Annotated in this window: 107 protein-coding genes, 2 tRNA genes and 1 pseudogene (2 of these 110 cut by a window edge); 50 read left to right on the top strand and 60 right to left on the bottom strand. The window is 61.2% G+C overall.

Features of this window, described 5'->3' with window-relative positions:
* The 7 genes in view from phnL to phnG are tightly spaced (at most 2 nt apart) and all read right to left on the bottom strand, a layout consistent with a single transcriptional unit that may run on beyond the window.
* Positions 1-366, bottom strand: partial view of a phosphonate C-P lyase system protein PhnL gene (gene phnL, locus GZ092_RS00790; RefSeq protein ID WP_293633632.1) — the 5' portion only. Its footprint begins 351 nt before the window's first position; the window shows 366 of its 717 coding nt (coding positions 1-366); its start codon is at positions 364-366; the stop codon falls past the left edge of the window.
* Positions 363-1151, bottom strand: coding sequence for a phosphonate C-P lyase system protein PhnK (phnK, locus tag GZ092_RS00785; protein WP_293633631.1), 789 nt, complete (start codon positions 1149-1151; stop codon positions 363-365). Before phnK ends, phnL begins: the two co-directional genes overlap by 4 nt.
* The gene (locus GZ092_RS00780; RefSeq protein WP_293633630.1) at positions 1141-1596 is read right to left on the bottom strand and encodes a GNAT family N-acetyltransferase; all 456 of its coding nucleotides are present in this window, start codon (positions 1594-1596) and stop codon (positions 1141-1143) included. The genes phnK and GZ092_RS00780 overlap by 11 nt, the downstream gene beginning before the upstream one ends.
* A complete protein-coding gene (locus tag GZ092_RS00775; RefSeq protein ID WP_363254132.1) occupies positions 1593-2522 on the bottom strand; it encodes an alpha-D-ribose 1-methylphosphonate 5-phosphate C-P-lyase PhnJ in 930 nt (309 codons plus the stop codon). Before GZ092_RS00775 ends, GZ092_RS00780 begins: the two co-directional genes overlap by 4 nt.
* The gene (locus GZ092_RS00770; protein WP_293633629.1) at positions 2519-3616 is read right to left on the bottom strand and encodes a carbon-phosphorus lyase complex subunit PhnI; all 1098 of its coding nucleotides are present in this window, start codon (positions 3614-3616) and stop codon (positions 2519-2521) included. The genes GZ092_RS00775 and GZ092_RS00770 overlap by 4 nt, the downstream gene beginning before the upstream one ends.
* A 2-nt stretch (positions 3617-3618) precedes the next feature.
* Positions 3619-4245, bottom strand: a complete 627-nt coding sequence (gene phnH, locus GZ092_RS00765) for a phosphonate C-P lyase system protein PhnH (protein WP_293633628.1) — start codon at positions 4243-4245, stop codon at positions 3619-3621.
* Positions 4242-4754: a phosphonate C-P lyase system protein PhnG gene (gene phnG, locus GZ092_RS00760; RefSeq protein WP_293633627.1), complete on the bottom strand. Its 513-nt coding sequence runs from the start codon at positions 4752-4754 to the stop codon at positions 4242-4244. Before phnG ends, phnH begins: the two co-directional genes overlap by 4 nt.
* A gap of 75 nt (positions 4755-4829) precedes the next feature.
* On the opposite strand from phnG, the gene phnF reads away from it, so the two are divergent.
* From phnF to phnN, 3 genes are read left to right on the top strand one after another with little or no spacing between them, the layout of a single operon-like run.
* Positions 4830-5579, top strand: a complete 750-nt coding sequence (gene phnF, locus GZ092_RS00755; protein WP_293633626.1) for a phosphonate metabolism transcriptional regulator PhnF — start codon at positions 4830-4832, stop codon at positions 5577-5579.
* Positions 5569-6279 carry a DUF1045 domain-containing protein gene (locus GZ092_RS00750; RefSeq protein WP_363254130.1) on the top strand — a complete coding sequence of 237 codons (711 nt, stop codon included), beginning with the start codon at positions 5569-5571 and terminating at the stop codon, positions 6277-6279. The genes phnF and GZ092_RS00750 overlap by 11 nt, the downstream gene beginning before the upstream one ends.
* Positions 6276-6869 carry a phosphonate metabolism protein/1,5-bisphosphokinase (PRPP-forming) PhnN gene (gene phnN / locus GZ092_RS00745; protein ID WP_293633625.1) on the top strand — a complete coding sequence of 198 codons (594 nt, stop codon included), beginning with the start codon at positions 6276-6278 and terminating at the stop codon, positions 6867-6869. The genes GZ092_RS00750 and phnN overlap by 4 nt, the downstream gene beginning before the upstream one ends.
* 423 nt (positions 6870-7292) lie before the next feature.
* On the opposite strand, the gene GZ092_RS00740 is transcribed toward phnN, so the two are convergent.
* Positions 7293-7673: a GNAT family N-acetyltransferase gene (locus tag GZ092_RS00740; RefSeq protein WP_293633624.1), complete on the bottom strand. Its 381-nt coding sequence runs from the start codon at positions 7671-7673 to the stop codon at positions 7293-7295.
* 720 nt (positions 7674-8393) lie between these two features.
* Between GZ092_RS00740 and GZ092_RS00735 the strand changes: the two genes are divergently transcribed.
* The 4 genes from GZ092_RS00735 (at position 8394) to GZ092_RS00720 (ending at position 16488) form a co-directional block, all read left to right on the top strand.
* Positions 8394-10712 carry a class I SAM-dependent DNA methyltransferase gene (locus tag GZ092_RS00735; RefSeq protein WP_293633622.1) on the top strand — a complete coding sequence of 773 codons (2319 nt, stop codon included), beginning with the start codon at positions 8394-8396 and terminating at the stop codon, positions 10710-10712.
* Positions 10712-11746, top strand: a complete 1035-nt coding sequence (locus GZ092_RS00730; protein ID WP_293633620.1) for a PDDEXK nuclease domain-containing protein — start codon at positions 10712-10714, stop codon at positions 11744-11746. The genes GZ092_RS00735 and GZ092_RS00730 overlap by 1 nt, the downstream gene beginning before the upstream one ends.
* Before the next feature lie 137 nt (positions 11747-11883).
* Entirely contained in the window at positions 11884-13311 is a 1428-nt protein-coding gene (locus GZ092_RS00725) for a hypothetical protein (RefSeq protein ID WP_293633618.1), read from the top strand.
* A gap of 111 nt (positions 13312-13422) precedes the next feature.
* Positions 13423-16488: a type I restriction endonuclease subunit R gene (locus GZ092_RS00720; protein ID WP_293633616.1), complete on the top strand. Its 3066-nt coding sequence runs from the start codon at positions 13423-13425 to the stop codon at positions 16486-16488.
* Positions 16489-16523: 35 nt separating this feature from the next.
* Here the strand turns inward: GZ092_RS00720 and GZ092_RS00715 are convergent, their stop codons facing one another.
* The 6 genes from GZ092_RS00715 to GZ092_RS00690 all read right to left on the bottom strand — a co-directional run bounded on the left by GZ092_RS00715 (position 16524) and on the right by GZ092_RS00690 (position 22044).
* Positions 16524-17582 (bottom strand): DNA-binding protein, encoded by a 1059-nt coding sequence (locus GZ092_RS00715; RefSeq protein WP_293633614.1) that lies wholly within the window; start codon positions 17580-17582, stop codon positions 16524-16526.
* 275 nt (positions 17583-17857) lie between these two features.
* A complete protein-coding gene (locus tag GZ092_RS00710; protein WP_293633612.1) occupies positions 17858-19306 on the bottom strand; it encodes a hypothetical protein in 1449 nt (482 codons plus the stop codon).
* Positions 19303-19710 carry a hypothetical protein gene (locus GZ092_RS00705; protein WP_293633610.1) on the bottom strand — a complete coding sequence of 136 codons (408 nt, stop codon included), beginning with the start codon at positions 19708-19710 and terminating at the stop codon, positions 19303-19305. Before GZ092_RS00705 ends, GZ092_RS00710 begins: the two co-directional genes overlap by 4 nt.
* Positions 19703-20551, bottom strand: a complete 849-nt coding sequence (locus GZ092_RS00700; protein WP_293633608.1) for a hypothetical protein — start codon at positions 20549-20551, stop codon at positions 19703-19705. The genes GZ092_RS00705 and GZ092_RS00700 overlap by 8 nt, the downstream gene beginning before the upstream one ends.
* A 29-nt stretch (positions 20552-20580) precedes the next feature.
* Positions 20581-20883: a hypothetical protein gene (locus tag GZ092_RS00695; RefSeq protein WP_293633606.1), complete on the bottom strand. Its 303-nt coding sequence runs from the start codon at positions 20881-20883 to the stop codon at positions 20581-20583.
* Between the two features lie 1084 nt (positions 20884-21967).
* Positions 21968-22044, bottom strand: a tRNA-Arg gene (locus tag GZ092_RS00690).
* A 273-nt stretch (positions 22045-22317) separates the two neighbouring features.
* On the opposite strand from GZ092_RS00690, the gene GZ092_RS00685 reads away from it, so the two are divergent.
* A complete protein-coding gene (locus GZ092_RS00685) occupies positions 22318-22527 on the top strand; it encodes a hypothetical protein (protein WP_293633605.1) in 210 nt (69 codons plus the stop codon).
* A gap of 168 nt (positions 22528-22695) precedes the next feature.
* Here GZ092_RS00685 and GZ092_RS00680 read toward each other — a convergent pair whose 3' ends face one another.
* From GZ092_RS00680 to GZ092_RS00670, 3 genes are all read right to left on the bottom strand, one after another.
* Positions 22696-23085 carry a response regulator gene (locus GZ092_RS00680; RefSeq protein WP_293633604.1) on the bottom strand — a complete coding sequence of 130 codons (390 nt, stop codon included), beginning with the start codon at positions 23083-23085 and terminating at the stop codon, positions 22696-22698.
* Between the two features lie 181 nt (positions 23086-23266).
* Positions 23267-23911, bottom strand: a complete 645-nt coding sequence (locus GZ092_RS00675) for a response regulator transcription factor (protein WP_293633603.1) — start codon at positions 23909-23911, stop codon at positions 23267-23269.
* Positions 23908-24732, bottom strand: coding sequence for a sensor histidine kinase (locus GZ092_RS00670; RefSeq protein ID WP_293633602.1), 825 nt, complete (start codon positions 24730-24732; stop codon positions 23908-23910). Before GZ092_RS00670 ends, GZ092_RS00675 begins: the two co-directional genes overlap by 4 nt.
* Before the next feature lie 527 nt (positions 24733-25259).
* On the opposite strand from GZ092_RS00670, the gene GZ092_RS00665 reads away from it, so the two are divergent.
* A complete protein-coding gene (locus tag GZ092_RS00665) occupies positions 25260-25703 on the top strand; it encodes a universal stress protein (RefSeq protein WP_293633601.1) in 444 nt (147 codons plus the stop codon).
* 155 nt (positions 25704-25858) lie between these two features.
* Here GZ092_RS00665 and aspS read toward each other — a convergent pair whose 3' ends face one another.
* Both aspS and GZ092_RS00655 read right to left on the bottom strand, forming a co-directional pair.
* Entirely contained in the window at positions 25859-27676 is a 1818-nt protein-coding gene (aspS, locus tag GZ092_RS00660; protein WP_293633600.1) for an aspartate--tRNA ligase, read from the bottom strand.
* A gap of 37 nt (positions 27677-27713) precedes the next feature.
* On the bottom strand, positions 27714-28343 hold the full coding sequence (locus GZ092_RS00655; protein ID WP_036772474.1) for a DUF502 domain-containing protein: 630 nt from the start codon (positions 28341-28343) through the stop codon (positions 27714-27716).
* A gap of 12 nt (positions 28344-28355) precedes the next feature.
* Here GZ092_RS00655 and GZ092_RS21190 point away from each other — a divergent pair, with 12 nt between their 5' ends.
* Complete coding sequence (locus tag GZ092_RS21190) at positions 28356-28586, top strand: hypothetical protein (RefSeq protein WP_363254154.1); 231 nt, start codon at positions 28356-28358, stop codon at positions 28584-28586.
* 29 nt (positions 28587-28615) lie between these two features.
* Here GZ092_RS21190 and GZ092_RS21185 read toward each other — a convergent pair.
* From GZ092_RS21185 to GZ092_RS00615, 8 genes and pseudogenes are all read right to left on the bottom strand, one after another.
* Positions 28616-28723 (bottom strand): annotated as a pseudogene (locus GZ092_RS21185) (FmdB family zinc ribbon protein); the annotation flags it as partial.
* A 130-nt stretch (positions 28724-28853) separates the two neighbouring features.
* Positions 28854-30407 carry a ubiquinone biosynthesis regulatory protein kinase UbiB gene (gene ubiB / locus GZ092_RS00645; RefSeq protein WP_293633598.1) on the bottom strand — a complete coding sequence of 518 codons (1554 nt, stop codon included), beginning with the start codon at positions 30405-30407 and terminating at the stop codon, positions 28854-28856.
* A complete protein-coding gene (locus GZ092_RS00640; protein ID WP_293633596.1) occupies positions 30404-31165 on the bottom strand; it encodes a hypothetical protein in 762 nt (253 codons plus the stop codon). The genes ubiB and GZ092_RS00640 overlap by 4 nt, the downstream gene beginning before the upstream one ends.
* A 179-nt stretch (positions 31166-31344) precedes the next feature.
* Complete coding sequence (locus GZ092_RS00635; RefSeq protein WP_293633594.1) at positions 31345-32337, bottom strand: TIM44-like domain-containing protein; 993 nt, start codon at positions 32335-32337, stop codon at positions 31345-31347.
* 58 nt (positions 32338-32395) lie between these two features.
* Positions 32396-33127 carry a bifunctional demethylmenaquinone methyltransferase/2-methoxy-6-polyprenyl-1,4-benzoquinol methylase UbiE gene (gene ubiE, locus GZ092_RS00630; protein ID WP_293633592.1) on the bottom strand — a complete coding sequence of 244 codons (732 nt, stop codon included), beginning with the start codon at positions 33125-33127 and terminating at the stop codon, positions 32396-32398.
* Between the two features lie 98 nt (positions 33128-33225).
* Positions 33226-33639, bottom strand: coding sequence for a DUF971 domain-containing protein (locus GZ092_RS00625; RefSeq protein ID WP_293633590.1), 414 nt, complete (start codon positions 33637-33639; stop codon positions 33226-33228).
* A gap of 38 nt (positions 33640-33677) precedes the next feature.
* On the bottom strand, positions 33678-34106 hold the full coding sequence (locus GZ092_RS00620) for an HIT family protein (RefSeq protein ID WP_293633588.1): 429 nt from the start codon (positions 34104-34106) through the stop codon (positions 33678-33680).
* Positions 34103-38020 carry an FAD/FMN-binding oxidoreductase gene (locus GZ092_RS00615; protein WP_293633586.1) on the bottom strand — a complete coding sequence of 1306 codons (3918 nt, stop codon included), beginning with the start codon at positions 38018-38020 and terminating at the stop codon, positions 34103-34105. The genes GZ092_RS00620 and GZ092_RS00615 overlap by 4 nt, the downstream gene beginning before the upstream one ends.
* 206 nt (positions 38021-38226) lie before the next feature.
* On the opposite strand from GZ092_RS00615, the gene ugpB reads away from it, so the two are divergent.
* The 5 genes from ugpB (at position 38227) to ugpQ (ending at position 43623) form a co-directional block, all read left to right on the top strand.
* The gene (ugpB, locus tag GZ092_RS00610) at positions 38227-39546 is read left to right on the top strand and encodes a sn-glycerol-3-phosphate ABC transporter substrate-binding protein UgpB (RefSeq protein ID WP_293633584.1); all 1320 of its coding nucleotides are present in this window, start codon (positions 38227-38229) and stop codon (positions 39544-39546) included.
* 202 nt (positions 39547-39748) lie between these two features.
* Entirely contained in the window at positions 39749-40630 is an 882-nt protein-coding gene (ugpA, locus tag GZ092_RS00605) for a sn-glycerol-3-phosphate ABC transporter permease UgpA (protein WP_293633582.1), read from the top strand.
* A gap of 186 nt (positions 40631-40816) precedes the next feature.
* Entirely contained in the window at positions 40817-41668 is an 852-nt protein-coding gene (gene ugpE, locus GZ092_RS00600) for a sn-glycerol-3-phosphate ABC transporter permease UgpE (protein ID WP_293633868.1), read from the top strand.
* A gap of 21 nt (positions 41669-41689) precedes the next feature.
* The gene (locus GZ092_RS00595; protein WP_293633580.1) at positions 41690-42709 is read left to right on the top strand and encodes a sn-glycerol-3-phosphate import ATP-binding protein UgpC; all 1020 of its coding nucleotides are present in this window, start codon (positions 41690-41692) and stop codon (positions 42707-42709) included.
* Positions 42710-42861: 152 nt separating this feature from the next.
* Positions 42862-43623: a glycerophosphodiester phosphodiesterase gene (gene ugpQ, locus GZ092_RS00590; RefSeq protein WP_293633578.1), complete on the top strand. Its 762-nt coding sequence runs from the start codon at positions 42862-42864 to the stop codon at positions 43621-43623.
* A 68-nt stretch (positions 43624-43691) separates the two neighbouring features.
* On the opposite strand, the gene GZ092_RS00585 is transcribed toward ugpQ, so the two are convergent.
* Positions 43692-43982 (bottom strand): hypothetical protein, encoded by a 291-nt coding sequence (locus GZ092_RS00585; protein WP_293633576.1) that lies wholly within the window; start codon positions 43980-43982, stop codon positions 43692-43694.
* A gap of 111 nt (positions 43983-44093) precedes the next feature.
* Here GZ092_RS00585 and hemA point away from each other — a divergent pair, with 111 nt between their 5' ends.
* From hemA to grxD, 4 genes are all read left to right on the top strand, one after another.
* Positions 44094-45383, top strand: a complete 1290-nt coding sequence (gene hemA, locus GZ092_RS00580) for a glutamyl-tRNA reductase (protein WP_293633574.1) — start codon at positions 44094-44096, stop codon at positions 45381-45383.
* Positions 45384-45479: 96 nt separating this feature from the next.
* Entirely contained in the window at positions 45480-46601 is a 1122-nt protein-coding gene (gene prfA / locus GZ092_RS00575; protein WP_293633572.1) for a peptide chain release factor 1, read from the top strand.
* A gap of 96 nt (positions 46602-46697) precedes the next feature.
* Positions 46698-47549 (top strand): peptide chain release factor N(5)-glutamine methyltransferase, encoded by an 852-nt coding sequence (prmC, locus tag GZ092_RS00570; RefSeq protein ID WP_293633570.1) that lies wholly within the window; start codon positions 46698-46700, stop codon positions 47547-47549.
* A 158-nt stretch (positions 47550-47707) separates the two neighbouring features.
* Positions 47708-48037 (top strand): Grx4 family monothiol glutaredoxin, encoded by a 330-nt coding sequence (grxD, locus tag GZ092_RS00565; protein WP_293633866.1) that lies wholly within the window; start codon positions 47708-47710, stop codon positions 48035-48037.
* Positions 48038-48091: 54 nt separating this feature from the next.
* Here grxD and GZ092_RS00560 read toward each other — a convergent pair whose 3' ends face one another.
* The 8 genes from GZ092_RS00560 to GZ092_RS00525 form a co-directional block, all read right to left on the bottom strand.
* Entirely contained in the window at positions 48092-48355 is a 264-nt protein-coding gene (locus GZ092_RS00560) for a hypothetical protein (RefSeq protein WP_293633569.1), read from the bottom strand.
* A gap of 71 nt (positions 48356-48426) precedes the next feature.
* The gene (locus GZ092_RS00555; RefSeq protein WP_293633568.1) at positions 48427-48633 is read right to left on the bottom strand and encodes a DNA gyrase inhibitor YacG; all 207 of its coding nucleotides are present in this window, start codon (positions 48631-48633) and stop codon (positions 48427-48429) included.
* A gap of 64 nt (positions 48634-48697) precedes the next feature.
* A complete protein-coding gene (gene zapD / locus GZ092_RS00550) occupies positions 48698-49453 on the bottom strand; it encodes a cell division protein ZapD (RefSeq protein ID WP_293633567.1) in 756 nt (251 codons plus the stop codon).
* Positions 49454-49490: 37 nt separating this feature from the next.
* A complete protein-coding gene (gene coaE / locus GZ092_RS00545) occupies positions 49491-50102 on the bottom strand; it encodes a dephospho-CoA kinase (protein WP_293633566.1) in 612 nt (203 codons plus the stop codon).
* Between the two features lie 3 nt (positions 50103-50105).
* Positions 50106-50963, bottom strand: coding sequence for an A24 family peptidase (locus GZ092_RS00540; protein ID WP_293633565.1), 858 nt, complete (start codon positions 50961-50963; stop codon positions 50106-50108).
* Positions 50963-52180 carry a type II secretion system F family protein gene (locus GZ092_RS00535; protein WP_293633564.1) on the bottom strand — a complete coding sequence of 406 codons (1218 nt, stop codon included), beginning with the start codon at positions 52178-52180 and terminating at the stop codon, positions 50963-50965. Before GZ092_RS00535 ends, GZ092_RS00540 begins: the two co-directional genes overlap by 1 nt.
* A gap of 85 nt (positions 52181-52265) precedes the next feature.
* Positions 52266-53996 carry a type IV-A pilus assembly ATPase PilB gene (gene pilB / locus GZ092_RS00530; protein WP_293633563.1) on the bottom strand — a complete coding sequence of 577 codons (1731 nt, stop codon included), beginning with the start codon at positions 53994-53996 and terminating at the stop codon, positions 52266-52268.
* Positions 53997-54208: 212 nt separating this feature from the next.
* Positions 54209-54622 carry a general secretion pathway protein C gene (locus GZ092_RS00525; RefSeq protein ID WP_293633562.1) on the bottom strand — a complete coding sequence of 138 codons (414 nt, stop codon included), beginning with the start codon at positions 54620-54622 and terminating at the stop codon, positions 54209-54211.
* A gap of 65 nt (positions 54623-54687) precedes the next feature.
* Between GZ092_RS00525 and gspG the strand changes: the two genes are divergently transcribed.
* From gspG to GZ092_RS00465, 12 genes are all read left to right on the top strand, one after another.
* A complete protein-coding gene (gene gspG / locus GZ092_RS00520; RefSeq protein ID WP_293633561.1) occupies positions 54688-55137 on the top strand; it encodes a type II secretion system major pseudopilin GspG in 450 nt (149 codons plus the stop codon).
* A 187-nt stretch (positions 55138-55324) separates the two neighbouring features.
* A complete protein-coding gene (locus GZ092_RS00515) occupies positions 55325-55753 on the top strand; it encodes a prepilin-type N-terminal cleavage/methylation domain-containing protein (RefSeq protein ID WP_293633560.1) in 429 nt (142 codons plus the stop codon).
* Entirely contained in the window at positions 55753-56130 is a 378-nt protein-coding gene (gene gspI, locus GZ092_RS00510; RefSeq protein WP_293633559.1) for a type II secretion system minor pseudopilin GspI, read from the top strand. The genes GZ092_RS00515 and gspI overlap by 1 nt, the downstream gene beginning before the upstream one ends.
* A gap of 2 nt (positions 56131-56132) precedes the next feature.
* Entirely contained in the window at positions 56133-56858 is a 726-nt protein-coding gene (locus GZ092_RS00505) for a prepilin-type N-terminal cleavage/methylation domain-containing protein (protein WP_293633558.1), read from the top strand.
* The gene (gene gspK / locus GZ092_RS00500) at positions 56858-57853 is read left to right on the top strand and encodes a type II secretion system minor pseudopilin GspK (protein WP_293633864.1); all 996 of its coding nucleotides are present in this window, start codon (positions 56858-56860) and stop codon (positions 57851-57853) included. Before GZ092_RS00505 ends, gspK begins: the two co-directional genes overlap by 1 nt.
* Before the next feature lie 35 nt (positions 57854-57888).
* On the top strand, positions 57889-59118 hold the full coding sequence (gene gspL / locus GZ092_RS00495; RefSeq protein WP_293633556.1) for a type II secretion system protein GspL: 1230 nt from the start codon (positions 57889-57891) through the stop codon (positions 59116-59118).
* Entirely contained in the window at positions 59115-59615 is a 501-nt protein-coding gene (gspM, locus tag GZ092_RS00490) for a type II secretion system protein GspM (RefSeq protein WP_293633554.1), read from the top strand. The genes gspL and gspM overlap by 4 nt, the downstream gene beginning before the upstream one ends.
* 7 nt (positions 59616-59622) lie before the next feature.
* Positions 59623-60432: a type II secretion system protein N gene (gspN, locus tag GZ092_RS00485; RefSeq protein ID WP_293633552.1), complete on the top strand. Its 810-nt coding sequence runs from the start codon at positions 59623-59625 to the stop codon at positions 60430-60432.
* Positions 60433-60438: 6 nt separating this feature from the next.
* Complete coding sequence (gspD, locus tag GZ092_RS00480) at positions 60439-62643, top strand: type II secretion system secretin GspD (RefSeq protein WP_293633551.1); 2205 nt, start codon at positions 60439-60441, stop codon at positions 62641-62643.
* 2 nt (positions 62644-62645) lie between these two features.
* Positions 62646-64055, top strand: a complete 1410-nt coding sequence (locus GZ092_RS00475; RefSeq protein WP_293633550.1) for an ATPase, T2SS/T4P/T4SS family — start codon at positions 62646-62648, stop codon at positions 64053-64055.
* A 7-nt stretch (positions 64056-64062) separates the two neighbouring features.
* A complete protein-coding gene (gene gspF / locus GZ092_RS00470) occupies positions 64063-65301 on the top strand; it encodes a type II secretion system inner membrane protein GspF (protein WP_293633548.1) in 1239 nt (412 codons plus the stop codon).
* A 167-nt stretch (positions 65302-65468) separates the two neighbouring features.
* Positions 65469-65654, top strand: coding sequence for a CsbD family protein (locus GZ092_RS00465; protein ID WP_293633546.1), 186 nt, complete (start codon positions 65469-65471; stop codon positions 65652-65654).
* 150 nt (positions 65655-65804) lie between these two features.
* Here GZ092_RS00465 and GZ092_RS00460 read toward each other — a convergent pair whose 3' ends face one another.
* Positions 65805-68045, bottom strand: coding sequence for an ATP-binding protein (locus tag GZ092_RS00460; protein ID WP_293633544.1), 2241 nt, complete (start codon positions 68043-68045; stop codon positions 65805-65807).
* Positions 68046-68672: 627 nt separating this feature from the next.
* Between GZ092_RS00460 and GZ092_RS00455 the strand changes: the two genes are divergently transcribed.
* Entirely contained in the window at positions 68673-69683 is a 1011-nt protein-coding gene (locus GZ092_RS00455) for a Stealth CR1 domain-containing protein (protein WP_293633542.1), read from the top strand.
* A 182-nt stretch (positions 69684-69865) separates the two neighbouring features.
* Here GZ092_RS00455 and GZ092_RS00450 read toward each other — a convergent pair whose 3' ends face one another.
* The 3 genes from GZ092_RS00450 to GZ092_RS00440 all read right to left on the bottom strand — a co-directional run bounded on the left by GZ092_RS00450 (position 69866) and on the right by GZ092_RS00440 (position 72541).
* Entirely contained in the window at positions 69866-70435 is a 570-nt protein-coding gene (locus GZ092_RS00450; RefSeq protein ID WP_293633540.1) for a hypothetical protein, read from the bottom strand.
* Positions 70436-70516: 81 nt separating this feature from the next.
* Positions 70517-70738 carry a CsbD family protein gene (locus GZ092_RS00445; protein WP_293633538.1) on the bottom strand — a complete coding sequence of 74 codons (222 nt, stop codon included), beginning with the start codon at positions 70736-70738 and terminating at the stop codon, positions 70517-70519.
* 177 nt (positions 70739-70915) lie between these two features.
* On the bottom strand, positions 70916-72541 hold the full coding sequence (locus GZ092_RS00440) for an iron ABC transporter permease (RefSeq protein ID WP_293633536.1): 1626 nt from the start codon (positions 72539-72541) through the stop codon (positions 70916-70918).
* Positions 72542-72651: 110 nt separating this feature from the next.
* Between GZ092_RS00440 and GZ092_RS00435 the strand changes: the two genes are divergently transcribed.
* Complete coding sequence (locus GZ092_RS00435; protein ID WP_293633534.1) at positions 72652-73806, top strand: ABC transporter ATP-binding protein; 1155 nt, start codon at positions 72652-72654, stop codon at positions 73804-73806.
* 12 nt (positions 73807-73818) lie between these two features.
* Here GZ092_RS00435 and GZ092_RS00430 read toward each other — a convergent pair whose 3' ends face one another.
* The 6 genes from GZ092_RS00430 to GZ092_RS00405 all read right to left on the bottom strand — a co-directional run bounded on the left by GZ092_RS00430 (position 73819) and on the right by GZ092_RS00405 (position 78656).
* A complete protein-coding gene (locus GZ092_RS00430) occupies positions 73819-74556 on the bottom strand; it encodes a lysophospholipid acyltransferase family protein (RefSeq protein ID WP_293633532.1) in 738 nt (245 codons plus the stop codon).
* A gap of 53 nt (positions 74557-74609) precedes the next feature.
* Entirely contained in the window at positions 74610-75905 is a 1296-nt protein-coding gene (locus GZ092_RS00425) for a dihydroorotase (protein ID WP_293633530.1), read from the bottom strand.
* Positions 75906-76101: 196 nt separating this feature from the next.
* The gene (locus GZ092_RS00420) at positions 76102-77064 is read right to left on the bottom strand and encodes an aspartate carbamoyltransferase catalytic subunit (RefSeq protein WP_293633528.1); all 963 of its coding nucleotides are present in this window, start codon (positions 77062-77064) and stop codon (positions 76102-76104) included.
* A gap of 27 nt (positions 77065-77091) precedes the next feature.
* Positions 77092-77610 carry a bifunctional pyr operon transcriptional regulator/uracil phosphoribosyltransferase PyrR gene (gene pyrR / locus GZ092_RS00415; protein WP_293633526.1) on the bottom strand — a complete coding sequence of 173 codons (519 nt, stop codon included), beginning with the start codon at positions 77608-77610 and terminating at the stop codon, positions 77092-77094.
* Positions 77591-78073 (bottom strand): Holliday junction resolvase RuvX, encoded by a 483-nt coding sequence (ruvX, locus tag GZ092_RS00410; RefSeq protein WP_293633524.1) that lies wholly within the window; start codon positions 78071-78073, stop codon positions 77591-77593. The genes pyrR and ruvX overlap by 20 nt, the downstream gene beginning before the upstream one ends.
* On the bottom strand, positions 78066-78656 hold the full coding sequence (locus tag GZ092_RS00405; protein ID WP_293633522.1) for a YqgE/AlgH family protein: 591 nt from the start codon (positions 78654-78656) through the stop codon (positions 78066-78068). Before GZ092_RS00405 ends, ruvX begins: the two co-directional genes overlap by 8 nt.
* Positions 78657-78788: 132 nt before the next feature.
* Between GZ092_RS00405 and GZ092_RS00400 the strand changes: the two genes are divergently transcribed.
* A complete protein-coding gene (locus GZ092_RS00400; RefSeq protein WP_293633520.1) occupies positions 78789-80261 on the top strand; it encodes a deoxyribodipyrimidine photo-lyase in 1473 nt (490 codons plus the stop codon).
* Between the two features lie 61 nt (positions 80262-80322).
* Here GZ092_RS00400 and GZ092_RS00395 read toward each other — a convergent pair whose 3' ends face one another.
* From GZ092_RS00395 to GZ092_RS00370, 6 genes are all read right to left on the bottom strand, one after another.
* A complete protein-coding gene (locus GZ092_RS00395) occupies positions 80323-86157 on the bottom strand; it encodes an Hpt domain-containing protein (protein ID WP_293633518.1) in 5835 nt (1944 codons plus the stop codon).
* A 56-nt stretch (positions 86158-86213) separates the two neighbouring features.
* Positions 86214-88484 (bottom strand): methyl-accepting chemotaxis protein, encoded by a 2271-nt coding sequence (locus tag GZ092_RS00390; RefSeq protein WP_293633516.1) that lies wholly within the window; start codon positions 88482-88484, stop codon positions 86214-86216.
* A gap of 43 nt (positions 88485-88527) precedes the next feature.
* Positions 88528-89058, bottom strand: coding sequence for a chemotaxis protein CheW (locus tag GZ092_RS00385; RefSeq protein WP_293633514.1), 531 nt, complete (start codon positions 89056-89058; stop codon positions 88528-88530).
* Between the two features lie 19 nt (positions 89059-89077).
* Entirely contained in the window at positions 89078-89443 is a 366-nt protein-coding gene (locus GZ092_RS00380) for a response regulator (RefSeq protein ID WP_293633512.1), read from the bottom strand.
* Complete coding sequence (locus GZ092_RS00375; RefSeq protein WP_293633510.1) at positions 89443-89841, bottom strand: response regulator; 399 nt, start codon at positions 89839-89841, stop codon at positions 89443-89445. The genes GZ092_RS00380 and GZ092_RS00375 overlap by 1 nt, the downstream gene beginning before the upstream one ends.
* 77 nt (positions 89842-89918) lie before the next feature.
* The gene (locus GZ092_RS00370) at positions 89919-90092 is read right to left on the bottom strand and encodes a rubredoxin (RefSeq protein WP_293633508.1); all 174 of its coding nucleotides are present in this window, start codon (positions 90090-90092) and stop codon (positions 89919-89921) included.
* 82 nt (positions 90093-90174) lie between these two features.
* Here GZ092_RS00370 and GZ092_RS00365 point away from each other — a divergent pair, with 82 nt between their 5' ends.
* Positions 90175-91149 carry a bifunctional hydroxymethylpyrimidine kinase/phosphomethylpyrimidine kinase gene (locus GZ092_RS00365; RefSeq protein ID WP_293633506.1) on the top strand — a complete coding sequence of 325 codons (975 nt, stop codon included), beginning with the start codon at positions 90175-90177 and terminating at the stop codon, positions 91147-91149.
* Positions 91130-92461 (top strand): glutamate-1-semialdehyde 2,1-aminomutase, encoded by a 1332-nt coding sequence (gene hemL, locus GZ092_RS00360; protein ID WP_293633504.1) that lies wholly within the window; start codon positions 91130-91132, stop codon positions 92459-92461. The genes GZ092_RS00365 and hemL overlap by 20 nt, the downstream gene beginning before the upstream one ends.
* 165 nt (positions 92462-92626) lie before the next feature.
* Here hemL and purH read toward each other — a convergent pair whose 3' ends face one another.
* From purH to dusB, 3 genes are all read right to left on the bottom strand, one after another.
* The gene (gene purH, locus GZ092_RS00355) at positions 92627-94225 is read right to left on the bottom strand and encodes a bifunctional phosphoribosylaminoimidazolecarboxamide formyltransferase/IMP cyclohydrolase (protein WP_293633502.1); all 1599 of its coding nucleotides are present in this window, start codon (positions 94223-94225) and stop codon (positions 92627-92629) included.
* An 80-nt stretch (positions 94226-94305) separates the two neighbouring features.
* On the bottom strand, positions 94306-94542 hold the full coding sequence (locus GZ092_RS00350) for a helix-turn-helix domain-containing protein (protein ID WP_196862117.1): 237 nt from the start codon (positions 94540-94542) through the stop codon (positions 94306-94308).
* Positions 94539-95609: a tRNA dihydrouridine synthase DusB gene (gene dusB, locus GZ092_RS00345; RefSeq protein WP_293633496.1), complete on the bottom strand. Its 1071-nt coding sequence runs from the start codon at positions 95607-95609 to the stop codon at positions 94539-94541. The genes GZ092_RS00350 and dusB overlap by 4 nt, the downstream gene beginning before the upstream one ends.
* Positions 95610-95751: 142 nt before the next feature.
* On the opposite strand from dusB, the gene GZ092_RS00340 reads away from it, so the two are divergent.
* Complete coding sequence (locus GZ092_RS00340) at positions 95752-96234, top strand: YqaA family protein (RefSeq protein ID WP_293633862.1); 483 nt, start codon at positions 95752-95754, stop codon at positions 96232-96234.
* 34 nt (positions 96235-96268) lie between these two features.
* Here GZ092_RS00340 and GZ092_RS00335 read toward each other — a convergent pair whose 3' ends face one another.
* The 4 genes from GZ092_RS00335 to GZ092_RS00320 form a co-directional block, all read right to left on the bottom strand.
* Entirely contained in the window at positions 96269-97024 is a 756-nt protein-coding gene (locus tag GZ092_RS00335; RefSeq protein ID WP_293633494.1) for an rRNA pseudouridine synthase, read from the bottom strand.
* A gap of 153 nt (positions 97025-97177) precedes the next feature.
* Positions 97178-98269, bottom strand: coding sequence for a redox-regulated ATPase YchF (ychF, locus tag GZ092_RS00330; RefSeq protein WP_293633492.1), 1092 nt, complete (start codon positions 98267-98269; stop codon positions 97178-97180).
* A gap of 177 nt (positions 98270-98446) precedes the next feature.
* A complete protein-coding gene (locus GZ092_RS00325) occupies positions 98447-100237 on the bottom strand; it encodes a SulP family inorganic anion transporter (RefSeq protein ID WP_293633490.1) in 1791 nt (596 codons plus the stop codon).
* A 48-nt stretch (positions 100238-100285) separates the two neighbouring features.
* On the bottom strand, positions 100286-101194 hold the full coding sequence (locus GZ092_RS00320) for an MOSC N-terminal beta barrel domain-containing protein (RefSeq protein ID WP_293633860.1): 909 nt from the start codon (positions 101192-101194) through the stop codon (positions 100286-100288).
* Positions 101195-101328: 134 nt separating this feature from the next.
* Here GZ092_RS00320 and GZ092_RS00315 point away from each other — a divergent pair, with 134 nt between their 5' ends.
* From GZ092_RS00315 to GZ092_RS00300, 4 genes are all read left to right on the top strand, one after another.
* Complete coding sequence (locus GZ092_RS00315) at positions 101329-102438, top strand: FAD-dependent monooxygenase (RefSeq protein WP_293633488.1); 1110 nt, start codon at positions 101329-101331, stop codon at positions 102436-102438.
* A 35-nt stretch (positions 102439-102473) separates the two neighbouring features.
* A complete protein-coding gene (locus GZ092_RS00310; protein ID WP_293633486.1) occupies positions 102474-103211 on the top strand; it encodes a DsbC family protein in 738 nt (245 codons plus the stop codon).
* 156 nt (positions 103212-103367) lie between these two features.
* Positions 103368-104060 carry a MarC family protein gene (locus GZ092_RS00305; protein ID WP_293633484.1) on the top strand — a complete coding sequence of 231 codons (693 nt, stop codon included), beginning with the start codon at positions 103368-103370 and terminating at the stop codon, positions 104058-104060.
* A gap of 44 nt (positions 104061-104104) precedes the next feature.
* Complete coding sequence (locus GZ092_RS00300) at positions 104105-105988, top strand: peptidase M61 (protein WP_293633482.1); 1884 nt, start codon at positions 104105-104107, stop codon at positions 105986-105988.
* A gap of 149 nt (positions 105989-106137) precedes the next feature.
* On the opposite strand, the gene GZ092_RS00295 is transcribed toward GZ092_RS00300, so the two are convergent.
* A complete protein-coding gene (locus GZ092_RS00295; protein WP_293633480.1) occupies positions 106138-106956 on the bottom strand; it encodes an enoyl-CoA hydratase-related protein in 819 nt (272 codons plus the stop codon).
* 105 nt (positions 106957-107061) lie between these two features.
* Here GZ092_RS00295 and GZ092_RS00290 point away from each other — a divergent pair, with 105 nt between their 5' ends.
* From GZ092_RS00290 to GZ092_RS00250, 9 genes are all read left to right on the top strand, one after another.
* Positions 107062-107850: an enoyl-CoA hydratase gene (locus tag GZ092_RS00290; protein WP_293633478.1), complete on the top strand. Its 789-nt coding sequence runs from the start codon at positions 107062-107064 to the stop codon at positions 107848-107850.
* Positions 107851-108037: 187 nt separating this feature from the next.
* Positions 108038-108114 (top strand) — tRNA-Met (locus GZ092_RS00285).
* Positions 108115-108343: 229 nt separating this feature from the next.
* Positions 108344-109582: an integrase arm-type DNA-binding domain-containing protein gene (locus GZ092_RS00280; RefSeq protein ID WP_293633476.1), complete on the top strand. Its 1239-nt coding sequence runs from the start codon at positions 108344-108346 to the stop codon at positions 109580-109582.
* A gap of 104 nt (positions 109583-109686) precedes the next feature.
* On the top strand, positions 109687-110130 hold the full coding sequence (locus tag GZ092_RS00275) for a hypothetical protein (protein WP_293633474.1): 444 nt from the start codon (positions 109687-109689) through the stop codon (positions 110128-110130).
* Positions 110131-110254: 124 nt separating this feature from the next.
* Positions 110255-110503, top strand: a complete 249-nt coding sequence (locus GZ092_RS00270; RefSeq protein WP_293633472.1) for an AlpA family phage regulatory protein — start codon at positions 110255-110257, stop codon at positions 110501-110503.
* A gap of 94 nt (positions 110504-110597) precedes the next feature.
* Positions 110598-111167: a hypothetical protein gene (locus GZ092_RS00265; protein ID WP_293633470.1), complete on the top strand. Its 570-nt coding sequence runs from the start codon at positions 110598-110600 to the stop codon at positions 111165-111167.
* Positions 111164-111697 (top strand): hypothetical protein, encoded by a 534-nt coding sequence (locus GZ092_RS00260; protein WP_293633468.1) that lies wholly within the window; start codon positions 111164-111166, stop codon positions 111695-111697. The genes GZ092_RS00265 and GZ092_RS00260 overlap by 4 nt, the downstream gene beginning before the upstream one ends.
* Positions 111694-112527, top strand: a complete 834-nt coding sequence (locus tag GZ092_RS00255) for a toprim domain-containing protein (RefSeq protein WP_293633466.1) — start codon at positions 111694-111696, stop codon at positions 112525-112527. The genes GZ092_RS00260 and GZ092_RS00255 overlap by 4 nt, the downstream gene beginning before the upstream one ends.
* Positions 112524-112950: the 5' end (the start) of a YfjI family protein gene (locus tag GZ092_RS00250; RefSeq protein WP_293633464.1), read on the top strand. Its footprint extends 1121 nt past the window's final position; only the first 427 of its 1548 coding nucleotides appear in the window; it begins with the start codon at positions 112524-112526; its stop codon lies beyond the right edge, outside the window. Before GZ092_RS00255 ends, GZ092_RS00250 begins: the two co-directional genes overlap by 4 nt.

The following is a 112950-nucleotide window of genomic DNA, read 5'->3' as shown; positions in this document are numbered from 1 at the left end:
CTCCATCAACGGCTCAGCCACGACGTCCAGAGCGGACACGCGTGGTATGACGCGCAAGAACTGGCTGACATAGCCAATGGTGTCCTTGCGCAACTGCACCAGTTCGCGCGGCGTGGCCTGGGTCACTTCCAGCGGCGCCCTGCCCGGCAGCGCCACGGCAATGGAGCCCGCGCTGGTGCGGTAGTTCGCGTAAATCATCTTGAGCAAGGTACTTTTTCCCATGCCTGAGGGGCCATCGAGCACCACGCATTCACCGGCGCTCACGCTCAGGTTGGCGTTGTCCAGCACAGACAGCTCGATGCCGTTTTGGTTGTGCAGGGTGAAGCGCTTGGCCACACCGGTCAATTGAAGCAAGGGTGTGGTCATGGCTGTAGTACCGAAGAAACAAGAAGTTGGGTGTAAGAGTGCTGCGGGTCGTCCAGCACCTGGTCAGTGAGGCCAACCTCGACCACCTGCCCGCGTTGCATGACGATCATGCGGTGGGCCAGCAATCGCGCCACCGCGAGGTCATGGGTCACGATGACGGCGGCGAGTTGCATCTTGCGGGTGAGTTGGCGCAGCAGGTCAAGCAACCTAGCCTGCACCGAAACATCCAGCCCTGAGGTCGGTTCGTCCATGAAAATCAACCGCGGCTGGGTGACCAGGTTGCGGGCAATCTGCAAGCGCTGGCGCATGCCTCCGGAGAAGGTCCGGGGAGCATCATCGATGCGGGCGGGCTCGATTTCTACCCGTGCCAGCCACTCGATGGCAGTGGCGCGCAAACGGCCATAGTTGCGCTCGCCCAATCCCATCAACCGCTCTCCCACGTTGGCGCCGGCAGAAACATCCATACGCAGGCCGTCGGCGGCGTTTTGATGCACAAAACCCCAGTCGGTACGGGCCAGCAGGCGCTGCTGCGCCTCAGTCATGGCAAACACCTCCTGCAAGCCCGCATGGCGCGTCAGGAACTGCACGCTGCCAGCATCTGGCGCGCTGCGGGCGGCAATGGCATTGAGCAAGGTGGACTTGCCGGAGCCAGACTCGCCTACCACGGCAAGCACTTCGCCCGGCCATACATCAAACGACACGTCCTGCAGCGCCACGCGGTCGCCGTAGCGTTTGCTCACGCCACGGACCTGCAGCAAGGGAGGGGGAGAAATATCAAAGTTCATATGAGGGCTCAATCACAAAACTAAGGCCATGCTGGTCAAAGCCGAGGGATTCATAAAACGCATGCGACTGGGTGCGTTTGCGGTTGGAGGAAAGGGCCAGCTTGTAGCAACCGGCGCGGCGTGCCTCGCTCAAGGCGTGCGCCATCATTTGGCGGCCGATACCCTGGCCTTGGCTGGCGGGTGCCACCACGACATCTTCTGCAATCGCCGATGGCGTGCCGCAGTGGGCCAGGTTATGCATGATGAGCAGCGCATAGCTGCCGACCACGGCACTGTCCTTGATGGCGACAAACAGGCGATAGTTCGGGTAGCGAACAAACTGCGCAAACACCTGCTGGGCAGCATCGCTATCGAGCACCTTCTCGTTGTCAAAATCTGGCTGGGCGTACAAGGCCAGCACGGCTGGAATGTCCGCAGGCAAGGCTTGACGCATATCCAGGGTCATGATCGCTTTCCCTGCGCTTGCTCATCAGCAGCCTGCCGGGACTGGCAGTAGTCCGAGTCGGAACACACATGCATGCGGGTGCCGCTGTCATCGGTGATGATCTCGTCCAGAAAGCTGTCGGCAGCGCCACACAGGGCGCAGGCAGCATCCCAGCGCTGCACCTCAAACGGATGGTCTTCAAACCCAAGGCTCTCAACCGAGGTGTACGGCGGCACGGCATAGATGCGCTTTTCCCGGCCTGCGCCAAACAGCTGCAGTGCCGGGTTCATGTGCATCTTGGGGTTGTCAAACTTCGGAATGGGCGAAGGCGACATGATGTAGCGGTCATTGACCAGCACCGGGTAGTCGTAGGTGGTGGCAATGTGGCCGTAGCGGGCAATGTCCTCATACAGCTTCACGTGCATCAGGCCGTATTCAGCCAAGCCATGCAGGGTGCGGGTCTCAGTCTCGCGTGGCTCCAGACGCTGCATGGGCTCGGGCACCGGCACCTGGTACACAATGACCTGCCCTTCGGTCAGCGCAATTTCAGGAATCCGGTGGCGGGTCTGGATCAGCGTGGCATCTGTCGTGCGGGTGGTTGTCTCCACACCCGTGGTGCGCTGAAAAAATCGCCGGATGTTGACGGCGTTGACAGTGTCGTCCGAGCCCTGGTCGATGATTTTGAGCACATCATCAGGGCCGATGACCGAGGCTGTCACCTGAATGCCACCTGTGCCCCACCCATAAGGCAGGGGCATTTCCCGTGAACCAAACGGCACCTGGTAACCCGGAATGGCAACAGCCTTGAGGATGGCGCGGCGGATCATGCGCTTGGTGCGCTCATCGAGGTAGGCAAAGTTGTAATCCGCCTGCACATCCTGGGCGCCGTGCTGGGTTTGGTCGGCAATAGACGCCTGTGCATTTGAAATTTCAAGAGGAACGTTCATAGATTCACCTCGGCAACGACGCGCATTTTTCGGATAAGGTCCAGCTCAGCCTGGAAGTCCACGTAGTGAGGCAGCTTCAAATGCTGGACAAAGCCAGAAGCCTCCAGGCTGTCGCTATGCGAGAGCACAAACTCCTGCATCTGCGCGGGCGACTCAATAGGCTCGCCCAGTTCGGCGGCACGCAGCGACCGATCCACCAGGCTCATGGCCATGGCTTTGCGTTCGCTGTGGCCAAAGGCCAGCCCATAACCGCGGGTGAACTGCGGAGGCACCGCCTTGCTGCCAGCGAATTGGTTGACCATTTCGCATTCGGTAATTTCAATGTCACCAATCGAGATGGCAAAGCCCAGTTCCTCGGGCACAACCTCCAGCGCCACACTGCCCAGACGAACCTCACCGACAAAAGGGTGGCTGTGGGAGTAGCCCCGCTGGGTGGAATAGGCCATGGCCAACAAAAAGCCTTCGTCTCCGCGCGCCAGGTTTTGCAGGCGGGTGGCCCGTGCGGCCGGAAAACGCAGCGGCTCACGGGTCAGGTCCACAGGCGCAGGATCGCCGGGCGGGAGCGGGCAGCGTTCGATCAGTCTTTCGTGGTTCAGGAGATCCACCACGCGGGGCGTCACGGCACTGGCTTGTTCTTCCGGCACTGCCCGCGCTGGCGCTATAGAAGGTTGGGCTTGTGCACCCTCTTGCGCCAGCAGGGTGAAGTCCAGCAGGCGCTGGGTGTAGTCATAGGTGGGGCCAAGCACCTGCCCGCCGGGCAGATCCTTGAAGGTGGCGGAAATCCGGCGGTCCAACTGCATGCGCTCGGTATGCAACGGCAACGTGGTGCCCAGCCGCGGCAAAGTGGCGCGGTAGGCGCGCAGCAAAAAGATGGCCTCGACCAGATCGCCGGACGCCTGCTTGATCGCGAGCGCGGCCAATTCGGGATCGAACACGGAGCCTTCGTTCATCACGCGGTCCACGGCCAGCTTGAGTTGCGCCTGGATTTGCGCCACGGTCAGTTCGGGCAAGGCGCTGTCTCCGCGGCGCTGTTCGGCCAGTAGCGCATAGCTGTTGAGAATGGCGGTTTCACCGCCCTTGACGGCAACATACATACTCAGTTTCCCCTTGCAAGTTCGATGTGGGTGGTGCGCGGCAGGCTTGCCACTTGCTGGCGGGTGGTCAAAAAGACATCCACGCCGCGAGGAAAGCGCGCATGGTTTGCGGCCCATTGGGTCAAGAAATCAGGTGCCAGGCCTTCGGCTTTGAGTACGGTGCTGCCGCTGATGCCGGGCCCCGTGAGCGTCCAGTCTGCGGCGTCATGGCCACTGGACTGGAGGGCTAAGACATCGAGCACACAAGTTGCCGATTGATCCGGGAAGGCATCGGTGCCTTGCGCAAAAGTGTCCAGCGCCGGGCTGGTATCGCCAGCAGCCACCCAGGCAAACTGGGCTTGCGTGAAATCGTCCACCAGACGGCAGCCGGTGTGAAAGTGCAGCCATACCGCCGCATCGGAATGCGCAAGTTTGGGAGACAGCCACAGCGTGCAATCGGCATCTAGCAGTGCCAGCAGCAGCGCCGCTGATGCGGGGTGACCGCTCTTGGGTACCTGTGCGTCGTGGTCCAAATTAATGCAGCGACCCGGATGAGACATGGACTGCAGCGCCGTGCGAAACACGGCCTGGCTGCCCAGCGCTTCATTGGAAAAACCCGCGCCGAGGGCAGACAAGTCATGGGGGGTCATTGGTTTTCCTCGTCATCGCCTGCGTCGCCAGCTTCACGGGCCACAGTGAAAAATTCAACCTTGGTCGTTTGGGCACGTGCATGTCGCTGTTTACTCTGCAGTGCAAGATGCTTGCGTATTGGGCTGAGCAAGGTGGTTTCCAGCAGCGCATGCTGCGCCCCGTCTTGCAACAGGGCATCGGCCACAGCGGCCAGCCGCGCCCGGCGGTGCGAGCGCCCCAGCACATACGCCACGCCCACCAGGGCAGCATCGAGTTTGGCACCGGACATTCGCAGGGCACAGCGTGTCACAGTGACCTCCCCCAGATTGAACCGTTCCCCTGTAGCACCCGCACGGCCTTGAACCATCATCAATCCTGTTTCCGGTGCCCTGAGCCACTGGGGGGCGGCTATCAGATGATTCGCTAGAGCGCACTCCAGTAAGTCAGGCGGCGCGCGAGACAACAACGCCATCCAGTCGGCGCGGCCCAAAGCCTTGTTTGGCGCCAGATTGTCAAATGCATGAAACATTGCAGTGTTACCCTGAAAGTTGTATAGACAAATTAATAATCTGCGCTGAGCTTATCGAACAGGTATGTAGGTTTTATGACAACACTCACTTCTTCTGCCCCCCTTGAGCACGTTCCCAGGGAGAGCTTTTGGGCGCGCATCGCCTCAGACATTGCCGAGTCCATCAGCCGCGGTACTTACCCGCCAGGCGAACGCCTCCCCTCCGAGCACGCGCTGGCGCAGCGGTTTGGCGTCAACCGCCACACCATCCGAAAATCCCTGGCCAGCCTGGCCAGCCAAGGCCTGGTGCGGGTTGCGCAGGGCAGCGGAACTTACGTCGAAGAATTTGCGGTGGACCTGATGCTGGCAAAACGTACCCGGCACCACCACAGCTTGAGTCAGGCTGGTTTGCGAGGAAGCCTGCAAGTGCTTGCCTCCCGCACGGAAGGCGCCTCGCAGGCGCAGGCGTCAGCACTCAAGGTGGCACTGCACAGCAAACTTTTGTGCCTGCAGGTGTTAGGAGAAGCGCAAGGGCAGCCGCTGCATGTAAGCGAGCGTTATTTCCCACTACCCCGGTTTGCAGGGCTGGATGCGATCGTGGGTGAAACAGGGTCGATAACCGCCGCATTTGCAGCTCTAGGCGTCGCCGACTACACGCGTCAGGAAAGCCGGATCACGGCGCAGATGCCAGACGCGAGCATTGCCGCTCACCTGCGCCAACCCGTAAGCCGACCCATACTTCAAGTAAAAAGCGTGAACGTGGACACTGCCGGCCTGCCCATTGAATTTGCCACCACTTGGTTCGCCGGTGACCGGGTCAAGCTGACGGTGACGCATGATGACTGACACGCCCGCCTACCGCTACGCCATTTACTTCGCGCCACTACCGGATACCCTCTGGTGGCAGGCCGGAAGCGCCTGGCTGGGCCGCTGCGCCGCGAACCAGGCACTTGTGCCACAACCTGTCATTGCAGGCGTGTCTGACGCACAATTGTTGGCGCTGACAGCCGCTCCCCGCCGGTATGGCTGGCATGCCACGCTCAAAGCCCCATTCACGCTGAGAAATGGAGTCAATGTCCAAACCCTGCGGCAAGCCTTGCAAAGCCTTGCTCAGGAGATGGTTGCATTTGACTTGCCGCCACTGCACGCGAGCTGTCTGGATGATTTTCTTGCCCTGGTTCCGCAGGGTAACTGCGATGCCCTGCACGCCGTGGCCCAGGCCTGTGTGACAGGGCTTCACCCCCTGGCCGCACCACTCTCGCCGGCCGAGTTGCAACGCCGCCGCAAGTCCAATTTATCGTCAGGGCAAGATGCGCTGCTGGTGCGTTGGGGCTACCCCTATGTGATGGAATACTTTCGCTTTCACTGTTCGCTCACAGGCTCGTTGCAAGGCGTGAAAGCGCAGCAGGTTCAGGCCTTGCAAGATGGAGCGCAGGCATGGTTTGGTGCCCTACCCCGCTGCCGGTTCGACTCACTGGCATTGTTTGCAGAACCCACGGCGGGCGCGGACATGGTGCTGGTAGAACATGTGAGGCTGAGGGCATGAGTCACCAGCTGATCTACACCATGGGCCCTTCAGGTGCAGGAAAAGACAGCCTGCTGGCCTGGCTGAAATCCAGACTTCACCCACAAGCCCCCATCCACTTTGCCCGCCGCACGATTGACCGGCCCGTGCAGTCAAGCGGTGAACTGCATGAAAGCATGGACGCAGGCACTTTTGTGCAACTTCGAAACCAAGGCGCTTTTTCATTGCACTGGGCTGCCAATGGCTTGCAGTACGGCGTACGGCATACCGAGTTGGATGGCCTTCGGCGAGATCAATGGGTGATGGTCAACGGCTCACGTGCCCATTTACCGCACGCCCTTCTCCGCTTTCCGGGCATGACCGTCCTGCACATTACGGCGCAAGCCGACGTGCTTCGCACGCGGATACTGGCACGACAACGAGAAACCCTGGCAATGGTTGAGGCCCGGGTGCAGCGGGCCATTGCCTTTCAGACACCTCCGGATTGCCGGTTGCTGGAGATCCATAACGACGCCAGCCTTGATGCAGCTGGGATGAAGCTTATGCAATCGCTCAACCGCCTGGAAAAATGGCCGTCAACGGCGTGGCTGCGCGCACCAGCGCTGAATTGATTAGTTGACCGGCGATAGTCCGTTATTGCAATGAAAACCTACGCCTTCATCAGTTTTTGGCGGGCTATGACTGATCAAATTGTTTGACCAAGGCCCTTTGAGATTGGCGCGCAGTCTGCATTTCAACATTTACAGATGCTCTTTTCGGGAGGGCGACACACTCCATTGACCCTTGCCCTACGGCTGAATGTCTCTGGGTACGAGTCGATGGGCTGGGCGGGATAGAAGTTTGAAACGATTGAATTGGTTGACCAACCCGCGCCAGAACCGGAAGCCACGCGCGGTGCTGCAGGCCGAGCGGCTAGGTGAAAAGCCAGGAGCCAGCATTCCCGGAAGATGCAGGAACTGGACCTAGACAACAGCGGCTTAGGGGGGCTTTCAAAGCATCTCAACTGAAAGCTGACTTTGGAAATTGGCGAACTGTCAAACGTTTTCACTACCTTTGCTCACAAAGGACATTCGGTAAATGTCAGTACGCAGTTGCCATGCTTGACTTTGCCAGTAAGCATGAGCAGCTTGATTTGTTGTCAGGACATCAATATGAGTTTTCAATATCCCTATTTTCTCGAGTGCCAACAGACAACTTTGAACCAACTGGTTTGCGATACCCTTGCGCCGATGGTCAGGCAGCACTAACAAGTGCTGCAAATAGCCCCGTCGACCGTCATGTCCACACATGACACAACCAACTGCAATATCGTTGACAAGGGCAATGAAACTCAGATTTGGATTACGAAGTAAGTAACTTTCAGTGCCGTCAAATGAATCAGCATCACGCAAAGTCACTCCCAGTGTTTGCTTCATGAGGTCAATGACCAAATGGTAATCATGTGGTGTCATTGGCCTAATATTGTGCAATTCGATTTCCAGATATGTGTTTCAGCCGGAAAATTCTAACGACAGGAGAACCTCGTTTCCTGCTTCCCAGTGAACTTCGCTTGGCAAAATAGCTGCGGCAAAAATATTCATCGCACCACGATGTCAAAAATCGGGACGAAAAAGGGCTGCAACTCGGCACGGATGTGGTGAATGGGCATGCACATTTTTCAACTGTGGGATTGAAGATCTGCTCGAACACATGCCCGGCAAATCCGCTGCTGCTTGTGAAAATTGACAAATCAGGTCGTGCAAACAGGTACGAACGGCGCATGGCAAATTCACGGCTCGCCAGTGCAATTGCCCCTGTCAAAAAGTACCGCCGCAATAACAAGATAAAACCGGGATCGGGCAGCCCCCAGGAGGTTCTGGTAACGACGGTAAGCCCAACAGGGAGTCTCCAATCTACGCCCCTTCCCCGAAACCTTTCCAGTCCTCCGCCACCAGAAAACCTCTTGGTGCTGTACCCCCTGCCCCGCCCCGTTCAGGCAGTTCCAGCTGAGCCTTGGAATCCAGTCTTGCAAGCGCACCCATGCAGTAAAGTCTCACCCATCCAGTGCTGGGCCTAATAGCCCGCCCACAGGCACATGCATCATCACAGCGGCAGCCAGCCGCAAGCCATCACGAATCACACGAGCAAAGAAGACAGTGGACCCAACAACAAGCAACAAAATCGTCTCATTCATCTGGGGCATTGCCGACGATGTGCTGCGCGACCTGTTCAGGCGCGGCAAATACCCGGATGTGATCCTGCCGATGTGCGTCATCCGGCGCATGGATTCGGTGCTGGAACCCACCAAGCAGGCAGTGCTCGACACCAAAAAGATGCTCGACGACGCGCGCATTACCGAGCAGCGGGCGGCACTTTGCGAAGCCTCCGGGCAGGCGTTTTACAACACCTCGCGCTTTACCCTGCGTGACCTCAAGTCGCGCGGCAGCCACCAGCAGTTGCTCGCCGATTTCGAGGACTACCTCAACGGCTTTTCCCCCAACGTGCTGGACATTCTGGAAAACTTCAAGTTCCGTAACCAGCTGCCCACCCTGTCCAAGGCGGACGCCCTGGGCACACTGATCAACAAGTTCCTTGACCCCGACATCGACCTGTCGCCCGCCGGCATCGACAACCACGCCATGGGCACGGTGTTCGAGGAGCTGGTGCGCAAGTTCAACGAAGAAAACAACGAGGAGGCGGGCGAGCACTGGACCCCGCGCGATGCGGTGCGGCTGATGGCCAACCTGGTGTTTTCCCCCATCGAGTCCGAACTCAAATCGGGCACCTACCTGCTGTTTGATGACGCCTGCGGCACGGGCGGCATGCTGACTGTGGCCGAAGAAACGCTGGAAGGCATCGCCCATCGACGCGGCATTCAGATCAACAGCCAGCTCTACGGCCAGGAGATCAACCCCGAGACCTACGCGATCTGCAAGGCCGACATGCTGCTCAAGGGCGAAGGCGAGAACGCCGAGCACATCGTGGGCGGCGCCCAGTGGTCCACCCTGTCCAACGATGCGTTTCCGGCCCACGAGTTCGATTTCATGCTCGCCAATCCACCGTATGGAAAAAGCTGGAAGAAAGACCTCGAAGCCATGGGCGGCAAGGACGGCATGCGCGACCCCCGCTTCAAGGTGATGCACCAGGGCGAAGAGCTGTCACTCGTCACCCGCTCCAGCGATGGTCAAATGCTCTTTCTGGTCAACATGGCGACCAAGATGAACCATAAGTCGGCGCTGGGCAGCCGCATTGCCGAGGTTCACAACGGCAGTTCGCTCTTTACCGGCGACGCGGGCCAAGGCGAAAGCAACATTCGCCGCTGGATCATCGAAAACGACTGGCTCGAAGCCATCGTCGCCCTGCCGCTCAACCTGTTCTACAACACCGGCATTGCCACCTACATCTGGGTGCTGTCCAACCGCAAGCCTGCGCACCGCCATGGCCAGGTGCAGCTCATCGACGCCACCCAGTGGTTCAAGCCCCTGCGCAAAAACCTCGGCAAGAAAAACTGCGAACTCAGCGCCGACGACGTCGCCCGCATCACCCAGACCTTCCTGGATTTCAAGGAAGCGCCCGAGTCCAAAATCTTCCCCAACGCCGCGTTTGGTTACTGGAAAGTCACTGTCGAGCGCCCGCTGCGCCTGCACAGCCAGCTGTCCCTGAAAGCCCTGGAAGCGCTGCGCTTTGCCTCTGGCGATGAAGACCTGCGCGGCATGCTGCATGAAGAGTTTGGCAACGCCCTCTTTTCCGACTTCGCCAGCATCGCCGCCGCTGTAGAAAACCGTCTGGCTGACTGGGACGGCGACGAAGCAGAAGAAGAAGGATTGGACGACGAGGAAGACGCCAGCCCCAAAAAAGGCCTGCCCGAGAAGAAGAAAAAGAAGCTGCTCGACCCCAAAACCTGGGAGCGCGACGGCCGCTTGTTTGACGTCGCCACCCAGATGCGCGCCGCGCTGGGCGAGCAACTGTTTGAAGACCACAACCTCTTTCGTGAGCAGGTTGCCGCCTGGCTCAAGAAAACAGAAACCAAGCTCCCCGCCGCCGACCTCAAGCTGATCTTCAAATTCGTGAGCTGGCGCGTTGAAACCGCGCCGCCGGTCAGGGCCAAAGTGCACAAGCCCGGCAAAGTCAAGGCCGACCCCCTGCACGGCCTGTACAGCGTGCCAATGGACGGCAAGCCCGCCGCACTGGTCATTGTGGAATACGAGCCCGACGCCGACCTGCGCGACACCGAACAGGTTCCATTGCTGGAAGCTGGCGGCATCGAAGCCTTCATCCGCCGCGAAGTGCTGCCTTACACATCTGACGCGTGGGTCAAGCCGGACGCCACCAAGATCGGCTTTGAAGTCAGCTTCACCCGCCACTTCTACAAGCCCCAGCCGCTGCGCACGCTGGATGAAATTCGCGCCGACATTCTGGCCATCGAGGAAGAAGCGGGCGGGCTGCTGGATGAAATCATCGGCGGGCATGCGTGATGGCCAAGAAACCTGTCGCCGCCCCTGCGCCGGTCGAAGCCGCCTTCGCCGAAGTGGTGAAGCTGATCAACACGTCACGCCAGCGGGCGATGCAGGCCGTGAACACCGAACTGATCGACCTCTACTGGCACATCGGTGAATACCTTCACCACAAGATCGAGGCCGACGGCTGGGCCAAGGGAACGGTCGTGCAACTGGCGGCCTACATCGCGCAGCGCGAACCCGGCGTGCGCGGCTTCTCGCCGCAAAACCTCTGGCGCATGCGCCAGTTTTTCGAGACCTACCGTGATGAAGCAAAACTCTCACCGCTGTTGAGAGTTTTGCCGTGGTCGTCCCATCTTCACATTCTCAGCCGCTCGAAACGAAGCGAAGAACGCGAGTTCTACCTTCGGATGGCGGCGCAAAACCGCTGGCCGGTGCGGGAGGTTGCACGGCAAATCGACAGTGCCCTTTTTGAACGATGCGTACTCAATCCGCCAAAACTCTCAACAGCGTTGAGAGAATTGCATCCGCAAGCCGATGGGTTTTTCAAGGATGCTTACCAACTTGAATTTCTGGGCCTTCCCGCCGGCCACTCCGAACTGGACCTGCACCGGGCGCTGCTGCAAAACCTGGGGCGGTTCCTAACCGAGCTGGGACGCGACTTCTGCTACATCGGCACGGAATACCCGCTTCAGGTAGGCGGCCAGGACTTCGCGCTGGATCTGCTCTTTTTCCACCGTGGACTGAATTGCCTGGTGGCCATTGAGCTGAAGGTCACCGCCTTTGCGCCCGAGCATCTGGGCAAACTCAATTTCTACCTCGAAGCCCTGGACCGCGACCACCGCAAACCCCATGAAAATCCGGCCATCGGCGTGCTGCTGTGCGCCTCCAAGGACAGCGAAGTGGTCGAATACGCGCTCAGCCGCTCACTCTCCCCCGCGCTGGTCGCCGAGTACCAGACCCAACTGCCGGACAAACAATTATTGGCCGCCAAGCTGCACGAGTTTTATGCGCTGAACGTGCCGGAACCCGATGCCAATACGGATATTTAGCATGAAAATAGCTTTTAGCGCACGCTGCATCAGCGCAAGCAGCTACAAAATAAATAGCACCTTTGCCGACTGTCATTGCGGGCTTGAACCGCAACCCATGCTGTCCGGCTTCAGTTTGACCGGCAAGGAGCATCTGCATGATTGCTGACCTCAAGCCGTATGGGGCGTACCGACTCGCAGAAGGGGGATGGCTTGGCGAGATACCGTCGCATTGGACCGTTCGACGAATGAAATATGTCGCGCAAGAAATGGATTCGCGCTCGACAAGTGGCAAAGAACAACTGTTGCGCGTCTCTCAATTCACCGGTGTTACGCAGCGCCTGCGAGCGGCTGGCCAGGATGAACAGGACACGCGCGCCGCGTCGCTGGTAGGGTACAAGCGCGTTGAGCCCGATGATCTCGTCATCAACATCATGCTGGCATGGAACGGAAGCATGGGCGTATCGCATTACCCTGGAATCGCAAGTCCGGCGTATTGCGTGTACCGATTCCGGCCGGATGCTTTGCCCTGGTACTTCCATCATTTGTTACGTTCACCCGCGTACAAGGCCCGGATCAAGGCGATGTCCACCGGCGTGGTCGAAAGTCGCCTTCGGCTTTACTCTGACGACCTCTTTCGCATCGAAGCCCTGCTTCCCCCGCCTGAAGAACAGGCGGCGATTGTGCGGTTTCTGGACTGGGCAAACGGGCGGCTGGAACGGACGATTCGGGCCAAGCGCCGGGTGATTGCGCTGCTCACCGAGCAAAAGCAGGCCATCATCCACCGCGCCGTCACCCGTGGCCTTGATCCCACCGTCGCGCTCAAGCCCTCCGGCATTCCTTGGCTTAGGGACATTCCGCAGCATTGGGAAGTACGGCGCGCAAAGCAGCTATGCATAGCCATCATTGACTGCAAGAACAGAACGCCCGATTTGATTACTGGCGGTGCATTCACCGTGGTGCGGACAACGAACATCAGACATGGCAGATTCAATCTAGCTGGCTCGTATTCGACAAATCAGAAAAATTATGAAATTTGGACACAGCGCGGCGCGCCGAGAGTTGGCGACGTATTTTTCACGCGGGAAGCACCGGCTGGTGAAGCTTGCATGGTTCCTGACTTAAAAAATCTCTGCATGGGGCAACGGATGATGTACTACCGCCCTGATCCAGCTGTACTCGACGGGGAATTCTTGCTTCACAGTATTTATGGCCCAGTCGTCCGCACGTATATTGAGGTCGAAGTTAATGGCAGCACAGTAGGACACCTCAGACTCGGTCAAGTGTCAGCGCTCCCTTTGCTTTGGTGCCCTGTTGCGGAACAGAAAAAGATCGTTGCACACATTGCTTTGGAGTCAGAGCCGTTAAATCTGACCATCGCCCGCCTCGAACGCGAAATCGACTTCCTGCGCGAATACCGGACCCGTCTGATCGCCGACGTGGTGACCGGCAAGCTCGATGTGCGCGAGGCGGCGGCGCGCTTGCCGCAGCAGGCCGATGAACCAGCCAGTACGCCCGACGCTCTGGCCGACGAGGAGGAGGACGGCGACGCAGGCAGCGATGAATTGAGCGAACTGCAAGCTTGAGCGAACCCATTTTTAGGGTCATTCCGGCCTCCAGCGCAAGAGGGACGGGTGTAAGCAGCTATTTAATCAGTAGCAAATTCAGCACAACGGGCAGTGAATAAGAAAGAAAACATGCGCACCGACCTCTCCGAAAAAGGCCTTGAGACCCTGATTTTTCGCCACATGACCGGCGCCGACGGGCTGAGCCCTGCGGCTCACGCCCATTCGGGCACTGTTCAAACCTTGGCTGCCGAAGAAATCCCCGCCTGGGGCGGAACAGGTTTTCTGGCGGGCAACCCCAAGGACTTTGACCGCGCCCATGCGCTGGACACGGTGCAGCTGTTCGCCTTTTTACGCGCCACCCAGCCCCAGGTGCTCAAGAAGCTGGCCATCGCCGATACCACCGACGCCAGGGACATCAACCGCCTGAAGTTCCTGACGCGCATGTCGTCCGAGATTGGAAAGCGCGGCGTGATTGACGTGCTGCGCAAAGGCATCGACCACCACCCGGCGGGCCATTTCGACCTGTTTTACGGCACGCCGTCCGAGGGCAATGCCACGTCGCAAGCGCTGCATGCAAAAAACCGCTTTGTCGTCACCCGCCAGTTTGCCTACAGCGTCGATGAAGCGCGCCGAGCGCTGGACCTGGGCCTGTTCATCAACGGCCTGCCGATTGCCACCTTTGAGCTGAAAAACAGCCTGACCCGGCAGACGGTGGACGACGCGGTGGAGCAATACAAGCGCGACCGCGACCCGCGTGAAAAGCTGTTCGAGTTTGGCCGCTGCGTGGTGCATCTGGCGGTGGACGACAGCGAGGTGCGCATGTGTACCGAACTCAAAGGCAAGGCGTCGTGGTTTTTGCCGCTGAACAAAGGCTGCAACGACGGCGCAGGCAACCCGCCCAATCCGCTGGGGCTGAAAACCGATTACCTCTGGAAAGAGTTGCTGACCCCGGCCGGGCTGACCGACATTCTGGAAAACTACGCCCAGATCGTTGCATCCAAAAACGCCAGGACCGGCAAGAAAAAGCGCAGCCAAGTGTTTCCGCGCTATCACCAGCTGGGTGTGGTGCGCCAAGCGCTGCGCCATGTACGCGAGCACGGCGTGGGCCAGCGCTACCTGATTCAGCATTCGGCGGGCAGCGGCAAGTCGAACTCGATTGCCTGGCTGGCGCACCAGCTGATTGGCGTGCGGCACGCAGGCAAAGAGGCGTTCGACTCGGTGATCGTGGTGACGGACCGGCGCATTCTGGACGACCAGATTCAAAAAACCATCAAGCAGTTCATGCAGGTGGGCGCCACGGTGGGGGCCGTGACGGGCGGCGCCAGTTCAAAAACGGAGCAGCTGCGCCAGTTCATTGCCGATGGCAAGAAGATCATCATTTCCACCATCCAGACGTTTCCGTTTGTGCTCAAGGTCATTGGCGACGAGCACCGGGGACGCCATTTCGCCATCCTGATCGACGAGGCGCATTCCAGCCAGAGCGGCAAAACGGCGGCCTCCATGAGCGAAACGCTGGGGGATGCCGCCGCAGCCGCCGGCGGCCAAGAGGCCGAAACCGACTCCGAGGACGTGGTGAACGATGCGCTGGCGCAGCGCATGGCGGCGCGCAAGATGATGACGAATGCCAGCTACTTTGCCTTCACCGCCACGCCCAAGAACCGGACGCTGGAAATGTTTGGCGAGGCACTGCCGCCTGACGCGCAGGGCAAGGTCAGGCACCGGCCGTTTCACAGCTACACCATGAAGCAGGCGGTGCAGGAGGGTTTCATCCTGGATGTGCTGAAAGCCTACACGCCGGTGGACAGCTATTACAAGCTGGTCAAGATGACCGAGGACGACCCGGAGTTCGACATCAAGCGGGCCAAAAAGAAGCTGCGCCGGTATGTGGAGAGCCACGACCATGCCATCCGGCTCAAGGCCGAAATCATGGTGGACCACTTTCACGAGCAGGTGATGGCCGCCGGCAAGATCGGCGGGCAGGCGCGCGCCATGGTGGTGTGCAGCGGCATTGAGCGCGCGGTGCAATATTTCCAGGCGTTCAAGGCGTATCTGGTGGAGCGCAAAAGCCCTTACCAGGCCATCGTGGCATTCTCGGGCGAGCATGAATTTGGCGGCGCCAAGGTGAGCGAAGCGTCACTCAATGGCTTTGCCAGCAAGGACATTGCGGACAAGATTCAGGATGATCCGTTTCGCTTTTTGATTTGCGCCGACAAGTTCCAGACCGGATATGACGAACCGCTGCTGCACACGATGTATGTGGACAAGACGCTTTCGGGCATCAAGGCGGTGCAGACGCTGTCGCGCCTGAACCGGGCGCATCCGCAAAAGCGCGACTGCTTTGTGCTGGACTTCCAGAACAACAGCGAAGGCATCACGCTGGCGTTTCAGGATTACTTTCGCACCACGCTGCTGAGCGAAGAGACCGACCCGAACAAGCTGAACGATCTGAAAGCCGCGCTCGATGGCGCGCAGGTGTATTCGCTGGAGCAGGTCGATCAGTTTGTGGCGTTGTTTCTGGCTGGGGTGGAGCGCGACCAGCTCGACCCAATTCTGGATGCCTGCAAAACGGTTTACACCGACACGCTGGACGAAGACCAACAGGTGGACTTCAAAGGCAAGGCCAAAGCATTCTGCCGAACCTACGACTTTTTGGCCTCCATCACTACCTGCAGCAATGCGGGGTGGGAAAAGCTCTCGATTTTGCTCAACCTGCTGGTGACCAAGCTGCCAGCGCCCATCGACGAAGACCTGGCGACGGGCATCCTGGATACCATTGACATGGACAGCTACCGCGTCGAGAAAAAGGAACACTTGAAAATTGCGCTGGCGGACCTCGATGCCGAAATTGAGCCCGTTCCAGTGGAAGGCGGCGGCCACAGGGGGGAGCCCGAGCTGGACCGCCTGAGCCACATCCTCAAGACCTTCAACGACAACTTTGGCACCCTGTTTACCGATGGCGACCGCGTGGCCAAGCGCATCCGTGAAGACATTGCGCCCAAGGTCGCGGCCAATGCGGCCTATCAAAATGCCAAGGAAAACACGCCCCACACCGCGCGCATGGCCCACGACCAGGCGCTGGGCAAGGCGATGCAGATCCTGCTCAAGGAAGACACACAGATTTACAAGCTGTTCGTGGAAAATGATTCGTTCCGGCGGACTGTCGGGGACATGGTTTACGCGATGACGAGCCAGTGAAGGCGACTTGTCCACGAAAGGAACGAAGGGGAGTATCAGTGGGCGGCTGCTCCTTTCGTGACTCCCTCTGCAAAATCAGCAGAAGCAAGATGAATGGCACCATCGAAAGCTGCTGCAATCGGAGGGTGTCCTACCGTGGCGCTCATCGGTGCCTGAACATCGGCCTCGATTTGATCCAACAAAGGCTCAAACATCTGTGCATTGATCGCGGCCTGAAGTTTGTAATGATCACGTTCTTTTTGCAGGTCCTTCACGGCAGCCTCTGCGACTCGCGCCCGATCTTGGAACTCCTGCGCTGAATCAGCCGTAAGCTTTAGCCCTTCTTGCTGTGCGGCCAACTTATTGAAACGAGTGTTAGCACTCTGAACATCCGCCTCCAGTTTAAGCATCTGCTCACGCAATTGGGCGTTCTCGGCCGAATCGCGGCGTCCTGCCTCAGCGTCTTTCCTCAACTGAATCCGTTCCTCGTTCCAGTCATCCCTATTGGTACGATGCAATTCACTCAGTTCCTCCAGAAACTTGCGCTGGACCTTGGCGTCGATTTCAGCGGTACGCGCCTGCTCATGGATTTCCTGCACGGAAGTCGCTGAAATTTGCAGATCAGCGACCTTTTGGATTGAAGCTTCAAGCTGTACGGTGCGCGTCTGGAGATCAAGTTCAAGCTGGCGTACCTGCCCACGCAGCTTCACCGTTTCCGCCGAATTACGACGCCCCATTTCGGCATCGGTTTCCAATTGAACCCGCTCGCTGGCCCAGGCTTTGCGCTCGTCTTCATGCATTTTCCCGACTTCTTCAAACAGCTCATCGGTTTTCTGGCTTGTCAGCGCCCTGCCTTCATTCGCACGGGCTTCGACTTCGGCTGTTCGCCGTCCAATTTCCAGATCAACAGCGATACTGATACTGTCAGGCATGCGCCAGCTCTTTTGCAACATGGCTGACTCGTTTTCGTGCCACTTTTTCATGTGCCGCGCAACGTCGTCACTGCTTCGTCCACCCAGAGCCCCTTTCACGGCCCTGATGGTCGGCTTCACATTTTGTTGAACCAGCAGTTCGGCTTTCTCTGCAACTTCTTCGTAGGTCACTGCTTTTCCCATGGGGTGAATTCCTTCAGTGTTTGAGCCGTCACACGGCAATGAATTGATTTGATAAGCATCGCTAGAGGCGGAGTAGGGCTTGGTGATCTGCGCGACCCATTTCGCCCGCCGGCACAGCCAATCCGGAACGCCAATCCGGAACGCCATTGCGGTTCAACATCGCGGTTCGCCATACCGGAACGGCACGTCGTACCGGTATGGCCATGCCGTATCAAACTCCGGCACGAAACCAAGGTCTTCCGATACAAGATTTGTTTCATTTGCATGTCTCAGCGTTACGCAATCGGCGAGGACTTTTGCTTTGGCTTTGGCTTTTCCCCTTCAAGAAAGCTCAGAGCAGCGGTGGCGCGCTCGGCGGCAACTCGACTTCCCTCGCGATCTCCTGGCAGCTCATTCGTACCGACTCCCGCACCACCGGCTCGAGCTGCGCCACCAAGGCGGCGGAGAAGTCGCTGGAGCGGCTGGCGAAGTATTCTGTCAACAGCGGCATCAAAAGCCTGTCGGAATGCTCCTTGAAAAACGGCGGCAAGACCTGTCGACACAGGTCTGGAAGACGTTCCACCAGCGTCTTTTCGACCAGCGTAGGCACGGCCTCCTCCAGATACCGATTCAGGGCGGTCAAGGTGAACTGGGTCATCAATGCATGGGGTGGTGGATTGGCGTTCATGGTTGGATTCGATGGTGGAGTGGATAAAAAGGTGGCGGTCGGGGTGTACACCCAGGTCGGCGCGAAACGCCGGCATCGCACGTTCGGTGGCGATGGCAATTTCGGTGACGATGCTGTGGCGTGCACGCTTGCTGTTGAAAGCAAAACGGCGCCGGAACTCGATGGCATGTTTTGCCGTTTTAAGCGCCAGATCGGCCTGCAGCTTGGAGGCGCGCTGGAGGTCATCCTCGTCCTCGTTCCGTTTCCAAAATCTTGGTAGCACAGGTGTCGGAGCAAGCATGCTCAGCACCAAAGCAAGGTTGAAGGCCTTTGCATAAAGCAGGCCCGCCAATCGCACATGCGTGCTGCCCGACTTAGGACGCGGTTCGATTCCGGGTAGATCCACCGTGATGGAGCGGATGTCAGTACGCACGACTTCGCCAATTTTTTCCATTTCGCTCGCCATGTCTGCCTGGCAGTTCACCCTGCCGGCCAGCACAGCAGCAAGGGCTTGTTTGCGGCAATGGTCATGAACCGGCGTTCCAATCGGCAGTGTGCAATCGGGCGATTTGTTCAGGATGTGAACTTCCTCGGCCCAGGAAGCAAGCCGGGCCCGAAAAGGATCGTGGACGCTGGCCCAGTGCATGGTCAGATTCCACTGCTCACACAATTGGCGCAAGGGTCGCGCACCATGCGCCAGCACGCTGAACTGCTTGCCGCTCAGGAGATCCACCTGAGCCACCAAAATGTGCAGATGCGGGCTCACCTCATTTTCATGAAGCACCACCATCCAGCAGACCCGATCGCGCATCGACGGAAATGCGGTGCGTTCAAAGTCACGGAGGAAAAGCCCGATCTGCCGGGGTGTTGGGGCATCGCCGGGAGCGAAACCAATTACCAAGGAGTCATAACGTTTGTAAAAAGTCAGCCTGCTGGCAATCTGGACAAACGTTTGCGGCGAGCCGCAGATCAATTCCACGTTTTTTCTGGGCACGCCTCTGGCGTCCACTTTTGCAAACAGGTAGTTGACGGCCCGCTGTGGTGATCCCCGTTTGCGGTCCTGAGGCTTGAGCATCATGGCAGGCTCCTTCCCGTCGGAACGGCGAAGCGCTCCTCGAGAACAAGTCGAATCGCAAAAAGTTGCTCTGCCATACAAAGCATGTCCAGCGCCGAGCCTTCGAGGTGGCAATCCTCAAGCCCCATAACAAGGCTGTCCAGTAAGGTGACCGCGCGTGCCACCTGGTACGCCCGCGCAAGCCAGAATTGTTCGACTGACGAAAGCTTCGGCTTCCCGCCCTCAATCCATAGTTTCTGGATTTTTTCATCCTGGTAAATGCAGCGGCAGATATATTCCGCGCGGGTGACCCCTTCTGCTTTTGCAACCGCATCGAGCGCGGTCGACACCTCGGGCGAAACCCACGCCGAAACGCCCGCCCCTTTTCGGGCAGATTTTGCTTTCTGATTCGGTGTGGGTTTATCCATGGTTGACTCCACTTAGCACCGGAGAAGCCAGTTGACGCAGCGAGGTTGGCGTACCGCAACCCCGATCTGTGTACAAAGCATGTACTTGCTGTTGGTAGCGAAATTTCACTGCTGCGGCACCTACACACGAAGACGTTTCGATTACGTTTTCGACAAGGAAAAGCATCGTCAACCGCATTTCCGTCAAGGAATTTTCGTGACCAAAACTATCCGAATCAGTGTGAAACTCCGCGCTCAGCCCTTGCAAAATCAAGGTAGGCCGCGCATGAAGACTTACGATTCCGAAAATAAAATACGCAATCGGACGCATATTCGAATGCGAAAACATCGTCGAATTCGATGCTAGACGGGCTGAAAAGCCTCTGTGATAACTCGAAAAACAGCATAAGCCATTAGCAAATTTGGCAAGCGAATTCACTTTCGCCACCGAAAAATCATCACGATAACGATCAAAACGATGACGTTTTTTTATCTTCCGGGCTGGACTACACCATTCAAATCGAGACCAATTCGTGGTTGAATTCATTCTCCAAGTGTGCGAATCACTTGCGAAAATTGCCGATTTTTCGCGATTTTTGGAAGGAAAGCATTCTCCGTCAATGGCGTTGCATTCGTGTTTCTCAGGGGCGTAGACGAAGAATTTCGATTTCGAAACCGAGGAGTTTTTTCGTGCACGACAAAATTCATGCACATAAAAATACGATTTCGTTGTATTGATTGGGCTCAATGGTGATGGCCAACCAGTGTTGAACATCCATTTGGTGCTGGCGACAACATCGGCTGCGACGGCGAAGACCAAATCTTTGACGTTGTCGTGATTCCACTTTCCAACGAAAAGCAAGGAGCCACTGTTGGCTCCAACGTTTGTGGCTACCATATGCGCCCACTGACTCGTGCCGCGACGATGCTGGCAGTTGTTGATTTAAGCCCATCGCCGGACTGACCACTGACAATCGCCAGACGCAGGACTTCGATTTCACCGGCACCCCAGCGGCTCGCAGCCCCTATCTTTATCGGTGGTGGATAAAATCCTTTTCGAATACCGTCATGCCAGTGGCTTTTCTCAATCCCCAATCGCTTCAGGACCTCTCGGCGACGCCACAAATCGGCAAAATGAGTAACGACAGAAATTCCATTGCCGGTGGGATATTTTTGAGCTAAACTATCATTCATAAAATAGCCTTTTCAGCGCTTTTATATATTTTCCCTTCGCTGAGCGAGTAACTGCAAGTCCCTTGGAGCATCTAATTCCTGGACGAGCAGCACCCTGCCTCTGTAAAAGGCGCATTGACCCAACGAGATTTAAGCCTGCGATTTTTTATCGTACGCTTGACATTCCCTTTTTGGGTTAAATACAACTATACCGACTGATTTTTCGTTTTTTGGCAAGTGCAGGCCGTTTTGATGCAAATATGTTGCACCAATTTGGTGCGGCATGATCTCCCTTCAATTATCAAACGCCTATTTTTGGATTTATTAGTCGCCGTCTGGATGCTGGCAATCAAAAATTCATAAGTGCATATTCGACTTACCGCCGTGGCGATGTACTTAACAAGCCCTGATGAGGATTTGCTGGGGGTCTGCCATGCAGCGTGAACCGTCATATCGCCTGCGTGCCGTCCTTCCTGGCTTTCATGCTGGCCCAGCTCGCTTCGCAAGCGCTGTATCTGTGAGCTCGACAGCGAGAATCCGATCGGATGCAATATTGTGTTTGCCTATGGACGCCGGCATCCGCCAGTTGGATGGTCTGCCATTTCTCTTGCGGGCAGGCTTCGCGTTGGTCTGGGGCAGCTCACACGAATGGTTGCAACCGGGATGGAGGTCGCGCACTTTGTAGCCGGCGCAAACATCACTGAAGGTTCGGTTTCGTGCAGACTGAACTTCTGCTCTGGGCCCATTACTGCCAGCCAACCGCTGCCGGCCACTGACTCCTTCCAGTCTGAAGCGGTCCGACATTTGTAGTCATCGGGCCAGAATGCAGAATCCAGGGTTAGAAATTGTTGTCAACCTTACGGCGATCTACGAGAGAATCGCTCGCCATGGCGTGTGCGCTCTTCAATCCTGCACACTATCTTTGGAAACTCAGCCTTATCTCAAGTTGAGATGCCTGCCTGCACCTTCTCAAAGGCGTGCGTTTTATTGATCAATGTCCGCCAGCAACCGCAGCAATCCAAAGATTTTTAGGGGACCATTAGGACACCGATTCTGAAAAGAAGAAAGGACTTAGAGCTTTTCGACTCTAAGTCCTTGTTTCATATGGTGCGGCTGGCAGGAATTGAACCCACGACCCCTTGGTTCGTAGCCAAGTACTCTATCCAACTGAGCTACAGCCGCCAAGCTTCAAATTATAGCGCAGTTATTAACCCTGATTGATCAATTCCAGGCAAGAAGATAAATTCCGGCTGATGCCGGCAATTCCGGCGTTGTCAAAAATGTCTACGCGCCAGGTTTTTCGGTTTTCAAACAAATGGGATGTTGATTACTTGGGTTTAGCCGTGAACAGCGCAGGGCTTGCGCCAGATCAAAAAGTGCGTAACAACCAGATCACACAATGGTCTCGCACCTTCAACGGTTCTTCTTTGCTTCCACCATTCAAGGACACGCTTCATGACCGTGAAAATATTTCGCCCTTTTTCCGCAAACCTGCTGGAAATCCAAACCGATCTGATGAATTCTTTTATGGAAAGCTCCCTCAACTATTGTCAACAGCTTGCCATGACAGGGCTGCAATCGCAGATTGAAATGATGGCAAGGTTCGAGCACTTGTTGACTGGCAATGCCAAAGAACGAGCGGAAAAAGCCTTCAGCAAATTCTAGAAGCCTGCCAGCAAACTCGAAATTTTTTCACCAAAACCCGACGGAACTACCAATGAAGCTGGCTTGACCATTCGGGAATCCTGGCAGTATCAATCACTGTTCAATGAAAGCTTGCGTTGCGAAAACGGCGGACATGGCAAACGGTCCTTCGACTGGCGCTGAAAAATCTCAACAGTCGGCATGCTGAGAGGCATCAAGTACTGCTTTCGCGAGCTGATCAAATTGGTAGGTCTTGTCCAGGAAATCCTCGGCACCGGCACCCAGGTAGCATTTTCGATAGATCGGGTCCGAACTGTTGCTGAAGATCACAAATGCAATGTCGGGCGCGGCATGGCGAATGGCCCGCAAAACCTGCAGGCCAGACCCGCCGACGAGTTGAACGTCCAGCACCACCACATCAGGGTAAGCAGCAAGAATGCCCTCGATTGAATCCTGGGGTGTTTCAGCCTGGCCGACGACGGTCATGGCGCTGGCTCCGAGCATCGACGCCACGCGCTCGCGTATGAGAAGCGAATCGTCTGCAATGAAAATTCTCAACGATGCATTTTCCTGGGCCATTGCGCTACTTTGCCGCCTCTCCATGGGGCACGCCATACGCGTTGCCTGACAAGCAGCATCGGAAAATTCTGGATGTGTCAAGGGCCTGCGCCGACCATTCATCAGCCAATCCCGGCTGCCCGGAGAGTATGAAAAGGATGCATCAGCACCGCGCATGGACGGCACGCCGCTTCAAATCGCTTCAGGGCTCCAGCGGCTCGGTCACGCCATGCTTGATGGCGTAACGAATCAGTTCACTCTGGTTTTGCAGATTCATCTTCTGCATGAGATTGGCTTTATGCGTGCTGATGGTTTTGGCCGAAAGGTTCAGCCGCCCCGCGATATCGGTGACGGACATGCCGATGGCGATCAAACGGAAGACCTCGAACTCCCGGTCCGTCAGCCTTTCATGCGCTGCCGAGGTGGATCCCAGCATGGAGCCGAGTGCCAGTTGCTCGGCAACCCCGGTGCTTATGAAGGCGCCGCCTGCTGCAATCTTGCGCAGTACCTGCATCAGTTGCGTCGGCGCACTTTCCTTGGTCAGGTAGCCGCTGGCGCCGGACTTGATCGAGCGAACGGCGTACTGCAGTTCTTCATGCATGCTGAGCACAAGAATGCGGAGTTTTGGTTTTTCGCAACGCACCAGCTTGATCAGTTCCATTCCGCTTCGGCCCGGCATGGACAAGTCAAGAACCAGGACATCGAAATCAGACTCGCGCACCTGGCGCATGACCTCCGTTCCGTTCGATGCTTCACCTACCACGGTCATGTCTTCCGCCGAGGTGACGATGCGCTTGAGGCCCTCTCTCACAATGGCATGGTCATCGGCGATGACGATCCTGATCATTGAGAAACTCCCATCGGGTCCATGGGAATACTGACCTCGACGGTGGTTCCCTGCCCCCGCGCACTGCGGATGACAACGCTTCCCCCAAGGAGTTTCGCCCGCTCGCGCAGCCCCAGGAGCCCGAGCGACTGGGGCTTGCGCGCGCCATCCGAAAAGAATCCGCAACCATCATCCTGCACTCGCAGCCTCACCGTATTCAGGGTCTTGTCCAGCGTGACGATGACCTGCGAGGCCGCCGCATGCTTGGCAATGTTGTTGAGCGACTCCTGAACGATCCGGAACACGGCCGTTGCGTAGGGTTCGGGCAACTCAAGCTCCAGTTCGTCGTTGACCGAAAGCGTGCAGGGCACGCCGCAGCGCTGCATGAAACTGCTTGCAAGCCATTCGATGGCCGGCACCAGACCCAGGTCATCGAGCATCAGCGGCCGCAGATCGGCAGCCATCCGGCGCGTTGCAGCCACCGTGCGGTCAAGCATTTCCACCATCTCGGTCAGTTTGTCGGTCACCATCCTGGGAACAGATGAAGCGTGGTCGCGAACCCAGATCGTGTCCATCTTCAGCGCCGTCAATGACTGCGCGAGCTCATCGTGCAACTCTCGGGCCAGGCGGGCTTTTTCCTCTTCGCGAATAGCCTGCGCTGCAATGGCAAAAGCCCGCCGATCTTCCAAAAACGGTGCGGTTTCAGCCGACTCCAGCGGGATGTTGAGCATGAACCCTTCAGGGAAAGGCGCCAGGCCGCGAAACTGATAACTGGCTGGCCGCTTGTCCCCTAAGCCTAACGCTCCTTTTGAATCGATCTGAAAATGCATCTGGCTTTTCATGGTTCCTCCGGAAGATTTCTTATGGTCAGTCTGAACATCAGGCGATGCGCTGACTTTCAAGGCATTGCTGATGGCCGCGCCTGAAGACACAAGGGCAAACGCACATCTTTTTGTCTGCTTGTGGAATGACCTTAAAGCAAATGGGAATGCAGTTCGCTTAATAGCAGGGCTTATCTACAAAACGTTATTGCGGTTACAGACTTTGCTACCCAGTTCAGCTAGCTTTTGCATGAAAAACTGCTAAAACGCATGGACGCTCATCAACAAACAACTTTTTGCATGGAAAACGTCTTTTGCGCTGACTGTGCGTGTGCTGGCAGCTATTAATAAAATAGCAAAAACGCTAGCTTTCCTGCATGCTGCAGATGCCCGTCCAACGGGTTCAACGCTGGCTATTCGGCATGGGTTTGGCGAAACTTTTCACGGTATAAGATGGTTGAAGCGGTTATGGAGCTTGACTTGAATCAAGACCGGCAGGCCGCCATACACCTACGCTGAAACTTTGTAGCTAAATTGGAGAAGTCATCATGTACAAGCGAATTCTTGTCGCCACCGACGGTTCGGATCTTTCACAGACCGCTGTGCGCAGTGCCATTGAACTGGCAGCAGCCATAGGCGCCGAACTGGTCGCACTGTATGTCGTGCCGCGCTACCCGGTGAGTTACTTTGAAGGTGGCATCACTATTTCGGTGGATGACATTGCCCGTACCGAAAAACAGTGGAGCGACAAGGGCCAGGCGGTTGTCGATGGAGTGCAAGAACAAGCCATGGCGCAAGGTGTCACGGCCAGGGCGGTCGTTGCGCAGTCCGACCTGGTGGCCGAGTCCATCATGTCCGCAGCCACCAAACATGGGTGCGACCTTGTCGTCATGGCTTCGCATGGGCGAAAAGGCATCAAGCGGGTGCTGCTGGGCAGCGAAACCCAGCATGTGTTGACGCACAGCACCGTGCCGGTTTTGGTCCTGCGTTGAGCCGACTTTGACAAAACCGTAGCCTGCGTTCAACATGCGCTGCCGAGCGCTCTGCATTGATCACCATCCAGCCAGCAGAAAACAGACTCGGAAAACAAAAAGGGGCACCCTTTAGGTGCCCTTTTTGACGGTTGCTTACCTGCTGGTGAGCGCGTTCACAGCGGCATTGGATTGCGCAGGCGAATATGCAGTTCGCGCAACTGCTTTTCATCGACGGGGCTGGGCGCATGGGTCAGCAGGCACTGCGCGCGCTGGGTCTTCGGGAATGCAATCACGTCGCGGATCGACTCGGCGCCGGTCATCATGGTGACGATGCGGTCCAGGCCAAAGGCCAGGCCACCGTGCGGCGGGGCGCCATACTGCAGGGCATCGAGCAGGAAGCCGAACTTCAGCTGCGCTTCTTCAGGGCCAATGTTCAGCGCACTGAACACCTTGCTCTGCACATCGGCGCGGTGAATCCGCACCGAGCCGCCGCCCAGTTCCCAGCCGTTGAGCACCATGTCGTAGGCCTTGGCAATGCAGCGCCCGGGGTCGGTGTCCATCCAGTCTTCATGGCCATCCTTGGGCGCAGTGAAGGGATGGTGCACCGCGCTCCAGCGCTTGCCGTCCTCGTCATACTCGAACATCGGAAAGTCAACCACCCACAGCGGCTTCCAGCCCTTGGTAAACAAGCCGGTTTTTTTGCCAAAGGCACTGAGGCCAACCTTCAATCGCAGTGCGCCAATGCTGTCGTTGACTACCTTGGACTTGTCGGCACCAAAGAACAGGATGTCGCCGTTTTGCGCGCCCGTGCGCTTGAGGATCTCGGCAATCGCCGCATCGTGAATGTTTTTAACAATCGGGCTTTGCAGGCCTTCGCGGCCTTTGGTGACGTCGTTGACCTTGATCCAGGCCAGGCCCTTGGCCCCATAAATCTTGACGAATTCGGTGTAGGCGTCGATCTCGCTGCGGCTGATTTCAGCGCCGCCGGGAACGCGCAAGGCGACCACGCGGCCACCGGCCGTGGTGGCGGGTGCGCTGAAGACCTTGAAGTCCACATCGGCCATCACATCGGTCAGTTCGGTGAACTCCATGCTGATGCGCAGATCGGGTTTGTCCGAACCGTAGCGGTGCATGGCCTCGGCATAGGCCATGACCGGAAATTCACCCAGGTCGGTGTTCAGCACTGTCTTGAACAGCCGGGTCATCATGTCCTGGAACATGTCCCGGATTTCCTGCTCGCCCATGAACGACGTTTCGATATCGATCTGCGTGAATTCAGGCTGGCGGTCGGCGCGCAAATCTTCATCGCGAAAGCATTTGGTGATCTGGTAGTAGCGGTCAAAACCGGCCACCATCAGCAGTTGCTTGAACAACTGCGGGCTTTGCGGCAGGGCAAAAAACATGCCTTCGTTGACGCGGCTGGGCACCAGATAGTCGCGCGCGCCTTCGGGCGTGCTCTTGGTCAGCATCGGCGTTTCGATGTCGATGAAGCCGTTGGCATCAAGGAACTTGCGCGTTTCCATGGCCACGCGGTAACGCAGCATCAGGTTGTTCTGCATGTACGGACGGCGCAGGTCAAGCACCCGGTGCGTCAGGCGCGTGGTTTCCGACAGGTTGTCGTCGTCGAGCTGGAACGGCGGTGTGACGCTGGGGTTCAACACGATCAGCTCGTGGCACAACACCTCGACCTTGCCGCTTTTCAGGCTGTCGTTGGCTGTGCCTTCCGGGCGTGCGCGCACCAGGCCCTTGATTTGAACGCAGAACTCGTTGCGCACGTCTTCGGCAATGCCGAACATGTCTGCGCGGTCCGGATCGCACACCACCTGCACATAGCCTTCGCGGTCGCGCAGGTCGATGAAAATCACACCGCCATGGTCGCGCCGGCGGTTGACCCAGCCGCACAGGCTGACCGTCTGGCCCATCAGGCTTTCGGTCACCAGACCGCAATAGGTTGTACGCATTTGAGCGCCTTGTGTATCAGCGATAGCCATAAAAAAATACTCGGGATGATCAGCGCTGCTGCGCTGTTTACAGGGGGGGATTGAGTGGAGGAACAGGGCGGGCGGCAGGCACCACGACGCCCATGGAAATGACATAGGTCAGCGCTTCATCGACACTCATTTTCAGCTCAACGCATTCGGCTCTCTTGAGCATGACGAAATAGCCGCCGGTGGGATTCGGCGTGGTCGGGACATAGACGCTCACGTAGTCCGCAGGCAAATGATTCACGACGTCGCCGCCTGGCAAGCCGGTGAGGAAACCGATGGTCCAGACGCCTTCGCGCGGCCACTGCACCAGCAGCGCTTTGCGAAAGGCATTGCCGTTCTCGGAAAAAAGGGTGTCGGAAACCTGCTTCACGCTGGAATAGATCGACCGGACGATAGGAATGCGGCGCAGCAGGGCATTGCCGACCATCAGCAGCTTTCTGCCCAGGAAGTTGCTGGCAATGGCGCCCATCAACAGCACGATTCCCAACGTCAGCAGCACGCCAAAACCGGGAATATGAAAACCCAGCAACCGGTCCGGATGCCATGCGACCGGGAGGATCAGCAGGGTCTGGTCCAGTGTTGCCACAATCCAGTTGAGCACCGCCAGGGTAATGGCCAGCGGCACCAACACAAGGAGTCCAGCCAGCAACCACCGGCGAATCGAACTCATCATGACGACTTTGTGGGTGTGCCGCTGCTGGTCGTGTTGCTGCTGCTCGATGCGGCTGGTGATGCCGCTGCCGATGGCGTTGCGGCCGGACTGGCTGCCGCACCGGCACTGGTGCCAGCATTCGAAGCGGTCTTGCCGGCGTCTGTTGACTCAGCGGCCTGTGCCTCGGTCGGTTTAGAAGCGGGTGCACCGCTGTTGCCGCCCCGAAAATCCGTGACATACCAGCCTGAGCCCTTGAGTTGAAAACCCGCTGCAGTCAACTGCTTCTTGAAGCTTGATGCATGGCACTGCGGGCATACCGACAAGGGAGCATCCGACATTTTTTGCAATACATCCTTGGCGAATCCGCAGGATTCACATTTGTAGGCGTAGATGGGCATGGTGCTTGAGCTCGTTTTCCGGGAGTTTTCCGCCATTAAAGGCCAGGCGGTGCAAAGCCTTCAATTATAGGGCTTGCCCCGACGCACAGGTCACAGTGCGCCAACCATGCCCACAGAGCGGCATTTCGCATCAAAACAGTCGAATACGCAACAAGACCTGCATGAAGATCAGACCCAGAACAAAACCCAGTCCGCCGTAGATCAGGCTTTGCAGCAGCTTGTTGGTCCGCTTTTGTTCCGCCAGCAATTCGTTCAGGCGGCCGTAGTGGGCTGGTGGCCCGGCCTTCAGGTACTGCGCCATGAGACGCGGCAGCATGGGCAGTAATTTGGCATATGACGGCGCTTCTGCCTTGAGTTGGGCCAGAAGTTTTTCAGGGCCAACCTGCTCCAGCATCCAGCGCTCCAGGAAAGGCTTGGCCGTGCTCCACAGGTCCAGGTCGGGGTCAAGGTCACGCCCCAACCCTTCAATATTGAGCAGCGTTTTTTGCAGCAGGACCAGTTGCGGCTGGATTTCCACCTGGAAGCGGCGCGAGGTCTGGAACAGCCGCATCAGCACGATGCCAAGCGAAAGCTCCTTGAGCGGTCGGTCGAACATGGGCTCGCAGCAGGCGCGAATGGCCGACTCCAGTTCATCGACACGGGTGGCAGGCGGAACCCAGCCCGATTCGATATGCAATTCGGCCACGCGCTTGTAGTCGCGCTGGAAAAAGGCGCTGAAATTTTGCGCCAGGTATTCCTTGTCCACCTCGGTGAGCGTGCCGACAATTCCAAAATCAAGCGAGATATACCGCCCAAAGGTTTCCGGCGCCAGGCTGACCTGGATATTGCCCGGATGCATGTCGGCGTGGAAGAACCCGTCGCGAAATACCTGGGTAAAAAACAGCGTGACGCCGTCGCGAGACAGTTTTTTCATGTCAACGCCGGCATCGCGCAGGCGCTGGGTCTGGCCAATGGGAACCCCATACATGCGCTGCATCACCATCACATCCGGCATGCAGTAGTCCCAGTACATCTCCGGAATCATCACCAGGTTCAGGCTTTGCATGTTGCGGCGCAGCTGGGCCGCATTCGATGCCTCGCGCAGCAGGTCAAGCTCGTCGTGCAGGTACTTGTCGAACTCGGCCACTACCTCGCGCGGCTTGAGGCGTTTGCCGTCTTTTGATGCGCGCTCTACCCAGCCAGCCATCATGCGCATCAGCGCCAGGTCTTTCCTGAAAGCGGCCACCATGTTGGGCCGCAGGACCTTGACGGCCACCTCGCGGCCGCCAGGCAACGTGGCAAAGTGAACCTGCGCTATCGATGCGCTGGCGACCGGCGTCTGCTCAAAGCTTTCGAAGATACGATCAAGCGGTCTGCCAAAGGATTTTTCAATGATCGCCACCGCGACGGCCGACGGGAACGGCGGCACGCGGTCCTGCAGCCGCGCCAGTTCGTCGGCAATGTCGGGCGGCAGCAGGTCGCGGCGGGTGGAGAGCACCTGGCCGAACTTGACAAAAATCGGCCCCAGGTGTTCAAGCGCCTGCCTCAGACGCTCCCCGCGGGGGGCTTTGAGATTGCGACCAATCGACACGGTGCGCGAGAGCAGGCGAATCCATGGCTTCTCGAAACTTGACAGGACCAGTTCGTCCAGCCCGAACCGCAGCACCGTCCAGACAATGAAGAAGCCCCGGAAAATCCGGCTCATGTAGCGGCCCCGGGCGGCATGGGGGGTGCCTCGCCTGCGGGACCAGAGGTGCCGGTTTCGCCGGGAGGCAGGGGGCCACTAGCGGCTTCATCCGGAGCAGCAGGCCCGGCAGTATCTGCGGCCGCCTCGGCAGGCAATGGGCTGGTTGCTGATGCCGGCGACACTGGAGCGACAGGTGCAGTCCTGCGCGGTGGCACGGCAGATGCCGAAGCCGCCGGGGATGTGGCTGCGGCCTGCGCAGCAGGCGCCAGCGGTCCCTTGGTCAAAAACTGCCTCAAGCCTGAGGCCAGTCGTCGTCCGGCGTCGGCCAGCGCATGGGCTGGCGCATCGCCGATCAGGCGGGACAGGTCTTCTTCGGCGTCCCATCGCAAATTTTCAGCCAGCCAGCCGATATCGGCCGCCAGTTGCACATCGCCGTCAATCTTGACGGCTGGTGCCTTTCCTGACAGCACCGACTGCACCGCAGCCAGCGGCGATTCAGCGGCAACCGACAGAACCAGGTCCGGCGTGCAAAGCGCCGGTGCACGATCCACGAGGCCGGCCGGGGTGACGATTAAATCAAGAGCAAACAAACCCCAGCGCAAATGCACCACGCGGCCTTTTTGCCGCAAGAGCCGTTCCTGGGCCTGCTTTTCCTGCAGCAGAACATGGTTGAGAAAAAGTACCAGCCGCTGCTGCCCCTCGTCAACCACCCAGGCGGGAGGCTGAAAACGGGTGGCGATGGATTCCAGAAATGAAAAAGGAGACGTGTTATTCATACGTCTCCGATTTTGCAGGATAAACAGCCTGCCCGGCGATGCCCCTATTTTGCTTCTGCTTCTATCTACCAGCGTGTGGCGTCTTTACCAGCCAGGGCCGCGGAACCGGCTTTGCCGGGCCGCAGGCGCAACGCCCCCTCGGGGGACAGCTAACCACACGAAGTGGGGAGCGTGGGGGATTATTGCAAGGCCTGGACACCGGCGACCAGCCAGCCGCTGCCGCCGGTGCGGGGCTTGGTCATGTTCCAGACTTCCCGGAACGGGCTGGCGCCGCTGGAGGCGTCTTCCTTGATCATGCCGGAGAACTCGACGCTGGCCATGTACACGTCGCTCATTTCCTCAATGCCCAGCAACTGCGCGTCGAGCATGACCACCTCGGTCTTGTTGGACGCGCCACCCGTGTGGGTTTCGCGGTCGGCCAGCTGCGTCTTGATCTGTTCCAGCATGTCGTCCGTCATCATGGCGCGCAGGTTCTGGATGTCCGAGCGGTCCCAGGCGTCCTGCAGGGTCACGAAATTGGACTTGCAGGCCTTGAGGAAGCCTTCGGCGTCAAAGCCGGCTGGCACACCCCACGACTGCGAGCCCGCCAGACCGGAGCCGATCATCGAGCCCCCTGCTGCACCAGCGGCAGCGTTGCCGTTAAAAGCCGTTGCGCTGCGTTCCCAGGGGCGTGCCGACGCGTCGTTGCCGACGTTGGCCGGGTTGTAGTTTCTGGCCGTTGCGGCTTCAGGCGCATTGCCCGCGCCCTGGAAGGCGAAGGGCGACTGCGCCTGGGTGGCGCCCGGCGAATTTGCCGCGCCGCCCTTGAGCCGGCGCATGACAAAGCCGATCACCACCATGACCACCAGTGCCAGCAAGGCAAACATGATGATCTGGCTGAAAGCTCCGCCCAGGCCCAGCGACGAAGCCAGCCAGGCCAGACCCAGGCCTGCGGCCAGGCCGCCAAGCATGGCGCCCCACGGCTTTTTCGGTGCGGCTGCGGCTGCGGCGCCTGCCCCAGGCGCGGCGGACGGAGTGGCCGCATTGTTGGCAGGTGCCTGGCGCTGCGTCACGTTGGACGACTGCTTGCCGAAGGAGCCACCGCCGCCCATGCGCTTGGCGTCAGCCGGCGTACCCGACAAGGTGAGGGTTACCGCAAAAACTGCGGAAAGAATGACCTGCCAAATTTTCATATCGTCTCCTTCGTCAAACCAATTAAATCCTGCTCACGGCAAGAAGCCGCAAAACCTGTCAACACTTGATTCCAACATGCAATGCCACCACCCCGCCGGACATGTTGTGGTAATCCACATGGCCAAAGCCAGTATTTTGCATAAGGGTTTTCAGTTCTTCCTGGTCCGGATGCATGCGGATCGACTCGGCCAGGTACTGGTAGCTGACATCGTCGTTGGCCACCAGCTTGCCGATTTTTGGCAAGACCTTGAACGAATACCAGTCATAAAGCTTTTCAAGCGGCTTGGCCACCTTGGAAAACTCCAGCACCAGCAGCTTGCCGCCGGGTTTGAGCACCCGATTCATCTCCTTGAGCGCCACATCCTTGTGCGTCATGTTGCGCAGGCCGAAAGCCACGGTGACCACATCAAAACTCGCATCGGCAAAAGGCAGGTGTTCCGCGTCGCACACCAGCGTCGGCAAGTTCACGCCGGCGTCGATCAGCCGGTTGCGCCCTTCCCTGAGCATGGCTTCGTTGATGTCGGTGTGCACCACGCGCCCGGTGGCGCCCACCTTGGGCGCGAACGCCAGCGCCAGGTCGCCCGTGCCGCCAGCAATGTCGAGCACCTGCTGGCCTTCCTTGACGTTGGCAACCAGCACGGTGTAGGCCTTCCAGGCGCGGTGCAGACCCATCGACATCAGATCGTTCATCACATCGTACTTGGGCGCAACCGAGTCGAACACACTGCGCACGCGGCGCGCCTTGTCCTGCTCATCGACCGATTCAAAACCAAAGTGGGTAGTTGTCATAAGGTGAATGCTAGATTGAAAAGTGCCGGTTGACAGCGACAACCCTGCACTGACTCAGGTCATTGGCAGGGGAATTGTTGGGAAAAATCAATGCCGCGTCAGTGGCTGCTGCAGCCGTGCCCGCCCGCTACGATCATGGGCGCGTCGCGCTCCACGCCGGCGGCTTGCAGCCTGCGCTCGTAGTCTTCCCAGAGCAGGCTTTGGTCGGCGCCCAGGTGGTACAGGTAGTCCCAGGTGAACAACCCGCTTTCGTGGCCATCGGAAAACACCGGCTTGACGGCGTAATTGCCAATCGGCTCGAGCTCGACCACATTGACCTCGCGTTTGCCTGTCTGCAGGATTTCCTGCCCGGGACCGTGGCCCTGGACTTCGGCCGACGGGGAATAGATGCGCATCAGCTCAAACGGAATTTTGAATGCAGCGCCATCTGAAAAGGCCACTTCGAGAAGGCGCGACTGGCTGTGAACCGTCAGCGCCGTGGGGGTCGGTGACCCGGATTGAAGACCTGCCATCGGGTGTGTCGCTTTCTGAATAAAAGGGTAAGAGCGCTTCAAAGCGCCATGGCTTCGGCAATCAGCCGGTTGATGTCAATGCACCGCGAGGCGATGGTCGCGGCCTTCTCTTCATCTACCGGACGCTGTGCCGCGCTCCAGACCGGCGCCGGAAAGTGGCTGTCCCAATCAAACCGCGCCACAACATGCCAGTGCAGGTGCGGCACCATGTTGCCCAGCGCGGCCAGGTTGATCTTGGCGGGCTGCAACTCGCTGCGCAGCACCTGCTCGACCTTCGTGACCGCATGCATGCAAACCTGCCGTTCAGTGGCCGACAGGTCGGAAAACTCGGCCACATGCCGGTTCCAGACCACCCGGTAAAACGCCGGAAAGCCGACCTCGCTGGCCTGGATGATGCGCAAGTCTTCATTGCGAAACACCAGCAGGCCGTCATCGCCCTCACACAAGGGGCACGCAGAATCCGTCATACCAGCACCCGTTCGATGCCGCCGTGGTTGGCAGCGGCCACATAGTCGGGTAGCCAGTCCTTGCCCAGGATCTGGTTGGCCATTTCAACCACGATGTAATCAGCTTCGAGCAGGCCATTCTGCAGATCGTCGCCGTAGCGCGTCAAACCCTGCAGGCAGCTGGGGCAACTCGTCAGAATCTTGACATTGCCGGTCGCGGCAACAGCTCCCGAAGCGCGCAGCTCGGCTTCGCCCTTGCGGATTTCCTCTTCCTTGCGAAAGCGGATCTGGGTCGCAATGTCCGGCCGGGTCACACCCAGCGTGCCGGATTCACCGCAGCAACGCTCGCTTTTGAGCACGTTGTCGCCAATCAGCGCCTTGACCGTCTTCATCGAGTCGCCCAGCTTCATCGGGTTGTGGCACGGCTCGTGGTAGAGGAATCCGGGCTGGTTCGCCGGCAGGGTGATGCCTTTTTCGAGCAGGTATTCATGGATGTCAATGATCCGGCTGCCGGGGAAAATCTTGTCGAACTGGTAGCCCTGGAGCTGGTCGTAGCAAGTGCCGCAACTCACCACCACCGTCTTGATGTCGAGGTAATTCAGCGTGTTGGCGACCCGGTGGAACAGCACCCGGTTGTCGGTGATCATCTTCTCGGCCTTGTCGAAATCGCCGCTGCCGCGCTGCGGATAACCGCAGCACAAGTAGCCCGGCGGCAGCACGGTCTGCACGCCGGCATGCCAGAGCATGGCCTGTGTCGCCAGGCCGACCTGGCTGAACAATCGCTCCGAGCCGCAACCCGGAAAGTAGAACACCGCCTCGGTTTCCGCCGTGGTGGCTTTCGGGTTGCGGATGATCGGGACGTAGTCCTTGTCTTCAATGTCCAGCAAGGCGCGGGCGGTCTTTTTGGGCAGGCCGCCGGGCATCTTCTTGTTGATGAAGTGAATGATCTGCTCTTTCACCGGTGCCTTGCCCACGGTGGAGGCGGGATGCGCGGTCTGCTTTTTAGCCAGCACGCCGAGCACATCATTGGCCAGGCGCTGGGCCTTGAAGCCGACACCAACCATCGCCGTGCGCATCACCTTGATGGTCTGCGGGCTGGTGGCGTTTAAAAAGAACATCGCCGCCGCATTGCCGGGCCGGAACGATTTCTGGCCCATTTTGCGCAGCAGGTTGCGCATGTTCATCGACACCTCGCCGAAGTCGATATCGACCGGGCATGGGTTCAGGCATTTGTGGCAGACCGTGCAGTGGTCGGCCACGTCCTCGAACTCTTCCCAATGTTTGAGGCTGATGCCGCGCCGGGTTTGCTCTTCGTACAAAAAGGCCTCGACCAGCAGCGACGTTGCCAGAATCTTGTTGCGCGGGCTGTACAGCAGGTTGGCGCGCGGCACGTGCGTGGCGCACACCGGCTTGCACTTGCCGCAGCGCAGGCAGTCCTTGACGCTGTCGGCAATCGCGCCGATGTCGCTTTGCTGCATGATCAGCGACTCATGGCCCATCAGCCCGAAGCTGGGCGTGTAGGCATTGGTCAAATCGGCCGTTAGCGCATGCTGGCCGTTTGCAAGCAGCTCTGAATTTCGTAGCAGCTTGCCTTTGTTGAAGCGCCCTTCCGGGTCAATCCTGGCTTTGTATTCGGTGAACGGACGCAGTTCCTCGTCGGTCAGGAATTCAAGCTTGGTGATGCCGATGCCGTGCTCGCCGGAAATCACGCCGTCGAGCGAGCGCGCCAGCACCATGATGCGGGCTACCGCGCCGTGGGCTGCCTGCAGCATTTCGTAGTCGTCGCTGTTGACCGGCAAATTGGTGTGTACGTTGCCGTCGCCCGCGTGCATGTGCAGTGCGGCCCAAACCCGGCCCTTGAGGACACGCTTGTGAATCGCGCTGCATTCCTCAAGAATCGGCTTGAACGCGCCGCCGCTGAAAATCGCCTGCAGCGGCGCACGAATCTGGGTTTTCCAGCTGGCGCGCAGCGTGTGGTCCTGCAACTGCGGAAACAGCGTTGCCACGTCCCTGAGCCAGACGCTCCACAAACCGCGCACCTCGGCCACCAGCGCCAGCGCCTGGCCGACCCGGTCTTCCAGCAGTTCGGCCGAAGGAATCTCGCTGGCGTCCTCTACCTTGCCCAGCGGCAGGTTGCCCTTGCGGAAAAACGCATCCAGTGCGTCGCACAGCTTGATCTTGTTCGAGAGGCTCAACTCGATGTTGATCTGCTCGATACCGTCGGTGTATTCGGCCATGCGCGGCAGCGGAATCACCACGTCCTCGTTGATCTTGAAGGCGTTGGTGTGGCGCGAAATCGCCGCTGTTTTTTTCCGGTCCAGCCAGAACTTCTTGCGTGCCTCGGGGCTGATGGCAACAAACCCTTCTCCGTTGCGAGAATTGGCAATGCGCACGACTTCGCTGGTGGCACGCGCCACCACATCGGCGTCGTCCCCAGCGATGTCGCCGATCAGCACCATTTTCGGTACGCCAGTAACGCCGCCCTTGCCGTTGCCACCGCGCTTGGACTTGGTGGCATAACCGACGGCGCGCAAATAGCGGTCGTCCAGATGCTCCAGCCCGGCCAGAATCGCGCCGCCGCGCTTTTGCTCGGCGAACATGAAATCCTTGATTTCGACGATGCTCGGCACGGCGTCCTTGGAATTGCCGAAGAACTCCATGCATACCGTGCGCGTGTGCGCCGGCATGCGATGCACAATCCAGCGCGCGCTGGTGATCAGGCCGTCGCAGCCTTCTTTCTGGATGCCCGGCAAGCCGCTCAGGAACTTGTCCGTCACGTCCTTGCCCAGGCCTTCCTTGCGGAAAGTCTTGCCGGGAATGTCCAGCCGCTCGGTGCGGATCGGCGTCTTGCCGTCAGCCTCAAAGTAATTCAAATCGAAACTCGCCATCTCGGCGTCGTGGATCTTGCCCAGGTTGTGACCCACTCGGGTCACTTCCAGCCATTCGGCGTCAGGCGTCACCATGCGCCAGGACGCCAGGTTGTCGAGCGCCGTGCCCCACAGCACAGCCTTCTTGCCGCCGGCATTCATGGCGATATTGCCGCCGATGCACGAGGCTTCGGCAGACGTAGGATCGACCGCGAACACATAGCCACCGCGCTCCGCCGCATCGGCCACGCGCTGCGTCACCACGCCGGCTTCGGTCCACACGGTCGCCACGGGGGTGTCCAGACCGGGCAAGGAAACCATCTCGACTTCCGTCATGGCTTCGAGCTTTTCGGTGTTGATGACCGCCGACTTCCAGGTCAGCGGAATCGCCCCGCCGGTGTAGCCGGTGCCGCCGCCGCGCGGAACAATCGTCAGCCCCAACTCGATGCAGGCCTGGACCAGTCCGGCCATTTCAACTTCGGTGTCGGGCGTCAGCACCACGAACGGGTATTCGACGCGCCAGTCGGTGGCGTCGGTGACGTGAGAAACACGCGACAGGCCGTCGAACTTGATGTTGTCTTTCAGCGTGATCTTGCGCAGCCGGCGCTCGGTCTGCTGGCGCAGGCTGGCGACTTCCTCAAAGGAGGCTGAAAACCGGCCAATGGCCGCCTGTGCGCCTTGCAGCAATTCGCCCACGATGGCATCGCGCTCGCGGTCGGCTTGCGGCGTGCGGCGTTTCTCGATTTCTGCCAGCCGGTGCTGCAGCGCTTCAACCAGCAGCTTGCGGCGCTTGGGATTGTCGAGCAGGTCGTCCTGCAGATAAGGGTTGCGCTGCACCACCCAGATGTCGCCCAGCACTTCGTACAGCATGCGCGCCGAGCGGCCGGTGTGCCGTTCGCCGCGCAGCAGGTTGAGCAGGTCCCAGGCCCGGCTGCCCAGCAGGCGAATCACCACCTCCCGGTCGGAAAACGAGGTGTAGTTGTAGGGAATCTCGCGAATGCGAGGTTCGGCGTGCTTTGCGCCGTCGGCGAAAACATTCAGTTCTTGGAGGGTGGTAGGTGCGTTCATCGTGAATTTCAGCGGCTTCGGACCCACGTCCAGCGCTTTGGTCCGATATTATCGCAGCGCACCTTTTATGGGCACCGGGCCAGAATGACCTCATGGAAACCCCGCTTGCCTTGCGTGCAGCGTGTCGTATAAATGGCGCTGTCACAAAACCTGGCTAGAGTGTTTTTTTCCTTCCCGCGAACCCCGTTTTCCCCTCAGGAGATTTCATGAAACACCGTTCATCCACCCTCACCCTCACCCTAGCCATTTGCGCGCTGTGTGCGCCCCTGGCCAGCCAGGCCCAGACCGAAGTCCAGTGGTGGCATGCCATGAGCGGCCCGCTCGGCGAATGGGTCAATGACCTGGCCAAAGACTTCAATGCCAGCCAGAAGGATTACAAGGTCGTGCCGACCTTCAAGGGCACGTATGACGAATCCATGACAGCGGCGGTGGCGGCTTTCCGTTCCGGCAACGCGCCGCACATCCTGCAAGTGTTTGAAGTCGGCACGGCGACCATGATGGCGGCCAAGGGAGCGATCAAGCCGGTCGGTGAAGTCATGACCGAAGGCGGCGCCAAGTTCGACACCAAGGCCTACATTCCTGCCGTGGCCGGTTACTACACGGCGCCCAACGGCCAGATGCTGAGCTTTCCGTTCAACAGCTCGACCACGATCTTTTATTACAACAAGGACGCCTTCAAGGCCGCCGGACTCGACCCGGAAAAAGCCCCGACCACCTGGCCCGAAGTGGCGTTGGCCGCCGGCAAGCTCAAGGCGGCCGGCCACAAATGCCCGTTCACCACCAGCTGGATCAGCTGGACGCAGCTGGAGAGTTTCTCGACCTGGCACAACACGCTGTTTGCCACCCAGAACAACGGCTTCGGCGGTCCATCGGCCCGGCTGGCCTTCAACTCGCCGCTGCATGTGCGCCACTTCGAAAACCTGGCCAACATGTCCAAGCAGGGTCTCTTCGTCTACAAGGGCCGCGCCAATGCGGCAGACGTGTCGTTTCCGTCGGGCGAATGCGCCATGATGACCGGCTCGTCAGGCCTGTATGCCCGTGTCAGCAAGGAAGCCAAGTTTGCCTATGGCATCGCCCAGTTGCCCTATTACCCGGATGTGGCCGGCGCGCCGCAAAACACGGTCATCGGCGGCGCCAGCCTGTGGGCCATGGCCGGCAAGAAGCCGGTTGAATACAAGGGCGTGGCGGCTTTCTTCAACTATTTGTCCAAGCCTGAAGTGCAGTCGGCCAGCCACAAGCGCACCGGCTATCTGCCCATCACCATGGCAGCGTTCGAGTTGACCGAAAAATCGGGCTTTTACAAACAGTTCCCCGGCACCGATGTCGCGGTGTCGCAGATGATCCGCAAGACCACCGACAAGTCGCGCGGCGTGCGCCTGGGCAACTTCAACCAGATCCGCACCATCATCGACGAGGAAACCGAGCAGATCTGGAGCGGCAAAAAGCAGCCCAAGGAAGCCCTGGACACCGCCGTCAAGCGCGGCAATGAGCAACTCGAGCGTTTCCAGAAGGCCAACAAGTCCTGAAGCAGGGGCAAGCGTGCGGCGGATTTTGCTCCTGAATCCATAGCTGCCGGCACATCACAGACGGGCGGAAACGGCATTTTTTATGTCAAAATCCGTTTCCCACCGACCCTTTCCCTGTGCGCCATGGTTTTGCAAGCTGTCCCGCTTCGGGCTGACGCTTGCAAAACAGCTCGCCCAAGCGGCTCCAACCTGAACAGACCCCATGGAAAAACGCGTTCTTTTTCGTTCGGCCTGGCTGCCCTGGCTGCTGCTGGCCCCGCAGCTGATCGTCATCAGCGTCTTTTTCTTCTGGCCCGCTGGTCAGGCGCTGCTGCAGTCCTTTCAGCTGCAGGACGCCTTCGGCCTGTCCACCGAATGGGTGGGCCTGGACAACTTCAGGAACCTGTTCAACGACGAGGCCTACCTGGAGTCGTTCAAGACCACCGCTTTCTTCTCCATCATGGTGGCGGCACTGGGCATCAGCCTGTCGCTGGTGCTGGCGGTGTTTGCCGACCGCATCATCAAAGGCGCGCTGGCGTACAAAACCCTGCTGATCCTTCCCTATGCCGTGGCGCCTGCCGTGGCCGGCGTGCTGTGGATCTTCATGTTCTCGCCCACGCTGGGCGTGGTGACGTATGCGCTGCACGTCATCGGGATTGACTGGAACCACCTGCTCAACTCCAGCCATGCCATGACGCTGATCATCATGGCGGCGGTGTGGAAGCAGATTTCTTACAACTTCCTGTTTTTTCTGGCCGGGCTGCAGTCGATCCCCAAGTCGCTGATCGAGGCGGCGGCGATTGACGGCGCGCGGCCCTGGCGGCGGTTCTGGTCGATCCAGTTTCCGCTGCTGTCGCCGACGACCTTCTTTTTGCTGGTCATCAACATCGTTTACGCGTTTTTTGACACCTTCGCCATTGTCGATGCCTCGACCCAGGGCGGCCCGGGCCGCGACACCCTGATCCTGGTTTACAAGGTGTACCACGACGGCTTCAAGAACGGCGACCTGGGCGGGTCTGCCGCGCAGTCGGTGGTGCTGATGGTCATCGTGATCGCGCTCACCGTGGTCCAGTTCCGCTATGTTGAAAAGAAGGTCCAGTACTGATGATGCCCCCACGTTCGCGCACTTCGTGTCGCTCTCTGCCCCCCGAGGGGGCCGCTGCGCCTGCGGCCCGGCATAGCCGGTTCCGCGGCCCCTGCTGGCATAAGGCCTCAGTGCTCCCCGCTGCACGCGGTTTTGCGCCCGGCAGCAGGCATCCTGTTATCCATGCGCGGCATTGGGATGTGCGCCATGGTTGAGCGCAGCGCCGTCTTGAAAATCTTTGCCCACCTCGTCATGCTGCTGGGCATTGTGGTGGTGGCTTTTCCGCTGTACCTGGCTTTTGTGGCCTCGACCCATACGGCGCAGGACATCATCCAGGCGCCGATGCCGATGTGGCCGGGCAGCAACATGTGGGAAACCTACAAGACCGCGCTGTTCGGCGGCGGCGACGGTGCCGGTTCCACGGCCCCCGTGGCCCGCATGATGTGGGTCAGCCTGGTCACTGCCCTGGTCATCACGTTCGGCAAGATCACGATTTCCCTACTGTCGGCTTTTGCCATCGTGTATTTCCGCTTTCCGTTCAAGAATTTCTTCTTCTGGTCGATTTTTGTCACGCTGATGCTGCCGGTGGAAGTGCGCATCGGGCCGACCTACCAGGTGGTGTCGGACCTGGGCATGCTCAACAGTTATGCCGGCCTGACGATTCCGCTGATTGCCTCGGCCACCGCCACGTTTTTGTTCCGCCAGTTTTTCATGACCGTGCCCGATGAACTGGTTGAGGCGGCGCGCATGGACGGCGCCAGCCCGATGCGCTTTTTCTGGGACATCTTGCTGCCGCTGTCGAAAACCTCGATGGCCGCGCTGTTCGTGATCCAGTTCATCTATGGCTGGAACCAGTACCTCTGGCCGCTGCTGGCCACCACCAGCGAAGACATGTACCCGGTGGTCATCGGCATCAAACGGATGATTGCCGGCGGCGATGCGGCCAACGAATGGAACGTCGTCATGGCCACCGCCATCCTGGCCATGCTGCCGCCCGCGCTGGTCGTGGTGCTGATGCAGAAGTGGTTCGTCAAGGGCCTGGTTGATACCGAAAAATAGACAAAGACAGGCACTTAATCCATGGCATCCCTTTCCCTCAACAACGTCATCAAGCGCTACGGCACCGGCAAAAGCGCAGTACCGGTGCTGCACGGCGTCAGCGCCGAAATTGCCGACCACGAATTCATCGTCATCGTCGGCCCGTCGGGCTGCGGCAAATCCACCCTGCTGCGCATGGTCGCCGGGCTGGAAGAGGTCACCGAAGGCCAGATTTCCATAGGCGGCCGGGTCGTCAACGACCTGGAGCCGTCCGAGCGCGACATTGCCATGGTGTTCCAGAACTATGCGCTTTACCCGCACATGAGCGTGTTCGACAACATGGCCTACGGCCTGAAGATTGCCAAGGTGCCCAAGGAAGAGATCAAGTCACGCGTGGACAAGGCCGCAAAAATCCTTGAACTCGGCCACCTGCTCGACCGCAAGCCGCGCGCCCTGTCGGGCGGCCAGCGCCAGCGCGTCGCCATGGGCCGGGCCATCGTGCGCCAGCCGCAGGTGTTTTTGTTCGACGAGCCGCTGTCCAACCTGGACGCCAAGCTGCGCGTGCAGACCCGGCTTGAAATCCAGAAGCTGCACCGCGAACTTGGCATCACCTCGCTGTTCGTCACGCACGACCAGGTCGAAGCCATGACGCTGGCCCAGCGCATGATGGTGATGAACGCCGGTCGTATGGAGCAGTTCGGCACGCCGGAAGAGGTTTACAACCGGCCCGCGACCACCTTTGTCGCCAGCTTCATGGGTTCTCCGCCGATGAACCTGCTTAAAAACGCACCAAATTCTGACTTTGGTGGTCCGGCAGGCGCCATTCTGGGCATACGTCCCGAGCATTTGCAGGTCGGCAACACCGGCTGGACGGTAGTGGTCGAAACCATCGAAATGCTGGGTGCCGAACGCCTGCTGTACTGCCGACTGGGCGACGAGTTCCTGATCGTGCGCACCGACGAAAGCCTGTCGCTGGCGCCAACGATCGGCCAGACGCTGCAGGTGGCGCCGCGCCCCGACCGGCTGCACTGGTTCGACACCGCCACCGGCCAGCGCCTGTGACCAAACCAGACGCCAGCAGCCCAGCCCACCCAGTAACCGGGCGCGTTTCCCCTCTCTCCGCCCCGGACCAGCAGGGGCCGCAGGACCGGCTTTGCCGGACTGCAGGCGCAGTGGCCCCCTTGGGGGGCAGCGAACCACACGCAGTGGGCAGCGTGGGGGCCAGCTGGCCTTATCCATTCTGGATCGCGCACCGGGGCGCCGGCAAGCTGGCGCCTGAAAACACGCTCGCCGCCTTCCGCCTGGGCGCACAGCACGGCTACCGCATGTTCGAATGCGATGCCAAGCTCAGCGCCGACGGCGTGCCTTTCCTGATGCACGACGCCACCCTCATCCGCACGACCAATGCAGCCGGAAAACTGGCGGCCGATGCGAGCGAGACAGGCGGCGACCATGCCTGGGCCGAATTGTCGCAACTCGACGCCGGTAGCTGGCATTCGCGCGCCTTTGCCGGCGAGCCGCTGCCGACGCTGGAAAACGCCGCCCGCTTTTGCCGCGCCAATGGCTATGCGCTGAACATCGAGATCAAGCCGACGCCGGGCACCGAGCGCCGCACCGGCGAGGTGGTGGCATCGCATGCCCTGCGCTGGTGGCAAGGCACAAGCGTTTTGCCATTGCTGACGTCTTTTTCACACGATGCGCTGCAGGGTGCGCGCAAAACCGCGCCCGGTTTGCCGCGCGGCCTGCTGCTGGACACGCTGCCTGATGGCTGGCTGCAAGCCGCCCTTGCGCTGGGCTGCGTCGCAGTGGTCTGCAACCACGCCTTGTGGGACAGCGCCCTTGTTGAAATTGTGCATGCGGCGGGCTTGCGCGCCTTGAGCTACACGGTGAACGACGAGGCAACCGCCCGGCGCCTGATGGAACTGGGCACCGACGGCATCATCACCGACCGGGTGGATCTGTTCAGCCCGGCTTGATGCGGCTGGCGTTTTATTGACCCAGATCAACAAACCGGTTGCCAGCCGGGCACCGGACAACCTGGCTGCTAGCGCTTCCAGCTCCCCAGTTGGCACCACTGGCTGGTCGCCATGGCCAGCACCACAAGCACATAGGTCAGCATCTTGCCGTCACGACCCAGCAGGACCAGGCCAGCGACAAGCATCGTCGATCCGACTACAAAATTGATAGCAGTCTGTACCCACCAGACATGCGAAAACGCCTTGTTTGATGTAAAAAATCCCGGAATCAGGCGGGAAAATGCCACCAGCAGCAAGGCGATCAGCGCAGCCGGCGCCAGGAGGTTGAGCAGGTGCCCGGCAAGGAGATAAGCAGTCATGGCAGTCCGTCGGGATTCAGGGAAACGCGCCAGAAGCGGCCGGTGGAAAGGGGCAAAAGGAGATTGTGGCCGGGCACCCGGTTCTGATCACTTCAATTTTATAATGCGCCTATGTCAGTCTGGGCCCTGGGGCTAAACCATCACACCGCACCGCTGGATTTGCGCGGGCGCTTCGCGTTCGCCCTCGACCAGGTCGAACCCACCCTGCGCGGGCTGCGCGCCTCGCTGGCGCGCCAGCCCGAGGCCACGCTGCTCTCGACCTGCAACCGCACCGAGATCTACTGCGCCGGCGACACCGAAGACCTGGACAGCACCATGGAATGGCTGGCGCACAACGGCGGCGTGTCGTCGGCCCTGCTGCGCGCCCATACCTATACGCTGCAGGACGACCAGGCCGCGCGCCATGCCTTCCGCGTCGCCAGCGGCCTCGATTCGATGGTGCTGGGCGAGCCGCAGATCCTCGGCCAGATGAAAGACGCGGTGCGCGCAGCCGAAGACGCTGGCGCAATGGGCACCACGCTGCACCAGCTGTTCCAGCGCTCCTTTTGCGTGGCCAAAGAGGTTCGCACCAGCACCGAAATCGGCGCGCACAGCATCAGCATGGCCGCCGCCGCCGTGCGGCTGGCCGGCCAGCTGTTTGAAGACCTGGGCGACATCAAGGTGCTGTTTGTCGGCGCCGGTGAAATGATCGACCTGGCGGCCACCCATTTCGCCGCCAAAAACCCCAAGGCCATGGCAATTGCCAATCGCTCCCTGGCGCGCGGCGAAAAACTCGCCAGCCGCTTTGGCGCCGAGGTGATGCGCCTGGGCGACCTGCCCGACCGCCTGCATGAATTCGACGCGGTCATCAGCTGCACCGCGAGCACCCTGCCCATCATCGGCCTGGGCGCGGTAGAGCGCGCACTGAAGCAACGCCGGTACCGGCCGATGTTCATGGTCGATCTGGCGGTGCCACGTGACATCGAGCCCGAAGTCAAGGCGCTGTCCGATGTTTACCTCTACACCGTCGATGACCTGGCGCATGTGGTGCAGACCGGCCGCGACAGCCGGCAGGCGGCAGTGGCCGAAGCCGAGGTCATCATCGACGCGGGCGTGCAGAACTTCATGCACTGGCTGGACCAGCGCGGCAGCGTGCCGCTGATCCAGCAGCTCAATGCGCAGGCCGATACCTGGCGCGCGCTGGAGATCGGACGCGCCAAAAAACTGCTGGCCCGGGGCGAGTCCATCGAGGAAGTGCTCGAAGCCATGAGCCGTGGCCTGACGCAAAAAATGCTGCACGGCGCCATGGCCGAGCTGCATGCGGGCGATGCCAGCAGCCGAGAAGCCACGGCGCGCACCGTGTCCAAGCTGTTCCTGCGAGGCCAGACGCCCCGGGCCACGGCAGATCGCAAAGAGCGTTAGCGACGGGCTTCGAACCGCCGCAGCCGCCAAAGCACACTGCGCCCTCCTCCCGGCAAGTTGCCGGAAGCCTCCCCTGATGCCTTCTTGTCCTTGCCCATGAAACCCTTTCTCCGCCAGACCCTCGACCGCCAGCTTTTGCGCCTGCATGAACTTGACGCCCTGCTGTCTGCCAGCGACGTGGTCAGTGACCTGGACCGATTTCGCACCCTGACCCGCGAGCACGCCGAAGCCAGCGTCGTGGCCGAGCAGTACAACCGCCTCACCCGCCGCGAGGCCGATCTGGCCGGCGCTGAAAGCATGCTGACCGAAGCCAGGAGCGACCCCGATATGGCGGCCATGGCCGAGGAAGAAATCGACGCCGCCAAGGCCGACATCGCGCAAATCGACGAAGCGCTGCAGCTGATGCTGATTCCCAAGGACCCGGACGACAAGCGTGCGGCCTTTATTGAAATCCGCGCCGGTGCGGGCGGCGACGAATCGGCGCTGTTTGCCGCCGACCTGTTTCGCCTGTACACCCGCTTTGCCGAGCGCAAGCGCTGGCAGGTCGAGATCATCAGCGAGTCGCCAAGCGAGCTCGGCGGCTACAAGGAAGTGGTGCTGCGCATCGACGGCCCGCCCGACATTCTGGGCGTGGGCGTGTACGGCAAGCTGCGCTTCGAGTCGGGCGGCCACCGCGTGCAGCGCGTGCCGGCAACCGAAACCCAGGGCCGCATCCACACCAGCGCCTGCACTGTGGCCGTGCTGGCAGAGCCTGACGAAGCCGTCGCCATCCAGATCAACCCGGCTGATTTGCGCATCGACACCTACCGTGCCAGCGGCGCCGGCGGCCAGCACATCAACAAGACCGATTCGGCCGTGCGCATCACGCACCTGCCGACCGGCATCGTCGCCGAATGCCAGGAAGGCCGCAGCCAGCACGGCAACAAGGCGCAGGCCATGAAGGTGCTGACCGCGCGCATCCATGAAAAGGACCGTTCGGCGCAGGCCGCCAAGGACGCCGCCGAGCGTAAGGGCCTGATTGGCAGCGGCGACCGCAGCGACCGCATCCGCACCTACAACTTCCCGCAGGGGCGGCTGACCGACCACCGCATCAACCTGACGCTGTACAAGCTGCTCACCATCATGGAAGGCGACCTGGACGATGTCATCACGGCGCTGCAGGTGGCGCGCGGCGCCGAGCAGCTGAACGAGCTGGAAACGGCGAACAACGGCGGCTGACCGGACAAAGCCCTGTTTCTTATATCAAATTGCCCTCTTGCGCAGTATCCATAAGCACAAGCAGCTATTATTTACATAGCAACTCAAAGCAAGACCGTGAACTCATTCACCTGCGCGCTAGCCCTGGCAGAGGCCCAACGCCTTGGGCTCGACCGGCTGGACGCCCAGTTGCTGCTGCTGCACGCGCTGGGCAAGCCCGCCATCGAACGTGCCTGGCTGCTGGCGCATGACACCGACGAACTCGCGCCAGGGTTGATCGACTTGTTTTGCGCGCTGAGCCTGCGCCGGGCGACTGGCGAGCCGCTGGCCTACATCGTCGGCAGCAAGGAGTTCTTTGGACTGGCGCTACAAGTCGACAAGCGCGTGCTGGTGCCCCGGCCCGATACCGAAACCCTGGTGGAATGGTCGCTGGAGGTGTTGAAGGCGCAAGGCGCGGCACACCCGCTGCAAGTGCTGGACCTGGGCACGGGCAGCGGCGCGATTGCCCTGGCCATTGCGCACAGCCTGAAGGCGGCAGGCAGCGAAGCGCAGGTCACGGCGGTCGATGCGAGCGCCGGTGCGCTGGATGTCGCCCGTGAAAACGCCCGGCGGCTGGGCCTGGCCGTGGACTTCATTGAAAGCTGCTGGCTTGAGCAGGTCCGTGCAAGCTTTCACCTGATCGCCAGCAATCCGCCCTACATTGCCAGCGCCGACCCGCACCTGGCGGCCCTGACGCATGAACCGCTGCAGGCGCTGGCTGCCGGCACGGACGGGCTTGACGACATCCGGCACATCATCCAGCAGGCGCCCGTGCACCTGCTGCCGGGCGGCTGGCTGCTTCTGGAGCATGGCTACGACCAGGCGGTGCAGGTCCGCTCGCTGCTAATGCAGCAAGGATTCCTGCAAGTGCAGAGCCGCCACGACCTGGCAGGCATCGAGCGCTGCTCGGGCGGACAATGGACGGCATGACAGAGACAATCCCTGATGGGTGCGCGGCATTGGGCAGACGGCGATAATCAGTTTTAGGAATGGCTGCATTCAATTCCATGCATTCACCGCTCCGGCCCCCATTGCCGGTTACCGACCTCACGGCCTGGAAAGGCCTTTTCACCCTGAAGGATTTCAACATGAGCCCCACCGACCCGACCCAGCAGCGCATTGACCAGATTGTCAAATCCAGCGATGTGGTGCTTTTCATGAAGGGCACGGCCCAGTTCCCGATGTGCGGTTTTTCCGGACGCGCGATCCAGGTGCTCAAGGCCTGCGGCGTGACCAAGCCGGCCACGGTCAATGTGCTGGAAGACGAAGGCATCCGCAACGGCATCAAGACCTACAGCAACTGGCCGACCATTCCCCAGTTGTATGTCAAGGGAGAGTTCGTGGGCGGCTCGGACATCATGATGGAGATGTACCAGAACGGTGAACTCCAGGAAATGCTTGGCACGCCCCAGGACTGAAGCCGGCGTCCCCAACCTGCAACGCCCGCACTGCGGGCGTTTTTCGTTTCTGCCTCAGCGCGTATAGCCTGCGCAGGCACCGGCATTGACCTGTCCCTCGCATTCACGCTTCAAACGGCCGCTGCGTTCCTTGACCGTTTCGGCGGAACCCGGCAAAAACCGCACCTGGCCGCTGGCGCCGGTTTTTTTCTTCTTCTTGGCGGACGCCGCCGGCTTGTCGCCGGAAGCTGCAGAAGATGCCCCGGCGTGCGCGGTGCCGACCAGCATGGCCGCCAGGAACATGGCGGTCCAGAATGGCCTGACTACGATATTTTTCATGTTTATCTCCCTGTTTCTACCTGCTTACGCTGCCGTTCCACTTTGGCCAGCCGTCAACTGCCCGCCAGATCTCAATGCAGTTTCGGATCGCCGTAAAGTGCGTCATCGGGCGGCGTGTCGGCGGGCAGGCGGAAATCTTCGCTCGCCCAGGCACCCAGGTCGGTTTTTTTGCAGCGTTCGCTGCAAAAGGGACGAAAAGCATTGCTGGGCGCATAAATACTGGGACCGCCGCAATGGGGACATACCACCTGCCGCACAGGGGAAGGGTCTTTTTTCATGTAAAGAAGGAAGTTCGGGTGAGGATGAAGGACGCCATGCGCGTTCGGTCTGGTCTGGTCCGGCTCAGGTGCACAGTGTCAGGTCAAACACGGTTTCCTCGTTGCTGGCCTGCTGGCGACCGTCGTTGTCATGCGACATGAAACGCACCGACACCATCAGGCGGTTGCAGCTGATTTCGGGAATCACCGCGACGCCCGAACGCAGCCTCAGCCGCAGCAGCTGGAACGTGCGTCCCTGCGGCAGCATTTGCTGGTACTGGCCGGCTGGCGCGATCACCTTTTGCGGCGCCCCCGAATCGCGCACCAGTTTGAGCAGCAGGTTCAGCGACTCGGCCAGCGGCACCAGCGGCGACACCCAGCGCTGCAGGTCGTGCTGGCGAACGTTGACGCCAAGGTGCTGCCAGGCATGGTAGGCCGGCAAGTCGAATTCGCAGGTGCCGCCCGGAATGCCGACACGGCTGCGAATGCTCATCAGCCAGTCGTTTTCGGTCAATGACTGGCCGACCTTGCCGGAGAGTTCATTCATGCTGGAAAAACATGCTTCAAGCTCGGCGGTGATGTCGTCAAGCACCCGCTCGGAGATGACCGGGTTGCCACGGTAGCCGTTGAGCACGTGTTTCTGTTTTTCAATGTCCTTGAGCACATCGGTTTTCAGGTCTGCCCGCGCACCGACGTCCATGATTTCAAAAATGGTCGCCAGCGCGTGGTGATGGTCTATCGGGCTTTCCCGTTTTACCAGCTCGGCCAGGCGCAAAAACAGGTGCTCAAGCCGCAGATAGGTGCGTATGCGTTCGTTGAAGGGATGCTCGTAAAGAATCACGGAACTGGTTTTCCTGGCTTCAGTAGATGTTTTGTCATCATAGCCCGAAGCTGTTCGCCAGCTCACGCACCTGCCGCTCAAGCGCATGCAGCGACAAACCCTCGTTACAAATACAGGCATCCGCCGCCGCCAGCCGTTGCGCGCGGCTGGCCTGGCCGGCGATGATTTTCACGACCATTTCACGCGACAAGGCGTTTCTGGCCATGACACGGGCAATTTGCGTTTCTTCCGTACAGTCCACCACCAGCACGCGGTCGAGCTGCTGGCGCCAGCGCCCGGACTCCACCAGCAAGGGAATGTCGAACACGATGCAGGCGCGGCCGGATTGCACGGCGGCGCTGGCCTGGCGGGTGGATTCCTGGCTGACCAGCGGATGAATGATGGCTTCGAGCTGCCCTTTGATCGCGGAGTCGCTGAACGCAAGCTGGCGCATGCGCTCACGGTCCATCGCGCCTTCTGCAGTGATGATGTGCGGCCCGAACTGCTTCGCCAGTTCGCCGATGGCGGCGCCTCCGGGCGCTGTCAGTTCGCGGGAAATCACATCCGCATCGATCAACGCGGCGCCAAAAGCCACCAGAATGCGCGCCACGGTGCTTTTGCCGCTGCCAATGCCGCCCGTCAGGCCGATGCGCTGAATCGACGAATGCATGGCTTACAAACCAATGAACCGAAGAATCGACTGGGGGCCGAAAATCATCGCGGTAAGGCCCGCCCCGGCCAGAAAAGGGCCAAAGGGCACATAGCCGCCCTCGCGCAGGCCGCTGGAGAACTTCATCGCGATGCCGACTGCCGCGCCAATCACCGAAGCCATCAGGATCATGGGCACCAGCGCGGTCCAGCCAAACCAGGCCCCGAGCGCGGCAAACAGCTTGAAATCGCCGTAACCCATGCCTTCCTTGCCGGTGGCCAGCTTGAAAGCCCAGTACACCGCCCACAGTGAAAGATAGCCGGCCACCCCGCCCCACAGGGCCGATGGCAGATCGACCGCCGGGTTCCACTGCAATGCTGCAGCGATCAGCCCCGCCCACAGCAGGGGCAAGGTGATGTCGTCGGGCAACAGGGTCGTGTCCCAGTCAATCATGGCCAATGCCAGCAGCGCAGCAGAAAATCCGCACCAGGCCAGCGCCGTCATCGTCCAACCCCAGCGCCAGGCGCAAAAGAAAAACAGGGCGCCCGTGACGGCCTCGACAAGTGGATAGCGAACACCGTAAGGTGCGCCGCAAGCCGAGCACTTGCCGCGAAGGAAAACATAGCTGAGCACCGGAATGTTTTCGTACCAGTGGATCACATGGCCGCAACTGGAGCAGCGCGAACGCGGTGCCAGCAGGTTGAACTTTTCTGCGGGCTGCGCTGGCGCGCCGTTCAATTCGGCACATTCGGCGGCCCACTGACGCTCCATCATCCTGGGAACCCGGTAGATGACGACATTGAGAAAGCTGCCAATGAGCAAACCAAGGATACCAGCGAGCGCCGCGACGAATCCGGTGCCCATCTCCGCTGCCAGCAGCATCAAACGACTTGACCCAGCTTGAAGATCGGCAGGTACATCGACACCACGATCCCGCCGATCAGGGTTCCCAGAAACACGATGATGATGGGCTCCATCAGGCTGGACAGGCCGGCCACCATTTCATCGACCTCGGCTTCATAAAAATCGGCTGCCTTGCCCAGCATGTGGTCCACCGAGCCCGACTCCTCGCCAATGGCGCACATCTGCAGCACCATGGTGGGAAACAGGTTGGCATTGCCCATGGCAGCGGTCAGGCTGGTGCCGGTCGAGACTTCCTGCTGGATTTTCTCGGTGGCGTCCGCGTAGAGAGAGTTTCCCGATGCACCGCCAACCGAGTCCAGCGCTTCGACCAGCGGCACACCGGCCGCGAACATCGTGGACAGGGTACGGGTCCAGCGGGCAATGACGGATTTTTCGATCAGGGTGCCGAACACTGGCATTTTCAGCAGCAGCCGGTCCATGACCTTCTGCATTTTCTCGCTGCGTTTCCAGGCCTGCAGGAAAAAATAGATTCCGCCGCCGACGCCGCCAAAAATAAGCCACCAATAGGCGACGAAGAACTCACTGATGGCCATGACGATCAAGGTGGGCGCCGGCAGATCGGCGCCAAAGGATGAAAACACCTCCTTGAACGCAGGAATCACAAAAATCATGATCACGGCCACCACCACGAAAGCCACCACCACCACGGAAGCCGGATACATCAGCGCCGACTTGATCTTGGACTTGATGGCCTCGGTTTTCTCCATGTAGACCGCCAGGCGGTCCAGCAGCGACTCCAGAATGCCGGCCGCCTCACCCGCCTCGACAAGGTTGCAGTACAGCGCATTGAAGTACATCGGATACTTGCGAAAAGCACCGCTCAGCGACGTTCCGGTTTCCACGTCGGTACGCACATCGTTCAGCAGTTTGGTCACGCTGCCGTTGGGATTGCCGCGGCCCACGATGTCGAAAGATTGCAGCAACGGCACGCCAGCCTTCATCATCGTGGCCAGCTGGCGGGTGAAAATGGCAATGTCACGCGGTTTGATGGCCTTGCCTGACCGCATACGGCGCTTTTTGATCTTGGTTGCCATCACGCCTTGCCTGCGCAGCGACACCTTGACCTGGTTTTCGCCCCCGGCACGGACCTCGCCGCGAACCTGTTTGCCGCCGCGATCCTTGCCTTCCCACTCGAAGACATATTCCTTGATATCTTTGGACAGTGCGGTTGCCATAAAGCCTTATTGTTGTGTGGACGGTGTTCGAGCCGTCTTGTCCGTGTTGCCTGATGCCCTTGTCCTGACCATGCCATGCGCCAGGCTAGGCATTCGTGCAGCCCAATATTTCTTCCATCGAGGTCATGCCCAGTTTAACTTTGTACAAGCCGGACTGGCGCAGGCTGCGCACGCCTTCGGCTTCGGCCTGGGCCGCGATTTCCATGGCGCTGCCGTCGCGCAGGACGATGCGCTGGATTTCCTCGGAGATGGGCATGACCTGGTAAATGCCCAGCCGGCCCTTGTAGCCGTTGTTGCATTTGGCGCAACCCACCGGATGGAAGGGCTTCCAGGAACCATCGACCTCATCGTCCTTGAAGCCAGCCTGCAGCAAGGCGTCGCGCGGAATCTCGATGGCCGTCTTGCAATGCGGGCACAAACGCCGCGCCAGCCGTTGCGCGGTGATCAGGATGACACTGGAGGCAATATTGAAAGGCGCAATGCCCATGTTGCGCATGCGCGTGAGGGTCGTGGGCGCATCGTTGGTGTGCAGTGTGGACAGCACCAGGTGGCCGGTCTGCGCCGCCTTGATGGCAATGTCGGCAGTTTCAACGTCGCGGATTTCGCCGACCATGATGATGTCCGGATCCTGGCGCAAAAAGGCCTTCAGTGCCACCGGGAAGGTCATTCCGGCCTTCTCGTTCATGCTGACCTGGTTGACCCCGGGCAAGGTGATCTCGGCAGGATCCTCCGCCGTGGAAATGTTCACGCCGGCAGTGTTCAGGATGTTCAGGCAGGTGTAAAGCGAGACAGTTTTCCCAGAGCCTGTCGGCCCCGTCACCAGCACCATGCCGTAGGGCCGCTTGATCGCTTCAAGAAGACGTTCCTTTTCAGCCGGCTCATAGCCCAGCGCATCAATGCCCAGCTTGGCGCTGCTGGGATCCAGGATACGGATGACGATTTTTTCGCCGAACATGGTGGGCAAGGTGCTGACCCGAAAGTCGATCACGCGATCGGGTGCGATCTTGAGCTTCATCTTGCCGTCCTGCGGCACGCGCTTCTCGGAAATGTCCAGCTTGGAAATCACCTTGATACGCGCTGCCAGCTTTTCCTTGATGGCCACGGGCGGAGAAGAAATTTCACGCAGTTCGCCGTCGACGCGAAATCGAACCCTGTAGGAATGCTCGAAAGGCTCGAAATGCAGGTCGGAGGCACGCATATTGAAAGCATCGACCAGCATCTTGTGCAGGAATTTGACAATCGGCGCGTCTTCGACTTCCGAGATGACTTCCTCCTCCTGGCTGGCGGCCTCGGAAATGTCCTCGTCAAACTCGAACTCTTCACTGACGATGTTTTCAAGCGCCTCGGACGCGGTGGCGCTGGACGCATTCACCAACCGGGTCAGCTTGTCGTATTCGGCAATGATCCAGTCCACGCCCAGCTGGGTGGAGAACTTGATCTTTTCCGCTGCGCCCTGGTCTGACGGGTCAGCCGTTGCAATGATCAGCCGGTTATGCCGCTTGCCCAGCACCACGATGCGAAAGGCCTGGCAGATTTTTGTGTCCAGCAAACCCTGAGGCAGCCGCTGCATGTCGACAGCGTCCATGTCCACCAGCGGTGCGGCAAAGGACGTCGACATGATGTGCGCCAAATCGAAAGCCGAGACCGCGCCGGACCCGGTCAGCTCGGCGATGAAACTGTTTCGACTGCCCTGCGCCTTGAGGAAAATGTCCTCGGCCGTCTTTTGGCCCAGCTTGCCGGCCGCCACCAAAGCTCTGCCCAGGCCGGGCAATGCCGTGAGAGCTGGATTTTTTGGTGTGGTCTCGATAACAGACATGGTGTTCAATAGGGGTCAAAGAAAGAATCATCGCTTAATGATTACAAGGTGTAAACCACCGGGACTGATAACGGTAGCGTCATGTTGCAATCATTCACAAATTAATCAATGACGCAACATAACAGTGACTGTCGGCTCCAGCCCAACCGTTTCTGAGATGGTTTCCTCGCAAGGCGATGAATCATGCGCTCGATGCTATGAAAACAGAAGCACTACTGCGAAAGCTTGGGCATCTCCAGCGTCAGTTTGGCCGGGCTTCCCGTGCTCGAAGACAATACCGCCTGCCGGCCGTTCACTGACTCCAGCACCATCTCGTTGTCCACCAGGGTACCTACGCGTACAGGTTTTGCGTCCTGGCCATCGACCGAAATCAGCGCAGCACCGGCCCGGATGCGTCCTGCCACTACGCCAATCAGGTTATAGCGGCTGGCTGCGGGCGCTGCGGTGGAAGCGGTTGCAACCGGGGCCATCCCGCCGCCAAGCGCCCGGGCAATGGCCTGTGAACTGACAGCAGGCATTGGCTCAACCAGCGTGGCGGCCGGCACGGCCGGTGTGGACAGGCCCCAGACCTTCAACCCCCAGTACACCACGCTGGCAGCAGCCAGTGCGGAGATGGCGAATGTCACAATTCTGGTAGCCCATAGGCGATAGGCATCTGTCTGCATGGCAGGATTATCATTGAAGCGACCATATGACTACACAACAACCTTACTCCTCGTCCCTTCGGCGGCGCCTTTCCGCAGGTTTCACCCTGATCGAGCTGATGGTGGTGCTGGTGATCATCGGCGTGCTGGCCGCGCTGGTGGTTCCCAACGTGCTGGACCGCGCTGACGATGCGCGCGCCACGGCGGCCAAGACCGACGTCAACAATTTGATGCAGGCGCTCAAGCTTTACCGGCTCGACAACCAGCGCTACCCTGCCGCCGAGCAGGGATTGCAGGCGCTGGTGGCCAAGCCGACCACCGGGCCGATTCCCTCCAACTGGAAATCCTATGTGGACAAATTGCCCAACGACCCCTGGGGCCGCCCTTACCAGTATCTGAACCCTGGCATCAAGGGCGAAATCGACGTGATGTCCTTCGGTGCCGACGGGCAACCCGGGGGCGAGGGCAAGAATGCGGATGTTGGCAGCTGGGATTGAAATAGCCCCCACGCTTCCCACTGCGTGTGGTTCGCTGCCCCCCGCGGGGGCCGCTGCGCCTGCGGCCTGGCAAAGCCAGTTCCGCGGCCCCGGCTGGTTTGGAGCTGGCACATTCACGACGCAGCTGCCATCATGTGATTCGCTAGCGACCGGGAGTGCCACAACGCGGGGTGCAACGTCCGCGCGGATGCGCCAGGCCGGATTCACGCTGATTGAACTGCTGATGGTGGTGGCCATCATGGCCATTGCCACGGCGGGGGTGGGGCTGGCGCTGCGCGACACGTCGGGGACGGCGCTGGAACGCGAAGCGCAGCGGCTGGCGGTCCTGCTGGATTCAGCCCGGGCGCAGTCGCGCATGACCGCCAACCCGGTGCGCTGGCGACCCACCGCCACCGGCTTTGTTTTTGAAGGCCTGGCGAAAGGTTCAAGCTTCCCTTCCACCTGGCTGGGACCCGACGTGCGGGCAGCCGTCGCCAACGTCGTAGTACTGGGGCCGGAACCGGTGATCGGGCCGCAGCAAATTCGTTTGGTGTCCACTGCAGACCCTTCGCGCAGCCTGATTCTGGCGACGGACGGCATCCGGCCTTTTTCGGTTGTGGCGGAAGGTAGCCGGTGATGTGGCGCAACCGGCCCAAGCGCTCTGGCGTTCGCGGCTTCACGCTGATCGAGGTGCTGGTCGCGCTGGGCATCGTTGCAGTCGCACTGGCTGCCGGCGTGCGCGCCACAGGCTCGCTGACGCGCAATTCCGAGCGCCAGTCCGACCTGCTGCTGGCCCACCTGTGCGCTGAAAACGCACTGGTGAATGTGCGGCTGTCGCAGCAGATGCCGGCGGTTGGCGACAACACCAGCACCTGCGAACAGGCCGGCCGCAGCCTGGCCGTGCGGCTGTGGGTGCAGCCCACGCCCAATCCGAATTTTCTCCGGGTTGAAGCACAGGTGCTCGACGGTGCAAACCGGATACTCGCGCTTTCGACCATCGTGGGACGGTACTGACTATGGCGCTGCCACGTGCTGCTTCACGCGGTTTGCCGCTTCCTGCGCAGGCGCGCGGCTTCACCCTGATCGAGCTGCTGGTGGCCCTGGCCGCGATGGCGTTGATGGCCGGACTGAGCTGGCGCGGGCTCGACGGCATGGCGCGCGCACAGGCGCAGATCCAGCAGCGGGCCGATGCGGTACTCACGCTTCAGGCCGGCCTCACGCAATGGTCGGCCGACCTGGACGCATTGGCGCAGCTGCCTCGCATTCCGACGCTGGACTGGGACGGGCGCGGACTGCGGATTGTCCGCCGCAGCACCGTGCGGCCCGGCGACGGCCTGCTGGTGGTGGCCTGGTCACGGCGCAATGTGAACGGCACCGACCAGTGGCTGCGCTGGCAGTCCCCGCCGCAGTTTTCCCGGGGGGCCTTGCAAACCGCCTGGGAGCGTGCCGCCCAGTGGGCACAGAATCCGGGCGATGCCGAAAAAAGGGACGAAGTCCGCATCACGCCGCTTGAACAATGGCAGGTCTTCTACTTTCGCGGCAATGCCTGGACCAATCCCCTGTCCAGCGACAACGCCAACGCCCCGGCGGCGCCGATTCGCAACCCGGCACAAGCCGTGGACACCGACCTGGCGCTGCCCGATGGCGTCCGGCTGGTGCTGACCCTGCCTGGCGGCGAAGCGATCCACGGCGTCATCACACGCGACTGGGTGCGCCCGGCGCTGGCGGCCGCCAAGTCATGATGCCGGCTGAAAACTCCCCGGCGCGGCGCGGTGTGGCAGCAGCTGCACGCCAGGCCCGCCAGGCGGGCGCCGCCCTGCTCACGGCGATGCTGACCGTGGCGCTGGTGGCCAGCCTGGCGGCCAGCGCCCTGTGGCAGCAATGGCGCAGCGTGGAAGTCGAGGCTGCCGAACGTGCGCGGGTGCAGTCGCTCTGGCTGCTGACCGGCGCACTCGACTGGGCACGCCTGATCCTGCGCGAGGACGCCCGCTCAGGCGGCGCCGACTACCTGTCGGAACCCTGGGCGGTGCCGCTGGAAGAAGCCCGGCTGTCAACCTTTCTGGCCGCCGACAAGAAAACCGACCCGGACGACGAGGCCAACGCTTCGCAAACCTTCCTGTCGGGCCTGATCACTGATTTGCAGTCGCGGCTGAACGTCACCAACCTGGTGGACAGTGCCGGCAAGGTGTCCGAGCCTTCATTGAAAGCCTTTGCCAAACTCTTCGAACTGCTAGGGCTTCCTCCCGGAGAACTGCAGGTGCTGGTTGAAAACCTGCGGCTCGCACTGGACGCCAGCCCTGAAAATGCAGCGGCCCCGCAGGCACCCCTGCTGCCGCAGCGCCTCGACCAGCTGGTCTGGCTGGGCTTGTCGCCGACCAGCCTGGCTGTACTGCGGCCTTACATCACCCTGCTGCCGGTGCGCACCCCGGTCAACCTGAACACCGCCAGCCCCACTGTGCTGTCGGCCTGCATTCCCTCACTGGAAATGGGGCAGGCCCAGCAGCTGGTGAACACGCGCCAGGCGAATCACTTCAAAACGCTGGCTGAAGTGACCGCGCAGCTCGGCCAGACCACGGTGCCACTGAATGAATCGGAACACAGCGTGAATTCACGTTTCTTCGAAGTCCAGGGGCGGCTGCGGCTGGACCAGGTGGTGGTCGAGGAACATTCGGTGGTGCAGCGCGACGGGCTGAAGGTGAAGACCTTGTGGCGCGACCGGGGCACTTCGTCGCCTTGACACGCCCCCCCTACAATGGCCCCCTTAATTCAAGCATGACAACCCTGATCGTCACCCTTCCCCGGGCACTTCCGACCGCCGCCATGCTTTGCGAGGGCGTTCTGAGCGATGACGGGTTCACCGTTTTGCGCGCTGTCGAGGCGCCCGCAGCGCTGTTGCCCGCGCCCTCCGGTGCCGACATCGTGGCGGTGGTTCCCGCCTGCCGCCTGTCCTGGCACCGGCTAGCCCTGCCCCGGGGTGCGCTGAAAGGCGGCTTGTTCCAGGATGGCAATGCCGGGCGGCTGCGTGCCGTGCTCGACGGGCTGCTCGAAGACAGCGTGCTCGACGAGACCAGCCAGCTGCATTTCGCCATCGAGCCGAAGCCTCGCGCCGACCAACCGGTATGGGTAGCGACCTGCGAAAGAGCCTGGCTGCATGCCTGGCTGGCGATGCTGACGCAGGCCGGCCGGCCGGTCGCGCGCATCGTCCCCGAACTGACGCCACCTGCTGACGATGCGCCTGCGTCGCTGCATGTCACCGGCACGCCCGACCAGCCCCAGCTGATACGCACCGGGCCACAGGGCGTGACGCTGCTGCCGCTGTCGGTGGCCAGTGCCGCGCTGATGGCATGGCCAGAGGATTCCGAAGTTCTGGCCGAACCCGGCGTGGCCGCCTTGGCAGAACATTTCTTCAACCGTCCTGCCCGGCTGCAGACGCCGCCCGAGCGCTGGCTGGCGGCGGCGCAGTCGGACTGGGACCTGGCGCAGTTCGACCTGCTCTACACCCGGGGCACGCGCACCCGCAAGCATCTGTCAGCCATGATTTCCTCGCTGTTCAGGGCGCCGCGCTGGCGCGCTGCGCGCTGGGCCAGCGTGGCCCTGGTGCTGGTCAACCTGGCAGGCCTTCAGGCCTGGGCCTGGAAAGAGCAGTCCGCGCAGGCGGCGCAGCGCGCCGCCATCCGCAACCTGCTCACCGCCACCTTCCCCGACGTGCGCGTGGTCGTCGATGCGCCGGTGCAGATGGCCCGGGCGGTGTCCGACCTGCAGCGCCGCAATGGCGTCGCCTCGTCTGCCGACATGGAAACCATGCTGGGGCATTTTCAGGCTGCAGCGCCCGATGCGCCGACGCCAGAAGCTATTGAATTCATAGCAAACGAACTGCGTCTGAAAGGGGTTTCACTTTCAGCTTCCGCATTGGCCGAAACTGCGGCACGGCTGCAGCCCCGGGGTTACCGCCTGCGCACCGAGGCCGATGGCCTGACGATGAAAGAGGAGCGTTTTCCATGAGCTTGACAAGCGCCCTGGAGCCGCTGCGAGCGCGCTGGGCCGGGCTGCCGGGCCGCGAAAAAAACGGCATCCGGCTGGCCGGCCTGCTGGTCCTGGCATTCCTGCTCTGGCAATTCAGCGTCGGGCCGTCATTGGCCACGCTGCGCAGCGCCGACAACCAGGCCAGGGTGCTGGGCGCGCAATTGCAAACCATGCAGGCCATGCAGCTGCAGGCGCAGGCCGTCCAGAAGCAGCCGCCCCTGGGCTTTGACGAGGCGGTGCGTGCCCTGACCGCCGCCACCAAGCAGACGCTGGGCGCCAGCGCCCAGCTGGTGCTGGCTGGCGAGCGCGCCAGCATCACCGTCAAGAACGCCAGCCCCGATGCGCTGGCACAGTGGCTGGCGCAGGCGCGCCTGAATGCCCGCTCGGCCCTGATCGAGGCCCGCCTGGTGCGCGCCTCGACGCCAGGCGGCCAGGTCTGGAATGGCGTTCTTGTGATGGGCCTGCCGGCCCGCTAGCCAGACCATGCCTTACCCGACCTCCAGCGCTGCCAGCCCTGCCTTTGCCACTGCCCCCTGGCGCTGGGCAGCGGCGGGCGCGCTGGGCGGGCTGGTGCTGGCCTTTGTGCTGTTTGCCCCGGCACGCTGGCTGGCGTCGCTGGTCCTGCAGGCCAGTGGCGGCCATGCCGTGCTGGCGGCACCCCGGGGCAGTTTCTGGCAGGGTTCGGCGCAACTCGTGTTGTCGGGAGGCGCTGGCAGCCTCGACGCTGTGGCCTTGCCCGGACGGGTGAGCTGGCACATCCGCCCGGCTTGGACCGGCCTGGACCTTCAACTCAACGCCGAATGCTGCATGCAGCAGGCCTGGAGGCTTCAGGCCAGGCCGGCAGGCTGGGGCGGCGTGCAGCTGGCGCTTTCCGACAGCCAGTCGCAATGGCCCGCCGCCCTGCTCTCAGGCCTGGGCACACCGTGGAACACGGTGCAGGCGCAAGGCCAGCTGGCGGCTTCGACCCAGGGCCTCAACGCCCGCTGGACACAAGGCCGGCTGGCGCTGGCAGGCCGCCTGCAGCTTGACGCCCTGCAAATTTCCTCACGACTTTCCACGCTGCAGCCCATGGGCAGCTACCGCGTCACGCTGACAGGCGGCAACCCGTCCACGCTGGAGCTGAGCACCCTGGGCGGCAGCCTGCTGCTCACCGGCCAGGGCCGGTGGGTCGGCCAGCGGCTGCATTTCGATGGCACTGCCAGCGCCACATCCGGGAGCGTCGACGCGCTCTCGAATCTCTTGAACATCATCGGGCGGCGCAACGGCGCAACGGCCGTCATCAAAGTGGGTTAACGCCGCATGAAACATCCGAACTTCAAACGACACCAGCTTGCTATTTTTTCAATAGCTGGAAGTGCCCTGCTAGCCTGCGGAACAGGCATATTTCCTTCAAATTTGCAGGCTCAGCCGCAAGTCGCGTCGCCGGCAGCCGAAGGCCGGCGTGGTGAAGCCATCACGCTGAACTTCGTCAATGCCAACATCGACGCGGTGGCCCGGACCATGGCCACGCTGACGGGCCGCAACGTGGTGGTCGATCCGCGCGTCAAGGGCACGATCACGCTGACCACCGAACGCCCGGTCAGCCCGGCCGTGGCCTACAGCCAGTTCCTGGCCATCCTGCGGCTGCAGGGCTTTACCGTGGTCAACGCCGCCGGCCTGGACAAGATCGTTCCCGAGGCCGATGCCAAGCTGCAGGGCGGCGCCGTGTCCACCAACGTGCCGGTCGGCGGCGGCCAGATCGCCACGACGATCTTCAAGCTCAGCTTTGAGAATGCCAACAACCTGCTGCCCATCCTGCGGCCGCTGATCAGCCCGAACAACACCATCAACGTCAACCCCGGCAACAACTCGCTGGTGATCACCGACTATGCCGACAACCTGAACCGCCTGGGCCGCATCATTGCCGCGCTGGACGTGGCCAACGCCACCAATGTCGAACTGCTCCCGGTGCGCTATGCGTCGGTGACCGACCTGGCGCCCCTGATCACGCGGCTGCTCGACAACAGCGCCGGCGGCGGCGTGGTGACGGCCGAGGCCAGCTACAAAACCACCGTGCTCGCCGAGCCGCGCAGCAATTCGCTGATTGTCCGTGCCGCCAACGGCGCCCGCCTGGAACTGGTCAAGTCGCTGCTCAGGACCCTGGACACACCGACGCTGAACGGTCCGAACGGCGACGCCGGCAACATCTACGTGGTCTACCTGAAGAATGCCGACGCCACCAACCTGGCCACGGTCCTGCGCGCCTCCATGACCGGGACCGGCGGCGGCTCGGCCAGCCCGGCATCGCCGCAGATGGGCAATGCATCGGCCATGAACACGGCGGGACAGTCGGGCGGCGCCGGCAGCATGGGCCAGCCCAGCAGTGCGGCAACCGCCCCCATCACGCCAAGCGCGGGCCCTTCGACCGGCGGGCAGATCCAGGCCGACCCGTCGACCAATTCGCTCATCATCACCGCCTCCGAGCCGCAATACCGGCAACTGCGCGCGGTGATTGAAAAGCTCGATGCCCGGCGGGCGCAGGTCTATGTGGAAAGCCTGATTGCCGAAGTCAACATGGACAAGGCGGCCGAGTTCGGCATCCAGTGGCAAGGGCCTCTCGGCGGCAAGGGCGACAGCCTGATCGGCCTGCTGGGCACCAACTTTGGCGCCAGCGGCAAGAACATCATCCAGTCGGCGGTCGCAGCGGCCAGCGGCACGCCGCTGACGCCCGGAACCGGCCTGAACCTGGGTGTGGCGGCGCGCAGCAACGGCGTGTACTTCCTCGGCTTCCTGGCCAACTTCCTGCAGACCTCGGGCGCCGGCAACATCCTGTCAACGCCCAACCTCATCACGCTGGACAATGAAGAGGCCAAGATCATCATTGGCCAGAACGTGCCTTTCGTCACCGGCCAGTTCACCAACACCGGCAGCGGCGGCAGCAACGGCAGCGTCAACCCTTTCCAGACCATCGAGCGCAAGGACGTCGGCCTGACCTTGCGGGTCAAGCCGCAGATCAGCGAGAACGGCACCGTCAAGATGGCGATCTTCCAGGAAGTCTCCAGCGTGCAGCCGGGCTCGGTCAATTCGGCCACCGGACTGATCACCAACAAGCGCTCGATCGAGTCGCACGTGCTGGTCGAGGACGGCGCCATCATCGTGCTCGGCGGGCTGCTGCAGGACGAGTATTCGGGCAACCAGGACAAGGTGCCCGGCCTGGGTGATGTGCCGGTGTTCGGCAACCTGTTCAAGTCCGAAAGCCGCAGCCGCAAGAAAACCAACCTGATGGTCTTTTTGCGGCCGGTGGTGGTGCGCGATGCCGCCTCGACGAACGCCCTGTCGATGGACCGCTATGACCTGATGCGAACCACCCAGCAGCAGACCCAGCCGGTCAACAGCAGCCTGGTGCCGGTCAATGAGTCGCCGGTGCTGCCGGCCCTCACGCCCATGCCTGCGGTGGAATCGGCCCGGCCCGTGGCGGCACCCCTGTTCCAGGCGGCGCCACTGCCGCTGATGAACGGCCGATAAGCATGGAACATCCCGCCCGCTACCCCTTGCCTTATGCGTTCGCGCGCAGCCAGCAATTGCTGCTGGAGGACTTTGGCGGCGACCTGACGCTCTGGCTGCACAGCCTGGGCACGCCTCAAACGGCAGGCGCCATCAGCGAAGTGATGCGCAAGTTTGAAGTCCAGCACATCAGCATCGAGGCACCCGAGCTGCTCCAGCAACGCATCAGCGCCGCCTATTCCCAGAGCGAATCGAGCGCCGCCACCGTCATCAGCGAGGTTGAAAGCGACGTTGACCTGTCGCGCATGATGCAGGCGCTGCCGGCCATCGAGGACTTGCTGGAAACCTCGGACGACGCGCCCATCATCCGCATGCTCAACGCCCTGCTGACGCAGGCCGTGCGCGACGGCGCCAGCGACATCCACATCGAGCCCTACGAGCGCCATTCCGCCGTGCGCTTTCGCGTGGACGGCTCGCTGCGCAACGTGGTGCAGCCGAACCGCGCGCTGCATGCGGCACTGATTTCGCGGCTGAAGATCATGGCCGAACTCGACATTGCCGAAAAGCGCCTGCCGCAGGACGGCCGCATTTCGCTGCGCATCGGCACGCGGGCGGTGGATGTGCGCGTCAGCACGCTGCCCAGCGCACATGGCGAGCGCGCCGTGCTGCGGCTGCTGGACAAGAGCGGAGACCGGCTCAACCTGGAGGCCGTCGGCATGCAGGGCGACGTGCTGAGCCGCTTCGAGCACCTGGTGGCGCAGCCGCACGGCATCATTCTGGTGACCGGCCCGACGGGCTCGGGCAAGACCACCACGCTGTACGCCGCCATGGAGCGGCTCGACACGCGGCGGCAGAACATCATGACGGTCGAGGACCCGATCGAGTACGAGCTGGCCGGCGTCGGCCAGACCCAGGTCAATGCCAAGATCGACCTGGACTTTGCCAAGGCCCTGCGCGCCATCCTGCGCCAGGACCCGGACGTGATCATGATCGGAGAGATCCGCGACTTTGAAACCGCGCAGATCGCCATCCAGGCCTCGCTCACCGGCCACCTGGTGCTGGCCACGCTGCACACCAACGACGCCGCCAGCGCTGTCACGCGGCTGACCGACATGGGCATCGAGCCGTTTTTGCTCAGTTCGTCGCTGCTCGGCGTGCTGGCGCAGCGGCTGGTGCGAAAAGTGTGCGTGCATTGCCAGGGCGCCGGCTGCGCCACCTGCGGCCAGACCGGCTACCAGGGACGCACCGGCGTGTTCGAACTGCTGGCGACCGACGACGCCATCCGGGCGCAGATCCACCACCAGGCAGCGGAAGCCGACCTGCGCGAAGCTGCCCTCAAAAACGGCATGATGCTGATGCGCGACGACGGCGAGCGGCTGGTGCAGGCCGGCATCACCACGCGCGAGGAACTCGTGCGGGTCACCAGAGACTGACCGATCCATGCCCGCCTATTCATTCGAAGCCCTGACCGCCGAGGGCGCAACCCGCAAGGGCATCATCGAGGCCGACACCGCGCGGTCGGCGCGCAGCATGCTCCGGGCGCAGGCGCTGGTGCCGCTGGCGGTCCAGGCGGTCGGCGCGGCTGGCAAGGGCGTGCAGCCGGCCGGCGCTTCGGGCTGGAACACCACGCTGTGGAGCAAACGGGTCTTCAATGCCACGGCACTGGCCATCTGGACCCGCCAGATCGCCGGACTGGTGACTTCGGGCCTGCCGCTGGAGCGGGCGCTGACGGCGCTGGCCGACGAATCCGAAAACATTCCCCAGCGCCACCTGGTTGCCAACCTGCGCGCCGAGGTCAACGGCGGCACGCCTTTTGCCACCGCGCTGGCGCAGCACCCGCGCGAGTTTTCGGCGACGTATTGCGCGGTCGTGGGCGCTGGCGAGCACAGCGGCAACCTTGGCATGGTGCTGGAGCGGCTGGCCGATGACCTGGAGCAAAGCCAGGAACTCAAGGCCAAGCTGGTGGGCGCGGCACTGTACCCGGCCATCGTCACGCTGGTGGCCATTGCCATCGTCACCTTTTTGCTGGGCTACGTGGTGCCGCAGGTGGCGCAGGTGTTTGCCGGCAGCAAGCGGGCCTTGCCGGTGCTGACCGTCATCATGCTCGGCCTGGCAGGCTTCGTGCGCAACCAGGGCTGGCTGGTTCTCCTGGCGCTGGCGGCAATGGCGGGCGGATTCCGGCTGGCCTGGACAAGCGCTGCTTTTCGTGAAAGGTTCGATGCCGCCTGGCTGTCGCTGCCGGTGCTGGGCAAGCTCTCGCGCGGCTACAACGCTGCGCGTTTTGCCGGCACCCTGGCAATGCTGGCAGGCGCCGGCGTGCCCATCCTCAAGGCCCTGCAGGCAGCGGCCGACACGCTGTCGAACCGGGCCATGCGCGCCGATGCGCTTGACGCGCTGGTGCTGGTGCGCGAAGGCACGCCGCTGGCCTCGGCCATCGGGCATAAAAAGCGTTTCCCGGGGCTGCTGAGCATGTTTGCCCGCCTGGGCGAGCAGACCGGCCAGTTGCCGGTGATGCTGGACCGCGCGGCGAAGCAGCTCGGCACCGAAGTGCAGCGCCGCGCACTGCAACTGGCCACCTTGCTGGAGCCGCTGCTGATCGTGGTGATGGGCCTGGTGGTGATGCTGATCGTTCTGGCCGTGCTGCTGCCCATCATCCAGCTCAACCAGCTGGCGCGCTAAACCGGCGTTTGACCGCGTGTCAAGGCCTGGCGGCAGGATGTCGCCGTGTGCAGATCAGTGTGTAGGAAGCAGCCCACGTGTGCTTGAGCTTTGTACCGCTTTTCATGCAGTAACAAGGGTACTAAATTACATCCATCACTCACCTGAATACTGAAAAGGATTAAATGATGAACACCGATCAAGTCAAGGGCGCGCTCAAGGAAGCCGCCGGCAAGGTTCAATCCACGACTGGCGAATTGATCGACAGTCCTGAACAAGAGGCCAAGGGTCTGTTGAAGCAATCCGAAGGACGTGTCCAGAAAAACGTTGGCGACGCCAAGGAAGTTCTCAAAGACGCCGTTGACAAACTCTGATTCGGCTTAACGTCCGAACAAAAGCGGCTGGTCCTGTACCAGCCGCTTTGCTGTTTGCGGATCGGAAATAACAGATCACGTCCGAGCCCACCGACCATTTGTCTGGCCCCGCGAAACCTGCATGCCCATGGGCATGCAGGTTTTTCTGTTTCAGCCAGTCGATGGGTGCCCGGCAAGGGCCTGCCGGAATACGCGCGCCAGGGTGTCCGACGTGTAAGGCTTCAAGACCAGTTCGAACGCATGGTGATGGCCTTGTTCCGCCATGGCCGCGTTGTAGCCGCTGGTCAGCACCACCGGAAGGTGAGGATACTGGCGCCGGACCTGTTCGCCGAACTCGAATCCATCAATGCCAGGCATGACGACATCGGAAAAAACCAGACCAAAGCGCCCGGCGTCATCAGCCAGCAGTTTCAGCGCGGCGGCGGCGCTGGCGACCCAGACCGGCTGGTAGTCCAATACCTCGAGAATCTCGCAGGTAATCTGACCGAGCGCCTCGTTGTCTTCCACCACCAGCACACCAATGCCTTGGCGGGACGTTGCCGGTTCTGGCGCCGCCGGTGCCTGCGGCTCAGAGGCTCTTTCGGCGCGTGGCAGGTAGAGGGTAAAAACAGACCCCTTGCCGGGCTCGCTCCTGACATCCACCTCTCCGCCCGATTGCTTGGCAAAGCCGAACACCTGGCTCAAGCCCAGGCCGGTGCCCCGGCCCACCTCCTTGGTGGTGTAGAAAGGCTCGAAAATCGCTCCCAGTTTTTCCAAAGCAATGCCGCAACCGGTGTCGCTGGCCGAAATGGCAATGAAACTTCCCTGATGCAGGTCACGGCCTGGGCCTGCCGGTATCTTGTCCACCTGTTGAACGGCGATGACCAACTGGCCTTCGGCATCCATGGCATCGCGGGCATTCACCGCCAGGTTGAGCAAGGCCGTTTCAAACTGGTTGACATCGGCCAGGGCAAAACAGCCTTCCTGCAGGCAACACCGATGAAGGATTTCCATCCGTGACCCCAGCAATGGTTTGACCAGCGCAATCACGCTTTGTACCTGCCGGTCAACGTCGAACACTTCCGGGATGAGCGGTTGCTGGCGGGCAAAGGCCAGCAGCTGGCCCGTCAGTTTGACGGCACGGCCGACCGTGTCATAAATCAGGTCCAGGTAATAGTCACAATGCTCCGCAGGCAGCCGATGGCTGCGCAGCAGTTCGACCGACGAGCTGATCACGCCCAGCAGGTTGTTGAAATCGTGGGCGACTCCGCCGGTGAGTTGCCCCAGCGCCTCCAGCTTTTGCGACTGGCGCAACGCCGTCTCGCTGCGCAGCAGTTCGGTCGTGCGCTGTTCAAGCATGGCATTCGTCAGGCGCAGGTTTTTTTCTGCCAGCTGCCGCCGCTGTGAAATCCAGGTACGTGCCGCGACCTCCTCAATCAACGTTTTCTCGCAGTCCAGCCAGACGCGTGGCCGGGAATCCACCACGTACAGCACCATCGAAAGGCGGCCGTTCACGGTGTGCGGCGAAGCCATGAAGGCAGTGCCCCGCACGGGCTTGTCGCGGAGCTTGCAGGCTGCTGCGGCCGTGAGTAAATCGACAGTCGTGTCATTGACGGCCACGGTGCGCCCGGAACGAAGCTCTGCAACCAGGGCTGCTCCGTAAGCTTCAAGCCGGTGGCTTCCGGCCAGGCTGGAATACCTGCCATCGGTCCACATTGGCATCGCATCGCTCCATTCACCGGTTTGTGCAAGCTCGGCATAGCCGACACACGCGGCGTCGAGATACTCGCCCAGCTTTTGCGCCGCCAGCGTCATCATGGGCTCGGGTTCCACGGCATCGCGCAAGGCATCGCTGATGTCGACCTGAAAAGCCTGCTGCTTTTGTGCTTGCGCCTTACATTGCTCCGCGTGCCGTTTTTCAGTGGTTTCTGCGAGAAGGCAGTACACGCCAACGACCTGGGCGGTTTCATCGCGAAACGGCAGGAATGAAAGACTCCACCAGGTCGGCTCCCTGTAGCCTTTGCGTGTCAGGGTCAAGGGCATGTCCTCGTAATAGGCGCCCTCGCCGCCAAGCGCCTTCTTTGCAATCGGCTCGATTTCTGTCCAGGAATCGGTCCATTGTTGTGCGGCAGGCAGTCCCGACACGCCGTTGAATCGCGAACCGAGCATCTGGCGATAGCTGTCGTTGAAGAACGAGAGAAAGCCCGGTCCCCAGCCCATGATCATCGGCTGGGGGCTGCTGAGCAGCGTGGCCAGCATGCTTTTAAGGGAGGGGTGCCAGCTGGCCGGTGGACCGAGAGGGGTCCCGTGCCAGTCCTGGGCATGGATCAGCGCGCCCATTTCGCCACCATTGGCTAGAAAAGCAGGCATCTGCGAAGCGTCTACCAGGTCGTTCTGATGGTTTTTAAGCATGCGAGGCAGGCGTTTGTTCTGACCCGGGGTCGGTCAGGCTTGCTGAAGAAAGTCATTTTGCATCAAATGTGACATTACTCGCTTTATCGTGGGATTCGGAACATCACTCTTGCCACCAGGATTTTGTCGCCATCAAACACGGCGGTGGATGCACGCCAGTGTGCCCAAAGCCTCAACCAGACTTTGCCCGGCATTTCACATCGCAGCGCTGAAAATCATTCGCGACTGATTGGCGGCAACAACCCAAGCCCCAAACAGAAAATGCCATTGTTTCCGGGACATTGCCTTGTATTAAACCTGCTTAAAATGTAACTTTTCACTGGCTATTCACAAAATAAATGTTGATGGGGATACCGGATATTGAACAATCCGGTGGCACGGCGGCTATCAGACAAGTTCTTCGCTGCCGTCTTTTCGCTATTATTTAAATAGCTAGAGGTGCAAGCAGGATATGCGCAAAAGCCACATTTGATCAACAATTCATGCTTGATGGCAACTCGGCCGGAACTTGCCAGCCTTTTCAGACCGCTGGCACTCGACAAGCCGCCCGGAATTTTCTGCGCATGTCTCGCCCCTGCAAACCCTGCTGAACGCGCTCACGCCTTGAATGGCAAGGACAAACAAAAATTGAAACATCTGCTCCATCGCCCCGCTGAAGATGCTGGACGGATTGATGTTGTTTACCTCTGGGTGAACGGCGCCGACCCCGTCTGGCTGCGCAAGCGCCATCGCGCCTACACCGCGTGGACACGGCAGAATGGTGAAGAACTGGCGGCTTTTGGCAACGTGGCCGGCCGCTACCGGGACAATTCAGAACTGCTTTTCAACCTGCGCGCGCTGGAACTGTTTTTCCCGGACCATGGCCATGTCTACATCGTGACCGACGGGCAAACGCCGGCCTGGTTGCGGCCTTCGAGCCAGGTGACGCTGGTGGACCACCGACAGTTGCTGCCGTGTGCATCGCCGGAGGTGTTCGACTCAGGCCATATCGAGTCCTACCTGCACCACATACCCGGCCTGTCCGAGCGTTTCATCTACCTGAACGACGACGTATTTTTTGGCCAGCAGGTCAATCCGGCGTGGTGGTTCGAGGACAGGATCAAGGTGTTCCTGGAGCCTGCATCGACGGCGCACCCCGAGGCGCTGCATCCCGGCGAGACAGCGCTGGTCAATGCGTCGATCGAGTCCGGGCGCTGGCTCACCGAGCGCTATCCACACTACCGGCACCTTCCCCAGGTGTATTCGCACACGCCGCGTGCCATGCGCAAAAGCTTGATGCATGAACTTGAACACCTGGCCCAGGACTGGTTTGCGCAGGTCCGGTCCACCGTGTTCCGCTCCTGGCGGATTCCGCCCATCGTTCCGGACCTGGCACCGCGCTGGATGGTGCAGATGGGCTACGCCGAGCAGCAGGTGCTCAATCCTCTCTACATCAACACGGGCGATGCCCAGGCGGGACGGGAGTTTGACACGCTGCTGCAAAACTTCGGCAACTTGCCGTTTTTCTGCATCAACGACACCTGCGACGAAGCGGCCGGCGACGATCCGCGCCTGCTGCGAATTGCCCAGACCCTGGAAAAACTCCTGCCCGATCCGTCATCGTTTGAATGGGCAGGCGACCAGCGCATGGCGGCCTGAACCCTCAGGATTCTTGATGAAAACAGCTTGCTGCGCATGTCCTGCATGCACTTTCAGCTATCAAAAAGAGAGTTGCCTTCCCCGTTGAAAATGAAAAATCCCGGCCTGTCTGCACAGTTCCGGGATTTTCAGGACCTTGAAGTCACGGACATGGACTGCCCCGACCTGCATTCAGGTGAAGATTACATGCCGAACTTGGCCTTGGCATCGGCCTGGCAGGTGTCCTTGGCATTGCCGGCCAGGCTGTCACAGCGCTCCTTGGCGGCCTTGTAATTGGCTTCGCGCGTTTCTGCATTGGCCTCTTTCTTGGCTTCGTTGACATTCGCCGTTTTGTTGGCAGTGCCAGCGTTGGCGGCCTCGGCAACCTTGGCATCTTCCTTGGCTTTCACATGCACGGCCTTGGCATCCTTGACGCAGACATCCTTGGCATTGCCGGCCAGGTCATCGCACTTTTCCTTGGCGGTGTCGTAAGCTGCATCGGCCTTGGCCATGGCGACATCGCGGGTGTGGTTGGCGCTGGGCTTGTACTGGGATTCAAGCTCGGCCTTGGCGACCTTTTCCGCGCCCTTGGCTTCGGACACGCAAATGTCCTTGGCATTGGCTTTGAGGCTGCCGCACTTGTCGCGGTTGACCTTGTAGTCGGCGCTGACCTGTTTTTTCTGGGTGTCGTATTCGGCCTTGGTCAGCGCCAGGGCGTTACCGGCAAAAATGCATGACATGGCGACGCTGAGCATCAAAAGTTTGGTTTTCATGATGAATCCTTGAGAAGTTTAAGAAGTTTGAGGTGGCCGGGTTTCGGGTTTTATCAAAGCGGGCGCTCGGCCAGCAACCGCTCAGTAACGCTCGAAGAAATTGGTCGGGTTGCGCTCATGCCAGGCATTGACCTGGTTTTCGGCTTCTTCGAGCGTCACGCCATGGCGCTCCTGGATCTTGCCCAGCAACTGGTCGCGCTTGCCGGCAATGACATCAAGGTCATCATCGGTCAGCTTGCCCCATTGCTCCTTGACCTTGCCTTTGAACTGGAGCCAGTTACCTTCCACTCGATCTTGGTTCATGCTTTTCTCCTCGTTATGGTGTCACTCTGCCTGGCATTCTGGAGAATGCCGCAAGGGCAACCGTCCCTGCCTGCAGAAAGAAGATGCTAGCCATGACAAGGCGGCAAAGAAGTAGGCCGGCGGATTTTGAAGCGGTAGTCTGATGACTACAGCCGGGCTGGGCAGACGCTGGAACGGTTATTTTCTGGCGCGCAGCGTGCGGCTCAGCAAGGCTACCGGCAGCAAGCCGACCAGCACCAGCGCCAGCGCCGGCAGGGCTGCCTCGCCCAGGCGCTCGTCGCGCGCCAGCTGGTAGGTCACCACGGCCAGGGTGTCGCTGTTGAAGGGCCGCAGCACCAGCGTGGCAGGCAGTTCCTTCATCACATCGACAAACACCAGCAGGCCCGCCACCGCCACCGAGCGTTTGAGCAGCGGCCAGTGCACCCGCGCCAGCAGGCCGGCGCCGGTGGTGCCGAGCATGCGGGCGCTGTCGTCAAAGCTGGCCGGAATGCGCGAATAGCCGCTCTGGATGCTTTGCAGCGCCACCGCGCTGAAACGCACCAGGTAGGCCCAGACCACGCCGAGCACGGTGGCGGTGACCCAGTAGCCCGCGCCGGTTTGCGGCGCGGCCGCCTGCAGCCAGCCGACCGGCAGCAGCAGCCCGACGACAATGACCGCGCCCGGAACGGCATAGCCCAGGCTGGCCAGCTGCACCGCGCCACGCGTCAGCAGGTCGGGCTGGCGCCGCACGGCAAACGCCAGGCCCAGCGCCAGCGCAGTGGCCAGCACGGCACTCAGCCCGGCAAGCCGGACGCTGTTCAGCGTCCAGTTGGCAAACTGGTCCCAGAGCAGGTTGTCCCAGCCCAGCACCAGCGGCCGGAGCATGAACAGCACCGGCAGCACGAAGCCTAAGGCGATCGGTGCGGCGCACAGGCACCAGGCCAGCGCCGCCCGCACGCCGCGCAAGGGCACCGGCACTGCATCGGCAGACCCGGCGCGTGCGCCCCGGCCGGCGGCAAAGCGCATGCGCTGCTGGGCGCCGTGCTCGATGCGCAGCAGCACCGCGACGAACACCAGCAGCACGGTCGCCAGTTGCGCGGCCGCCATCCGGTTGTCCATTGACAGCCAGGCCTTGTAGATGCCGGCGGTGAAGGTCTGGATGCCAAAGTAGCTGGACACGCCGAAGTCCGCCAGCGTTTCCATCAGCGCCAGCGCCACGCCGGCCGCCACCGCCGGACGCGCCAGCGGCAGGGCAACCTCGCGGATGCGCCGGGACAGCGGCGCGCCCAGCAGCCGGGCCGCTTCCATCAGGTGCGCGGCGCGCTCGGACAAGGCGGTGCGCGCCAGCAGATAGACATACGGGTACAAGGCCACCGTGAACACCAGCACCGCACCGCCCAGGCTGCGCACTTCCGGCAACAGCCGCCCCTGCAGCCCGAACGCCGAGCGCAGCCAGGTTTGCAGCGGCCCGCCGTATTGCAGGAAGTCGGTGTAGGCATAGGCCACCACATAGGCCGGCATGGCCAGCGGCAGCAGCAAGGCCCATTCAAACGTGCGCCGGCCCGGAAACTCGAACAGTGTCACCGCGCTGGCCGTGGCCATGCCGACGGCAGCGACGCCAATGCCCACCAACCCACACAGCAGCAGCGACGTCCAGGTGTAGTCGGGCAGCACCGTCTGCAGCATCTGCGTCAGGATGGAGCGCGCCGCGGCGTCGAATTCGAGCCAGGACAGCGCCACGGCCAGCACCGGCAGCGTCAGGAATGCCACCAGCAGGAGCAAAAAGGCGGAAGGAACAAAGCGAAAAAAAAGTCGGCGGAACATGGAAACCCGATGGAAGGCTGTTGCCGGCCGGCCCCTGCCCTGCCCGCTTGCGCCGTGGTGTCTGCAGCCAGTCACTGCAAATGAGAATTGTAAGCATCTACAATCAACCCATGTTTCTCGAAGTCTCCCAACTCGGTGTGCACTACGCAAAAAGCCGCCATGCGGCGGTCGATGGCGTGTCGTTCAACCTGCAGGCCGGCGAGATCGGCGTACTGATTGGCCCGTCGGGTTGCGGCAAGACCACCTTGCTGCGCGCCGTCGCCGGGCTGGAACGCGCGCATGCGGGAAGCATCCGGCTGGCCCGGCAAATCGTCAGCAGCCCGCAGTTTCATCTGCCGGCCGAGTCGCGCCAGATCGGCATGGTGTTTCAGGATTACGCGCTGTTTCCGCACCTTGACGTGGCCCGCAACGTGGCCTTCGGCCTGAACCACCTGGGCGCTTTGGCCCGCAGCCGGCGCGTTGACGAGGTGCTGGAACTGGTCGGCATGGGCCATGCCCACAAGGTCTTTCCCCACGAACTGTCGGGCGGACAGCAGCAGCGTGTGGCGCTGGCCCGGGCGCTGGCGCCGGGGCCGCGCCTGCTGTTGCTCGACGAACCGTTTTCCAACCTCGATGTCGATCTGCGCGAACGGCTGGCGCATGAGGTGCGCGCCATCCTGAAAGCGGCGGGCGCCACCGCCCTGTTCGTGACGCACGACCAGCTCGAAGCCTTTGCCATCGGCGACCGCATCGGCGTGATGCATGAAGGCCACCTGCACCAGTGGGAAGACGCCTATGCGCTGTACCACCGGCCGGCCACGCGCTTTGTCGCCGATTTCATCGGTCACGGCGTGTTTGTACCGGCCACCCTGATGCACCAGCCAAGCGGCGTGGTGGCGCGCACACCGCTGGGCGACCTGGTCGGGCTGGACGAATGCCCGCTGCCGTCGAGCTACCCCGGCGGCGAATGCGACGTGCTGCTGCGCGCCGACGACATCGTGCATGACGACAACGCGCCGGTGAAGGCCCGCATCATCCGCAAGTCTTTTCGCGGTTCGGAGTTTTTGTACACGATGCAGCTGGCCAGCGGCGAAGCATTGCTGGCCCATGTGCCCAGTCACCACGACCATGCGGTCGGCGAATGGGTGGGCATCCGGGCCGAAGTGGACCACGTGGTGACCTTCGTGCGCGAAACGGATGCAAATTCTGAACAAAATAAGCCTCTTGCGCATACTCCACGTGCGCTTACAGCTATTGATTCAGTAGCAAAAAGCGACAGCGCCTGATTCAGGCAAGGTTCAGCCCCGGCGCAGACCCTCCACCTTGCCGCGCAACTGCTCGCTCCAGGCACGCCGGTCGCGCCCCGCAGCCTGTTCGGGCGCTCCGTAATGCACCACGGCCACCATCGGCGGCGCGCACAAGGTGCGCCAGATCGAGCCCAGCAAGGTGTCGTCGCCCACATAGCTTGGCGCGAGGCTGGGCTGGCCGCTGGCCTTGTCGATAAAGCGCAGGCCCACGGGCTGGGCCGGCGCATCGGCCGACAGCGCCGCCTGCAGCAAGTTGGCATGAAACGGCAGCACGCTCAAGCCATCGCCGGTGGTGCCTTCGGGGAATACTGCCAGCACCTCGCCGGCCAGCAGCGCATCGCGCATCAGGTGCACCACGCGCATGGCATCGCGGCGTGAGCGGCGCTCGATGTACAGCGTGCCGGCCGCCGTGGCCAGCGTGCCGACGAGCGGCCAGTCCCTGATGTCGGACTTGGAGACGAAGCGGCAATGCCGCGCGGCGTGCATCACCGGGATGTCGAGCCAGGAGATGTGGTTGGCCACCAGCAGCACCGGTCCGAGGAGCGGCGGCTGACCGCGAACTTCCAGCGCAATGCCGATATGGCCCAGCAGCGCCAGCGACCAGACCTGGACCTGGGCGCTTTGACCGGCAGGCTGCAGGCGCGGCAGGCGCACGGCGGCAATCCACAGGCCGGCCAGGATATGCAGAAAAACGCGCAGCAAGCGCCAGCAGGCCCGGATGCGCCTCATCGAGCGTTGGCGGGCAGGTTGCCAGCCAGCGGAAAACAGCCAGCCGGCATGGCTCAGCCGCGCTCGAAGGCGAGCTGTCCACCGACCAGCGTGTAGCGCACGCCGCCTGGCAGGGCGTGCCCGGAAAACGGGGTGTGCCTGCCCTGGCTGCGCAAGGCGGCGGGTTCGACCGTCCACTCGCTGGCAGGGTCGAACACGCAGATATCGGCAACGCCGCCCTTGACCAGCCGGCCCGCGCTGGCCTGCAGCGTGCCCAGCGCAGGGCCGAGCACGCGCGCCGGCTCGCTGGTCAGCACGGCCAGCACCCGGCGCATGTCCGCGCCGCTCTCGGCACCCCATTTGCAGGCCAGGCCCAGCAGCAGTTCCAGGCCAGTCGCTCCGGCTTCGGCTTCGGCGAACGGCAGGGTCTTGGCATCCGCGCCGACCGGCGTGTGGTCGGACACCAGCGCATCGACCGTGCCGTCGAGCAGCCCCAGGCGCAGCGCATCGCGGTCGCGCTGCTGGCGCAGCGGCGGGTCCAGGCGCATCCGGCTGTCAAAGTAGCCGATGTCCACATCGGTCAGGTGCAGGCTGTTGATGCTGACGTCGCAGGTCACACCCAGGCCCTCGGCCTTGGCCCGGGCCACCAGCGCCACGCCGGCCGCGCTGCTGATGCGGCACAGGTGAACGCGCGCGCCGGTGGCGCGCACCAGCTCGAAAATCGTGTGCAGGGCAATCGTTTCGGCGGCGACCGGAACGCCGCTCAGCCCGAGGCGCGTGGCCAGCGCCCCGCTGGCAGCCACGCCCTTGCCCAGGTGAACTTCCTGCGGCCGCAGCCAGATCGAATAGCCAAACGTGGCGGCGTACTGCATGGCGCGCATCAGCACCTGCGTATTGGCCAGCGGCACCTCGGCCTGGCTGAAGCCCACGCAGCCCGATTCGGTCAGCTGGACCATCTCGGTCAGGGATTCGCCCTTCAGGCCACGCGTCAGGGCGCCCAGCGGAAAGACACGCGACTGGTGCATCTTTTCAGCACGGAACTTGAGCATTTCCACCAGGCCGGGCTCATCGAGCACCGGGTCAGTGTCGGGCGGGCAGACCAGGCTGGTCACGCCGCCGGCCACGGAAGCGGCCAGTTCGCTTTCCAGCATGCCTTCATGCTCATGGCCAGGCTCGCCCAGCCGCGCCGACAGGTCGATCAGGCCGGGGGCGACGATGCAGCCAGTGGCGTCGATGGTCTTGTTCGGGGTGAAATCAGCCAGCCCGCCGTTTAGCGAGACGATGCGGCCAGCAGCAATCGCCAGGTCGCCGACCTGGTCAAAGCCGGTGGCCGGGTCGATGACCCGGCCGTTCTTGATGAGAAGCTTCATTTGATTTTTTCAACCGTGAAAAATGAAAATGCTGATCCAGGCAACAAGCCGGCCCTAGCGAAACCATTTTGTTGCAGGCATGACAGAGCCTCTTTCTGCAGACCAGCAGGGGCCGCGGAACTGGCTTTGCCAGGCCGCAGGCGCAGCGGCCCCCTCGGGGGGCAGGAAGCCACACGCAGTGGGCGACCGTGGGGGCTCAAGCCTCATTCCCTGCAACGATGCTCATCACGGCCATGCGCACTGCAATGCCGAACGTGACCTGCGGCAGGATGACGCTCTGCGCGCCATCGACCACGGCCGAGTCGATTTCCACGCCCCGGTTGATCGGGCCGGGATGCATCACGATGGCATCCGGTTTGGCCAGTTGCAGCTTTTCGGGCGTCAGGCCAAAGCTTTTCGAAAACTCCTGGCTGCTGGGCAGCAGCGCGCCGGCCATGCGCTCGTTCTGCAGCCGCAGCATGATGATCACGTCGGCGTCCTTGATGCCTTCTTCCAGCGTGTTGCAGACGCGAACGCCCATCTGCGCCATGTCGGACGGCACCAGGGTCTTGGGGCCGACCACCCGCACTTCGGCGCAGCCCAGCGTGGTCAGCGCATGGATGTCCGAGCGCGCCACGCGCGAATGCAGCACGTCGCCGACGATGGCCACCGTCAGGTTGCTGAAGTCCTTCTTGTAGTGGCGGATGGTGTACATGTCGAGCAGGCCCTGCGTCGGGTGCGCATGGCGGCCATCGCCGGCGTTGACGACATGCACATGCGGCGCAACGTGCTGGGCGATCAGGTGGGGCGCGCCCGATTCGCTGTGGCGCACCACGAAGATGTCGGCCGCCATGGCGCTCAGGTTGGCAATGGTGTCGAGCAGCGACTCGCCCTTGGACGCCGACGAGCGGGCAATGTCCAGGTTGATCACGTCAGCCGACAGGCGCGTGGCGGCAATGTCAAACGTCGTGCGGGTGCGGGTGGAGTTTTCAAAGAACAGGTTGAACACACTCTTGCCGCGCAGCAGCGGGACTTTTTTCACCTCGCGGCTGCTGACGGACACGAAGTTGGCGGCGGTGTCCAGAATCTGCGTCAGGATGGCTTTGGACAGGCCTTCGGTGGACAGCAGGTGGATCAGCTCGCCGTTCTTGTTGAGTTGGGGGTTTCGTCGGTACAACACGCGTTAAGTTCCTCTTGCGCTTTCAGTTCAGGCGGGGGTGTGAATATCCTGGAGGCGGAAACGGAACCGGCCGTCGTCGGTGCGGGCCAGTTCCAGCGTTTGCGAAGCCGGCAGGGTGACGCGCGCCACGGCCAGGTCGGCCTGCACCGGCAGTTCGCGCCCGCCCCGGTCCACCAGCACCATCAGCCTGACGCTGGCGGGCCGGCCGTAATCGAACAGTTCATTGAGCACGGCGCGGATCGTGCGGCCGGTATACAGCACGTCATCGACCACCACCAGGTGCGCGCCATTGACATCAAAGGGCAGCACCGTCTGGCCGCTGGACGACATCCCGCGCTGCGAAAAATCGTCGCGGTGCATGGACGACGACAGGATGCCAATGTCTTCGTTCAGCCCCAGGTCTTTTTGCAGTCGCTCTGCCAGCCAGGCGCCGCCCGACGCCACGCCGACCAGTCGCGGCGGCTGGGAGGAAGCGGCCAGCTGCTGGCGCATGCCGCGCAGCAGATCGGCATACAGCGCCTCGGCGTCAAGAACCAGACTGCTCATGGGGAAGGCTCCTTAGAAATTGTTCCAGAATGATGCAGGCCGACGCGGCATCGGCATCTTTTGCGCCGCCCGCCAGGGCCTCGGTGGTGCTGTAACGCTCATCGACCTCGAACACCTGCAGGCCGTAGCGGCCACGCAGCTGTCGCGCAAACTTTTGCGCGCGCACGGTATTGTCGTGGCTGGCGCCGTCCGGGTGAAACGGAACGCCGACCACCAGCGCATCGGGCTGCCATTCCTTCAAGCGTGCCTGGATCAGCGGGAAACGCGCGACCCCTTCGGCGGCAATGGTGGCCTGCGGCGAGGCCGTGCGGGTCAGGCTGTTTCCCGAGGCCACACCGGTGCGCTTCAGCCCGAAATCAAAGGCCAGGAAGGTCTGCAGGCGCGCCACTGGATGCGGCACGGCAGCAGGCGGCTCACCTGGCTGAAAACCATCGGGGTACGCCAGGCCTTGTGGCTCATCCATGTCCGGCAACGGGCGAAATCATCCAGCTTTCAAGGCCCAGCAGCTTCAGCGCCTTGTCGTAGCGTTCCTCAACCGGGGTGTCAAAAATCACGCCCAGGTCGGCGGCGACCGTCAGCCAGCTGTTGTCGAGCAGTTCCGATTCGAGCTGGCCTTCGCCCCAGGCCGAATAGCCGAGCGAGACAAACACCTTGCGCGGGCCGGCGCCGGTGGACAGGGCTTCGAGCACGTCCTTGGAGGTCGTCATTTCCAGGCCACCCGGGATCGACATGGTCGAGGCGTACACCGATTCGCTGCCAGGCATCATGGATTCGTGCAGCACGAATCCGCGCTCGGTCTGCACAGGCCCGCCCTGAAACACCGGGGTGGTCGTCAGGTCTTCGCGGCGCAGCGGCAATTCGACCTTGTCGAACAAGCCCTGGACATTGATGTCGCTGGGCTTGTTGATGATCAGGCCCAGGGCGCCCCGCTCGCTGTGCTCGCACATGTAGATCACGCTTTTTGAAAACCCTTCATCCTCCAGCCCGGGCATGGCAATGAGGAAATGATGCGTGAGGTTGATCGAGGGGGGGGATTCCGTGGCCATCGGTGGATTTTACGCGTTGCCTTGCCGCAAGCGAAGCACGCCGGATGCAAGTAGCTACCCTTGCGGACCCATCTTGCCCACCAAAAGTCATGCAGGCGTCAGGACGGGATGGTTTTCACTACCATTGGCCGCATGCACAAAAAATACAAGACAGGGCTGATGTGGTTCAGGCGGGATTTGCGGACCGAGGACAATGCCGCGCTATTTCATGCGCTGAATTCGTGCGAACAGGTGTATTGCGCCTTCGTTTTTGACCGGTCGATTCTGGATGCGCTGCCCAGGACAGACCGGCGCGTGGAATTCATCCGGGAATCGCTGGTGGACCTGAATGGCCAGCTGGCGCAACTATGTTCCCAAAAACAGGAGCATCCAGCCGGTTTGCTGGTGCGACATGACACAGCAAACACTGCCCTGCCCGCGCTGGCGGAGCAACTGTCGGCGAATGCCGTGTTCGCCAACCACGACGACGAGCCCTACAGCCTGGCGCGCGATGCCCAGGTGCAGGCCGTGCTCGAAGGCCAGGGCGTGGCGTTTCACACCTTCAAGGACCATGTCATTTTTGAACGCCAGGAAGTGTTGACGCTGGCAGGAAAACCGTACAGCGTGTTCACGCCGTACAAGAACGCCTGGCTGAAAAAGGTCGATGCCTTCTACCTCAAGCCCTATCCGGTTGAAGCCTACGGCTCTGCACTGGCGCCCCTGCCGGCGAGCGAAGCCCGTGACGTGCCGTCGCTGGCCGAACTGGGTTTTGAGGTCACCAATTTGTCAACGCTCAAGCTGCCGGCGGGAAGCCAGGGCGGCAATGCGCTGCTTGAAGACTTCCTGGGCCGAATGGAAAAGTACCGGGAAACCCGCGATTTCCCCGCCGTCCGGGGACCCAGTTACCTGAGCGTCCATTTGCGCTTCGGGACCGTCTCGATCCGAAAACTGGCGTCCGTCGCACTGGCGCTTCAAGCAGGCAACGAAGGCGCGGCCACCTGGCTCGGCGAGCTGATCTGGCGGGACTTTTACGCCCAGATCCTGTCCAACTTTCCACATGTTGCAGGCAATGCCTTCAAACCCGAATACGATGCGATTCAATGGGAACAGGGCGAAACGGCTCAGGCGCTATTTCTCGCCTGGTGCGAAGGCCGGACCGGTTATCCGCTGGTTGATGCCGCCATGGCCCAGATCAACCAGACCGGCTACATGCACAACCGCCTGCGCATGGTGACGGCCAGTTTCCTGGTCAAGGACCTGGGCATCGACTGGCGTTGGGGCGAGCGATACTTTGCCGAAAAGCTCAATGATTTTGACCTGGCCTCGAACAATGGCGGCTGGCAGTGGGCCGCCAGCACCGGCTGCGATGCGCAGCCCTATTTCCGCATCTTCAACCCCGTCAGCCAGAGCGAAAAGTTCGACGCGGACGGAAAGTTCATCCGCAAGTACCTGCCAGTGCTGGCCCGGCTACCCAAGGGGGCGCTGCACAGCCCCTGGCTGGCTTCTCCGGTGGAACTGATGGCCGCAGACGTGGCACCAGGCAGCAACTACCCCATGCCGCTGGTCGACCATGCCAAGGCACGGTTGCAGACCTTGGAGCGCTATGCGGTTGTAAAAAAGGCCTGACGCCTGATCGCTATTTTTTCAATAGCAGCAAACGCCCAACCTATCTGCGCAAAAGACCTTTTTAAGCTGATACAGCAGTTTGCACCGAACAGTATTGCCGGATCAGCCGCAGCAACTCGTCTTCGGAATAAGGCTTGCCCAAGTAATGGTTGACGCCCAGCTCCACCGCATGCTCGTTGTGCTTTCCGGCAATGCGCGACGTGATCATGATGATTGGCAGGTCTTTCGTGCGCGCATCGGCCCGGATGTTGCGCGCCAGGTCAAACCCGTCCATGCGCGGCATTTCAATGTCCGAGAGCACCACGGCCGGGATTTCTTCCTGCAGCCTTTCGAGCGCCTGCAGCCCGTCGGCGGCCATGGCCACCCGATAGCCATCGCGCAGCAGCAGCCGCTGGGTCACACGGCGCACGGTGATGGAGTCATCGACCACCAGAATCAGTGGGGTCCGCGGTGCGGCCAGCACCGGTGCAATATTGCCTGTCGGGCGACCGGCGCCTTGCTCAAGGTAATCCTTGCTCCATGACCGGGCCTGTTTTCCGTAGACAGCGGCCAGTGCCACGGGGTTGTAGATCAGCACCACGGCACCGGACGGCAGCATCGACATGCCGGTCAGTCCCGGCAAACCGGACAGTTGGGGGCCAAGGTTCTTCACCACCACTTCGCGGTTGCCCAGCACCTCGTCGACGTGCATGGCAATCCGCTGTGCAGCGCTTCTGAAGACAACGACAGGTGTGGTCTTGGCTTGGGTTTCGCTGCTGAAATGCGAGGCCTGCAGCAAGGCGCCCGACCAGAAAAATGGCACGGACTCGCCGCCCACATCGAGCATGCCGGAGCGGTAAGCCTGTTGAAGTTCGGCAGCACTGGCGCGCCGTACGGTTTCCACCACGTTGGACGGCACACCGACCGACATGCTGCCCGCGCGAATCATCACCACCTGCGTCACGGCCGTGGTCAGCGGCAACACCATGGTGAATTCTGTGCCTTTGCCCAGGGCGGTCGAGGTCTTGATCCTGCCGCCAAGTGAAATCACTTCGCTGCGCACCACATCCAGTCCAATGCCGCGCCCGGCCAGTTCAGTCACTTCCTGAGCCGTTGAAAAGCCGGGGAGGAAGATCAGGTTGGCCGTGGCTTCATCATCACTGGCCTGGCCTGCCGGTATCAGGCCTTGTTTGATGCCTTGCGCACGGATGCGGGCCAGGTCCAGGCCGGCGCCGTCATCACCCAGTTGCACGGAGACGTCATTGCCTTCCTGGCGGAGCTGGATGGTGATCAGACCAACAGCCTCCTTGCCGGCCCGGGCGCGCACTTGCGGTGCTTCGATGCCGTGGGTCAGGCAGTTGCGCAGCAGATGCTCGAAAGCGGGCATCATGCGGTCCAGCATGCCCCGGTCCATTTCGAGGTTGCCGCCGTGCAGGTCCAGGCGCACCTGCTTGCCGGTTTCCTTGGACGTTTGCCGGACCACGCGATACAGCCGCTCGGAAACGCTTTCAAACTCAACCATCCGGGTACGCAGCAAATCGCGTTGCAGTTCCCGTGCCTGGCGACCCTGGGCGACCAGGTCGTCTTCCGTGGCTTCAATGGTGCGCTGCAATGTGCGCTGCACGGTGGCCACGTCGTTCACCGACTCGGCCATCATGCGGGTCAATTCCTGCACGCGGGTAAAACGGTCGAACTCCAGCGGATCGAAGCCTGCCTTGGCTTCCTTGGCCAGCGCCAGACGCGACTGCATCTGGGTTTCCGCCTGCAGTTCGATGTCCCGCAACTGCTGGCGCAAGCGGGTCAGGCTGCCCGTCATGTCGGTCAGGGAAATGCGCAGCTGGCCCACTTCTGCCTCAAGGCGTGAACGGCTGATCATGACTTCACCGGCCTGGTTGACCATGCGGTCAAGCAACTGGGTGCGCACCCGTATGCTGGCATTGGCAGCCTGGCGCAAGGGCTGCATGACCATGGCCTGCGGCCCGGGAATTTCAATTTTGCTGGCATAGGCATAGGCACTGGTGGTAACACGGGTGCTGTCGATAGCGGGGGAAATTTCAACATCATTTTCCTCAGCATCATTTTCGGACAGGAAAACATGAAGGTCCTGTGGTTCCGCTTCAAAGGGAATGGCAGGAAAGGTTTCAACCTGGGTGGGCATGGCCTGCGACGTTGCAGCGTCCAGACGACGCAAGCTTTCAAGCGCATTTTGCATTCTGTCAAAACGGGTCAACAGAAATTCAATCTCCTGACTGGCAGGCGCTTGCAAGCCAATGGAGGCAAGCTCGGACTCGATCCGGTGAGCCATCTCCCCAAGACGCATCGCACCGGCAAGGCGTGCACTGCCTTTGAGGGTGTGCAGCACACGCAGCATTTCCAATCGAGGGCCGGCATCATCAGGCGTTTCTGACCATTGGCGCAGGGCCGAACCCAGACGAGGCATGAGTTCGCCGCATTCCTCCTCAAAGATCGGGAACAGGTCAAGATCAATCACATCGACGGCATCAATGTCGTCATGGACATCGTCATACGCTGCCTGGCTAATGAATCGGCCAAGGCTGGACATCGAACGCTCTGCGGGCCTAGGAACGTCGGCTGAATCGGCCGGCATCAGGTCATCAAGGCCTTCAAGCCCATCGTCGTCTGTTTCCGGCAAGACCGAGTCGGAAAACTCAAGCCCGGCCAGACGCTCAAGGATGCCAGGCAAGGGATGCCTCAGGAAACCGGCTGCAAACTGGTGAAGCAGGCGGCGTATGTCCTCGGAAGCCTCAATAAACAAGTCACCATAGGCGCCGGCACCATGGCGGTGGTGATTGCGGGAATTTTCAAGCGCATGCTCCAGCGCACGCGCCAGGTCGGACAAGACCAGAAAACCCACCGTTGCAGAGCTTCCTGCCAGTGAATGGGCAAGCGCCACGGTGGACGCGCTGATGGGCTGGTGGCTTTCAAGTGCCCATTCCGCCACTTCACTGACCAGGCGACGCGACCATTCGTCCGCCTCATTCAAATAAACGTTGTAAAGCGGAATGCCTATGCGCAAGCCATCGATGACCTTGATCGTGTCGTCTTCTCTTTCCTTCTCTTCATGCGACTCGCTTTCGTACGCTTTTTCTTGCGTGATGTTGCTGTCTCCTGCTGGAATGCCGAGAGGTGTTTCCAGCGAGATCGCCTCAGTCAAAACATTGGGGGCAGCATCAGCATCAGCAATTGCAGCCACAACGCTGTCTTGGGAAGCCATCGGGAACAGGATGTCAAAATCCAGTTCTTCCAGTTCGGCAGGAACCGGATCGGCTTGACCGGACGGCAGGGTTGTAGCCAAGATGCTAGGTTTTTCCTCAAAGAAAAACTCCGGCATGGGCTCACCCTCAATGCCAGTCCCCCTCTGGAGTGCGGTCTGTGAAACAGGAATATCGACCAGCGATGGCGTATCAAATACATTGCCGGACTGATCAGAAAGGTCCAAGGCAAGGTAACGACCGTCAATGCGCATGGCTTGTGCACTGTTACAAAACGCAAGGGCCGACCACGCGCTGTCCTGGTTGCCCGCGATATCTTCGATCCAGCGCTCCAGTCCCGCCATGACCTGGCCGCACAAAGCACGAAATTCTCTGCTCGCCGCATTCTGGTCAGCCAGCCAGCTGTTGAGCAATTGCTCCATCGCCCAGGAGGCTTCACCAAATTCGTCCAGCCCTACCATTCGGGCACTGCCCTTGAGTGTGTGGAAGGCGCGTCGCAATACCGTCAGTTGCTCCAGGTCTTCAGGATGACTTTCCAGCATGGCGATTGCCAGCACGGCATGGCCGGCAACTTCCCGGGCTTCCTCAAGGAAAATATCGCGTAAATCATCTTCTTCGAAATCGATGGCAGCGGACGTCTCAGGCATCGCTGAAGGCAAGGGCATCTCAATGCCCTTGATTTTGGTCAGTGCCGGGACTTCAGCCGCTGGTTGAAACACGGCGTCATCAACAAGTAATGCCGATTGAAATTCGGCCATCGGCACAACCATGCCCTGCGGATTTGAAACTCCGTCGGAACGGTCGCCAGGCATCTCATGAAAAATCTTGTCTGCGGCTTTTTCCACAATCACAGCATGGTCCGGTGAAAGCGGCTCGATATTCAAGGTGATGCTCAAAGCGGCATCGCCGGTGCTTGGCGGGCGCCCCATCAAGGAGGTCAGCTGGTCTTTTTCCTCATCGTAAACAAACAGTTTTTTCACCAGCGCTGGCTGGTAATTGAGCATGTCGATGAGGAAACTCAAGACCCCCAGGTTGTTGCCCAGCTGCTCGAAAGTTCCTGCCGCGCGCACCTGCTGATCATTGATCTCGGTGTCAATCATTTGCTCGACAGTGCCCTTCATCTGCAAAACAGCCCGGGAAGCCTGGTCAAGGCCCAGCACCGACAGCACGCCGCGCATCTGCGCCAACTGCGCCGGCACCGGTTGCAGAAGGCTCTTGTCCTGCGAATCTCGAAAGAACAGATCGAGCGAGCTTTCAATCTCGGCCAGTGCGACGCGCAGTTCGCTCACCACGCTGCTCATGGTCTGCTTGTCGCTGACCCGGCGGTACAACTCCTCCATCCAGCCATCCAGCGGCCGGGGTGCGCCGCCATCGATAACACCCTGAAGCCGCTCTGCCAGACTGGTGGTCCGGATCGCCAGTTGCGGATCGGAAGGGTCCAGGTCATCGAACACGGCTTCAAGATAAAGCATGGAAGTTGCAACTTCCATTGCCAGCGGAATATCCGGCACCTGCTTCCTGTTTGACGTGGCTTCAATTGCCTGGGACAAGGCCTGCGCAAGCGGTTCACTGGCGGCATGAAGTTTTCGCAGCGAATCAATCACCAGGCTGAACTGATCGGAGACCTGTTTGATTTTTGTGCTCTCGCCCGCGCACAGCGAAGACCAGGCATCTTTGGCCAAAACAATGCGCTTGCGCGCCTGCGCCAGCAGTGCGGGGTCAAAACGGCCGAATTGAACCAACTCATAGTCCACGGGCTTGAAACGGGCCAGGCCGTAAGTAAAGCGAACCGCCGAAAGCACGGGCGTGTCGCTGGCACGGCCAGACACTGCCTGAAAGCAAAAGAACAGCAGGTCCAGCACCAGCCGCTCCGGGATGGCGGCCTCGCCTCGGGACAAAGAGGCATATTGCAACAGGATTCGGGAAGCGGCGCGCCTGACGTAAAGGTCGGAGCCCAGCAGGTTATGGGCAATGGCCTCAAAGAACCCGGCCGCAAGCAGCCAGAAAATTCTCGGCTGCTGCCGGGTCTGGTTGGCTGCAAATCCGAGGCTCAGATCCTTCAGGCCGGCGGCAGCTTGCGGAGCCTTGCCCTTCATCAGCTGGAGAATGGCCTTGTCGAGTATTTCGCGTGCATCGTCGTCGTAGGAATGCGCGTCGACCGGAGGCACTTGCGGCTCAAGCCAGCGCCACTCGTACGACCACAAATCGGCCGGATGAATGCGCTCGGCTCGTACAAGCTCTTGAACATCGCGGAATTGAGGGAACAGGGACACGGCGGAAAACGGCTTGTCGGCCACGACGCCTTCAAGATACTCTGTCAGGGCGAAGCTGGCGCACTCGATTTTGGCGACTGCGTCCTGGCTGCAAAGTTCTGGCTGCTGTACAAACTTTTGTACCGCAGCCTCCATGGCGCGGAGCACCATGGCAGGCTCTGCAAGTCCGACCACTTCCAATACCCCAACCGCCTGATGGAGTTGCTGGCGTGCGGTGCGCAACTGGCTGGTGTCGGCCGCCCCCAGGTCAGAACCGCGTGCGGCTTCAGCCTCTTTTGTAAATCGCTTGAGCGCCTTGGTCGCGGCCTCCAGAGATTTACAGAGCTCGTTGAGCACCCAGGCCAGCGGGCCCAGGTCACTCATGACGACATCGGGTTTGGCGGCAATTGAATTCGTGACCATGGAGTGCATAAATAACAGGCAGGTTCAGGAATTGGTGTTCGCAGTCAGAGGCTTGGCAAGGGGGGTTACGCGATCTTGAATCGTGAAACCGACTGGCGGAGTTCCTCAGCCATCCGCGAGAGATCGCGCACCTGCTGCGCCGTTGAACGGGTTCCTTCTCCGGTCTGCTCGGTCACCACGAAAATATGCTGGATGTTGTCGGCCACCACATTGGCCGAAGCCGCTTCCCGGGAGGCAGAATCGGAAATCTGTCCAATCAGCTCGGCCAGATGGCGCGACACCTGGTCAATCTCGGTCAATGCGGTGCCGGCGTTGTCGGAGAGCTTGGCGCCTTCGACCACGCCCTGCGTCGAGCGCTCCATGGCGGCTACGGCATCCTGGGTATCGGTCTGAATGGCCTTGACCAGCGCGGAAATCTGCCGGGTTGCATCGGCGGACCGCTCGGCCAGGCGCTGCACTTCCTCGGCCACCACCGAGAAGCCCCGGCCCGCCTCTCCGGCCGACGCGGCCTGAATGGCGGCGTTGAGCGCCAGCACGTTGGTCTGCTCGGTAATGTCGGAAATCAGTTCCGTGATTTCACCAATTTCCTGTGACGACTCGCCCAGACGCTTGATGCGTTTGGAGGTTTCCTGGATCTGGTCGCGGATGGAGTTCATGCCGCCAATGGCGTTTTGCACCGCCTGCAGACCGGATTCGGCCGCTGTCAGCGACTGACGAGCCACCAGGGAAGATTCCTGAGCCTGGGTGGACACCTCGTTGATTCGGGTTGCCATGTCAAGAACCGACTGGCCGGTTTCACGAATCTCTCGCAGCTGCTGGGTCGAAGCGGCCAGCAGTTCCGTGGAAGTGTTTTCCACCCGTGCAGTCGTCTGCGCAACCCGGGTTGCCGTGTCCTGCACGTTGCCCACCAGCTGGCGCAGTTCTTCCACGGTGTAGTTGACCGAGTCGGCAATGGCGCCGGTGATGTCTTCAGTCACGGTGGCTTCCTGCGTCAGGTCACCCTCAGCCACGGTCTGCAATTCATTCATCAAACGCAAAATGGCGGCCTGGTTGGCATCGTTGACGCGCTTGGCATCCTGTTCCTGGCTTTTGGCATCCTGCCGCTGGCCTTCGGCCACAGCCTGACGCTGCTGGCTGTCCATCACCTGCAGACGAGCCAGACCCGCTGCGCCCAGCAGGGCAACCAAGGCGGCAGCCACCAGAGTTGCAAGCGCCCCGATGCCCAGACCCGTCTGGGAAGACAGCTTTTCCTGCAGATCCTCAAGATCACGACGCAGGGGTTCACTGTCGGCAATGATGGAAACCTGCGCTTCACGGGCGGACACCAGGCCCTGGAGATTGCCCAGAATGGCACCGGCCTGGACACGCGTTTTTTCGTAAAGCGCGATCAGGGCTTCCAGGCGTTCCCGCGTCTGCGTGTCCTTTGATGCGCCCAGACGCAACTCAGGGCTGCCGTCCAGCAAGCCCTGGGCAATTTCCTTGAAGGAGTTCAGGTCCTTGCCCAGCAGGAAGACCGCCTCGGGGCTAACGCCTTCCATGGTCAGGAACTCATTGGCGGACTTGCCGATCCGCTGGGTCAGCATCACCAGCTGGCCGGAGGCGGAAATTTCTGTCGGCGCAGCATTTTGCTGAAGTTTGAGCGAAGAAACAGTTTCAGCAATTTCAAGCAGGTCGGACGACTGCCGGTTGATGGTGCGCAAGGCCTCACCCACCTGAAGCAGGATGGCCTTTTGGCCCATCACGATATCTGCATTCTGCCCGGCCCGCTCGACCAGCGGCGTGACCTTTGCCACTTCAGGCTGCAACCCGCCACTCACTGCCGACAGGCGCAGGGTGTCGTCGCCCGACTTCATTCCGGCGACGGTCTTGCCGAGAACATCGGCGCTTTCACGCACATCCGGGAAGGCCTGGGCGCTTCCGATCAGTGCCTGCGAGGCCGATTTGGCGAGGCGCTGCGACTGCATCAGCGCCTGGCCGGTTGCCGCCACCTGCTGCGCAACGCGGTCGGACTTGCTGAGTGCAAAAAATGTGACGACCGCCAGGACGGCGACAGCAAGCCCAAGTGCCACGACCAGTATCTTCTGGTGCTCCGCAAGCGGCCGTACCCCCAGCACCGGAAGGCTGAGCAGTTCGGTACTCATCAGCACGCCATCTTCAGCAACGACCATGCCGCTGGGTGAAAAAATTTCTTCTTGCGCTTCTGCTGAACCCGCCCGGTCGCGTGGCGTCGTGTTGCCGGCAACAGACTCATTCATCATGCCAAAAGTGCTTGTATTGCCGTCAGGACGGTCTGGCTTCGTTTTAAACAGCTTCTGGATATTTTCTAGAACAGACATGAATGAGCCTTCATAAAACGTGTAAAACGGATGCCAAGGTGCACTAGGCGGCAATGGTTAAAAAATCAACCTGCTGTGCAAGCTGTTGCAGGTTGATTTCCTGCCAGCTTGCGCCATTGCGATCGACGTACTGGTTTCCAAAAAAAACACCGGCTTCGGGCTCCGGCGCCGAAAAATCGATGAAATCATTCTGGTTGCGCAGGCCTGCCAGTTTGTCGATCAGCAAGACGCAATTGACTTCAAGGGCGCTGTTGAGTGAGACCAGGCGCGACTCGGTGCGTGCAAGTTCACTTCGGGAACCGGATGCCTGGCCATCAACAAAACCGGCCAGATCCACCACGCCATAAAGACCACCGCGCAAGCTGGCTACGCCCAGAAACCAGGACTGTGTGTAAGAAACCGGCTGGATTCCGGCCCAGGGAAAGATTTCGCCTGACTGGTCCAGCGGGAAAAGGTATTTTTTTTCAGCGGCCTCGACAGCCAGCCAGGAAGGCGCGATGCCCTGTGTCTTGGCAAGCTGCAATCGCTCTGCCAGACGCGTTTGCAGCTCTTTAAGCGCTTGTCTGTTTGCCATGGTGTTTTTATGCCAAAGCTCAACCAAGAGCCTTGATCTTGGCCATCAGTTCGCCGGCATTGACCGGTTTGGTGATGTAGTCGCGCGCACCTTGACGCATGCCCCAAACCCGGTCGGTTTCCTGGTTCTTGCTGGTACACATCATGATGGGAATGTCCGCATACTGGGGGTCACGCGCTATGGCTCGGGTCAGCTGGAAGCCGTTTTGCCCCGGCATGACCACATCCATGAGAATCAGTTCCGGCTTTTCCTCGGCCAGCCGGCGAAAGGCGTCTTCTGCGTTTTCCGCCGTCTTGACGCTGAAGCCGTTTTTCACCAGCAAATCGGTCAGGAACATCAACTCGGTTTTCGAGTCGTCCACCACCAGCACTTTATTGATTGACATTAGATTTCCCTTTGTTTTGCAGAGCCCAAAGCCTGAACGGTTTGCAGCAACTGATCTTTGGTGAAGGGCTTGGTCAGGTAGTCCTGCGAGCCCGCCATGCGTCCACGCGCCTTGTCAAATACGCCATCCTTGGACGACAGCATCACAATGGGCACGCTTGAAAATTTGGCATTGCGCTTGATAATTGCGCAGGTCTGGTAGCCATCCAGACGCGGCATGAGGATGTCGCAAAAAATGAGGTCGGGCTGGAAGTCATTGACCTTGGACAGGGCATCAAAGCCATCTTCGGAGAGCAATACCTCATGACCACCCTGCTTCAGGAAAATCTCTGCACTGCGCCTGATGGTATTGCTGTCGTCGATGACCAATACCTTGAGTCCGGAACTGGAAATGCTCACTGTGCTACTCCTGTTTTGCAGCCGCCGAAGCAGTTGGGTTCATTGCGGTCATATTTTTTGCAAGCAGGCCCCAGGGCCTACATCTCAACCATTTCAAAATCCTCCTTGCGTGCCCCGCATTCAGGACAGGTCCAGTTCATGGGAACCTGGCTCCATGGCGTGCCTGCGGCAATGCCATGTTCCGGGGCTCCCAGCGCCTCGTCGTAAATCCATCCACAGATCAAACACATCCAGGTCATTGATTGAGTCACAGCTTAAATTGCCTTCGAATAGAATGCAACAATTGTATCTAGCCGGCGTTGCTAATTCATGCAAAGGGCAAAATCAAAGCCTATGGCAAACCCCCACACACCTGAACTGGACAGCCGGCAACTCCAGATCGAGGACAGCGATGCCGATGCGTCACCGGCGTGCGTCATGACGTTCAACGCCAATGACCCGAGCGGCGCAGGCGGCCTCACGGCCGACATCACGGCCATTACCTCGGCAGGCGCCCATCCGCTGTCTGTCGTCACCGGCACCTACCTGCGCGACACGGCTGAAATTTTCGACCATTTGCCGTTTGACGACGACGCAGTCACCGAGCAGGCACGTGCTGCGCTGGAAGACATGCCGGTGGCCGCCATCAAGGTCGGTTTTGTCGGCAGTCCCGAGAACATCAGCACGATTGCCGAAATTGCCTCCGACTACTCCGAAGTGCCGCTGGTGGCCTACATGCCCAGCCTGTCCTGGTGGGATGAGAGCGAGATCGACAGCTACCTGGATGCCTTTCGCGAACTGCTGCTGCCCCAGGTTACCCTGTTGATTGGCAACCACAGCACGCTCTGGCGCTGGCTGCTGCCCGACTGGTCCACCGAGCGCAATCCGTCGGCGCGCGACATTGCCAAGGCGGCTGCCGCGCTGGGCGTTCCCTACACGCTGGTGACCGGCATCCCGCTGCCTGACCAGTTCATCGACAACGTGCTCGCCACGCCGCAGGCCGTGCTCTACAGCGAGAAGTTCGAGCGTTTCGAGGCGGTCTTCGAAGGCGCCGGCGAAACCCTGTCGGCCGCCCTGTGCGCCCTGCTGGCCAACGGCCACGACCTGCAGGCCGCCACGGCCGAAGCGCTGACCTACCTGGACCACAGCCTGGACGCCGGCTTTCACCCCGGCATGGGCCATATCATTCCGGACCGGCTGTTCTGGGCGCAGGCCGAGTCCGATGAAGAGACTGGCGACGAAACAACCGATACCGCCGGCACCGACGATGCCGGCCTGACTTCCCATCCACCTTTTGAATTTCCCCCTAATGGAACAACCAAACATTAAGCCCGACCTCTCCACGACAACGTCCCGCAACGCAGACCTGTTCGAACGCGCCCAGAAACTGATCCCCGGCGGCGTCAACTCGCCGGTGCGGGCTTTCAAGGCGGTAGGCGGCACGCCACGCTTCATCCAGCGCGCCCAGGGCGCTTACTTCTGGGACGCCGACGGCCAGCGCTACATCGACTACATCGGCTCCTGGGGTCCCATGATCCTGGGCCATGGCCATCCGGCGGTGATTGAAGCCGTCCAGAAAGCCGTGCTGGAAGGCTTCTCCTACGGCGCGCCGACCGAGCGCGAAGTCGAGATGGCCGAGGAAATCGTCAAGCTGGTGCCGTCCATCGAAATGGTGCGGCTGGTCAGCTCCGGCACCGAGGCGACGATGAGCGTGATCCGGCTGGCGCGCGGCGCGACCGGGCGCAACAAGATCGTCAAGTTCGAGGGCTGCTACCACGGCCACTCCGACGCGCTGCTGGTCAAGGCCGGATCGGGCCTGGCGACCTTCGGCAGCCCGACCAGCGCAGGGGTTCCGGCGGAGGTGGTCAAGGACACCCTGGTGCTGGAATACAACCACATCGCCCAGCTCGAAGAAGCCTTTTCGCTGCATGGCCGGGAGATTGCCTGCCTGATGATCGAGCCGATTGCCGGCAACATGAACTTTGTGCGTGCCAGCGTGCCCTTCATCAAGCGCTGCCGCGAACTCTGCACGGAATACGACACGCTGCTGGTGTTCGACGAGGTGATGACGGGTTTCCGGGTGGCGCTGGGCGGCGCGCAAAGCGTCTTTGCGCAAAGCATTCCCGGTTTCAAGCCGGACCTGACCGCGCTGGGCAAGGTGATTGGCGGCGGCATGCCGATGGCGGCCTTTGGCGGAACCCGCGCCGTGATGGAGCACCTGGCGCCTCTGGGCGGGGTCTATCAGGCCGGCACGCTGTCGGGCAACCCGATCGCCACGGCCTGCGGCCTGGCCACATTGCGTGAAATCCAGAAACCCGGTTTTTACGACGCACTGGGCGCACGCACGCGCAGCCTGGTGACCGGCCTGACGGACGCCGCGCACCAAGCCGGCGTGCCCTTTTGCGGCGACAGCGAAGGCGGCATGTTCGGCTTTTTCCTGCTGGGCACGCTGCCGCAGAACTATCCGCAGGTCATGAAGACTGACGGCCCGGCCTTCAACCGCTTTTTCCACGCCATGCTGGACAGCGGCGTGTATTACGCGCCCGCGCTCTACGAAGCCGGCTTTGTCAGCGCGGCGCACACGGCCGAAGACATCGACGCCACGGTGGATGCCGCAGCCCGGTTTTTCGCGAGCCTCTGAACGTCAATACCGACCAGGGTGAAATCCTCCATGCGCCGCTGCTTGCTATTAATAGCATAGCTGCTTGCGCATACCCACCCTGCGCAAACACCTGATTTCTCATAAAAAAAGCGGCCAAGGCCGCTTTTTTTGATTCCGAAGCCAGCGAGTCGCCGGCGCCATGGCTCAATGCCTGAAATGGCGCACGCCGCTCAGCACCATGACCACGCCGCGCTCGTCGGCGGCATCAATCACTTCCTGGTCGCGCATCGAGCCGCCGGGCTGGATCACGCACGTCGCGCCGGCATCCACCACCACGTCAAGGCCATCCCGGAACGGGAAGAAGGCGTCGCTGGCCACCGCCGTGCCCTTGAGCGACAGGCCGGCATGCTCGGCCTTGATGCTGGCGATGCGGGCGGAATCGAGGCGGCTCATCTGGCCGGCACCGACGCCCATGGTCATGCCGCCGGCGCAGAACACGATGGCGTTGGACTTGACGTACTTGGCCACCGTCCAGGCGAACAGCAAATCCTGCAACTGGTCTGGCGTGGGCTGCAGCTTGCTGACGACCTTCAGGTCGGACAGCGCCAGCTCATGGTTGTCGGCGGTCTGCATCAACAGGCCCGAGCCGACGCGCTTGATGTCGATCAGGTTGCGCCCTTGGTCCCAGGCCGTTACACCACCGGGAGGCAGATTGATCTGCAAAATCCGCACATTGACCTTGGTCTTGAACACTTCCAGCGCTTCAGGCGTGAAGCCCGGGGCCATCAGCACTTCGACGAACTGCTTCGAAATTTGTAGCGCTGCGCGCTCATCCACTGTGCGGTTGAGGGCAATAATGCCACCAAACGCCGAGGTCGGATCGGTCTTGAAGGCCTTGCTGTAAGCCTCCAGTGCATCCACGCCCACGGCCACGCCGCACGGATTGGCATGCTTGACGATGACGCAGGCCGATTCGGTGAAGCTCTTGACGCATTCCCAGGCGGCATCGGCGTCGCCAATATTGTTGTACGACAGTTCCTTGCCCTGCAATTGTTTGGCCGTGACCAGCGAGCCGGGCGCGGGATGCAGGTCGCGGTACAGCGCGGCCTGCTGGTGCGAGTTCTCGCCGTAGCGCAGGTCCTGCAGCTTGGTGAACTGGCTGTTGGACTGGCCGGCGAACATCGCACGCTCGGGCACATAGCCTGGTGTGAGCTTGCCAGCGTCAAACGCCACCGACGACAGGTAATCGCTGATGGCGCCGTCGTACTGGCTGATGCGGTTGAACGCGGCCACCGACAGGGCGAATTTGGTCGGGTCGGTCAGCTTGCCGTCGGCTTTCAGTTCGGCCAGCACGCCGGCGTATTGCGACGCGTCGGTCAGCACGCCCACGTCTTTCCAGTTCTTGGCCGCCGAGCGCACCATGGCCGGGCCACCGATGTCGATGTTTTCAATCGCGTCCTCCAGCGTGCAGCCGGGCCTGGCCACGGTCGATTCAAACGGGTAGAGGTTGACCACCAGCAAATCGATGGTGTCGATGCCGTGCGTTTGCAGCGCCGCCATGTGCTCGGGCAGGTCGCGCCGGGCCAGCAGGCCGCCGTGGATTTTCGGATGCAGCGTCTTGACGCGGCCATCGAGCATTTCCGGAAAACCGGTGTGGTCGGCTACTTCGGTGACGGGCAGGCCCGCATCGGCCAGCAGTTTGGCGGTGCCGCCGGTGGACAGCAGCTTGATGCCCAGCGCGTGCAGCGCCTGGGCGAATTCAAGGATGCCGGTTTTGTCGGAAACGGAAATCAGGGCGTTCATGGGCTTCTTTGTTGGATATGCAGGTAGTCGGAACGATTCGGAAAGATCCGGAAACAGAAAAGGGAAATGGCGTCGCCGGCTTACTTGATGAGCTTGTGCTCGACCAGCTTCTTGCGCAGCGTATTGCGGTTCAGGCCCAGCCATTCGGCGGCGCGCGACTGGTTTTGTTCGGCATGCTGCATGACCACTTCCAGCAGCGGCTTTTCGACCACCCGGACCATCATGTCGTACATGCGGTCGGGCGCGGTGCCGCCGAGGTCGGTGAAATAGCCTTCAAGGCTGGTACGGACGCACTCCTCCAGGTTAATTTTGCTCATAGTGCAGCTTCCTCCTTGTTTTTATCGTTGTTCATCAGTTCATCTTCCGGGGCATCGTGGCCCTGGGGTGCGGCCGGAATGCGGTCCATGCCTTCGCCCAGGCCGTCAAAAAATTCGTTCACCGCGTCCAGCTGCGCCTGGCAGTCCTCCAGCCCGTTCATCCGGCCGCGAAACGCCTCGCCGCCGGGCAGGCTCCTGACGTACCAGCCAATGTGCTTGCGCGCCGTGCGCACGCCTGAATACTCGCCGTAGAGCTGGTAATGGTCGAGCAGATGGTCGAGCAGCAGGCGCTTGACGTCGGCCACCAGCGGCGGCGCCAAATGGTTGCCAGTCGCCAGGAAATGCGTCAGTTCACGAAATATCCACGGCCGGCCCTGCGCGGCGCGGCCGACCATCACCGCATCGGCGCCGGTGTAGGCGAGCACATCGCGCGCTTTTTCAGGGCTGCTGATGTCGCCATTCGCCACCACCGGGATGCGCAGCGCAGCCTTCACCTCGGCAATCGTGTCGTATTCGGCCAGGCCCTTGTAGCCCTGCTCACGCGTGCGGCCATGCACGGCAATCATCTGCACGCCGGCGCTTTCGGCGGCGCGCGCAATCGTCAAGGCATTTTTATGGGTTTGCGCCCAGCCGGTGCGCATCTTCAGCGTGACCGGAACGCCGTGCGGGGCGCAGGCGCCGACCACTGCCTCGATGATCTGCAACGCCAGGGTTTCGTCCTGCATCAGCGCCGAACCAGCCCATTTGTTGCAGACCTTCTTGGCCGGGCAACCCATGTTGATGTCGATGATCTGGGCGCCACGGTCGAGGTTGTAGGCGGCGGCTTCGGCCATCATCTGCGCATCGGTGCCGGCGATCTGCACGGCAATCGGACCCGGCTCGCCGTCATGGTTGGCGCGGCGCGAGGTTTTCAGCGTGTCCCACAAATCGCGGCGCGACGTGACCATTTCGCTGACCGCATATCCCGCGCCGAGCTTTTTGCACAGCTGGCGGAACGGCCGGTCCGTGACGCCGGCCATGGGCGCGACAAACACGTTGTTTGCCAAGGCATAGGGACCGATGTTCATGGAGGGAGTGAAAGCCTGGGGTTGCTGAAAAAGGAGGCACGATTGTAGCTGCCCAAAATTTCAGCACTTGAAATCCGACCCGAGAACCTGTAAATCCAGGGCGCCGGCTTGCAGCGGCTTGCCTGCCTATACTCAGGCCCGTATGGAAGCCTGGATACAACACCTGATCGAACTGCTGGCCCTGCCTGAATTCGGGCTGAGCACGGTATTTATCGTCTCATTCATCTCGGCCACCCTGCTGCCGCTGGGTTCCGAGCCGGTGGTGTTCGGGCTGGTCAAGCTGAATCCGGCGATGTTCTGGCCAGCCGTCCTGGTCGCCACCGCCGGCAACACACTGGGCGGCGCGCTGGACTGGTGGCTGGGTTTTGGCGCGCACCGGGTAGCCGACAAGTACACGCATTCTTCGCACCACGGCCGCGCTGTTCGCTGGCTGGAAAAGCTCGGCCCCAAGGCTTGTTTGCTGGCCTGGCTGCCGGTGGTGGGCGACCCGCTGTGCGCCGTGGCCGGGTGGCTGAAGTTTCCGTTCTGGCCCTGCCTGGCCTACATGGCGGTCGGCAAGTTCCTGCGCTATTTTTTGATGACCGGCAGCTTGATCTGGGCGTTTCCGGGCGTCATCGGGAACTGAAGCACCCGCTTCAAGCGTCAAGCGTCAACAACGCCTAAAACCGCTCGTAGGGCATCAGGTATCGCCACTGCCCTGATTGCAACTGGCTCAGCGGCAGGCGGCCCACGCGCAAGCGCCTCATCGCTGTGACCTGCAACCCGACGCTCTCGCACAGGTAGGCGATCTGGCCGGGCATCTCGCCCTTGAGCGCAAAACGCAGCCGCGCCTCGCTCTGCCAGCTCACCTTGGCCGGCGGCAGCAGTGCGCCCTGGTAGGTAAAGCCGTGATCGATACGGTTCAGCCGCTCCAGGCCGCCAGGCTTGATGTCGCCGCTGACCTCGACCACCACTTCGTGCTCCAGCAGGCGGGCGTCTTCCCGCAGCTTGCGCACGACACGCCAGTCGCTTGAAAAAACCACCAGGCCACTGGCCGCCGTGGCCAGCGGCGTGAGCAGTTCGGAGCTGGAGAAATGCTTTTTCAGCGGACGGATGCCCGAGCGGTCGCCCGGCGCGTGGTTGGCGGCCGTCAGCAACTGTGCGGCGGTTTGAACACCGGCGTCGCCGCTGGCATGGGCCGCGTCACGCGATTCGTAGCCCGCCGGCTTGTGCAGCAGGATGGTCACCGGCGTCAGCGCCAGCAGGCTGGCGTCAGGCGACAGCACGACAGACTGGTTCTGGACGCGAAATTGAGGCTCTTCCACCACCGCGCCATCGACCGTGACAAAGCCGCCCTCGATGTACTGCTCGGCCTCGCGGCGTGAGCAGGCCAGCATGTCGGCGAGGCGTTTGGCGAGTCGTACCGGTTCGGTCATGGCTGCGGGCGTCCTGGTGAGTCCGGTTGAAATCAAACTTGATGCTATAAAATTAATAGCTACTTGCACCCGTAGGTATTGCGCAAACAGCCAATAATGCTTAAAAAACTGAGCGGCGCCGGAATGTTTCCGTTGCCGCCCGCCCCTGCCCGCTCAGGAGCTGAACAGGAAGTTCATCACGTCGCCGTCCTTGACAACATATTCCTTGCCTTCGGCGCGCATCTTGCCCGCGTCCTTGGCGCCCTGCTCGCCCTTGAAGGTGATGAAGTCTTCAAACGCGATGGTCTGGGCGCGGATGTAGCCCTTTTCAAAATCGGTGTGGATCACGCCAGCGGCCTGCGGGCCGGTGTCGCCAACGTGGATGGTCCAGGCGCGAACTTCCTTCACGCCGGCGGTGAAATACGTCTGCAGGCCGAGCAGCGTGTAGGCGGCGCGAATCAGGCGGTTCAGTCCCGGCTCGGTCTGGCCGAGTTCTTCGAGGAACATCTGGCGGTCTTCGTCGCTCATCTCGGCCATTTCGGCTTCGAGCTTGGCGCTGATGGCGACCACCGGCGCGTTTTGCGACTGGGCATAGGCCTTCAGGCGGTCAAGGAAAGGGTTGTTCTCGAAGCCGTCCTCGGCGACGTTGGCAACGAACATTGCCGGCTTGGCGGTGATCAGGAAGAATTGCTGCAGCAGCGGCAACTCGTCCTTGCTGAAGTCCAGCGTGCGCACCGGCTTGGCTTCGTTCAGCGCGGCCTGGCATTTCTCCAGGATGGCGACCAGCTTGGCCGAGTCCTTGTCGCCCGAGCGCGCCAGCTTGCCGACGCGGTGCAGGGCTTTTTCGACCGCCGACAGGTCGGCCAGGCAGAGTTCGGTCTGGATCACTTCGATGTCGTCGATCGGATCGACCTTGCCCGACACGTGGATCACGTTGTCGTCTTCAAAGCAGCGCACCACGTTGACGATGGCGTCGGTCTCGCGGATGTGGGCCAAAAACTTGTTGCCCAGGCCTTCGCCGGTGCTGGCACCGGCCACCAGTCCGGCAATATCGACAAACTCGACAATCGCGCGCTGGACCTTTTGCGGGTTGACGATGGCGGATAACGCATCGAGCCGCGCATCCGGCACTTCAACGATGCCGACATTCGGCTCGATGGTGCAAAAGGGATAGTTTTCCGCCGCGATGCCCGCTTTGGTCAACGCATTGAACAGGGTGGATTTTCCGACGTTGGGCAAGCCAACGATGCCGCACTTCAAACTCATCAATTTTCCTTAGAAATCATTAACTCCGGCATGGACCCGCAGGAGGCTTCGGGGCTGAGAACAACCCCGCCCGGACCCTGTGCGTGTACCCGGCTTTGTACCGGGTTTTGTCCGGAAACAACTCGGGCGATTGTAATGAGTCGCCACGCCGGGGTTCGCCGGGCGGGCCGCGCCGGTTCATCCCTTCCCGCCCTCGCGGTCCTCCCAGTCCACCCACGGCACCTGCGTGGCCTTCAGATAGCCATTCACGGCCTGGCCCAGCGTGGCAAAAAAGCGCTGCTCGCCCAGGCGGGAGAAAAGGCCGAAGCGCTTGAGCTTGTCCTTCACCGGGTCTTTCATTTCAGCAAAGCACAACTCGATGCCGGCGGCGTGCAAGGTAGCATCGAGTTCTTCCAGCACGTCGGCGGCGGTGACATCCACGCTGGTGACCGGCTCCGCGCTGACGACCAGCCAGCGCACGGGCGTCGGCGATGCGACCACGGCGTCCAGCGCATGATCCCGAAACAGCTCGGCATTGGCGAAGAACAGCGGCGCATCCCAGCGGAACAGCACCAGCCCCGGAACGATGCGGGCGTCTGGATAGCGGGTGATGTCGTGGTAGCCCTTGACGCCATCGACCCGGCCCAGCACCGCAAAGTGCGGACGCCAGCCGTCCCACAAAAACTCGATGACGGCAATCACGATCGCCAAAGCAATGCCCTCAATCGCCCCGAGCACCGCAACGCCAGCCATGCAGACCATGGACAGCCAGAACTCCCAGCGCTGGATGCGGTAGATGCGGCGCAGGTCGGTGATCTCGATGAGGGCAATCGCCGACGCAATCACCACGGCGGCCAGCGTGGCGGTCGGCAGGTTCCTGAGCAGGCTGGGCGCCACCAGCAGCAGCCCGGCCACGGCAATGGCCCCGACGATGCCCGCCAGCTGGGTTTTGGCCCCGGCCGCCTGGGCCACCGGGGTGCGCGAAGCGCTCGCGCTGATCGGAAAGCCCTGGAAGATGCCCGCCGCCAGGTTCGCCATCCCCAGCCCGACCATTTCCTGGTTCGGATCGACGAAAGTGCCTGCGCGCGCGGCATACACGCGCGACAGCACGCTGGTGTCGGCAAACGACACCAGCGCCACGGCCAGCCCGCCCAGCAGCACCGGGACGATGTCGCTGGACGTGATCAAGGGAAACACCAGCGCCGGCAAGCCCTGGGGCAGCGCGCCGAGCACCGAAACGCCCGCGCGTGTGGCCAGGTCCAGCGCGGTGGCGATGGCGGTTGCGCCGACCACGGCGATCAAAACGCCCGGCAGGCGTTTGCTGCGCTTGAGCCCAAAAATCACGGCCAGCGTACACAAGCCGAGCAGCAGTGCGGTCCCGTTGGTTTTGCCGGCAAGTACCGCCTCGCCAAACGCCAGGGTTTTGTCCAGCAGCCCGTCACCCGGGACCGAGAAGCCGAACAGCGCCGGCAACTGGCTGACCAGCACGGTCAGCGCAATGCCGTTCATGTAGCCGTAGCGGATGGGCTTGGAGAGCAGTTCGGTGACAAACCCCAGACGCGCCGAGCCCGCCGCAATGCACAGGACGCCGGAGACCACCGCCATCATTCCCGCCAGCGCCAGCGCGCGCTGCGGGTCCCCCGCCGACAGCGGCAGCACGACACCCAGGATCAGCGCCACGAGAGAAGAATCCGGCCCCAGCACCAGTACCCGGCTGGGTCCGAACAGCGCATAGGCCAGCAGCCCGAAGATGGTTGCGTACAGGCCCGAAATGGCCGGCAGCCCAGACGCGACCGCATACGCAATGCCGACCGGCACCAGCACCGTGGTCAGCACCAGGCCGGCCACGAGGTCATGGCGCAGCCAGGCGATCTCGTAGTGGCGCAAGGCCAGCAGGCCCGGCAGCCAGCGCAGCCAGCCGGTCGCTGGCACGGCGCGCGCCAGGCGGGCAGGCTGCGGCGGTGCGGACGGAGGGATGGAATCGCTCATGAAATGTGCCGGACTGCAAACCGCCTTTAACAACAGGGAATCGCCGGATCAATCAAAACGATAGCTGGCCCCTGCGCGCTGGCCGACCCTAAGCAGGTGGTCGATGCCGGCCAGCACGATGGCATTCATGCCGAAGGTCACCGCGCCGCCCAGCCGCGCATCCTGACGGTAGCCTTGCAGCAGGTCGCCGACCTCATGGCTGCTGAGGGCGGTGGCTGGGTCGATATTGGGAATCGGGCAGCGCGGACACGGCTTGACCGGCTTGAGCCGGACCGGGCCTTGCGCGGTGGTGATTTGAATCAGGTCGAGCCGGTCTTCGTCGTGTGGCGACAGAGGCAGTTCGCCCGGCGCATCGCCCAGCACGATGTTGGGTCGAAAGCGCTCCATGCCGACAGCGGCAAAGCCCTGGGCAGTCAGCTTTGCATTGAACTGTTCAAGCGATGCCTCGCTGATGACCAGCAGCGGGTAGCCGTCGCTGAACTGGTTCAGTGCCTCTATGCCGCCGGTCTCGTCCAGATTGCTGACACGCGGGTGGTCCGGGTCAAAGCGCACCAGCCGCGCTGGAATCTCCAGGAAATCGGTGAACCACTGGGCGGCAATCGGTCCCATGTCGAAGGCCGCCACCGCTTCGTTCCAGATCGTGACCCGCGCTGGGGCTTCGACCTGGTCCAGCGCGATGTGCAGCGCCAGCATGCCCGGCGCGCGCAGGATCATCTCGAAAGTTTTCAGCTGCGGCCGGATGAGCGCCATGCGCGGCAGTTCGCGCTGCGTCAGGAAATTGCCGTGGCCGTCCACCACCATCCAGGCGCGGTCGAATTCGAGTCCGGTGTCCAGCAGCAGGGCCTGCTCCATCCGCACGCCGGCACAGGACTTGACCGGATAGACAAACAGACCGGCAATGCGGGCGGCCAGATCCGAAGGATTGTCTGACGCTGCAGCGGCTGCCGTGTCCGACACGGTTTCGTTCAATGAATCGTTCACTTTTTTTCCAGTTCTTGCGTTTTCAGGGCTGCAGCAGAGGAATTTCACACGCTTTGCCCTTACGCCAGCCCTGCAAAGCGGTGATTTTGCACTCACTCCTAAAATGGGGCATGTCCAAAACCTTTGATGTCTGTATTCGCGGCGACGGCGTGGTCGGCCGCACCCTGGCGCTGCTGCTGGCGCGCGAGCGCCTGCGCGTGGCGCTGGTCAGCCGGCCATCGCCGGCGCCGGGTGAGCTGCCTGTTGCCGATGTGCGCGCCTATGCCCTGAACAGCGCGTCGCGCAAGGTGCTGGAGGCCCTGCGGGTCTGGCCCGATGCGCCGTTTGCCACACCGGTCCGGGAAATGCAGGTCTGGGGCGACGACGGCGGCCAGGTTGATTTCACCGCCGACAGCGTGGCACAGGACGCGCTGGCCTGGATCGTCGATGTACACGCGCTGGAGCAGCAGCTGATCCAGGCGGTGCGCTACCAGCCGCAAATCGAGATCGTCGCCGCGCCGGCCAAGGCCGCGCTGACGGTGATTTGCGAAGGCAAGAAAAGCGCCAGCCGCGATGAATTCGGCGTGCAGTGGACGGTCAAGGCCTATCCGCAAAAAGCCATTGCCGCGCGGCTCGATGCCGACCTGCCGCACCAGGGCATTGCGCGCCAGTGGTTCGTCAACGGCGACATCGTGGCGCTGCTGCCACTGGGAGGCCACGACGCGAATGCCGTGGCGCTCGTCTGGTCGGCTGCGCAGGAGCGCGCCGAGTCGCTGGAGCAGATGCCGCCGGAACAGTTTTGCGCGGCCCTGCAGGCCATTTGTGGACCCGGGGCAGGCCAGTTGACATTGACCAGCGGCCGGGCCAGCTGGCCGCTGGCGCTGTCCAACGCCGACCGCTGGGTCGGCAGCGGCTGGGCACTCGCCGGCGATGCCGCGCACACGGTGCATCCGCTGTCGGGCCAGGGCCTAAACCTGGGGCTGGCCGACGCCGCCTGCCTGGCCAATGTGCTGGCGCAGCGCGAATACTGGCGCGCACTGGGCGATGAAAAACTGTTGCGTCGCTACGAGCGCGCGCGCAAGGCCGATGTGGCCGCCATGGGCGCGGTGACCGACGGACTGCATGGCCTGTTCGCCCAGCCCGATGAACGCTGGCAGGCGCTGCGCAACTGGGGCATGAAGGGCTTTGCGCGCAGCAGCCTGCTCAAGCGCTGGGTCACCCGCCAGGCCGCCGGCCTGTGACTCCCCCAAAGAATTCGTTGAACAACAGGACCCCCATGAAACACCCTCGACTGACTGCCGGCCTCAGGCTTGCAGGACTTGCCGGCCTGCTGGCCTGCACCCTGGGCGCCGCGCTGGCGCAGGAAGCCGTGATTCGCAAGAACCTGGCCGAACGGCTGCCGGCGCTGCCCAAAATCGATGAAGTCAGCAAGACGCCGATGAACGGCCTGTATGAGCTGCGCGTCAACGAGAGCGAGATTTTCTACACCGACGCCGAAGGCAACTTCCTGATCCAGGGCAACCTGATCGACACCCGGGGCAAGCGCAACCTGACCGAGGAACGCGTCGAAAAACTCAGCGCCATCGACTTTGACGCCCTGCCGCTGAAAGACGCTTTCACCCAGGTGCGCGGCAACGGCAAGCGCAAGATGGCGGTGTTTGAAGACCCCAACTGCGGCTACTGCAAGCGCTTCGAGCGCGACCTGCAAAAGGTCAACGATGTGACGATCCACACCTTCCTGATTCCCATCCTGAGCGCGGACTCGGTGGACAAGTCGAAAAACATCTGGTGCGCCAAAGACAAGGGCAAGGCCTGGCTCGACTGGATGGTGCGCGACCAGGCTGCCGCCAAGGCCAGCTGCGACACGTCAGCGCTGGAGCGCAACCTGGCCTTCAGCAAAAAGTACAAGATCACCGGAACGCCGACGGTGTTTTTTGCCAACGGCACGCGCGTACCAGGCGCCATCAGCGCGCAGGACATCGAAAAGCAGCTCGCCAGCGCCGCAGGCAAATAAACCCCGGGCTGGATGATTATCCAAACCTTTACAAACAAATAATGGCTCCAGCGCCCGTTAACCGGACGCTGATAGCTATTTTTTTAATAGCCTCTCAGACTGCCTGATCGTAACGATCAGCACGGCATTGACAAAGTCTGGCGACGAAAGCTGCATGTGGTCATCGAATTACTGATTCTGTTCGGCAAGAGCTTTCTGTTTGTGCTGGCCGCGCTGCTGCCCATCCTGAACCCGGCGGCCACGGCGCCCATCTTCCTGGGGCTGACCGAAGGCGCCTCGATCAGCACCCGCGCACTGCTGGCCCGGCGCATAGCGCGCAACATGTTTGCGCTGATGGCCGGCTCGATGCTGGTGGGCTCGTATGTGCTCGACCTGTTTGGCATCTCACTGCCCATCGTGCGCGTGGGCGGCGGCCTGATCGTTGCCGCCAATGCCTGGCGCTTGCTCAATGCCAGCCATGCCGGCGACGACAGGCGTACCGAACTGGCCGAATCGTTCACGGTCGAGCATGCCCGGCGCCAGGCTTTTTACCCGCTGACCTTTCCCATCAGCTGCGGGCCCGGCTCGATTGCCGCAGCCATCACCGTGGGCGTGTCGCTGCATGACCAGAAGCTGACACTGTCGCTGGCGCGCATGGGCGGCGGCGTGCTGGCGCTGTTTGTCATCGGCATCGTGCTGTACCTGGCGCTCAAGTATGCGCAGCGCCTGCTCAAGCCGCTGGGCGATGCGGGTTCGGTGATCTTTCTGCGCCTCTCGGCCTTCATCTTGCTGTGCCTGGGCGTGCAGATTGTCTGGGATGGCTTGGAAGAGCTGTTGCGCAGCGTGATTCAGACGCAGTCCTTCACCTGACGCCCGCCGGGGCGCTGCGCCGCTTGGATTATCCTTGCAGGCCTATGCCCGCCTCCACGCCCAACCCCTCCCCCATCCCGAAAACCCCGAAGTCCAGAAAATCCAGCAAGCCAGCCCCGGCCTTGGCCGCGCTTCACTACCGCGTCGAACTTGGCGACCTGCACGCCCACCTGTTTCAGGTCACGCTGACGATTGCCAGGCCCGCCGCGCTGCAGCGCGTGTCGCTGCCGGCGTGGATTCCAGGCAGCTACCTGGTGCGAGAGTTTTCCAAAAACCTGCAGGGCCTGCAGGCGCACCAGGAGAGCCGCCATCCGCAGCCGCTGGCCGTCGAACAACTGGACAAATCCAACTGGCAAATCGCCTGTGCGCCGGACAGCGCGCTGGTGCTGCGCTACCTGGTGTATGCGCACGACAACTCGGTACGCACCGCCTGGCTGGATGCAAGCCGCGGCTTTTTCAACGGCACCAGCGTCTGCCTGAAGGTCGAAGGCCAGGAGGTCCTGCCGCATGTGCTGGAAATTCCTGCGGCCAAGGCCATGGACGGCTGGTCGCTGGCCACCGGATTGACGCCGCAAGCCATCGACAGCCGGGGTTTTGGCCGCTACCAGGCGGCCGACTACGACGAGCTGGTCGACAGCCCGGTCGAAATGGGCGCGTTCTGGAGCGGCAGTTTTACTGCGCGCGGCGTGCCGCACCGTTTTGTCGTGGCCGGCGCGGCCGACAGTTTCGACGGCGCGCGGCTGCTGGCCGACACGCAAAAAATCTGCGAGGCCGAAATCCGCTTCTGGCACGGCAAGCGCAAACCGCTGCATCAAAACTACCTGTTCATGCTGAACGTGGTCGATGACGGCTACGGCGGGCTGGAGCACCGCAATTCCACAGCGCTGATCTGCAACCGCAAAGACCTGCCGCGCCAGGGCGATCCGAAAACGAGTGACGGCTACGCCACATTGTGCGGCCTCATCAGCCACGAGTATTTCCACACCTGGAACGTCAAGCGCCTGCGCCCGGCCGAGTTTGAACACTACCAATATGGCCAGGAAAACTACACCGAACTGCTGTGGTTCTTTGAAGGATTCACCAGCTACTACGACGACCTGCTGCTGCGCCGCGCCGGGCTGCTGGACAACGCCGGCTACCTGAAGCGGCTGACCACCACCGTCAACCAGGTGGCGCAGGCGCCCGGCCGGCAGGTGCAGTCCGTGGCCGAGGCGAGTTTTGACGCCTGGGTCAAGTACTACCGGCCTGACGAGAACACGCCGAACGCGACGATCAGCTATTACACCAAAGGCGCGCTGGTCGCCCTGTGCCTGGACCTGACGCTGCGCAGCGAAGGCCGCACCACGCATGAAAAAACACTGGACGACGTGATGCGCGCGCTGTGGAAGCATTGCAAGGCCGGGCCGATGCGCGAGCTGGACGTGGCCAGCGTGCTGGAAACGCTGGGCCTGCGCTCCTTTGCGCCCGAACTGGCCGCCTGGGTGCATGGCCGTGACGAGTTGCCCCTGAAAATCCTGCTGGAGCAGCATGGCGTGACGGTGCTGGATGAACCGGCGCAACTGGCGCAGCGGCTGGGCCTGCGCGTCGCTGAAAACCACAGCGTCCAGGTCAAAACCGTGCTGCGCGGTGGCGCGGCTGAAATGGCGGGTTTTTCCGCTGGCGATGAATGGCTGGGGCTGGAGTTGATCGGCAAGCCGGTTTCATCAAAAACAGGCCGGCAACCAGACGCGGGGTGGCGCCTGAACAAACTCGATGACCTGCTGCTGTATACCGGCGATGCAAAAAAGGTCATGGCGCTGGTGGCGCGGGACAAGCGCCTGCTGCGGCTTGAACTGACCTTGCCGCCTGCGATCACGACCTGGCGGCTGGCCGTCAAGAACGAGGCGCGGGTCAATGAATGGCTGGACCCCAGCGGCACATCCGTCTGACTTTCCATCCCGGCATGCGCGGCTTCCCGCATCCTCTTTGCTACTGAATCAATAGCTGTTTGTGCATGCCAGACGTTCGGAAGATGCCTTTTTGATGCTGAAAATTTGCTTGCCAGCCAAAACAAAGGCATCCTTCAGCTTGCGCCCGACTACTCGCCCCTGAAGGCCGCTGGCCGCTTTTCAAGGAAAGCCGTCACGCCCTCGATGTAGTCGTGCGTCCGCGACAAGGCCGACTGCTGGTCGCGCTCCTCGTCGAGCTGCCGGTCCAGCGTCCGGGTGATGCCTTCGCGCAGCAGATGCCGGGTTGCCACCAGCGCTTTGGTCGGCATGACGGCCAGCCGCTGGGCCAGCGCAATGGCGGCGGCCAGCGGGTCGTCAGCCACGTCCCAGACCATTCCCCACTCCCTGGCCTGCGCGGCCGGCAGCTTGTCGCCGGTCAATGCCAGCCCCATGGCGCGCGCCAGCCCCAGCTTTTGCACCAGCAGCCAGCTGCCGCCCGCATCGGGAACCAGGCCGATCTTGCTGAAGGCCTGGATGAAGCTGGCGGTCGGCGCGGCCACCGCCATGTCGCAGGTCAGCGCCAGCGACGCGCCAGCGCCTGCCGCCACGCCATTGACGGCGGCCACCGTCGGCATGCGCAGCGCCAGCAGGCGGCGCGCCGTCGGGTTGAAGGCCTGCTCGATCAGCGGCCCGGGGTCGGCGCGTTCGACCAGATTGGGACCGGGTGCGAAATCAAACTCCGACAGGTCGGCACCGGCGCAAAAGCCCCGGCCCGCGCCGGTGATGACCAGCGCACGGATCAGCGGATCGGCTTCGGCCCGGTCCAGCGCGGCCCACAGGTCGTGGTGCATCTGGCGGCTGAAACTGTTCAGTGCTTGCGGACGGTTAAGCGTCACGATGGCAACGGCGCCCTGGGTGGCATACAGCACCGTGGATTCGGTGCGGGGTTCGGATTCTGGATGGGTCATGGTTTTCTCCTGCATCGAATTTAGCATTGCCGGCCGGCCTGGGCCGGACCAGTTCTTGCTACCTTGCGGGGATGGCATGATGAAAGGCTTTACAAGGACCGAACCATGACCTATGAAACGATTGTCACGTCTACCCAAGGGCCGGACGCCCGCCAGGTAGGCATCATCACGCTGAACCGGCCCAAGCAGCTCAATGCGCTCAATGACCAATTGATGGGCGAGCTGGGTGCAGCACTGAAAGCCTTCGACGCCGACGACAGCATCGGCTGCATCATCCTGACGGGCAGCGAAAAGGCCTTTGCCGCCGGCGCCGACATCGGCGCCATGGCGACGTACAGCTTTGCCGATGTCTACAACAACGACTACATCACGCGCAACTGGGAACAAATCCGCAACGTGCGCAAGCCGGTGATTGCGGCGGTCAGCGGCTTTGCGCTGGGCGGCGGCTGCGAACTGGCGATGATGTGCGACTTCATCATTGCCGCCGACAACGCCAGGTTCGGCCAGCCCGAAATCAAGCTGGGCATCATTCCCGGCGCCGGCGGCACGCAGCGCCTGCCGCGCGCCATCGGCAAGGCCAAGGCCATGGACCTGGCGCTGACCGGCCGCATGATGGATGCGGTGGAAGCCGAGCGCGCCGGGCTGGTCAGCCGCGTCGTGCCGCTGGAAAAACTGATGGACGAGGCGCTGGGCGCGGCCTTGATGATCTGCGGCTACGGCCAGCCGAGCGTCTTTGCGGCCAAGGAAGCGATCAACCGCGCCTTCGAAAGCGGCCTGAGCGACGGCGTGATGTTCGAGCGGCGCCTGTTCCACGCGCTGTTTGCCACCGAGGACCAGAAGGAAGGCATGGACGCTTTCGTCAACAAGCGCAAGCCGGCTTTCAAGCACCGTTAGCATGCGCCGGTGGGCCGCCCGGTGAATTTCAAGCATCAAAACAGGCTTTTTCGCTCTCTGGACTTGGGCTTGCAGCTATTTATTCAGTAGCACATGATGATGTGCCGTACAGACTGACGTGGTGAAAATTCATGCCAATATCGTGCGTCGAAACCGCTGCGAAAATTGGCTATAATTTGGCCCTTCAGGTGATATAGCTCAGTTGGTTAGAGCGCAGCATTCATAATGCTGATGTCGGTGGTTCAAGTCCACCTATCACCACCACCACTTCCGACAAAGGCCGCTAAGGACATATCCCTAGCGGCCTTTTTCATTGATGAATCAACAATTTACAGTGCAGGGAACGCTAAAGCGCGACATTGACAGTCACGCCATAGCGGGGGAACATACGGGGGAACAAGTGGGGGTAAATCGGGGTTTTGGGACAGTCGTTCCCCCGTTCCCCAATGAGCAGCCCCTTTTTTCCTGTTCCCTCTGTCTGGAGTTGTTCCCCATGCTGACCGATGTTCAATGCAAAAACGCCCAATGCCCGCCCGGTAAGGCCCGCGCCCGTGTGGCCTGTTCTGGAGGGCTGTACCTGGAGGTTAGCCCGGCAGGATCGAAGCGATGGTTCTGGAAATACCGCAAGGACGGAAAAGAAGGCCGCATGGCACTGGGCAGTTACCCAGACGTGGGGCCAAAGGCAGCTCGACAAGCACGCGATGATGCCAAAGCCCAAAAGTCAGACGGGCGAGACCCGGTAATGGCCCGCAAGGTGGAAAAGCTCAAGGCCATGACCCCCAGCGGCAACACGTTCAAGGCCGTGGCCCTGGAGTGGCACGCGCTGAAGGCTGACGGCTGGAGCGCCAGCCACGCCATCCGGGAAAAGCGCAATTTCGAGAATGATCTGCTGCCCTACTTTGCGGCCCGCGCCATTGGTGAAATTGAGGCCATCGAGCTGCTGGCCGTGATTCGCCAAGTGGAACAACGCGGGGCGCTTGAAGCGGCGCACCGGGTATTCACGACCGCCGGGCAGATCTGGCGCTATGCCGTGGCGACAGGCCGGGCACAGCGCGACGTGACCCCGGACATTCGCGGCGCATTGAAGCCGCACCGAGGCAAGCACTTTGCCGCAATCACAGAGCCGATAAAGTTGGGCGGGCTGATACGGGCCATCCGTGCCTATCAGGGCGGGACCATTGTCAGGACGGCATTGCAGCTTGCCCCCATGCTGTTTCAGCGGCCCGGTGAATTTCGCGGAATGGAATGGGCAGAGCTTGACCTTGACGCAGCGCTGTGGACAGTGCCCGCCATGCGGATGAAGCGCACCAAAGACGGCAAGGAAAACGGCGAGCCGCATCTGGTGCCCCTGCCCACGCAAGCCGTGGCGCTGCTGAGGCAGTTGCAGCCCCTGACCGGCCACGGTGCGCTGGTCTTCCACGGTGAACGCAGCCACGACCGACCTATCAGCGACAACACCCTGCGGACAGCGCTGCTGACGCTGGGTTATGGGAAAGACGTGCAGAGCGTTCACGGCTTCAGGGCGACGGCGCGCACGCTGCTGGCCGAATCGCTTGACCTTGACCCGCTGGTGATCGAAGCGCAATTGGCCCACGCCGTGAAGGATGCCAACGGGCGGGCCTACAACCGCACCCAGTACATGAAGCACCGCGCCGACATGATGCAGCGCTGGGCCGACTACCTGGACAAGCTGGCCGCCGGGGGTGATGTGCTCCAGTTCAAAGCCGCTTAACACTTTTCGCCAGCCCTAGCCATCGCCTAATTACCGATGGTGAAAACCCGCTTCCCCTGGCGGGCCGGGCTGGTACCTATTTTCAGGGGCGCAAAGGGAAGCGCGTGATCGAAAAATTTGAAATACCACACGGGTATGTGCTCAGGAAAGCCGGTGGCCGACCACCCAAAGATGCGAGAAACATCGCTATTTTTCTGGCCAAACACTTCCAAACAAAACACCTTGGGAATTCCGCAAGGAAGGCTGATGAATGGATTCTTAAACAGTGGTCGACTCGTGGATTGACCGATGATGCGCACGTCAGACGCGCCTGCAGGGAGGCCAGTCCGCTGCTGAATAAGCATTTCATAATTGCCTCAAGCGACGGCCTGGCGTTCGTTAAAGCCGTCGAAGGTCCGATTAAAAACGGCTCTAAGGGCTGGATATGGGCTGATGGCCTACTGGAGGCTTTTCCAGTAGAGGTTAAAAACTTCGAAGCAACGACTCACAGTGAAAACTATAATTTTTCGCCTTTAGCCCTTGCGGCGCGGTCATTGTTTGCTATCTAAAAAGGGGGGCCATAAAGTATTTATGACCGGCCAATAACACTTTTCGACCTTACGAAGAACAATCCGAGCCAGCACATTAACCCCTATCGCAACAACGGCAGATAAAGCCGGATAGGGGTATCAAATGTCAATTCTCAGAATGCCAGCCGTCAAGGCTGAAACCGGGCACCGTAGCCACGCCAGCATTTATAACGCCATCAAGGCCGGGCTGTTCACCAAACCCGTGCCTATCGGCCAGCGCTCTGTCGGCTGGCCCGATTATGAAATCAAGGCCATCAACGCAGCACGCATTGCAGGCCAGCCAGAGGACGCCATCAAAGCCCTGGTGAACCGACTTCACGCCAAGCGCACAGACGTGCTGGTGCAGGCGTAAGGGGCGGCACGATGATGACCGCCATCAATCGCATGCTGCTTCTGGTCTGGTGCGCTGCACCTGGCCGCTGGTTCAAAAAGTCGAGGGTTGCCAAATGAGCGCGCCCAAAAGAAAAGCCGTCGGGGGCTACCACACCACCACGACGGCTATCAAGATTCACACGGCAAATGTAGCACCAGGACAGAAAAAACGCTACACGGCGCTGAAACGCTGTGCTACATTCCTCGCATCCCCAGAACTGCTGGGGCCGGTGCTTAATAACACTGTCATTGATTCCGGGGCATTTACGCACGCCTTAAGTTGCGTTTTTTCACGTCCGAATACTTTGGTTTACGGGCGGGATGGGCTTGTCCGCAAGGCTGGCCGCATGGCGGAATCCATGTTATTAACATCCCGTCCACCCTATGCGCTTAATAACGCAAACGGTGGCTTTTTGTCTCATTCCGGAGCCGAAGCCATGACCTCTGTCAACACCCCCACCACGTCCACACTGGACACCATCGCCCGCCAGCAAGCCATTGAAAACGCCCTCACCACGGCGCTTTACTTCATCCGCCTGCCAGGCACCCCATCGGCATTGCACGCTGCAACTGGCCGCGCAAACCGCGCCCTGTCCATGCTGAAACAAGCCTGCAGCGAAGCCAAGATCGGCGGTGCTGCATGAACGCCGCAACCACCACCCCATTCACGCCGGTTCATTCCGTGGTTCGTCATGCCGATGGCAGGCTTACCCAGCGGGGCGAATTGTCGTTTTTCACCATCGAGCTGAACCGCCTGGGTGCCTTCAAAAGTGAAAATTGTTTTGATGTTCCGGCAGAAGATTACTGCGCTGGCTGGCTGACAGGCCACCGCTGCGCTGCTGAATTGTTGGCCGCGCTGGAATGCACTAATGGGCCGCGTATCGACGTGACAAGGGTCATCGAGGACGCCATCCATGCAGGCAACGACCCCACGGGCAAGCCGGGGCGGCGCGGTGCGTCTGCTGCCTTCATGGAAGTCATGGCGGAGGCCGTCAAATTCATGGGCAAGCACGGCAATAACAGGCCGTGGCTGGAACGCAAGATTGAAATGGCAGAAAAACAGCGCGACTTCTATGCAGAACGTGAAGCCCGGCATCGTGCCGAATTCAACACCCGCATGAAGAGTGCCCGCCAAGCGAAGCGCACAAAACAAGCAGAAAAGGTGGCAGCATGAGTACCACCGACCAATTCAGACAATCCATCGCCGCCGCTGGCTTGGCCCCACACGGTGATCTTGACCTGGCAGGCGACGGCAAGCTGCAGCGCTACCGCATCGATGGCGACAAGGCGGGCAGCCGCAACGGCTGGGCCGTGATGTACAGCCATCCAGTGATGGCTGGCGCGTTCGGCAGCTGGAAAACCGGCGAGTCGCATACATGGTGCGAGCAGCGCACAAGCAAACCGGCCACACCGGCAGAACAGGCAGAAATGCACCGCCAAATGTTTGCCATGCGGGCGGCGCGGGCGGCTGAGCAGGCCAATGTGCAGGCGACGGCACGCGAGCGGGCGGCAAAGCTGTGGGCCTTGGCGCATCCAGCCACGAATGCCCATCCCTACCTGCAGCGCAAGCAAATCGGCGCGTATGGCATTCGCCAATTGAACGGCGCGCTGGTGATCGCGGCGCGTGATGTGCGTGGCGAGCTGCACACGCTGCAGTTCATCGGCGCGGACGGCTCGAAACGCTTTCTGACTGGCGGGCGCATCGTGGGCTGTTACTTCGCCATCGGCCGGCCGGTGGATTCACTGCTGCTGTGCGAGGGACTGGCGACGGCGAGCACCTTGCACCAGGCAACCGGGCGGGCCGTGGCCGTGGCCTTCAACTGCGGCAATCTGGTGGCCGTGGCGAAGGCGCTACGCAGCAAGTTTCCGGCATTGCGGATGATCGTCTGTGCAGACAACGATTTTGCGACGCAGGGCAACCCCGGCGTGACGCATGCGCAGGCAGCGGCGCGAACCGTGGGCGGCTTTCTGGCCGTGCCCAAGTTCCCGGAGGTGTCGGCATGAACGCGACCGACTTCAACGACCTGGCAGCCATGGCGAGCATTGAAGAGGTGCAGCGGCAAATTGACCAGGCCGTGCCTTCGGTGGAGCCGCCCGTCTGGCCTGACCCTATCTTGCCGGGCACGCTACGCACGCCGCCTATTCCGCCTGAGGTGTTGCCGTCGTGGATGGCCGATATGGCGCGGGCCGTGTCGGCAAGCACACAGACGCCGCCCGCCCTGGCGGTGATGTGCGGATTGGCAGTGCTGGCCACGGTGCTTCACCGCCGGTTCGAGGTTTCACCCTTTGGCGACAGCTACACCGAACCGCTGGCGCTGTGGACCCTGAGCGCATCCCCCAGCGGGACGCGCAAATCAGCGGTCTTGAATGCCATGCTGGGGCCGCTGGTGCGCTGGGAAAAGCTACTGCGGGACCGGATGCGCAGCG

Origin of the sequence: Polaromonas sp. (assembly GCF_010365105.1) — a bacterium.
Lineage (GTDB): Bacteria > Pseudomonadota > Gammaproteobacteria > Burkholderiales > Burkholderiaceae_C > Polaromonas.
The sequence above is the reverse complement of the archived record's forward strand: the minus strand, read 5'-3'. Positions and strand labels throughout refer to the sequence as shown.

What these genes read in the sequence shown, in the direction of transcription:
- phnK (WP_293633631.1), bottom strand. Translation starts at nt 1,151, where the DNA reads ATGAACTTTGATATTTCTCCCCCTCCCTTGCTGCAGGTCCGTGGCGTG.
- GZ092_RS00780 (WP_293633630.1), bottom strand. Translation starts at nt 1,596, where the DNA reads ATGACCCTGGATATGCGTCAAGCCTTGCCTGCGGACATTCCAGCCGTG.
- GZ092_RS00775 (WP_363254132.1), bottom strand. Translation starts at nt 2,522, where the DNA reads ATGAACGTTCCTCTTGAAATTTCAAATGCACAGGCGTCTATTGCCGAC.
- GZ092_RS00770 (WP_293633629.1), bottom strand. Translation starts at nt 3,616, where the DNA reads ATGTATGTTGCCGTCAAGGGCGGTGAAACCGCCATTCTCAACAGCTAT.
- phnH (WP_293633628.1), bottom strand. Translation starts at nt 4,245, where the DNA reads ATGACCCCCCATGACTTGTCTGCCCTCGGCGCGGGTTTTTCCAATGAA.
- phnG (WP_293633627.1), bottom strand. Translation starts at nt 4,754, where the DNA reads ATGTTTCATGCATTTGACAATCTGGCGCCAAACAAGGCTTTGGGCCGC.
- phnF (WP_293633626.1), top strand. Translation starts at nt 4,830, where the DNA reads ATGACAACACTCACTTCTTCTGCCCCCCTTGAGCACGTTCCCAGGGAG.
- GZ092_RS00750 (WP_363254130.1), top strand. Translation starts at nt 5,569, where the DNA reads ATGATGACTGACACGCCCGCCTACCGCTACGCCATTTACTTCGCGCCA.
- phnN (WP_293633625.1), top strand. Translation starts at nt 6,276, where the DNA reads ATGAGTCACCAGCTGATCTACACCATGGGCCCTTCAGGTGCAGGAAAA.
- GZ092_RS00740 (WP_293633624.1), bottom strand. Translation starts at nt 7,673, where the DNA reads ATGAAGCAAACACTGGGAGTGACTTTGCGTGATGCTGATTCATTTGAC.
- GZ092_RS00730 (WP_293633620.1), top strand. Translation starts at nt 10,712, where the DNA reads ATGGCCAAGAAACCTGTCGCCGCCCCTGCGCCGGTCGAAGCCGCCTTC.
- GZ092_RS00725 (WP_293633618.1), top strand. Translation starts at nt 11,884, where the DNA reads ATGATTGCTGACCTCAAGCCGTATGGGGCGTACCGACTCGCAGAAGGG.
- GZ092_RS00720 (WP_293633616.1), top strand. Translation starts at nt 13,423, where the DNA reads ATGCGCACCGACCTCTCCGAAAAAGGCCTTGAGACCCTGATTTTTCGC.
- GZ092_RS00715 (WP_293633614.1), bottom strand. Translation starts at nt 17,582, where the DNA reads ATGGGAAAAGCAGTGACCTACGAAGAAGTTGCAGAGAAAGCCGAACTG.
- GZ092_RS00710 (WP_293633612.1), bottom strand. Translation starts at nt 19,306, where the DNA reads ATGATGCTCAAGCCTCAGGACCGCAAACGGGGATCACCACAGCGGGCC.
- GZ092_RS00705 (WP_293633610.1), bottom strand. Translation starts at nt 19,710, where the DNA reads ATGGATAAACCCACACCGAATCAGAAAGCAAAATCTGCCCGAAAAGGG.
- GZ092_RS00695 (WP_293633606.1), bottom strand. Translation starts at nt 20,883, where the DNA reads ATGAATGATAGTTTAGCTCAAAAATATCCCACCGGCAATGGAATTTCT.
- GZ092_RS00685 (WP_293633605.1), top strand. Translation starts at nt 22,318, where the DNA reads ATGACCGTGAAAATATTTCGCCCTTTTTCCGCAAACCTGCTGGAAATC.
- GZ092_RS00680 (WP_293633604.1), bottom strand. Translation starts at nt 23,085, where the DNA reads ATGGCCCAGGAAAATGCATCGTTGAGAATTTTCATTGCAGACGATTCG.
- GZ092_RS00675 (WP_293633603.1), bottom strand. Translation starts at nt 23,911, where the DNA reads ATGATCAGGATCGTCATCGCCGATGACCATGCCATTGTGAGAGAGGGC.
- GZ092_RS00670 (WP_293633602.1), bottom strand. Translation starts at nt 24,732, where the DNA reads ATGAAAAGCCAGATGCATTTTCAGATCGATTCAAAAGGAGCGTTAGGC.
- GZ092_RS00665 (WP_293633601.1), top strand. Translation starts at nt 25,260, where the DNA reads ATGTACAAGCGAATTCTTGTCGCCACCGACGGTTCGGATCTTTCACAG.
- aspS (WP_293633600.1), bottom strand. Translation starts at nt 27,676, where the DNA reads ATGGCTATCGCTGATACACAAGGCGCTCAAATGCGTACAACCTATTGC.
- GZ092_RS00655 (WP_036772474.1), bottom strand. Translation starts at nt 28,343, where the DNA reads ATGAGTTCGATTCGCCGGTGGTTGCTGGCTGGACTCCTTGTGTTGGTG.
- ubiB (WP_293633598.1), bottom strand. Translation starts at nt 30,407, where the DNA reads ATGAGCCGGATTTTCCGGGGCTTCTTCATTGTCTGGACGGTGCTGCGG.
- GZ092_RS00640 (WP_293633596.1), bottom strand. Translation starts at nt 31,165, where the DNA reads ATGAATAACACGTCTCCTTTTTCATTTCTGGAATCCATCGCCACCCGT.
- GZ092_RS00635 (WP_293633594.1), bottom strand. Translation starts at nt 32,337, where the DNA reads ATGAAAATTTGGCAGGTCATTCTTTCCGCAGTTTTTGCGGTAACCCTC.
- ubiE (WP_293633592.1), bottom strand. Translation starts at nt 33,127, where the DNA reads ATGACAACTACCCACTTTGGTTTTGAATCGGTCGATGAGCAGGACAAG.
- GZ092_RS00625 (WP_293633590.1), bottom strand. Translation starts at nt 33,639, where the DNA reads ATGGCAGGTCTTCAATCCGGGTCACCGACCCCCACGGCGCTGACGGTT.
- GZ092_RS00620 (WP_293633588.1), bottom strand. Translation starts at nt 34,106, where the DNA reads ATGACGGATTCTGCGTGCCCCTTGTGTGAGGGCGATGACGGCCTGCTG.
- GZ092_RS00615 (WP_293633586.1), bottom strand. Translation starts at nt 38,020, where the DNA reads ATGAACGCACCTACCACCCTCCAAGAACTGAATGTTTTCGCCGACGGC.
- ugpB (WP_293633584.1), top strand. Translation starts at nt 38,227, where the DNA reads ATGAAACACCGTTCATCCACCCTCACCCTCACCCTAGCCATTTGCGCG.
- ugpA (WP_293633582.1), top strand. Translation starts at nt 39,749, where the DNA reads ATGGAAAAACGCGTTCTTTTTCGTTCGGCCTGGCTGCCCTGGCTGCTG.
- ugpE (WP_293633868.1), top strand. Translation starts at nt 40,817, where the DNA reads ATGGTTGAGCGCAGCGCCGTCTTGAAAATCTTTGCCCACCTCGTCATG.
- GZ092_RS00595 (WP_293633580.1), top strand. Translation starts at nt 41,690, where the DNA reads ATGGCATCCCTTTCCCTCAACAACGTCATCAAGCGCTACGGCACCGGC.
- GZ092_RS00585 (WP_293633576.1), bottom strand. Translation starts at nt 43,982, where the DNA reads ATGACTGCTTATCTCCTTGCCGGGCACCTGCTCAACCTCCTGGCGCCG.
- hemA (WP_293633574.1), top strand. Translation starts at nt 44,094, where the DNA reads ATGTCAGTCTGGGCCCTGGGGCTAAACCATCACACCGCACCGCTGGAT.
- prfA (WP_293633572.1), top strand. Translation starts at nt 45,480, where the DNA reads ATGAAACCCTTTCTCCGCCAGACCCTCGACCGCCAGCTTTTGCGCCTG.
- grxD (WP_293633866.1), top strand. Translation starts at nt 47,708, where the DNA reads ATGAGCCCCACCGACCCGACCCAGCAGCGCATTGACCAGATTGTCAAA.
- GZ092_RS00560 (WP_293633569.1), bottom strand. Translation starts at nt 48,355, where the DNA reads ATGAAAAATATCGTAGTCAGGCCATTCTGGACCGCCATGTTCCTGGCG.
- GZ092_RS00555 (WP_293633568.1), bottom strand. Translation starts at nt 48,633, where the DNA reads ATGAAAAAAGACCCTTCCCCTGTGCGGCAGGTGGTATGTCCCCATTGC.
- coaE (WP_293633566.1), bottom strand. Translation starts at nt 50,102, where the DNA reads ATGCATTCGTCGATTCAGCGCATCGGCCTGACGGGCGGCATTGGCAGC.
- GZ092_RS00540 (WP_293633565.1), bottom strand. Translation starts at nt 50,963, where the DNA reads ATGCTGCTGGCAGCGGAGATGGGCACCGGATTCGTCGCGGCGCTCGCT.
- GZ092_RS00535 (WP_293633564.1), bottom strand. Translation starts at nt 52,180, where the DNA reads ATGGCAACCGCACTGTCCAAAGATATCAAGGAATATGTCTTCGAGTGG.
- pilB (WP_293633563.1), bottom strand. Translation starts at nt 53,996, where the DNA reads ATGTCTGTTATCGAGACCACACCAAAAAATCCAGCTCTCACGGCATTG.
- gspG (WP_293633561.1), top strand. Translation starts at nt 54,688, where the DNA reads ATGACTACACAACAACCTTACTCCTCGTCCCTTCGGCGGCGCCTTTCC.
- GZ092_RS00515 (WP_293633560.1), top strand. Translation starts at nt 55,325, where the DNA reads ATGCGCCAGGCCGGATTCACGCTGATTGAACTGCTGATGGTGGTGGCC.
- gspI (WP_293633559.1), top strand. Translation starts at nt 55,753, where the DNA reads ATGTGGCGCAACCGGCCCAAGCGCTCTGGCGTTCGCGGCTTCACGCTG.
- GZ092_RS00505 (WP_293633558.1), top strand. Translation starts at nt 56,133, where the DNA reads ATGGCGCTGCCACGTGCTGCTTCACGCGGTTTGCCGCTTCCTGCGCAG.
- gspK (WP_293633864.1), top strand. Translation starts at nt 56,858, where the DNA reads ATGCCGGCTGAAAACTCCCCGGCGCGGCGCGGTGTGGCAGCAGCTGCA.
- gspL (WP_293633556.1), top strand. Translation starts at nt 57,889, where the DNA reads ATGACAACCCTGATCGTCACCCTTCCCCGGGCACTTCCGACCGCCGCC.
- gspM (WP_293633554.1), top strand. Translation starts at nt 59,115, where the DNA reads ATGAGCTTGACAAGCGCCCTGGAGCCGCTGCGAGCGCGCTGGGCCGGG.
- gspN (WP_293633552.1), top strand. Translation starts at nt 59,623, where the DNA reads ATGCCTTACCCGACCTCCAGCGCTGCCAGCCCTGCCTTTGCCACTGCC.
- gspD (WP_293633551.1), top strand. Translation starts at nt 60,439, where the DNA reads ATGAAACATCCGAACTTCAAACGACACCAGCTTGCTATTTTTTCAATA.
- GZ092_RS00475 (WP_293633550.1), top strand. Translation starts at nt 62,646, where the DNA reads ATGGAACATCCCGCCCGCTACCCCTTGCCTTATGCGTTCGCGCGCAGC.
- gspF (WP_293633548.1), top strand. Translation starts at nt 64,063, where the DNA reads ATGCCCGCCTATTCATTCGAAGCCCTGACCGCCGAGGGCGCAACCCGC.
- GZ092_RS00465 (WP_293633546.1), top strand. Translation starts at nt 65,469, where the DNA reads ATGAACACCGATCAAGTCAAGGGCGCGCTCAAGGAAGCCGCCGGCAAG.
- GZ092_RS00460 (WP_293633544.1), bottom strand. Translation starts at nt 68,045, where the DNA reads ATGCTTAAAAACCATCAGAACGACCTGGTAGACGCTTCGCAGATGCCT.
- GZ092_RS00450 (WP_293633540.1), bottom strand. Translation starts at nt 70,435, where the DNA reads ATGAAAACCAAACTTTTGATGCTCAGCGTCGCCATGTCATGCATTTTT.
- GZ092_RS00445 (WP_293633538.1), bottom strand. Translation starts at nt 70,738, where the DNA reads ATGAACCAAGATCGAGTGGAAGGTAACTGGCTCCAGTTCAAAGGCAAG.
- GZ092_RS00440 (WP_293633536.1), bottom strand. Translation starts at nt 72,541, where the DNA reads ATGTTCCGCCGACTTTTTTTTCGCTTTGTTCCTTCCGCCTTTTTGCTC.
- GZ092_RS00435 (WP_293633534.1), top strand. Translation starts at nt 72,652, where the DNA reads ATGTTTCTCGAAGTCTCCCAACTCGGTGTGCACTACGCAAAAAGCCGC.
- GZ092_RS00430 (WP_293633532.1), bottom strand. Translation starts at nt 74,556, where the DNA reads ATGAGGCGCATCCGGGCCTGCTGGCGCTTGCTGCGCGTTTTTCTGCAT.
- GZ092_RS00425 (WP_293633530.1), bottom strand. Translation starts at nt 75,905, where the DNA reads ATGAAGCTTCTCATCAAGAACGGCCGGGTCATCGACCCGGCCACCGGC.
- pyrR (WP_293633526.1), bottom strand. Translation starts at nt 77,610, where the DNA reads ATGAGCAGTCTGGTTCTTGACGCCGAGGCGCTGTATGCCGATCTGCTG.
- ruvX (WP_293633524.1), bottom strand. Translation starts at nt 78,073, where the DNA reads ATGGATGAGCCACAAGGCCTGGCGTACCCCGATGGTTTTCAGCCAGGT.
- GZ092_RS00405 (WP_293633522.1), bottom strand. Translation starts at nt 78,656, where the DNA reads ATGGCCACGGAATCCCCCCCCTCGATCAACCTCACGCATCATTTCCTC.
- GZ092_RS00400 (WP_293633520.1), top strand. Translation starts at nt 78,789, where the DNA reads ATGCACAAAAAATACAAGACAGGGCTGATGTGGTTCAGGCGGGATTTG.
- GZ092_RS00395 (WP_293633518.1), bottom strand. Translation starts at nt 86,157, where the DNA reads ATGCACTCCATGGTCACGAATTCAATTGCCGCCAAACCCGATGTCGTC.
- GZ092_RS00390 (WP_293633516.1), bottom strand. Translation starts at nt 88,484, where the DNA reads ATGTCTGTTCTAGAAAATATCCAGAAGCTGTTTAAAACGAAGCCAGAC.
- GZ092_RS00385 (WP_293633514.1), bottom strand. Translation starts at nt 89,058, where the DNA reads ATGGCAAACAGACAAGCGCTTAAAGAGCTGCAAACGCGTCTGGCAGAG.
- GZ092_RS00380 (WP_293633512.1), bottom strand. Translation starts at nt 89,443, where the DNA reads ATGTCAATCAATAAAGTGCTGGTGGTGGACGACTCGAAAACCGAGTTG.
- GZ092_RS00365 (WP_293633506.1), top strand. Translation starts at nt 90,175, where the DNA reads ATGGCAAACCCCCACACACCTGAACTGGACAGCCGGCAACTCCAGATC.
- hemL (WP_293633504.1), top strand. Translation starts at nt 91,130, where the DNA reads ATGGAACAACCAAACATTAAGCCCGACCTCTCCACGACAACGTCCCGC.
- purH (WP_293633502.1), bottom strand. Translation starts at nt 94,225, where the DNA reads ATGAACGCCCTGATTTCCGTTTCCGACAAAACCGGCATCCTTGAATTC.
- GZ092_RS00350 (WP_196862117.1), bottom strand. Translation starts at nt 94,542, where the DNA reads ATGAGCAAAATTAACCTGGAGGAGTGCGTCCGTACCAGCCTTGAAGGC.
- dusB (WP_293633496.1), bottom strand. Translation starts at nt 95,609, where the DNA reads ATGAACATCGGTCCCTATGCCTTGGCAAACAACGTGTTTGTCGCGCCC.
- GZ092_RS00340 (WP_293633862.1), top strand. Translation starts at nt 95,752, where the DNA reads ATGGAAGCCTGGATACAACACCTGATCGAACTGCTGGCCCTGCCTGAA.
- GZ092_RS00335 (WP_293633494.1), bottom strand. Translation starts at nt 97,024, where the DNA reads ATGACCGAACCGGTACGACTCGCCAAACGCCTCGCCGACATGCTGGCC.
- ychF (WP_293633492.1), bottom strand. Translation starts at nt 98,269, where the DNA reads ATGAGTTTGAAGTGCGGCATCGTTGGCTTGCCCAACGTCGGAAAATCC.
- GZ092_RS00325 (WP_293633490.1), bottom strand. Translation starts at nt 100,237, where the DNA reads ATGAGCGATTCCATCCCTCCGTCCGCACCGCCGCAGCCTGCCCGCCTG.
- GZ092_RS00315 (WP_293633488.1), top strand. Translation starts at nt 101,329, where the DNA reads ATGTCCAAAACCTTTGATGTCTGTATTCGCGGCGACGGCGTGGTCGGC.
- GZ092_RS00310 (WP_293633486.1), top strand. Translation starts at nt 102,474, where the DNA reads ATGAAACACCCTCGACTGACTGCCGGCCTCAGGCTTGCAGGACTTGCC.
- GZ092_RS00300 (WP_293633482.1), top strand. Translation starts at nt 104,105, where the DNA reads ATGCCCGCCTCCACGCCCAACCCCTCCCCCATCCCGAAAACCCCGAAG.
- GZ092_RS00295 (WP_293633480.1), bottom strand. Translation starts at nt 106,956, where the DNA reads ATGACCCATCCAGAATCCGAACCCCGCACCGAATCCACGGTGCTGTAT.
- GZ092_RS00290 (WP_293633478.1), top strand. Translation starts at nt 107,062, where the DNA reads ATGACCTATGAAACGATTGTCACGTCTACCCAAGGGCCGGACGCCCGC.
- GZ092_RS00280 (WP_293633476.1), top strand. Translation starts at nt 108,344, where the DNA reads ATGCTGACCGATGTTCAATGCAAAAACGCCCAATGCCCGCCCGGTAAG.
- GZ092_RS00270 (WP_293633472.1), top strand. Translation starts at nt 110,255, where the DNA reads ATGTCAATTCTCAGAATGCCAGCCGTCAAGGCTGAAACCGGGCACCGT.
- GZ092_RS00265 (WP_293633470.1), top strand. Translation starts at nt 110,598, where the DNA reads ATGAGCGCGCCCAAAAGAAAAGCCGTCGGGGGCTACCACACCACCACG.
- GZ092_RS00260 (WP_293633468.1), top strand. Translation starts at nt 111,164, where the DNA reads ATGAACGCCGCAACCACCACCCCATTCACGCCGGTTCATTCCGTGGTT.
- GZ092_RS00255 (WP_293633466.1), top strand. Translation starts at nt 111,694, where the DNA reads ATGAGTACCACCGACCAATTCAGACAATCCATCGCCGCCGCTGGCTTG.